The following is a 109,018-nucleotide window of genomic DNA, read 5'->3' on the forward strand; positions in this document are numbered from 1 at the left end:
TCGTCGACACCATCAGCGCCTCGCAAGGTCTGGCCAAGCGCCGGATCGGTGATGACGCCGTGGCCGTGCTGCAGGTTCACCCCTGGCCCGGCAACGTGCGTCAGCTGCGCAACAACATCGAACGTCTGCTGATCCTGGCCACCGGCGACCCCAGCGAGCCGATCACCGCCGACAACCTGCCGCAAGAGGTCGCATCATCGGGCACCAGCGGCTCGATGGGCGCCGAGCGGACCATCGCCCTGCCGTTGCGCGAGGCGCGCGAAGTGTTCGAACGTGAGTACCTGGCCGCGCAAATCATGCGCTTCGGCGGAAATATCTCGCGCACCGCCGCCTTCATCGGCATGGAGCGGTCTGCGCTTCACCGCAAGCTGAAGTCGCTGGGTGTGTCCCCGTCGCGCGGCGGCGAGGACGAAGAGGGACTGGACGCCTGATGTCGCGCATCGCCTACGTCAACGGATCGTACTCGCCGCACGGCCAGGCCGTGGTCCATATCGAGGATCGCGGCTTCCAGTTCGCCGACGGCGTCTATGAGGTCTGGTCGGTCTTCGACGGCAAGATGGCCGACTACGACGGCCACATGACCCGGCTGGCGCGCAGCCTGACCGAGCTGCGCATCGACATCCCCATGACCCGCGCGGCCCTGACCCAGGTGCTGAAGGAGGTCATCCGCCGCAACCGCATCAAGGACGGCATCGTCTACCTTCAGGTCACGCGCGGCACGGCCCGGCGCGACCATCCGTTCCCGCCGCCCGGCACCCCGCCCAGCGTCATCGTCACCGCCAAGAACATCCCGGCCGCGCGCGGCGAGGCCCAGGCCAAAAAGGGCGTCGCCGTCCTGACCCAGCCGGACATCCGCTGGGGTCGCTGCGACATCAAGACGGTCGGCCTGCTGCCCAACATCCTGGCCAAGCAGGCGGCCCGCGAGGCCGGCGCCTACGAGGCGTGGATGGTGGACGAGATGGGCCTGGTCACCGAGGGCTCCTCGACCAACGCCTGGATCATCGACGAGAACGGCAAGCTGCGCACCCGCGACACCCAGGCCAACATACTGAAGGGCTGCACCCGCACCACCCTGCTTGAGGTCATCAAGGAGGAGGGGGTCGAACTGGACGAACGTCCCTTCAGCGTCGAGGAGGCCAAGCGCGCCCGCGAGGCCTTCTTCACCGCCGCCGGCGCCTTCGTCACGCCCGCCGTCTCCATCGACGGGACCAGGATCGGCGACGGCAAGCCGGGCCCTATCACGACCCGCCTGCGCGCCGCCTATCTGGAAAGAGCGCGCCGCGACGCGGTCTAGGATTGCGAAGAGGGGCGGCTCGCGTCTAGGATTTGGACAGGCATCAAACCGCCCGCTCGCGCCGCTCCCCTTCGGCGCGACAACAAGAAAAACAGGACAAACCTGCCATGTCGCAAGACAAGCGTCAGAACCTTCAGGACACCTTCCTCAACTCGGTCCGCAAGACCAAGACACCCCTGACCATCTTCCTGGTCAACGGCGTGAAGCTGCAGGGCATCGTCACCTGGTTCGACAACTTCTGTGTGCTACTGCGCCGGGACGGTCAGTCCCAGCTGGTGTACAAGCACGCCATCTCCACCATCATGCCCTCCGCGCCGGTCCAGCTGTACGAGCCCGAAGCCGACGAGGACTGACGGGCGCCCGCGACCCGTTCCAGAGGTGAAAAGTGCGAGTGAGCGAGAGGTGAGCCCGTGCGCCGCCGCCTCTCGCTCACTACTTGCTCACTAGCACTCTTCACCCAACGACACGCCGAGACCCTCCTGACCAAACTGATCGACCACACCGTCCCGCTTATCCGCGCCATCGTCATCCATCCCGATGGTCGCTCGGACAGCCCACGCTCCGCCGAGGGGCGGCTGGAGGAGGCGGTCGGTCTGGCCCGCGCCCTGGACCTCGACGTCCGCGCCGAAGAGATCGTGCGCCTGCGCAAGACCACCCCCGCCACCCTGTTCGGGGCCGGCAAGGTGGACGAACTGGCCGCCTTGGTCCGCGCGGCCGAGGCCGAGGCGGTCGTCATTGATGACGCCCTGACCCCGGTCCAGCAGCGCAATCTGGAGAAGGCCTTCGACGCCAAGGTCATCGACCGCACCGGCCTGATCCTCGAGATCTTCGGCCGCCGCGCCCGCACGCGCGAGGGCCGGCTGCAGGTCGAGCTGGCGCGTCTGGACTACGAGCGCTCGCGTCTGGTCCGCACGTGGACCCACCTGGAGCGGCAACGCGGCGGCACCGGCTCCACCGGCGGCCCTGGCGAGACCCAGATCGAACTGGACCGCCGCCTGATCGCCGACCGCATCGTCAAGCTGAAGACCGAGCTCGAAGAGGTGCGCCGTACGCGCGGTCTGCACCGCAAGCAGCGCCAGAAGGCGCCGTTCCCGACCATCGCCCTGGTCGGCTACACCAACGCCGGGAAGTCCACGCTGTTCAACCGCCTGACCGGTTCCGAGGTCATGGCCAAGGACCTGCTGTTCGCCACCCTGGACACGACCCAGCGCACCATCCGCCTGCCGCAGGGCCGTCCCGCCATCATCGCCGACACCGTCGGCTTCATCTCCGACCTGCCGCACGAACTGGTCGAGAGCTTCCGCGCCACCCTGGAAGAGGTCGCCGAGGCCGACCTGATCCTGCACGTCCGCGACATCTCCAGCCCCGACACGGGCGCGGAGGCCCAGGATGTCGAGGCCGTCCTGGCCCAGATCCCGGCCATCGAGGGCCGCCCCCGCCGCATCCTGGAGGTGTGGAACAAGGCCGACCGGCTGGACGACGACGCCCGCGAGGACGTCCAGGCCCAGGCCGCCCGCCCCGACCGCGACCCGCAAGCCGCGGTCGTCTCCGCCTGGACGGGGCAGGGGATCGAGACCCTGCGCCAGACCATCGCCGGCCTGATCGACGACGACCCCGAAACCGAACTGCTTCTCCAGCCCGATCAGGGCGAGGCGCTGGCCTGGCTCTACGCCAACGGCCGCGTCACCGCGCGCGACACCGACGACGACGGCCGGATCCGTCTGACCGTGCGCCTGCACCCGGCCGCCATGGGCCGGCTGGAGCGGCTCTACCCCACCCTGATCGCCTGATGCATCTGATCGAGACCACCCTGCTGCTGCTGCTGGCCGTGGTGGTCTCGGGTTCGATCGCGCGCATCACCCGGATCGCCCTGCCGCTGGTCCAGATCGGCCTGGGCGCCGTCATCGTGCTGGTCACGGGCCGGACGGTGGATCTGGAGCCGGACATCTTCTTCCTGCTGTTCCTGCCGCCGCTGCTGTTCCTGGACGGCTGGCGCATCCCCAAGGAGGACCTGTTCCGCGACCGGGCGGTCATCCTGGAGCTGGCGCTGGGGCTGGTGGTCTTCACCGTCGTCGGCCTGGGCCTGCTGATCTGGTGGATGATCCCGGAGATGCCGATGGCGGTGGCCTTCGCCCTGGCCGCCATCCTGTCGCCGACCGACCCCATCGCGGTGAAGGCCATCGCCGCCCGCGCGCCCATCCCCAAGCGGCTGATGCACATCCTGGAGGGCGAATCGCTTCTGAACGACGCGACCGGCCTGACCTGCATGCGGATTGCCGTGGTCGCCGCCACCACCGGCGTCTTCTCGATCGGTCAGGCCATCGGCTCCTTCGCCTGGCTGGCGCTGGCCGGTGTCGCGATCGGCGTCGGCATGACCCTGGCCATCAGCACGGCCAAGGGATGGATCAGCCGCCGCTGGGGCGAGGATGTCGGCGCCCAGATCGTCATCAGCCTGCTGATCCCCTTCGCCGCCTATCTGACGGCCGAAGAACTGCACGCCTCGGGCATCCTGGCCGCCGTGGCGGCCGGCATCACCATGAGCTTCACCGAGAGGGGCGCAGCCAAGGGCCAGTCGCTGGCCCTGACCCGCATTCGCCGCGCCGTCGTCTGGGACACGGTCCAGTTCGTCGCCAACGGCGTCATCTTCGTCATCCTGGGCGAGCAGATGCCGTCCATCCTGGCCCGCGCAGCCGAGGTCGTGGCCGGCACCACACGGCCCGAGATCTGGTGGCTGGCCGTCTATGTGCTGGGCATCGTCGCCGCCCTGCTGGCGCTGCGCTTCCTGTGGGTCTGGGCCTCGCTGAAGCTGACGATCTACCGGCGCCGCCATCGCGGCCCTCAGACCAGGGTTGGCCTGCGCCTGATCGCCGTCATGTCGCTGGCCGGCGTGCGCGGCGCCATCACCCTGGCCGGCATCCTGACGCTGCCGTTCGTGCTCGCCGACGGCACGCCCATGCCGTCGCGCAGCCTGGCCATCTTCCTGGCGGCGGGCGTCATCATCGTCTCCCTGCTGGTCGCGACCTTCGCCCTGCCGCGCCTGCTGAAGAACGTCGAGCTGCCGCCCGAGCCCTCGCATCAGCAGGAAGAGGACCGCAGCCGCATCGCCGCCGCCCAGGCCGCCCTGCGCGCCATCGAGGACGCCGCCCACACGATGGCCGAGGGCAAGTCCAACCCCGACCTCTATGCCGACATCGCCAGCCGGATCATGGAGCTCTATCGCCAGCGCATCGAGAACCGCACCCACGTCAACGAGGACGACGCCGTCGCCGCCCGCCAGGGCGACGCCATCGACCGCCACCTCCGCCTCGTCGGCCTCGCCGCCGAACGCGAAGAACTCGCCCGCCGCGCCCGCGCCCGCGAGATCGACAGCGAAACCGCCAGGAAGCTGATCCGCGAGGTGGACCTGGCGGAGCTGCGGTAGCCGTAGTGGGACGCCACGCGTCCGCTCATCCCCGCGGACACTGGGCCTGGGGAGAAGGCGAGGTCCGCTTTGGGCTCGTTGCAGTCGTTGCGACAGTCCGTGCAAGACGAGATGCTCGCGTCAGACCACGTCAATGAGATAGAGGACGTTCATCGAACGCCAGCGCCAGCTTGTCGGCCAACTCGCCCGACCGAAAGGGCTTATGCACCACCCGCGCTTCCGGCGCCTCGGCCAGAGCTTCCGCATCGGCATAGCCGGTGGCGAAGAGGATCGGCAGTTTCGGACGCCGCCCCTGCATCTCGCGCGCCACCTCCGCGCCGTTCATCCCCGGCATGGCGAAGTCCAGGATCACCGCCTCGACGTCTGTTCGCCGGTCCAGAATGTCCAACGCCGCCCCGCCGCTGCCCGCCTCGACTACGACGTAGCCAAGGTCGGCGAGGATGCCCGCCGTAACCTCACGCACCGCGTCGTCGTCATCGACGACCATGACCACCGTGCCAGGTGTCGAGGCCATCCGTGCGATGGCGCCGATCTCCACCTCCGTTTCCGGCGCCACATGCGCGCGCGGCAGATAGACTTTGATCGTCGTCCCCTGCCCAACGACGGTGTCAATCGTGACCCCGCCTCCCGACTGTTTGGCCAGCCCGAACACCTGGCTGAGCCCTAGGCCCGATCCCTTGCCAACGGCCTTGGTGGTGAAGAAGGGCTCGAACACCCGGGTCAAAACCGCCTCGGTCATGCCCGACCCGTTGTCGGATACCGCCACTGCCACATGATCCCCGGCCGGGGGATGCTCGGGTCGGCTTGGCTCCGGCATCGTCACATTGGTCGTCCCGATCTTCAGCGTTCCGCCCACCTCCATCGCGTCACGCGCATTGATGGCAAGGTTGAGGATCACCAGCTCGATCTGCGTCGGATCGATCATCGCCGTCCACAGCCCTTCCGCCAGCTCCGGCTCCAGGATCTGGACGCTGCCCCCGATCGTGCTCTGCAGCAGGTTGCGCATGCTGCGGACTGTCTCGTTGAGGTCGACCGCCTTGGGCTCCAGCTTCTGCCGACGCGAAAAGGCCAGCATCTGGGCCGTCAGCTGCGCTCCGCGCCGCGACGCCTCGGCCATCATGTCGAGCCGACGCGCGACCTTGGGGTCATCAGATCGCTTCTGCAGCTGCTCGACGTTTCCGATAATGACGGTCAGCAGGTTGTTGAAGTCGTGCGCCACGCCCGAGGTGAGCTGGCCGACTGCCTCCAGCCTCTGGGCCTGGCGCAGGGCTGTCTCAACCTTCTCCCGCTCAGCGATCTGGTTCGCGAGCTGACGGTTGGCCGCTTCCAGCTCGGAAGTCCGCTCCTCGACCCGACGCTCAAGCAAGGCCTCACCGCGACGGATCTCCTCGATCCGCTCGCGCGCCTCATATTGGCGGCTGCGTCCCCGCAACGCCGTCCGAACCGCGCTGACCAGGGTTGTCGGGTGAAATGGCCGCTCCAGAAATCCCACATTGCCCAAAGCCTGCGACAACCTCTGGGCGACCGGATTGCGCTCTACGCTGCCGCCGCGCTGTGTCAGGATAACAAAGGGAAAATCGGACCAAGACGGCTGGGCCGCGATCCACTCGGACAGCGGGCTCAGGTCGGCCGAGCGCAACACGTCATCGACAATGACCGCCAGACCAGCGCCCTCATCCATCCGCGACAGAAGATCGGTCAGATCGCGGCAGAGGACAGCCGTGACGTTCGCCTCCCCGAGGATGGCGGCCGCGATCGCGCCGTCACGCCCGATCGGCGCGAAAACCAGAGCGCGCTGCGAAAGGGCGCCGCCAGCGCTCATGCGGAGGCGTCACCCATCAGACCTGCTCCCGGACCCACGAAGTTCGGCACGCCGCGCAGCACGCCCTGGAACTGGCTAAGCGGTTCGCCGAGAGTCAGCCCGTCCTCGCCGATGTTGAACTCGCGGATCGTGGTCTCATGCGCGCCTGAGCGTTTTTTGATCACGGACACCGCGCGCCGCACGTTCCCGGCGGCTTCGAAGTAACGCAGCAGGATCACTGTGTCGGCGAGATAGGTGACATCGACCGGCGCCTTCATCTCGCCTACGAGGCCGTGCTGGGCGACGGTCAGGAAGGTCGATGCGCCCTGGCGGTTCAGATACTGCAGCAGCTCGTGGATGTGCAGGACCAGGAACTGCTCCTGCGGCATCGCGGCCTGATAGCCGTTGAGACTGTCGATCACCACGGTCTGAATCTTCTGCTGGCCGACGCACTGTCGAACCCGCGAGGCGAATTCGCCGGGTGACAGTTCCGCCGCATCGACCTGCTCGATGATCAGATTACCGTCCTCCTCCATCGATCGCAGGTCGATGCCGAGTTTCTGCATCCGGTCGTAGAGCAGGCCCAGCTCCTCGTCGAAGATGAACAGGGCGGCCTTCTCGCCGCGAGCAACAGCGGCGACCGCGAACTTGATCGAGAACAGCGATTTGCCCGTTCCCGCCGGACCCAGGACAAGGCAGCTGGACCCTCGCTCGATACCGCCGCCAAGCAGATCGTCCAGCTCGCTGACCCCGCTCAACAGAACATCCCGTGCGAAGGCGGTGTGGTGTTCGGAGGCGACGATGCGGGGATAGACCTCCAGCCCGCCGGTCTTGATCGTGAAGTCGTGATAGCCGCCCCGGAAGCGCCGTCCGCGATACTTGATCACCCGCGCGCGGCGGCGCTCCGCTCCATACTCAGGCGCCAGTTCCTGCAGCTGCACCACGCCGTGAGCGACGGAATGGACGGTTTTGTCGTTGATATCAGTCGTCAGGTCGTCGAGCAGAAGCACCGTCGCCTGATGCTTGGCGAAATAGTGCTTGAGGGCCAGAACTTGGCGCCGATACCGCAGCGATGTTTGGGCCAGCAGCCGAATCTCTGACAGGCTGTCGATCACGACCCGCAGCGGCTTCTTCGCCTCGACGGATTCGAAGATCATCCGCGTCGTCTCGCCGAGCTCGAGGTCAGACGAATAGAGCAAACTCTGCTGCTGCTGTTCGTCGAGCAGGCTTTCGGGCGGCACCAGCTCGAAGATGTCCACCCCGTCCATCGTCCAGCCGTGCGAACGCGCCGTGCCTCTGAGTTCCTCTTCGGTTTCCGACAAAGTGATATAGAGGCCGCGCTCTCCCAGACGCGCGCCCTCAAGCAGGAAGCTCATCGACGCGGTTGTCTTGCCCGTGCCCGGCGCGCCTTCCAGCAGATAGACACGGCCTCGTTCGAGGCCACCGGCCAGAATATTGTCCAGCCCGGTGATGCCGAAGCCCGCGTCGCCTTTGGTCGTGTCGAACGTCATGCCTTGCACGGCCCTGTCTTAGCTGAGCCGTAACGCTCATCTCATCAGTTGGTTACACGGTTAGCCTCGAACAGAAAGAGCCGTGAGTACGAGAACAAGTTATAAGGATATGGCCAAGCTGAGCCCGCGTGTGACGGAGCGACGTGCTGAGCGTGTCCCTGCATCGACAGCGCCGATGGCGCTGAATTGGACAGCGGACCTCGCCGAGCCTCATCGCGGCTGACTGTCGTGTTTCCGGCGTCCCACCAATGTCCGTTGCCGGCGCATAGCTGCATTCCTGACGACCCCACGTCCGACCCTGACGTGTCCGCATGCCAACGTCGCGGACATGCCCTCGAACGTGCAACTCGACCCCACCCGCCTCGACGGCCAAGGCGGAGACTTTTGGGATCATGCGCGGCGAGAATATCTGTCGGGCATGACGGCGGCGCAGGTGTGCCAGCGGTACGACATATCGCTTAGTTCGTTTCGGCTTCATGCGCGGGTCGGCGGCTGGCGGCGGATGGATCAGCCGGCCAGCGAGATCCCGCCGGAGCCCGGCGAATACCATCCCGACGACAATGTCAGCTTCGCCGACCTGGCCGACCAGGCCTTTCTGAACATTCGCCGCGCCGTCGGCGCCGGGCGGGCGGCGGAGGCGTCGACCTGGATGCGCGTCTACGACAAACTGGCCGACCGCGCCCGATCCCAGGTGATGGCCGACCTCCCGGACCGGGCGCTGCCGGTGACACTGCGCGATCCGCTGCGGCTCGCCGCGGCCCAAGAGGAAACCTGCAACGATTCAGACGCCTTTTCCGAACCCGCTGGCGCCGCGTCTCAGGATTTGGACCCTTTGCACCCGCCTTTTTCCGAGTCCAATCCGGCCCCTAGCGATCCATGAAGGCCGCCACGGCGTTGTAGCTTTCTGCGACCACGTCGGCCCCCGCCGCCATCAACCGATCCGCCATTTGCGGCCGCGCATGGCCCCCGGCGGTCAGGCCGACCACCGTCATGCCTGCCGCCCGTCCGGCCGCCACGCCCGCCTCGCTGTCCTCGATGACCAGCGCCCGCTCCGGCGCCACCCCCATCGCCCTAGCCGCGTGCAGGAACAGGTCGGGGAAGGGCTTGCCGCGCTCCACATGGATGGCGGCGCTGAAGATCTTGCCCTCGAACATGGGCCGGATGCCGAACCGGTCCAGTCCCAGATGCAGCCAGTCCGGCCCACTGGACGAGGCGATGCACCGCGCCTCCGTCCGCGACGCCAGGAACGCCATCAGCCCCGGCACCGGCTCCAGCTCGGTCGCCGCCCGCGCATGGCAGATGCCCGTCGCCCTCTCATGGAAGTCGTCCGGGCAGGCCTTGCCATGCCGCGCCTCGATCATCGGCCGCGTGTCCCGCCACCGCCGCCCGACATACTCGTCGAGCACATCATCCAGCGTCGTCGGCAGACCCGCCTCGGTCAGCAGGTCCGCCATCACCCCGCTGGACAACAGTTCGCTATCCGCCACCACGCCGTCGAAATCGAAGATAATCAGGTCGAAACTCACGCCTTCTCCGCTGCCTTGGCCGCGTCCCACAGCCCGTCCATCTCGGCCAGGTCCGACTGGTCCGGCGTGCGTCCGTCCTTGGCCAGTTCGGTCTCGATGAAGCCGAACCGCCGAACGAACTTGGCGTTCGCGCCGCGCAGGGCGTCCTCCGGCTCGACGCCCAGCTTGCGCGCCAGGTTGGCGACGACGAACAGCAGGTCGCCCATCTCCTCGCGCGCCTTATCCAGGTCGCCGGCGGCGATCTCGACCCGCAGCTCGGCGACCTCCTCGTCCAGCTTTTCGAACACCTCGTCGGTCGAGGGCCAGTCGAAGCCGACCCGCGCCGCCCGCTTCGTCAGCTTGGCCGCCCGCGCCAGCGCCGGCAGACCCACTGGCACGTCGTCCAGCACGCCGCCTTGCGCCTTCGCCTTGCGCTCCTCGGCCTTGATGTCCTCCCAGCGCGCCTTCTGGGACCACTCGTCCGACTTCGCCGCCTCGTCCCCGAACACGTGCGGGTGCCGCCGCTCCAGTTTGTCGGACATGGCGTCGGCCACGTCGTCAAAGGCGAACAGGCTCTGTTCCTCGGCCATGCGGGCGTGGAAGACGACCTGGAACAGCAGGTCGCCCAGTTCGGACTTCAGCTCGGTCATGTCGCCTCGCTCGATGGCGTCGGCGACCTCGTACGCCTCCTCGATCGTATAGGGGGCGATGGTGGCGAAGGTCTGGGCCACGTCCCACGGGCAGCCGCCGTCCGGGTCGCGCAACCGCCGCATGATGCCGTTCAGGCGGTCGATCGGGGTCATGCGGTCTCGCGGGCCTCAAGCTGTCGGCGGATCTCGTCATGCCGCGCCGGCGTCAGCGGATACCGCCTCAGCACGACGGCCGCAGCGGCGATCAGCAGGGTCGGCAGGGCCACGAACATCACCTGCAACACCGTCAGCGACAGGGGGCTGTTGCCGCCCGCCGGCGCTACCGCCTTGAACCCGACCCAGCCCAGCACCGCATAGGGGATCAGGGCGAAGACGTGCCCCAGCTTGGTCGTGGCCGACAGGATCGAGAACATCAGCGCCGTCCGGTCCACACCGGTCTCCAGCCGCACCTCGTCGCCCGCATCGGCCATCATGGCCCGTAGCAGGAACAGCCCCGCCGCATAGGGCAGGCCCGCGATGAACATGGCCGCGCCAGTCAGGACGAAGCTGCCCCCCGGCAGCAGGGTGGCGACCCCGTACAGCACCGCGAAGATCAGGCTGGCGATGGCCAGCGCCTTGTCCTTGCCGACTTTGCCGGCCAGCTTGGCCCAGATCGGCGCCCCCGCCAGACCGCCGATGAAATACAGCAGCATGAAGATCGACGCCGCCGTCCGGTCGTAGCCCTTGATCTGGTCGAAGAAGAAGAACAGCAGCGCCCCGGTGATCCCCGGCGCCACGCCCAGCAGCACGTCCGCGACCAGCAGACGCGCCACCGTCGGCCGCCGGATGATGTCCCAGTAGGCCTTCAGCCCCCCGTGCGGCGTCTCGCCCGGATTGACCGGCTCGGGCACAACGGCCAGCGCCAGGCTGATGGTCAGGGGCAGGGCGACGATGATGGCCCAGCCCATGATGTGCACCCCGGCCACATAGTCGCCGACGCCCGTCTGAACGATGGCGGCGGGCAGGATCAGGATGGCGATGACGCCGATGATGTTGAACGCCTGCCACCAGGCGTAGACACGGCTGCGCTGGTCATACTGGGGCGCCAGCACCGAGGCCCAGCCCAGCTGGCTCAGCGTGCCCACCGAGAAGCCCAGGTAGAGCACCAGCAGCCAGCCGAAGAGATACAGCGGCCCCGCGCCCGGCTTGACCATGACGAAGATCATCAGCGCCGCCAGCATCAGCACCGGCGCCGACGCCGCCATCCACGGGCGATACCGGCCCCAGCGCGTCCGCGTCCGGTCCATCGCCGCCCCGATCAGCGGGTCTGCGGCGATGTCGAACGCCCGCACCGCCATGAAGACATAGCCGACCATGGCGATGTCGATGCCGACATGGCTGGCATAGTACTCCGGCAGGGTGACCGGCAGCGCCACGCCGAACGCCGCCAGCGGCAGGCAGACGGTGGAGAAGGCCGCCAGTACGCCGTTGCTGCGGCGAGAAGGGTCAATGCGGGTCGTGGAGGTGGTGCTCACGCTGGGCTCCGGATGAGTCGGCAGGCGAAGGGCACCATGCCCGGTTTAGTCGGGCGGGCGAAGACGCTTGCGACCAGCGCGCCGGTGGGCTCCACTGGCGTCATGTTCCGATGGCTGGCGGCCCTGATGATCGGCGCGGCGATGGCGCTGGTCGCCTCGACCGGCGCGCGCGCCCAGAACGCCGAGTGCAACGCCGACTACGCCCGCTGGGCCGGTCCCGGCTTCCAGAACGCCGTCTCGCTTTACAGCCTCGACTGGACCCCCTTCGGCGCCCAGGAGTGGGGCTGGCAAACCTATCTGCCCCTGATCCGTCAGGAGATCGGCAGTCCCTGCGCCCCCGGCTCGCCCGGGTTCGCCAAGGCCCTGGCCGACTTCCAGTCCCGCTACGCCCTGATCCCCACCGGCGTGTTCGACGCCGCGACCTTCCAGGTCTTCAAGGGCGTCTGGCAGGAGCGCCGGCCCTTCGTCATGGCCCGGCTGGACGAGACCTGCCCGGACCCGCCGCCGCTGATGCAGCTGGGATACCTCGTGGCGGAGGAAGAGCACGCCGACCGCCTGACCCGCCTGCTGCGCCGCGACGTGCTGGCCGCCTACCGCCAGCTGGTCGCCGCCGCCCGCGCCGAGGTGCCCGAGGTCGCGAACGATCCCGAGATGCTGCAAATCTTCTCCGGCTTCCGCGACCCGGAGGCCGACGCCGCCCGCTGCGCCGCCCAGGGCAACTGCGACGGCCTGCGCCGCGCGGTCTGCTCGCCCCACCGGACCGGCACGGCGGTCGATCTTTACGTCGGCCAGATCCCCGGCCTCGGTGTCGACAACACCAATCCTGCCAGCCGCCTGCACATGAGCCAGGGCGCCACCTACCGCTGGCTGGTCCAGAACGCTGGCCGTTTCGGCTTCACTCCCTATGTCTATGAGCCTTGGCATTGGGAGTATGTGCGGCCGTGGTCCGAGCCCTGACGACAGCGGAGCGGGTGCTGGCGCGATCGGTCTTCGGCGCCGCGATCGATCTCGAGCCCGTCCGTCTGGCGCCGTCGCCGTTGAAGCGCGCCTTCGTCGCCGGACGATGGTTTGCGCGCGACTGGATCGTCTGGCCCAGGGGCAGCCTGATGGATGACTTCGGCAACGCCCGCCTGTCCGATCGCTCGACCCTGATCCACGAACTGGTTCACGTCTGGCAGGCGCAGTCGGGCGTCAACCTGCTGACCGCCAAGCTGAGGGCAGGGGACAGCGCCGCCGCCTACGCCTATGCGCTTGACGATACCTGCGTCTGGGTCGGCCTGAACATCGAACAGCAGGCCTCGCTCGTCGAACACGCCTACCGCCTGCGCGAGGGCGGCCGAACGCCGCAGACAGCGGATTTCTACGCCCGAACCTGCCCGTTCCCCGTTTTCGGTCTTGCGGAACGCGCCTGACGCGTTATTTCGCTACCATACCTGTTACGGATAGGAACTCGTCATGACCAAGGTGCTCGTCCTCTATCACTCGACCTACGGCCACGTGGAAGCCCTGGCTGAAGCGGTCGCGGCCGGCGCGCGCGAGGTCGAAGGCGTGACGGCCGACGTCAAGCGCGTCCCCGAACTGGTGCCTGAAGAGCTGGCGCGCTCCAGCGGGTACAAGCTGGACCAGGCCGCCCCGATCGCCACGGTCGATGAACTGGCCGACTATGACGCCATCATCATCGGCGCCGGCACCCGCTACGGCACCGTGGCGTCCCAGATGCGCAACTTCCTCGACCAGACCGGGCCGCTGTGGGCCAAGGGCGCCTTGGTCGGAAAGGTGGGCGGCGCCTTCACCTCGACTGCGACCCAGCACGGCGGCCAGGAGACCACCCTCATCGGTGTCATCCAGACCCTGCTGCATCACGGCCTGATCGTCGTGGGCCTGCCCTACGCCTGGCAGGGTCAGATGACGCTGGACGAGATCACGGGCGGCTCTCCCTACGGTGCGACCACCATCACCGGCGGCACGGGCGCCCGCATGCCCAGCGAGAACGAGCTGGATGGCGCGCGCTTCCAGGGCCGCCACACCGCCCAGATCGCCAAGAAGCAATCGGCCGCCTGACGCCATGTCCGCCCAGCCGGCGCTCTTCTTCGGTCACGGCTCGCCGTTGAACGCCCTGGGCGGGCCCTTCGCCGAGGCCTGGGCCGAGGTCGGCCGCGCGGTCGGCAAGCCGCGCGGCGTGGTCATGGTCTCCGCTCACTGGGAGACCAACGGCCTGGGCGTGACGGCGCAACCGCAGCCGGAGACCATCCACGACTTCGGCGCCTTCGGCCCGGAGCTGCATGCCATGCAGTATCCGGCGCCGGGCTCGCCCGAGCTGGCGCGGCGCGTGTCGGAACTGACAGGCGCAATCCAGACCGACGCCTGGGGTCTGGACCACGGCACGTGGTCGGTGCTGGCCCACGTCTGGCCCGAAGCAGACGTGCCGGTCGTCCAGCTGTCGCTGGACCGCCGCCTCGACGCCGCCGGCCATCTGGCGCTGGCCAGGAAGCTCCAGCCCCTGCGCGACGAGGGGATCATCATCGCCGGCTCCGGCGACTTCGTGCACAACCTTCGCACCTGGAAGCGGGCGGGCGGCGAAGCTTACGATTGGGCCATCCGCTTCAACGACGCCGTCAAGGCGGCCCTGGTGCGCGGCGACAATCAGGCCCTGGTCGACTGGGTCGATCTGGCCGAGGACGCCCAGCTCAGCGTCCCGACCGACGAACACTATCTGCCGCTGCTCTACGTCGCCGCCCAGCGCCGGGAAGGCGATCCCGTCGCTTTCTTCAACGACAGCATCGAGGGCGGCTCCATCTCGATGACCGGCGTGCGGATCGGCTAGGCCAGCGTCCGGCAGAAGTCGGCCAGCGCCTGCGGATAGAGCATGTGCTCCGCCGCCAGCACCCGTTGCGACAGACCCTCGGGCGTGTCGCCGGCGACCACCGGCACGCGGGCCTGACCCAGGATCGGCCCCTCGTCGACGCCTTCGGTGACCAGATGCACCGTGCAGCCCGCCTCGGCGTCGCCCGCCGCCAGCGCCCGCACATGGGTGTCCAGGCCGGGGTGTAGGGGCAGCAGGCTGGGGTGGATGTTGATCATCCGGCCTTCCCAACGCCGAACCAGCCAAGGCGTCAGCAGCCGCATATAGCCGGCCAGCGCCACCACCTCGACGCCCGCCTCGGTCAGGACGGCGTCCAGCGCCCGCTCATGCGCCTCGCGATCCTTGCCGAAGGGGCGATGATCGACTGCCACGGCCTCGACGCCCGCCGCTCGCGCTAGGGCGAGACCGCCCGCGTCCGGCTTGTTGGACAGCACCAGGACCACCTCGAACGGCGCATCCGCCACTCGACCGGCCTCGATCAGCGCCGCCATGTTCGATCCGGCCCCTGAGATCAGGACCGCGACACGCCGTGTCACGCCGCCTCCAGCTGCCCGCAGACGAAGGCCGGCTCGCCCGCGTTCAGCAGGCCCTCAAGCACCGCTTCGACGTTCTCGGGCGCGACGATCAGGATGAAGCCGACGCCGCAGTTGAAGGTGCGGCGCATCTCGTGGTCGCTGATCCCGCCGGTCTCGGCCAGCCACTGGAAGATGCGGGGCAGAGGCCAGCTGTCCCAGTCGAAGGTCGCCTTCAGCCCTTCGGCCACACAGCGCGGCGGGTTTTCGATCAGGCCGCCGCCGGTGATGTGGGCCGCCCCCTTGATCAGGCCCGACTTCATCAACGGCAGAACCGGCTTCACATAGATTCGCGTCGGCTCCATCAGCGCCTGGGCCAGCGAGCGGTCCTTGGCGAACGGCGCGTCGGCGGCCCAGCCCAGGCCGGACGCCTCCACCACCTTGCGGATCAGCGAATAGCCGTTCGAGTGCGGGCCCGAAGACGCCAGACCGATGACGACGTCGCCGGCCGCCTGCGCGTCCAGGTCCGGCAACGCCTTGCCGCGCTCCAGCGCGCCCAGCGAGAAGCCGGCCAGATCGTAGTCGCCGCCCGAATACATGCCCGGCATCTCGGCCGTTTCGCCGCCGACCAGGGCGCAACCGGCCCGGCGACAGCCCTCGGCGATGCCCGTCACGACACGCCGCGCGGCGTCCACGTCAAGCTTCCCGGTGGCGTAATAGTCCAGGAACAACAGAGGCTCCGCGCCCTGCGCCAGCAGGTCGTTGACGCACATGGCGACTAGATCGATCCCCACCTCGTCGTGCCGTCCCGTCTCGATGGCGATCTTCAGCTTGGTGCCTACGCCGTCGGTCGTGGCGACGATCAGCGGGTCCTCGAAGCCGGCCGCTTTCAGGTCGAACAAAGCGCCGAAGCCGCCCAGGGACGCCTCCGCGCCCGGCCGACGCGTGGATTTGGCCAGAGGCTTGATCGCGTCGACCAGGCGTTCGCCCGCATCGATATCGACGCCGGCGTCGGCATAGGTCAGGCCGTTGGGCTGGTCCGTCATGGGGCGGGGCCTTGTTTCAGTGAACGAAAGTCAGTCGCGGCTCTTGCCACGCAGGGAGTCGGGCGCGCTATAGCATCCCAATGACGCCGATCACCACAAACGAGGCGCTGCAGGCTTTCTGCGCGGATGTCGCCTCTGCCCCGTTCATCGCCGTGGACACCGAGTTCATGCGCGAGACGACCTATTGGCCCAAGCTGTGCCTGATCCAGGCGGCGACGCCGGAACACGCCGCGATCATCGATCCGCTGGCGGATGGACTGGATCTGGAGCCCTTCCTAGCCATCCTGCGCGATCCGGCGGTGGTCAAGGTGTTCCATGCCTGCCGCCAGGACACCGAGATCTTCGTCAAGCTGGGCTCGATGCCCGAGCCGATCTTCGACACTCAGGTCGCCGCCATGGCCGCCGGCTTCGGCGACCAGGTCAGTTATGATTCGCTGGTTCGCCAGATGCTGCGCATCGAGCTGGACAAGGGCAGCCGCTTTACCGACTGGTCACGCCGGCCGCTGTCGGACAGCCAACTGGTCTATGCGCTGGGCGACGTGACCCACCTGGCGGCGCTGTATCCCAAGCTGCGCGAGCGGTTGCAGCGCGAGGGACGGCTGGATTGGGTCATGGCCGAGATGGCCGACCTGTCCGACCCGGCCCTCTATGACACCAACCCCGAGAACGCCTGGAAGCGGCTGAAGCCCAAGAAGTACGCCGCCAAATATCTGGCCGCCTTCGTCGCTGCCGCCGTTTGGCGCGAGCGGGCGGCGCAGGAACGGGACCAGCCGCGCGGCCGCATTCTCAAGGACGAGGCGATCGACGAGATCGCCCAGCAGGCGCCGACCGACCCCGAGGCCTTCAATCGCCTGCGCTCGGCGCCCAAGGGCTTCGGCGCCTCGCGGCTGGGTCTGGAACTGACGGCCGAGCTGAAACGCGTCCTGGCCGACCCGGAGGCCCACGCGCCCAAACTGGCCCGCCCGGCCCACAACCAGCCGGCGCCGCCGTCGGTGGTGGAACTGCTGAAGGTGTTGCTGAAGGCCAAGAGCGACAACGCCGGCGTGGCGTCCAAGCTGATCGCGACCGTCGCCGATCTGGAAAAGATCGCCATCGACGACGAAGCCGACGTCGAAGCCATGCACGGCTGGCGCCGCAAGCTGTTCGGCGACGACGCGCTGAAGCTCAAGAAGGGCGAGATCGCCCTGGTGCTGAACGGCTCGCGCGTCGAGGTGGTCGAGATCGAGGGCTAGGCGGCTACTCGGCCGGCGGCTGCCACAGCTCGATCGGATTACCTTCGGGATCGTGAATGCGGGCGAAGCGGCCGACTTCGGGCGAGGCGTCCCATTCGGGCTTGGTGATGATGTCGATGCCGGCGGTGCGCAGGCTGGCCAGCATGCCGTCCAGGTCGTCGACCCGCAGATTCAGCATCCACTGCTTGCCGGCGGCGAAGTAATCGGTGTCGGCCTTGAAGGGCGAGAAGACGGTCGGCCCGGCCTGCTGGGGCCAGACGAACACCCCCGGCGGGGCGCCGACCCCCAGATGCTCCAGATACCAGGCAGCCAAGGCCTCGGGATCCTGTGAGCGAAAGAAGAAGCCGCCGATGCCCGTAACCGCCATGATCGCCTCCGATGGGAAGGGGGCGACCGTGGCCTCGACCACGACGACTGTCTAGAGGGCCAGCGACAGGTCCATCGCCTCGGCCAGGGCCTTGGCCCGACGCCGCGTCTGTTCGCCCAGCAGGACGTCGGCGAAGCCCTCGGCCGCCGTCAGCTTCAGTTCGCCGCCCTCGACCCGCGCTCTCGCATTGGCCAGCAGGTTCGGCGACCGCCCCGACAGGTCGCAGGCCAGCCGGATGGCGAGCCCCAGGACCCGCGCCCGCCGCCGCGCCGGCTCGTCCAGCAGCCGCTCGATCGTCGCCGGTTCCGGCGTCGCCGCCGGACCGCCGTAGCGGGCGTTGATCGCGGCGGCCAGGAAGCATCGCTCGGCGTGGGTCTGACCCGGAATGGGCGCGCGCAGAACCTGGTCGAAGGTCAGTTCGACCCGGTGGTCGGGGTGCAGCCGAGCGCCCAGGTCAGCCAGATTGCAGGCCGCAGCCGCCAGCTGGGCGTCTCGCACCTCGCTGAAGATCGGCTCCAGCGGCCGGATCAGGCCGTCTATCCAGCCCTGCAGAGCACCGGGCAGGGCCGGCGAGACGCCCTGGCGCGCGCCCAGAGCCGCACAGCCGGACAGCAGCGGATCGCCGCCGTCCACGCGGTCGCTGAGCCAGTCGTACAGCAGCCCCTCGCGCACGCCCCAGGCCGAGAACTCGATTTCCTCCAGCCCCAGATTATCGATCAGGCTGTCCAGCACCACGGCGGCGAACGGCAGGGTCTCGGCGCGCTTTCGGCTGACGCCCGGCATGGCGTCCAGCGATGCCTTGGACTGCCGCGCCAGGAAGCGAGCCGCTTCGCGCGCCTCGCGCGCCGGGATGGCGTACTGGTGCACCACCTTCAGCGGATAGGCGCCCATGGCCATGTGAACCTGGGCCAGGTTGCGCCAGGCGCCGCCGACGGCGTAGAGGCGCTTCGTCTTGAAATCGCCCGCCACGCGGCCCAGACGGCGATCCGCCTGTTCGCGCACCTTGCGGACGTCGAAGCCCTTCGAGCCAAATGAGAAGGCGCCGAGCGACAGCGTCACGCCCTTGCCGACTTGGCCCTTGTCGATGCGGGTCAGTTCCAGGCTGGCGCCGCCCATGTCGGCGCTGACGCCGTCCGCGCCTGGCGCGCCGCTGGCGACCCCCATGGCGGCGTAATGGGCCTCGTCCTCGCCCGACAGAACGCGAATGAACAGCCCGGTCTCGGCGGCCACGCGCTCGCAGAACTCCTGTCCGTCCTCGGCTTCCCGCACGGCGGCGGTGGCGGCGACCAGGGTGTGCTCGGGCCGCACGCCCTCCAGGACGGCCGCAAAGCGACGCAGGGCCTTCATCGACGCCACGACACCGTCGGGCGACAGTCGTCCGGTGGCCGACAGATCCCGGCCCAGCCCCGCCAGAACCTTTTCGTTATAGAGCGGCCAGACCGCCCGCCCTTCCAGCCGATAGAGCACCAGGCGAACGGAGTTCGAGCCGATGTCGATGACGGCGACGTCACGCGCCGCCAAGGCTGTGGCGGGGCTCAACGCTTGGGTCGTTCGTAGCGGAGCGCGCCCGGCAGGGTCTTCACCTTGCGGCCACGCCCGGAGAGGCTGGGGTTGGTCATGAAATACTGGTGCGCCGAGAAGGGGCGTTCCGGATCGGCCGGGCTGAGGCGGTGATAGGCGCCGTCGGGGTCCAGCGTCCAGCTTTGCGCGTCGTCCTTCAGATTGGCGACCATGATCTGGTCCAGAATCTGGTCGTGGACGGTGGCGTTGCGGATCGGCGCCATGACCTCGACCCGCCGCTCCATATTGCGCGTCATCCAGTCGGCCGACGAGATGTAGAGGTGCGCCTTGTCGCTGGGCAGGTTGTGGCCGTTGGCGAAGCAGATGATGCGGCTGTGTTCCAGGAAGCGGCCGACCACCGACTTGACCCGGATGTTCTCCGACAAGCCCGGCACCCCGGGACGCAGGCAGCAGATGCCGCGGATCACCAGCTCGATCCGCACGCCCCACTGACTGGCGCGGTACAGGGCGTCGATCAGCTCGGGATCCAGCAGGGCGTTCAGCTTCACCCAGATGGCCGCCGGCCGGCCCTTGGCCGCCGCCGACATCTCCTTGCCGATCATCTCGATCAGCCGCGCCTTCATGTTCAGAGGCGAGACGACCAGCGCCTCCAGATCGTCCGGCACGGCATAGCCGGTGATGTAGTTGAACACCCGCCCCGCATCGCGCGCCATGACCGGATCGCACGAGAACAGACTGAGGTCTGTGTAAACCTTGGCCGTCACGGGGTGATAGTTGCCGGTGCCGAAGTGGCAATAGGTCCGCAGGCCGTCGCCCTCGCGCCGCACGACCACGCTCAGCTTGGCGTGGGTCTTGTACTCCACGAAGCCGAAGACGACGTGGACGCCCGCGCGCTCCATCGCCCGGGCCCAGCGCAGGTTGGCCTCTTCATCGAACCGCGCCTTCAACTCGACCAGAGCGGTGACGTTCTTGCCGTTCTCCGCCGCCTCGATCAGAGCCGCGACGATAGGGCTGTCCTTGGAGGTGCGGTACAGCGTCTGCTTGATCGCCAGCACGTTCGTGTCGCGCGCGGCCTGGCGCAGGAACTGGACCACCACGTCGAAGCTCTCGAACGGGTGGTGGATCAGCATGTCCTTTTCGCGGATGGCCGCGAAGACGTCCCCGGAGTGGTCGCGCACCCGCTCGGGGTATCGCGGCTCATAGGCCGGGAACTTCAGCTCGGGCCGATCGGACGGAATCAGCTCGGACAACTGCGCAAGGCCCAGCATGCCTTGCACGATGACCACGTCCTGCGGCGCGGCCTCGAGCTCGCCGACGATGAAGTTGCGCAAGTCTTCGGGCATGGAGCCCTCGATCTTGATGCGTACTACCTCGCCCAGGCGGCGCTGCTTCAGCGCTTCCTCGAACTCGAGCACCAGATCCTCGGCCTCTTCCTCGATCTCGATGTCCGAATCGCGGATCAGGCGCAGCACGCCGCGCTCCAGAACCTCGCAGCCGGGGAACAGGTGGTCGATGAAGAGGATCAGCAGGCTTTCCAGCGTCACGAACCGCCGCTTGTTCTTGGAGCGACGGTCGGCCGGCAACTCCCAGAATCGCCGCACCTGCGTCGGGACGGGGACCAGGGCGTGGAAGGTGCGCCCATCCGCCCGCCGCAGCTTAAGCGCCAGCGAGAAGCCCAGGTTCGGCAGGAAGGGGAAGGGGTGCGCCGGGTCGATGGCCAGCGGCGTCAAGACGGCGAACAACTGGTCCAGAAACTCCGGCTCCAGCTTGTCTCGGTCGGCCTTGGTGATCTTGGCCGAGTGGATGACCTCCAGTCCCGCCTCGGTCAGCTCCTTGCGCAGTTGGCCCCACCGCGCCTGCTGTTCCGCCATCAGCTCGTTGGCGGCGACGTTGATCATTTCCAGCGATTCGGTCGGCGTCAGGCCGTCGGCCGACAGCGTCCGCACCTTCTCGCGCACCTGACCCTTCAGACCCGCCACGCGGGTCATGAAGAACTCATCCAGGTTGTTGGCCGAGATCGACAGGAAACGCAGGCGCTCCAGCAGAGGGTGGGCCGGGTTGGCGGCCTCCTCCAGCACCCGCACATTGAACTTCAGCCACGACAGCTCGCGATTGAAGAACCGCTGCGGCGACGCCATCAGCGCTTCGTCCAGATGCAGCTGCGGCGCGTGCGAGGGCGGAACCGATTCGCCGCGCGTCGACTCCGTCAGGGCCTTGTCTGTCGTCGGCGGCGGGGTCAGCGTGTCGCTCATGGTTCGTTTGTGGGCACGAAACGCGACAGTCGCAACCGCGATCAACCCTCCAGCACGACCCGCGCCGCCGCGCGCGTGATCGGACGGTGCAGAGCGTCCAGCCGTTCGACCACGCCCTGCGCCGCCGCCCAGGATCGGTCGATCCGCCGGACGAGATAATCGATCACATCCTCGGGCGGGACTATGCTGCGCTCCGAGAAGGCGCGGCGCAGCATGGCGGCCAGCAGCATATCGTCGGGCGTCTCCACGACCAGCAGCGGCAGGGCGTCCAGCCGCGAACGCAGATCGGGCAGGGCGGCCGGCCAGTCGCGCGGCGCGCGGCGCGAGACCAGCAGCAGCGCCCCACCCGCCATCGCCAGATTGATCAGATGGAACAGGCTCTCGTCGTCCGCGTCCTGCGCCCGGTCCAGCACGATGTTCGCGCCTTCCAGATCCAGCGGATCGACAACGGCGGCCTCCGATCCATGCAGGATCACCGCGCCGCGCTTTTCCGCCCAGCGGCCCGCGACCGTGCTCTTGCCCGACCCTTCGGGGCCGCATAGCGCCATGACCGGCCCCGCCACCGCATTGGGCCACGCGTCCAGCCCGGTGACGGCCGCGCGGTTGCTGTCGGACAGGACGAAGTCGAGCTCGGTCTCGACCCCATCGCGTCGCAGCGGCAGGCGCATCTGATGGGTGGCGTCGGAAGGGCGCATCGGACCGGGCTTGTAGCAGGTTCCCGCCCGCCGCGCCGCTGGCCCTGTGGACGGCGATGCATCCATCGTGGAGGACGCATCAGAGAACTCTGCTTGACAGAGTATGCGGCGCCGTGCTCTGTGGTTCAGAGCACTCTATTGGAGATCGACTATGAACATCACTCGCGACGAGGCGGCCGCGGCCCTCTCCGACATCGACGCCACCACCGGCCGCCTGAGCCAGCAACGCAGCTATCACATCAGCGGCCCGATCCTGATGCTGTGGGGTGTGGTCTGGCTGGTCTGTTACAGCGCCATGGGCCTTCTGCCGCCCGAGCAATGGGGCTGGACCTGGCTGATCGGCGACGCCGTCGGCATCGTCGGCACCATCATGTTGTCGTCCAAGGCGTGTGCCCCAGGGCAGGGCGTGGCCGGCCGCGGCATGGGCTGGCGCTCCCTGCTGGCGGGCCTGGCCATCGCGGCCTTCATAGGCGGGACCCTGTCAATCTTCGGTGTGCAGGATCCGAACGCCTTCATGACCTTCCCTGGCATCGTCTGCGGGGCCGTCTACTTCATCATCGGCCTGCTGCACCGGCCGCGCTTCCTGGTGATCGGTACGGCAATGTTCGCGGCCAGCCTGGTCGGCTTCTTCGGCTTCCCGGACATCCTGCCGTTCTGGATGGCGGGCGTCGGCGGGCTGGGGCTGATCATCGGCGGCCTGTGGATGCGGAGCGCGTGATGGGCCCTGACGACATCATCCATCAGCCGTTGCGCCTGAAGATCATGGCGGCCCTGTGGGCCGAACGGGAGCGCGGGCCGGTCGACTTCCCCCGCCTCAAGTCCATCTCCGGCGCAACCGACGGCAATCTCGGCAGCCACCTGACCACGCTTGAAAAGGCCGACTACGTCTCGATCGAGAAGGACTTCGTCGGCAAGCGTCCGCGCACCCGCGCCTCGCTGACCCCCACGGGCGCCAAGGCCTTCCGTGGCCACGTCGCCTACCTGCGGGCCGTGGTCGAGGGGGTGGAGGACTAAGCAGGCGATCGGCGCGCCAACCTTGACTTTCGAGCGGGTTGGTGCGCCCTTCCGGCCTCCAAAATTCCCCACAATCAGACCGCCGCAGACCGCCCATGCACGCCTATCGTTCCCATACCTGCGGCGCACTGCGCGCCACCGACGCCGGCCAGTCGGTCCGCCTGTCGGGCTGGGTCCACCGCAAGCGCGATCTGGGCGGCCTGCTGTTCGTCGACCTGCGCGATCACTACGGCATCACCCAGCTGGTGCTGCACCCCTCGACGCCGGGCTTCGAGATCGTCGAGCGCCTGCGCGCCGAGAGCGTCATCAAGATCGACGGCGAAGCGGTCATGCGCGACGCATCCACCGTCAACGCCCTGCTGCCGACCGGCGAGGTCGAGGTTCGCGTCGCGGGTCTGGAAGTCCTGTCAGAAGCCGCCGAACTGCCGATGCCCGTCTTCGGCGATCAGGAATACCCTGAGGAAATCCGCCTTCAGAACCGCTTCCTCGACCTTCGTCGCGAGCGTCTGCACAAGAACATCGTCCTGCGCTCCAAGGTGATCTCCTCGATCCGCCGCCGCATGGTCGACCAGGGCTTCCTGGAATACCAGACCCCCATTCTGACCGCCTCGTCGCCGGAAGGCGCCCGCGACTTCCTGGTGCCGTCGCGCATGCATCCGGGCAAGTTCTATGCGCTGCCGCAGGCCCCGCAGCAGTTCAAGCAGCTGCTGATGGTCTCGGGCTTCGACCGCTACTTCCAGATCGCCCCGTGCTTCCGCGACGAGGACCTACGCGCCGACCGTTCGCTGGAGTTCTACCAGCTCGACGTCGAGATGAGCTTCGTTACGCAAGAGGATGTTTTCGCGGCGATCGAGCCGGTCATGCATGGCGTGTTCGAGGAGTTCTCGAACGGCCTGCCGGTCTCGCCGATCGACGGCAAGCACACCTTTACAAACGATTTTGGCGAGGCCTTCGAGCACGCCGGTTTCGAGCGCCTGACCTTCGCCCAGTCGATGGCCTGGTACGGCACCGACAAGCCGGACACCCGCAACCCGATCAAGATGCAGGTCGTCTCCGATCACTTCCGCGACGGCGGCTTCGGCCTGTTCGCCAAGATCCTGGGCGCCGATGAGAAGAACGCCGTCTGGGCCATCCCGGCGCCGACCGGCGGCTCGCGCGCCTTCTGCGACCGTATGAACTCGTGGGCCCAGGGCGAAGGCCAGCCGGGCCTCGGCTACATCTTCTGGTCGGACGACCAGGGGGCCTGGGGCGGCCCCATCGCCAAGAACCTGGGTCAGGAGCCGACCGAGGCCCTGATGGCCTCGCTGGGTCTCGGTAAGGGCGACGCCGCCTTCTTCACCGCCGGTCTGCCGTCGGCCTTCGCCAAGTTCGCCGGTCTGGCCCGCACGCGCGTCGGGACCGAGCTGAAGCTGATCGACGAGAACCAGTTCAAATTCTGCTGGATCGTCGACTTCCCGATGTTCGAATGGTCCGAGGAAGAGAAGAAGGTCGACTTCTCGCACAACCCGTTCTCGATGCCGCAGGGTGGTCTGGAGGCGCTGGAGACGCAGGACCCGCTGACCATCCGCGCCTATCAGTACGACATCTGCTGCAACGGCTATGAGCTGTGCTCGGGCGCGATCCGGAACCACAAGGCCGAGATCATGCTGAAGGCCTTCAACATCGCCGGCTATGACAGTTCGGTGGTCGAGGAGCAGTTCGGCGGCATGCTGAACGCCTTCCGCTATGGCGCCCCGCCGCACGGCGGTCTGGCCCCCGGCATCGACCGCATCGTCATGCTGCTGGCCGGCGAGACCGCCATCCGCGAGGTCATCGCTTTCCCGCTGAACCAGCAGGGCGAGGATCTTCTGATGAACGCCCCGACCGAGGCGCAGGAGCGTCAGCTGAAGGACGTCCACATCCGCACGGCCCTGCCGCTCAAGGGCTGAGGCGCACCCGCCGCCGACGTCGTCGGGCTTGATCCCAGGATCAGGTTGTCCGGCGCCGCATAGACGCAGGCAGATAGGCTGCCCGTTGAGCCATCCAGCCGTCAGCGCATGACCCTCGGATCAAGTCCGAGGGTACGGTGGGTACTGGGCCCCTCAGTCCGAGGCCACCACCAGATTTCGGCGCGGCGGCACGGGCGGGACCGGTGGGATCGGCGCCGCCGGCGCGGCGCGCACGATGCGGGATCCCCCGCGGCAGGTCTGAGCCGTCAACCGGCTTGGCAGCCGCGTCGAGCCGTCACCGCACGCCTGATTGATCTGGCTTTGGGTCAGGCCGCGAGCATCCGACAAGTCCGCGCCGCGAATGTCCGTGCGGCGCAGAGAGGCGTCGGTGAAATCCGCCCGCGCGAAGCGGCCGCCGGTCAGTCGCGCGCTGTCCAGTTCGGCGTCGCGGAAGCTGGCCCCCGAGAAGTCGCCGTTCGACAGGTTCGAGGCGGTGATCTGCGCGCTGCTGAAATTCGCGCCCGTGGCGCGAACGTTGGCGAGCGTCGCGCCAAACAGCTCCGTTCCCGAGAGATTTGCCCCGGTCAGCTGGGCGGCGTTGAAGTTCACGCCATGAAGCTCGGCGCCCGACAGGTCCGACCGGCTCAGATTGGCGCGCACGAAGGTGGCGCCGACGGCCTCGGCGCCGGCGGCGCGGGCGCCTTCGAAATTGGCCGAGGTGAAGTTGGCGCCCAGGATCTCGACGCCGTGCAGATTGGCGCGGCTGAAGTCGGCCCCGGTGAAGTTGGAGCCCATCATCTCCACGCCGCGCAGGTCGGAGCCGACGAAGGTCGCGTTGACGAAGCTGGCGCCGGTGAAGCTGGCGCCGGTCAGATTGCGGCCGGACAGTTCGCAGCTGTTGCACGAGCCGCCCAGCGAAACGACGCGAGCCACGTCCCGATCCTGCGGAGCGGACGCCAGGACCGGCGTGGCCGCCATCAATGCTCCGACAGCCAGCAGGGCCGGGGTCAGAGCCTGCGTCAGGCGACGGGGGAGGGCGCGAACGGTCTGTGTCACGCAGTCTTCATGACCCGTGGCGAAACGAAACCCTACTTAAATCGCGGTAACTTGCGGGGCGCTCAGCAGGCGGGAATGCGAAGGCCCCGCGGCAGGGTCGTGGCCTCGTCGCCGCACGCGCGGCTGAGCTGCGACTGGGTCAGGCCGCTGGCCCGCGCCAGCTGCGCCCCCGAGAAGTTGGTCCCGGAAAGCTTGGCTCCGGCGAAGCTGGAGCCCTCCAGATAGGCCCCAACGAAGCTGGCGTTGGTCAGGTCCGCGCCGGCGAAGTTGGAACTGGAGAACACCGCCCCATAGGCCTCGACGTCGCGCATATCCGTGTTGCTGAACCGCGTGCGATTCATGACGCTGAGGCTCAGGTCCGCCTGTCGCAGCCGCGACCCCGACAGGTTCAATCCCCGGGCCTCCAGCCCGCCAAAGTCGCCCTGGAACAGGTTGCAGCCGGAGCAGCTGTGGCCACTGCGCACGCTGGCGATCTGGCCGGCGTTCTGGGCATGAGCGGGCAGGGCGACCGCCATGAAGGCGGCGGCCATGACGGCGGTGGACTGGATCAGGCGTTTCATCACGGTTCGGCTCCGAAGCGGCGCATTCGGCGCAGCAATCTTCGGGCCAGCGTAGCGACACCCTCTTACGATTTCGTCTTCGGGACGATCCGTGCCGCTCGGTCTGCTTATAAGCGTCGCCCGGGGCCGGGAGCGGGACCGCTCAAGCGTGGCTCGAGGGGCTTAGCCTCCGCGGCGACTACTCGCTCGTCGCCGCCTTCAGTTGACGAACCACCGGCCGCAGGACCCATGCGCCAATGATATAATAGACCAGCAGCAGCGCCGTCCCGATGGTCAGCGCTACCGCTCCGGGCCCGCGCTGATAGGCGGCCAGGGCGCGTGCTGTCAGCCAAATGCTGGTAAAGTAAGCGATCGTCGCGCCGAAAATAGCAGCCCCCGCGATTTCCAGAGCGGTCGTCAAGCTAGCCGCAGCGACCACCGACGCCAGCGGTACCGCCGCATAGACCCAGCTCCAACCGTTCCACGGCGCCATCCCCATCGCTTGACGCGCTAGGGCCCGCAGACCGGTTATCCAAAGCAGCGGCAACGTGAACCCGAGAATCGCCATCGCCGGAATGAGCACGGGCGCGTGCGTTGTCGCCATAGGAGCCATCGCAAGGCTCAGCGCGAAGTAGCCAACCAAGGAGACCAGCAGCCAGATTGGATGCAGAAAGGCGAACCGCTCGATCCAACGCATCTAGCTGCCCTTTCCCGCCATCGACGGCTGCGCGCCGCAGGCGTCGCACACCAGCGCCCCGCCGCGCTGTTGCAGGGTGAAGTCGCCGCAGGCGGGACAGGCGTCGGCTTCGACCACCACCGGCCGGGCCTCCTCGTCGCGCGGGCGTCCGAACGGCAGCACGATTAGATTGTCCGGCGCCGCGCCGCGCGCGAAGCCCTTGGAGATGAAGTGCGACGCCGGCACCAGTTCATCGGCGGCCCCGCGCCCCAGGCCGTCGGCGTCCAGCGGCTCGGCGTCCGCGTTGGCCAGCTCGCGCCGGTCCAGATAGCTGACCCCCAACTCGCGGAAGATGTAGTCCAGGATCGACGTCGCCGAGCCGATCTTGTCGTTGCCCGTGACCCGCCCGGCCGGCTCGAACCGCGTCAGCACGAAGGCGTCCACGAACTCGTCCAGCGGCACGCCGTACTGAAGCCCGATCGAGATCGCGATGGCGAAATTGTTCATCAGGCTGCGGAAGGCGGCGCCTTCCTTGTGCATGTCGATGAAGATCTCGCCCAGCTCGCCGTCGTCGTATTCGCCGGTGTGAATATAGACCTTATGACCGCCCACAGCGGCCTTCTGGATATAGCCCTTGCGGCGGTCGGGCAGCTTGCGGCGGCTGCGCTCGCGTTCGACCACCCGCTCGACGACGCTGGGCTGGGCCGCCGGCGGAGCTGGGACGGGGATCGGCGGCGCGTCGGGAATGTCGAGCCAGCGACCCGACGGCGCGGGCAGGCGGCGCAGGCGCAGACTTCGCCCGCCCTCCAGCGTCGCCAGCAGCACGGCGGCCTCCGCGCGACCGGCGGTCCAAGGCAGGGTGACAGGCCGCAGGTCGGGCAGGGCGCTGGCCTGGCCCAGCCGGGCGCGCAGGCTGTTCTCGTAGGCGGCCGTGTCCGCCAGCAGGTCCCGCAATGCCTCCGGCGCGCCGTCCCACTCGCTCAGGTCGCCATGGCCGAAGACCCAGGTCTGCGCTGTCGCACGAGCGTCTTCCTCGATGCCGAGGGCGGCCAGGATGGACCCGCAGCCGGGCTCCAGTCCCAGCACATCGGCCGCGAAGCCGGCGTCCAGCACAGCGTCGGAGATCGCCTCGTCCAGTGTCTCTACCCGCCCCAGAGCCCCCTCGACGGCCGCCAATTCGACATCGGTGAAGCCCAGCCCCCGCAGCCGCTCTAGGGTGACGCCGGGCGCATCGGCCAGGGTTCGCCGACCGAACAGATGCCGCTCCGCATCGTCCACATCGCCGCCCGCCCGCGCGATGGCGTCGGCCAGCGAGGGGCGCAGACGCCGCGCCACCTCGCCGTCGCCGGTCTCGAAAACATCCACCGCCGTCAGGGGCGAGAGGCCGAGCCTCAGCCGCGCGTCGGCGTCCTCCTCGAACAGGCCGACTCGGCTTTCGCCTGCCGGCCAGCGCAGCACCGCGCCGATCTCCGTCAGGGTCTCGCCCGCCGCCGTCGTCAGCGTGGCGGCCAGCGCTTCCAGCCCGTCGTTGGCCAGCGACCAGTCGCCCAGTCCGCCCAGGCCCAGCGTCACCGCCGGCGCCGTGCGCCCTTCGCCCTCGACCACGACGGCCGTGACCAGCAGGCGCGCCAGATCCCCGATCGCCGGGGCGGCCGGCGACAGTCGCGCTAGCGCGGGCAGACTGATCTTGATCGCCCCGGCCGACAGGGCCGCGACCGCCGCATCCGCCGTTTCGCGGTCGGTGCAGACGATCAGGTCGGCCTCCAGCGCGGCGGCGGCCACGGCGTCCAGATCCTCGCCACAGGCCAAAACCACCGTCGCCGTGGGACGGCCGGCGTCCGCCGTCATCAGCGGCGGCGTCTCGCCCGCTATGGCGCGCAGGATGTCGGCGTCGGACGCCCCGCACCGCCGCGCCTGCGACGCCGCCCGCGCCAGGGCCGGATTGCGCGCCGGGTCCTTGCAGTCGCCCTCGGCGCCGTCGCAGCGTCGCACCGCATCCGCCACGGCGTCCAGCGCGCGCGCCAGCGCCTCGACCGCTTCGGCCGCCCGCGTCGCCGCTGCCTGCTCGGCATGCAGTCGCTCAAGCGCGCTTCGGCCCTCGGTCGCGAGGTCCAGAACCATAGCGGGTCGCGCGGCGGTCAGGACAGGCGCCGCCAGCCCCAGACGCACCGCGCCCGCCAGTTCGGCGGCGAAGACGCTGGCCTCGGCCTTGTCCTCGAAGAGGCCCAGCGCCCGGCCGCGATCCGCCAGCCGCGCCGCCCAGTCGCCGATGCCGCCGTCCAGGCCTTCGCCCGCGTGCAGGGTCGGGCCGCTATCCAGCATCGGGCGATCCTTGGCCCGTGCTGCGTCCCAGTCGCTCCAGGCGTCCAGCATGGCTGTGGTCCAGCCGTCAGGGGCGCTGGTCCAGTCCGCCGTCGCGCCGCGCACGACGACGCGGCGCCCCGGCCGGGCCGAGGCGGCGAGGAAGGCGAATCTGGGCTGAAAGCGCATGGGAACTCCGCGTGGCCGTCCTGCCTGGAAGGCTAACGGCTCGCGGCCCCCCGTTCTAGCACATCTTGCGGCTAACAATGGAGATACCCCCAAGATGTAGCAGGGCGGGACCTCTGCGTCTTCGCTGGACGGCGAGCGGCCGTGTTTCTATGATCGCGACAGCGCGCCTGTTCTTGTCGGCGCCGCGTCTGGAAGGCCCTCACGTGCTCGCGAAGATCTTTTCCTGGTGGAACGGCGCCACGATCGGCACCCTGTGGACCGTCGCACGGCGTGGCGAGCTGGTGGGCTCGGACGAGCAGGGCAACCGCTATTATCAGTCGCGCGACAACGTCAGCTACGACGGCCGCCGCCGCCGTTGGGTGATCTACAACGGCTATGCCGAAGCCTCGAAGGTCTCGCCAGACTGGCACGGCTGGCTGCACTACACCTTCGACGAACCGCCGACCGTGACGCCGCTGCCGCGCCGCGCATGGGAAAAGCCGCATCTGCCCAACCTGACCGGCACGCCGCTGGCCTGGCGTCCGCCCGGCTCGCTGGCCGAGGACGGGCGTCGCCCAGCCGCCACCGGCGACTACCAGGCCTGGACGCCCGAATGAGCCGCGACCGCGCCTGGCTGCTGACGGGCGTCATCGCCGTGGCTCTGGCCGGGGCCGGGGCGGTCGGCGCGCGCGCGCTGCAGGATACGCCGGCCGAGGCGCGGCCCGCTGACCCGATCGGCGACATTCTGCGCACGACGCCCTCGACGCCCGAGACAGCCCCTGCCGCCACGCCTGCGCCGGCCGCGCCGGTCGTGGTCGCGCCTGCTGATCCCGTCGTGACCGCTCAGGTCGAGGAAAAGGCCGACGAGGCCGAGGCCGAGGAAGAGAAGACCGCCGCGCCCGCCGCGCCTGAAGAGGCGCCGCCGCCCGGCCGCCGCACGCGCCGCCCCATCGCCGTCGTTCAGGCCATCGACAAGATCACGGCCGAGAGCATGCGCTTCGAGGTCGAGGTCGGCGGTCGCCCGGTCCGCTTCGACAAGACGCTGATCGTTTCGGCCCGCGCCTGTGAAGTCGCGGCCTCCGACGAGGTGGTGAACGATTCGGTCGCCTATCTGGACATCTCGGTCCAGCCGCGTGGCGCCCAGAGCCAGGAGCCGCGCCAGATTTTCCGCGGCTGGATGTTCGCCTCGACGCCCGCCGTCAGCGGCCTGCAGCACCCCGTCTACGACGCCTGGGTGGTGGGCTGTAAGGCGTAATACAGGGCTGCCGCGCCAGTCATCGGTTCGCGCAAGGACCGTATGTTGGGCCGCAATCTAAGCGCCCGGTCCAGCATTTTCAGATAATCGGCCTGGGGCGTCTCGACCGCTCCGAACTGGCTCAGGTGCTCGGTCTGGAACTGCGCGTCCAGCAGGCGCCAGCCGCCGCGCCGCAGCCGAGCGACCAGGTGCACCAAAGCGACCTTGGATGCATCCCGCTCGCGGCTGAACATGCTCTCCCCGAAGAAGGCCCCGCCCAGGGTCACGCCGTAAAGGCCGCCGACCAGCCGCTCGTCTCGCCAGCATTCGATCGAATGGGCGTGTCCCATGGCCTGCAGCGCCAGATAGAGGCCCCGGATCGGCGCATTGATCCAGGTGTCCTCACGTCCCGGCGCAGAGGCCGCACAGGCGTCCAGCACCGCTACGAACGCCGTCGATACCCGCACCTGAAACGGTTCGCCTCGCACCGTCCGCCTCAGGCGTGTCGGCGCATGGAAGGCGTCCAGCGGGATCACCCCGCGCATCTCCGGCTCGACCAGAAACACACGCGGGTCATCCCGCGCTTCGCCCATCGGAAAGACGCCGGTGGCGTAGCACTCCAGCAGTTCCGTCGGCCCGAAGCTCACGGCGGCGATGGATCCCTAGGTGTCGGCCTTTGTAGCGGTCATTTTGGCCGCCGGCTTCTTGGCCGGCGCCTTCTTGGCGGCAGGCTTCTTCGCGGCGGGCTTCTTCGCCGGAGCGGCCTTCTTCGCCCCCTTCTTGGGTGCGGCGTCGGCGCGGGCGGCCAGCAGCGGCAGTGCGGCCTCCATCGTCAGCTCTTCCGGCACCGTGCCTTTCGGCAGGGTGGCGTTGATCTTGCCTGACTTCACATAGGGACCGAAGCGGCCCGCCATGACGTGGACGGGCTCGCCCGTTTCGGGGTGGGCGCCGAGGTCCTTCAGCGGCGCCGCGGCCGCGCCGCGACCGGCGAATTTGCCGGCGCGCTTTTCGGCCAGCAACACGACCGCACGGTTCAGGCCGATCTCGAAGACTTCATCGATATCAGCGACATTTGCGTAGGTGCCGGCGTGCAGGATGAAGGGGCCATAGCGGCCGAGGCCCGCCGTGATCGGCTTGCCGTCCTCGGGGTGCTCGCCGACGGGGCGCGGCAGGGCGAGCAGGCGCACGGCCTGTTCCAGTGTGAGGGTCGCAGCGGACCAGCCCTTGGGCAAGGAGGAGCGCTTGGGCTTCTCCTCGCCGGGGTTGGCGGTTTCGACATAGGGCCCGAAGCGCCCGATCTTCAGCGAGACGGGCTGGCCTGTGGCCGGATCGACGCCCAGGTCGCGGTCGCCGCCGGCCTCGCCGCCCTCCGTCTCGCCCGCCCCGAAACCGCGCGTGTAACGGCATTCCGGGTAGTTCGAGCATCCGATGAAGGACGACTTCATCTTGAAGCTGGCCTTCAGATGCAGGTGGCCGGTCTTGCAAAGCGGGCACAGGCGCGGGTCGGACCCGTCGCCCTTGTCGGGAAACAGGAACGGGCCGATGGCCTGGTCCAGCTCGTCGATGACGCCCTGACGCTCCAGCACGGCGGCCTGGGCGGGCTTCAGGTGTGACCAGAATTCGCGCAGCAGCGCCTTCCAGTCCATGTCGCCGGCCGAAACCTCGTCAAGCTGGGTCTCCAGCGCGGCGGTGAAGTCGTACTGCACCCAGCGGCCGAAGAACTGCTCCAGGAAGGCGGTGACCAGGCGGCCGTTGTCTTCCGGGACGAAGCGGTTGTTCTCCATGCGGACATAGCTGCGGTCGCGCAGGGTGGTCAGGATGGACGCGTATGTGGAGGGGCGGCCGATGCCCAGCTCTTCCAGCTTCTTGACCAGGGTCGCTTCCGAATAGCGCGGCGGCGGTTCGGTGAAGTGCTGGTCGGTGCGGATGGCGTCGACCTTGGCGATCGCGCCTTCCTTGAGGGCGGGCAGGCGGGACGAATCGTCGTCCTCCTCCGACTCGGCGCCCTTCTGGCGTTCGTCGCGGCCTTCTTCGTACACGGCCAGGAAGCCATCGAAGGTGACCACCTGACCGGTGGCGCGCAGGCCCGTCTGGCCGTTGGGCGTCTCGATCTCGACCGTGGTCCGGTCCAGGCGCGCGCTCTCCATCTGAGAGGCGACCATTCGCTTCCAGATCAGTTCGTAGAGCCGCTGCAGGTCGCCATCGAGGCGCAGGGAATCGGGATGGCGCGCGATGTTGGTCGGGCGGATCGCCTCGTGCGCTTCCTGAGCATTCTTGGCTTTCGCCTTGTAGTACCGAGGTTCCGACGGGACGAAGGCGGGGCCGAAGCGGTCGGCGATGACCTCGCGCGCCTGGGCCAGGCCTTCGGGCGTCGTCTGCACGCCGTCGGTCCGCATGTAGGTGATCAGGCCGCCGTTCTCGTCGACGCCTTCGTAGAGCTTTTGCGCGGCCTGCATGGTTCGTTGGGCATTAAAACCTAACTTCCGCGCGGCTTCCTGTTGGAGTGTCGAGGTGGTGAAGGGCGGGGCAGGCGAACGCTTGATCGGCTTCTTCTCGATCGAGCGGATCGTCAGAGGCGAGGCCGCGATGGCGGTACGGGCGGCCTGTGCTGTCGCTTCGTCCTTGATGTCCAGGCGCTGGATTCGCTTGCCCTCGTGCTTCACCAGACGAGCGGTGAAGGGCGGGCTGTCGGCGTTCAGATCGGCCTCGACCGACCAGTACTCCTGGGCCTTAAACCGTTCAATTTCCAGCTCTCTGTCGACCACGATGCGCAGCGCGACCGACTGCACACGCCCCGCCGAGCGCGCGCCCGGCAGCTTGCGCCACAGCACGGGCGACAGGGTGAAACCGACCAGATAGTCCAGCGCGCGCCGGGCGAGGTAAGCCTCGACCAGCTCCATATCCAGCTGACGCGGCGCGGCCATCGCTTCCAGCACGGCGGACTTGGTGATCGCATTGAACGTCACCCGCTCAACCGGCTTGTCCTTAAGCGCCCGCTTCTTGGTCAGGATGTCCAGAACGTGCCAGCTAATGGCCTCGCCCTCGCGGTCCGGGTCGGTGGCGAGAATGACTCGGTCCGAGCGCTTGGCTGCCTCGGCGATCTCGCTCATCCGCTTGGACGCCTTGGGATCGATCTCCCAATCCATGGCGAAGTCTTCATCCGGCTTCACCGAGCCGTCCTTGGACGGCAGGTCGCGGACGTGACCGTAGGACGCCAGGACGTGGAAGTCCGAGCCCAGATATTTGTTGATGGTCTTAGCCTTCGCGGGGCTCTCGACGATGACGAGTTGCATTCACACGGCGCTTCTAGGGAGGGCCGGGAACGTGGTTGGCGGAAGGGCTCCTGTCAATCGGAGCGCGGCCAAAGCCTTCAGTGCAACCCAAGAGCATAGGCAAGGTTGCATAAATATCTGAAGTTGTATCCATTGTGCGGCGCTGGGCTATGGAGAGGTTGATGCAAGCGCGCGAACGATTTGAGGAACGGCCGTCCCGGGCGCCGGCGCCGGCCGACTTGCCTGAGAAGTATCCCGTGCGCGAGTACGTCGGCGCCATGGCGGCCGAGCTGGCGCAGATGGCGCGCTTCAATGGAGACGAGCCTCTGGCGCGCCTGCTGGACGCTGCGGCGGCTCTTTCCCAGCAGCCTCCGATCCCGTTGTTCGCCGATGAACCCACACCGGGGGACCGGCCGAGCTAAGCGGCGGCGACCAGGCCGCCGGGCAGGAGTTCGCACCGGCCCGCCAGGTTCAGCTCCAGCAGTGCGCCGGCGATGACGCTCATGGGCAAGCCCAGCGCGCGCGCCAGTTCGTCTCGAGGCGTCGGCGTCGGTGAGAGCAGGGCGGCGACCCGGTCCAGCAGGCTGACGTCGGCCGCCTCGTCGGGATACGACTCGAACGGCGGCGTCTCGCGCTCCCTGACAGCGCGGAAGGTCTCGAACGCGCGCTCAATGTCCTCCAGTCCCTCGCAGAGGATTGCGCCCTGACGCAGCAAGTCGTTGGGTCCTCTGGCCCTTGGGTCCAGCGGCGACCCCGGTACGGCGAAGACGTCGCGCCCCTGTTCGGCGGCCAGGCGCGCGGTGATCAGGGATCCCGACCGGATTTCGGCCTCGACCACGACGACGCCCCGCGACAGACCCGAAATGATGCGATTGCGGCGCGGAAAGTCGCGCGCCTGGGCCCGAGCGCCCATCGGATTCTCCGATACGACACAGCCATTTTCAGCCAAGCGGCGATGTAGATCGGCGTGCTCGGGCGGATAGATATCGTCGACGCCGCCGCCCAGAACGGCGACCGAGCCTGTGGGGAGCGAGCCCTCATGCGCTGCGCCGTCGACGCCGCGCGCCATGCCCGACACAACGACGTGGCCGGCCTGGCCCAGCTGCTGGGCCAGGCCGCGTGCGATGCGCTGGCCCCCTGCCGACGCGATTCGCGCGCCGACAATGGCCACGCATGAACGCTGCAGCAGCGCCGGGTCGCCCAACGCCCACAGAACGGGCGGCGGCGGGTCGATCTGGGCGAGGCGTTCGGGATAATCGGCATCGCCCAGCACAATGAGGCGTGCGCCGGCGTGGTTTCCATCCGCCATTTCGCGTTCGATCCGGCCAGGATCGATCGGCGTCACGCCCTGACCGCCGGCTCGGCGCGAGAACGCGGGCAAGGCTTCCAGCGCTGATACAGCGTCGCCAAAGCGCCCGATCAGCTGGCGAAAGGCGACCGGGCCGACGCGTTCCGTGCGGGCGAGCCGCAGCCGGGCGAGACGCTCGTCTTCAGACAGGCTCACGCCTTCTTCGCGCCGATGCGAGGCTCGGCGCCCTTGAGCAGACGACCGATGTTCTCGCGATGGGTGATGTAGATGGCCACAGCCATGACCACGGTCATCAGCAGGATCGGCGGCGCGACAGGCATGCCGGGCAGGGAAAGGGGGAGGATGGCCAGCACTGGCGTCAGCGCCGCCGCCGTCAGCGCTGCGAGCGACGAGATCCGCGCCGTAAAGGCGACGACCAGCCAGATCAGGGCCGCCAGCAGCCCCAGCGGCCAGCAGGCGGCCAGCAGCAGCCCGAAGAAGGTCGCCACCCCCTTGCCGCCCTTGAAGCCCAGCCAGGCAGGAAACAGGTGGCCCAGGAAGGCGGCGCCGCCGGCGATCGCGGCGGCCACGTCGCTGCCCAACAGCCAGCGCGCTACCAGAAAGGCGACCGCGCCCTTGCCGGCGTCTAGGACGAGGGTGGCGACGGCCAGATCCTTGCGACCCGTCCGCAGGACATTGGTCGCGCCGATGTTTCCAGAGCCGATGTTGCGCACGTCCCCGGCGCCGGCCGCGCGGGTCAGAATGACGCCGAACGGGATCGAACCCAGCAGATAGCCGCCGATCGCCGCCAGGCCGATCGAGGCCAGCGCGGGCATGACGAGGTCCTGCACGTGATTCGCTCCCCAGTGCGTCTTTTCAGCAAGATGCGGCGGCGCTGAGCGTCAGGCAAGCGCGGGGACGCACACCCGCCCTAGGCGCGGCCCGCGACGCGAGCTAAAGCAGTCGGCCGGGGTGACGGAGTTGCAGGTGAAGCTAGCCGAGCGTTGGTTCGTGTGGGCGGGGATCGTCTTGCTGGGCGCGATCGCCCTGGCGGGCCTGATCGTCGCCATATACGCGGCCTGGCTGTTCCATGACCTGCCAGACGCGTCGGAGCTTGCCGACTATCGGCCGCCGACCGCCACGCGCGTCTACGCCGTCGACGGCACGCTGATCGGCGAGTTTTCGGACGAGCGGCGCATCTATGTCCCCTACGAGCAGATACCCCTGCCGGTCGTGCAGGCGTTTCTGGCCGCTGAGGATCGCAACTTCTTCCAGCATGGCGGCATCGACGTGTCCGGCATCGGGCGGGCCATGTTCAAGAACCTGTTCAACGTGGTGTCAGGGCGGCGCCTGGAGGGCGGCTCGACCATCACTCAGCAGGTCGCCAAGAACGTCCTGCTGACCAACGAGAGCAGCCTGAACCGCAAGCTGAAGGAAGCCATCCTGTCCAGCCGCCTGGAGGCGACGCTGACCAAGGAGCAGATCCTCGAGCTGTATCTGAACGAGATTTTCCTGGGCTATCGCTCGTTCGGCGTGGCCTCGGCCGCCTACAACTATTTCGGCAAGTCGCTGGCGCAGTTGACGCCGGACGAAGCCGCCTTCCTGGCGTCGCTGCCCAAGGGCCCCAACAACTACCACCCCAAGCGTCACCCTGGCGCGGCTAAGGGCCGACGGGATTGGGTTCTGGGCGAGATGGCGCAGAGCGGCTGGCTGACGCCGGCTCAGCTGATCGAGGCGCGGGCGCGTCCGCTGAAGACGCAGGACGCACCGCGCCGCGCCGCCTATGCCGATGCCGACTTCTTCGTGGAGGAAGCGCGGCGCCGAGCGATCAGCCTGTTCGGCCGCGAGCAGGTGAACGGCGGCGGCTATTACATGCGCACCACGCTGGATCCGGAGCTGCAGTCGGCGGCGCGCATCGCCCTGATGCATGGGCTGGAGCAGTACGATCGTCGTCACGGCTGGCGCGGGGCGTGGGGCACCACCGACTTTGCGCCGGGCTGGCAGGCCGAGGCGCTGAAGAAGACGCTGCCCGCCGAACGCCGCAGCTGGCAGGCCGCCGCGATCGAGAGCGTCGCCGGCAACACCGTTCGCGTTCGCACGGCGCGGGATGACCGCGCCGGCGCACTGATCGCTGCAGACGCCGCTTGGGCCAACGCCAATCGCCAGCTGCGGCGTGGCGACCTGATCTTCGTAGAGCCCCAGAACGGCCAGTTCGCCCTGCGCCAGGTACCCGCCGTGAACGGCGCCCTGGTGGCCATAGAGCCCCAGACAGGTCGCGTCCTGGCGATGGTCGGCGGCTATTCCTACGCCCTCAGCAGTTTCAACCGCGCGACCCAGGCCTGGCGGCAGCCGGGTTCGGCGTTCAAGCCGATCGTCTATGCGACGGCGCTGGAGGGTGATTACACGCCCGCCTCGATCATCCTGGATGCGCCGATCAGCTTCGCCGGCGGCGCCAACGGCGGTCGCTGGACGCCCGAGAACTACAGCCGCGAATACTATGGCCCGCAGTCGCTGCGCCGCGGTCTGGAGCTGTCGCGCAACGTCATGACCGTGCGCCTGGCCCAGGCGGTCGGAATGGACAAGATCGTGGCGATGTCCAAGCGGATGGGCGTGGCGGACAACATGGTGCCCAATCTGTCGGTGTCGCTGGGCGCTGGAGAAACGACGCCCTATCGCCTGACCGCCGCTTACGCCGCCTTCGTCAACGGTGGGCGGCGCATCGACCCCTATCTGATCGAGATGGTGCAGGACCGGAACGGTGAAACCATCTTCCGCGCCGATGGCCGCACCTGCCGAGACTGCGGCCGGCCGTTCTCGGGCCAGGAAAGCCCGCGCTTGGCGCCCCGCGGCGAACAGGTCCTGGACCCCATCACCGCCTACCAGATGAGCTCCATGCTGGAAGGCGTGGTCCAGCGTGGCACCGCCGCCAGCGCCCGCGGCCTGGGTCGCTACGTCGGCGGCAAGACCGGCACCACGAACGAGTATCGATCCGCCTGGTTCGTCGGCTTCAGCAGCGACATCGTGGTCGGCGTCTTCATCGGCTTCGACGACAACCGCTCGCTGGGATCCGGCGAAACGGGCGCGGGCACGCCGGTGCCGATCTTCACCGAGTTCATGCAGACGGCGCTGAAGTCGCGGCCCGCCCGGCCTTTCGTGCGGCCGCGCAACGCCATCTTCCGCACCGTCAACGGCATTGAGGAGGCGTTCCGTCCCGGCACCGAACGCCAGCGCCCGGCGGCCCCCACCGCGCCAGCCGCGCCCGTGGGACCGCAGAACTATTATGACGTCCTGCGGCGCGAGGAAGAAGCCGTCGCCGGTCCTGCGCCCGCAGCGCCGCCGCCGCCTTCGGCCCCGCCGCCCGAGCGCGGGCCGGCGGAGGATTTGAGCGGATTGTATTGAGGCCTTTTCCTCGCCCCCGGCGCGCTCTATCTGCGCCCCTCACTTCATGTCGCCGGAGATTGCGATGAGACCGGATGTCGAGGCCATGAAGGCCGACATCGAGCAGAGCGTCGCTCTGCTCAGGAGGCGTCTTTGACTGGGATGTCGCCGTCAGAAAGCTCGATGAGCTGAATGCGCGGGTCGAGGACCCGACGCTGTGGGACAAGCCCGATGAGGCGCAGGCGGTCAGCCGTGAGCGCTCAAAGCTGGAAGCCCAGATCAACACCATCAGAGCCATGGAGCGAGAGCTCGAGGACGGCGTCATGCTGTCCGAGATGGCTGACGACGAGGGCGACGAGGCCACGCTGGAAGAAGCGCGCGCGTCGCTAAAGGCCATCAAGGATCGCGCCGCGCGCGCCGAGCTGGAGGCGTTGCTGTCCGGCGAGGCCGACGGCAACGACGCCTATCTGGAGGTGAACTCCGGCGCCGGCGGCACGGAATCCAACGACTGGGCCGGCATGCTGCTGCGGATGTATTCCCGCTGGGCGCGGGCGCATGGCTACACCGTCGAGGTCGAGGCCCAGGAAGACGGCGAGCAGGCCGGCGTCAAGTCGGCCACCATCCTGATCACAGGGCCGAACGCCTATGGCTGGCTGAAGTCGGAATCGGGCGTGCACCGCCTGGTCCGCATCAGCCCCTATGACGCGGCGGCCAAAAGGCACACCAGCTTCGCTTCGATCGGAGTGTCGCCGGTGGTCGACGATGCGATCGAAATCGACATCAATCCGTCCGACGTGCGCACCGATACCTACCGCGCGTCCGGCGCCGGCGGTCAGCACATCAACAAGACCGATTCGGCGGTCCGACTGACCCACGTTCCGACCAACACCGTGGTCGCCTGTCAGGCCGGCCGCTCCCAGCACCAGAACCGGGAACAGGCCTGGAAGATGCTGCGCGCGCGTCTGTACGAACTGGAACTGCAAAAGCGCGAGGCCGTGGCCCAGGCCCTGGCCGACGCCAAGACCGACATCGGCTGGGGCCACCAGATCCGAAGCTATGTCCTTCAGCCGTATCAGATGGTGAAGGACCTGCGCACCGAGGTGGAGACGTCCGACACCCAAGGCGTCCTGGACGGCGATCTGGACGCCTTCATGGGCGCCGCGCTGGCGGCCCGCGTGGGCGAGACGCGCGGTTCGACGGTCGACTGAGGGGACAATGAAAAAGCGCCGGGGCCCTGAGGCTCCGGCGCTTCTTTCGTTTCGATGATGCTGGGTCTTACGACGCCGGCTTCAGGTCCGGGATATGCGGCAGGTCGTCGATGACCGGAGCGGGCGCCGGAGCCGGGGTCGGCTCGGGCGGCGGCGTGTAGGCGGCCGGACGCGGGGCCGGGGCAGGAGCCGGAGCCTGACGGGCTCCTTGCAGCACGCGGCCCTGGAAGTAGGCGCCGATGTCGATCGACAGCTGCTCGGCGGTGATGTCGCCGTCCACATAGGCGGTAGCGACCAGCTTCACCTGCTTGCCGGAGACGCCGCCGACCACGCGGCCGCGCACCTCGACATAGTCCGCCTGGACATTGCCTTCGACGGCGCCGGTCTCACCGACGATCAGGCGGCCGACGCGCACGTCGCCCTTGATCTGGCCGTCGGCCTGAAGGTCGCCGGCGCCCGAGATGTTGCCTTCGAAGGCCAGATCCGCCGACAGGGTCGACAGGCCACGGTTCGAGACCGAGGCCGAAGCCTGCGACGGCGCCGCGGCCGGCGCGGCGCGCGAGACGCCGGGCGACGGCAGATCCGGCAGAGGCGGGATGGCGGCGACGCCCGACGGACGTTGCGGCTCGGGGGCGGGGGATTTGGTCTTATTGAACAAGTTGGTCTCCGGCTTTCATGAAGCGGGCGGGATTTTGAGGGCGGCCGTCCATCCACACTTCATAGTGCAGGTGAACGCCGGTTGAGCGTCCGGTCGTGCCCATGGCGCCGATGCGTTGGCCGAGCGCGATGGCTTGGCCAGGCTGGACCGCCGTGGCGTTGAGATGGGCGAAGCGCGTCTTGAAACCGCGACCGTGGTCTATCTCGACGACGTTTCCATACCCTGAACGAACGCCGACAAAAGACACGACGCCGGGAGCGGTGGCGTAGATCGGCGTGTTCAGGGGCGCGGCGAAGTCCTGACCCTGATGCAGGGCGGGGCGGCCGTTGAAGGGATCGAAGCGCACGCCGAAGCCGGATGTGGTGCGCGCCTGGGTGGGCCGGTCGAAAGGCAGGCTCTCGGCCGCATCGGCCAAGCCGCGCATGTCGTTCAGGTTGTCGGCCGCATGGCGGATACGCACGGCGAACGGCTCGTCCACGTCCATGATGGCGGCCAGGGCCCGCGGGTCCTTGGCTTCGACCAGGGGACCGCCCAAGCCGGCGCCCTGCGGCGCATAGGCGGCGGGGTTCAGGCCCGCCAGCCGGAAGGCGAGGCGCAGACGTTCTGCGCGGCTCTGGGCGAAGTCCTCGGCGCGGGCGATCAGTCGCTCCTGATCCATTCGCACCGCCAGAATCCGGCGCAGCGGCGCATCGTTGGGGCGCGCCATCGGCGCAGGCTTGAGCGCGGCTTCTGCGCCCTCGACGCCGTGGAACATGCCCATGACCTGGGTTAGGGCGGCGTGCCGCCGCTCGACCATCTGGGCCATGTCGTCCAGCGAGCCGTTGGTGGCCGACATCCGGACCACGGCGCTGTCCAATCGAGCCTGCAGATCGGCATTCAACCGCTCGGAGGCGGCGCGGCTCTGGGAGATGGCGTCACTGGCGTTGGCCCGAACGGACAGGTCGAACAGGAAGCCGCCCGACGCCACCAGGGTCCAGCCGCCGAAGGCGAGGACGGCCAGCGCAGCCATCATCTGCTTTGCAGGAGTTAGAACGTGGCCGCGAACTTCGCCCCCGGCGATGCGGTGATACAGATGCCGCTCGGGAAACCAACGTTCGATTACTGAACGCCTTCGTGTCTCGCTCTGGTCCGTCATACGCAACGCCCCCACGTCCAGGACTTTATCCGAGAGGACGGCGATCACTGCAAGGGTGTTCACGCATTGTTAACCTCGATTTCGCGCGTGAGGGCGAAAACGAATCTTGCGACGAGGCGAATTCGCGCGTCAGGCGCATTATTTGACCAGAGTTTTAGTCAAGCCGCCATCGATCTCGCAACCGCACATCGCAATCGGCTAGAGCGCTCGCGCCGCGTCCAGCACGGATTGGGCATGACCTGCCGTTTTCACCTTGCGCCACGACTGACGGACGCGACCTTGGGCGTCGATCAGGAAAGTCGCGCGCTCGATGCCCATATAGGTGCGGCCATAGAGCTGCTTCTCGCCCCAGACGCCCCAGGCTTCGCACACGCCGCCGGTCTCGTCGGACGCCAGGATGACGCCGAGTTCGTGCTTGGCGCGGAAGCGGGCCAGCTTCTTCGGCGCGTCCTTCGACACACCGATGAGCGCGACCCCCAGTTTGGCGAAGTCCTCTGCCAGTGCGGTGAAGTCCTTCGCTTCCGATGTACAGGCGGGCGTGTCGGCCTTCGGATAGAAGAAGATCACCGCCGGGCCGTTCAGCGCGGCCAGCGACACCTGCGCGCCGTCGTCGGTGGGCAGGTCCAGGGCGGGGGCGGGTTGGCCGTCTTCCGCCACCATCAGACTGCCTTCACCAGAACCAGCTTCTTCTTGCCGGCCGCCAGCTTCAGGACGCCGTCCGTCAGGTCGTCCTCGATGATGAGCTGAGCCCCGTCCGTCACCGCCGCATCGTTCAGGCGCAGGCCGCCGCCCTGGGCCAGGCGACGGGCTTCGCCATTGGACGCGGTCAGGCCCGCCTTGGTGGCGACAGCGGCGATCATGGCGCCGATCACCTCTTCACGCGGCAGTTCGACGGTCGGCAGGTCGGCCGAGACGACGCCCTTTTCGAAGGCGCTCTCGGATGCGGCGCGGGCGGTCGCGGCCGCCTCGGCGCCGTGCAGCAGGGTGGTGGTGGCGTCGGCCAGGGCCTTCTTGGCGTCGTTGATGGCGGCGCCGTCGAGGGCTTCCAGCGCGGCGATCTGGTCCAGCGGCAGGTCGGTGAACAGGCGCAGGAACTTGCCCACATCGGCGTCGTCGACGTTCCGCCAGAACTGCCAGTAGTCGTACGGCGACAGCTGCTCGGCGTTCAGCCAGACAGCGCCTTGCGCCGTCTTGCCCATCTTGCCGCCTGACGCCGTGGTCAGCAGCGGCGTGGTCAGGCCGAAGGCGGCCTTCTGGTCCACGCGCCGCACCAGATCGACGCCCGAGACGATATTGCCCCACTGGTCCGAGCCGCCCATCTGCAGCGTCACATTCAGGCGGCGGTTTAGCTCCAGGAAGTCGACCGACTGCATCAGCATGTAGTTGAATTCGAGGAAGCTCATCGGCTGCTCGCGTTCCAGCCGCAGCTTGACGGAATCGAACGCCAGCATCCGGTTGACGGTGAAGTGCGTGCCGTATTCGCGCAGGAATTGGATGTAGCCGTAGCCTGACAGCCAATCGTCGTTGTCGATCATGACCGCGTCGGTCGGCCCGTCTCCGAAGGTCAGGAATTTCTCGAAGACCGTGCGGATCGAGGCGATGTTCGACTGGATCGTCTCGTCCGTCAGGTGGGGGCGCGAGGCGTCCTTGCCGGTCGGATCGCCGACCTTGGTCGTGCCGCCGCCCATGATGACCACGGGCTTGCCGCCCGCCTGCTGAAGCCGGCGCAGCATCATGATCTGGATCAGGCTGCCGACGTGCAGGCTGGGCGCCGTCGCGTCGAAACCGATGTAGCCGGAGACGATCAACGTCGCCGCCGCCGCGTCCAGCTCGGCCGGATGGGTGATCTGATGGATGTAGCCGCGCGCCTGAAGCGTCTTCAGGAAGTCGGACTTGAAGGCTGTATCGGTCATGGTCGGCTCCGTTAGCAGGGAAGCCGGCGCGCTGTCAGGGGTTTCGCGCCAGCAGGTGCGGCGCGTGGGTTCGCGGGCCGCTCGCTAGATCAGCGGGCGGTAATACAGGCTGGTCAGGGCGCGGGCGGCGAACATGGGTTTTGGGGTAGGGCGGTCGTGAGCGACCGTCAAGCGGCGGCTGTCCACTGGCGATAGAGGCTGTATGAGCGAAGCGAACGACAGGATCGGAGGCGTCATGGGCGAGACTTCCAAAACGCGGCGTACCGTCCTCGCGCTCGGCGCGGCGTCGATCGCCTTTCCGACGCTTGGGATGGCGGAGCCGGCGGGCTATCGATGGCCGATGGAAGTCGACCTGATCCCCCATCCGACCAATCCGCCCGGGCCGATCGAGCGCGTCTCGGTAAGGCTGGAGCGGCGTGGGCCGAAGCTCTGGCTGCGCTACACGATCGAGGGGCGAGTCGGTGAGGTCGAAACGCCTGCCGAGGCTGCGCCGGACCGCACCGACGAGCTGTGGAAGCACACCTGTTTCGAGGTCTTCATCCAGACCGACGGCGGCTACCGCGAATTCAACTTGGCTCCGTCTAGCCGCTGGGCGTCGTATCGCTTCACCGGCTATCGCCAGGACATGGCCGATGCGGACGAGATAGCGGTGATCGAGCCGCTGGATCTGGCCGCCGACCAGATCGCGCTGGAGGCCGAGGTCGAGTTGCCCGACCCCGTCGGCCTGCTGGCCCTGTCGACCGTCATCGAGGCGACCGACGGCACGATCACCTACTGGGCGCTGGCCCATCCGTCGCCCGAGCCGGACTTCCACAATCCGGCCGGTTTCACCCTGAGCCTGCCTGCGGAGCCCGCATGATGTTCGGCATCGATCGCTTGGTCTCGGATGCGTCGCTTCGCGCGCCGCTTCAGGGCAGGCGCGTGGCGCTGGTGGCGCATCCGGCCTCGGTGACGGCGGATCTGACCCATTCGGTGGACGCCCTGGTCGCGGCGGGCGTGAACATCACCGCCGCCTTCGGTCCCCAGCACGGGATGAAGGGCGACCTGCAGGACAATATGATGGAGAGCCCGGACTACACCGACCCGGTGTACGGCTTCCCCGTCTTCAGCCTGTACGGAGAAGTGCGCCGGCCGCGCGGCCAGTGGATGAACACCTTCGACGTGGTGCTGATCGACCTGCAGGACCTGGGCTGCCGTATCTACACCTATGTCACCACGCTGCTCTATGTGCTGGAGGCGGCGGCCGAGCACGGCAAGGAAGTGTGGGTTCTGGACCGGCCCAATCCGGCCGGGCGGCCCATCGAGGGGCTGACGCTGCGGTCGGGCTGGGAGAGCTTCGTCGGCGCCGGGCCCATGCCGATGCGGCATGGCCTGACGCTGGGCGAGCTAGGGCGCTGGTTCATCCACCACTTCAAGCTGGATGTGGCCTATCGCGTCATAGAGATGGATGGCTGGGCGACCGATCAGGCGCCGGGCTATGGCTGGCCGTTGCTGGAGCGGGCGTGGGTGAACCCCAGCCCCAATGCGCCGAACCTGTCGATGGCGCGGGCCTATGCCGGCACGGTGATGCTGGAGGGGGCGACCCTGTCGGAGGGGCGGGGCACCACCCGGCCGCTGGAGCTGTTCGGCGCGCCCGACATCGACGCCAAGGCCGTGATCGCCGAGATGCAGCGCCTGGCGCCGCAGTGGCTGGGCGGCTGCGTGCTGCGCGACATGTGGTTCCAGCCGACCTTCCACAAACACGTCGGACAGCTGTGCAACGGCGTGCAGATCCACGTCGAAGGCCCGCACTATGACCACGCCGCCTTCCAGCCGTGGCGGATGCAGGCGCTTGGATTCAAGGCGATCCGGTCTCTGTATCCCGACTACGACCTGTGGCGCGACTTCCCTTACGAATACGCCTTCGGGAAGCTGGCCATCGACGTCATCAACGGCTCGCCGCTGCTGCGGGAGTGGGTGGATGACGCGGAGGCGGACGCGGGGGATCTGGATGCGCTGACGAAGCCGGACGAGGCGGCCTGGGCCGAAGAGACGCGGCCTTTCCTGATCTACTAGAACCGTCGCGCCACGCCGACGCCGAACTCCACGTCCGGGCTGTCGTCATTGAGGCCGAAATTCAGGCCGAAGTCGAGTTGCGCGTCGGCCAGGAAGGGCGGGGTCCAGACGGCGGTCAGGTCGAAGGTGGACTGGGTGACGCCGCCCATGGGGTCGTCGTCGTGCGCGACCCAGATCTCCGCCCCCAGAGCCCACGGGCCAAAGGCGCGACCGACGCCCGCGACGATGGCGTACGCCGCGTGCGCGCCTTCGCCGTCCGCATCCGGGACCAGGTCGATTTCGGGCGACAAGCTGAGGCCCCAGTCGTCGTTCAGCGGCAGGGCGATGGGCAGGACCACACCGCCTGACATCTGGTTGTCCGACACCGCGTCCGATCCGGTTGGCACGGTCATGAAGCTGGCCAGAGCCACCGACACGCCGGACCCCGTCAGGATTGGCCAGCGAGTGGCGCACGCCAACCGTCAGATCGCCGGTCCCGTGGACCTTGTCGCTGAAGCCGCCCTCTCGGGTTTCCTCGGAGGTGTACGGCGTCAGGCCGACCTGGACCTCGGTCAACTCGCTCACCCCGAACCGCAGCCAGGTGTCTCCGTAGCCCCAGGATTCGGTGCGGACGCCGCCATCCGACTGGCGGCCGTAGTCGAACAGGCCGACCTCCAGCTGAAGATGGCCCGCGTCCAGTATGCAGGTCGGCGTGCCCTTGCCGGGCCGGTCGGCGCAGAAGTCGCGTAGGCCGTCACCCTGCGCCGAGGCCGGCGCGGCGGCGAACAGGGCGGCGGCCGTGGCCGCGCCGATGATAATGAAACGGATCAAGCTGGTTCCCCCGAACGTGAGGCCAGCTTAGCCGTGTCCACCGATCCCTGACAAATCTGGTCTGGAGGCGGCCTACGCCGGTTCCGCCTCCAGGCGCTTGTCCAGATAGGCGCCCACGCGGCGTTCAACAGCGCCCATGTGGTCCTGCCAGAAGTGGCTGGCGCCGTCCTCCAGCTCGTAATCGATGACGATGCCCTTCTGGGTGCGCAGCTTGTTGACCACGCGCTCGACCTCGACCGGCGGGACGATGCTGTCGGCCGTGCCGTGCAGGAACAGACCGGACGCCGGGCAGGGGGCCAGGAAGCTGAAATCGTACATGTTGGTCGGCGGCGAGACGGAGATGAAACCGTCCGTTTCGGGTCGGCGCATCAGCAGCTGCATGCCGATGTAGGCGCCGAACTGATAGCCGGCGACCCAGGTCTGGGTGGCGGCCGGGTTGCTGGACTGCAGCCAGTCCAGCGCCGTGGCCGCGTCGGCTAGCTCGCCGATGCCGCTGTCGAACTCGCCCTGGCTCTTGCCGACGCCGCGCGAATTATAACGCAGGGTTGCGAAGCCCCGCTGCTGGAACAGCTGGTGCAGGGTGACCGTCACCGGGTTGTTCATGTGGCCTGCCGCCTTGGGGTGCGGGTGCAGGATCAGGGCGATGGGGGCGTTCGGGCGCTTGCCCGGCGAATAGCGACCTTCGATGCGGCCAGAGGCGCCAGGCAGAATGACTTCAGGCATGAGATAATTTCGGTCCGTCCAGTGCGATCATCGCAGCCACAATACTTGACCACGGGGGTAGGACTTTCTAAGTCCGGCCCGCGTGTCGCCGCCGCTGCGAAGGCGCGGGTTCTAGCACAGGACCTTCGCGACGCGCGCCAATTTTGAGGATGGCCATGCGCCTGTCGACCAAGGGACGATACGCCGTGATGGCGATGGCCGACCTGGCCCGGAACGGGCGGGGCGACGACGGCCGCGATCGCGCCGTTTCGCTGGCTGAAATCGCGGCGCGTCAGGAAATCTCGCTGAGCTATTTGGAGCAATTGTTCGCGCGCCTGCGCAAGGGCGGGCTGGTCGTCAGCGTGCGGGGGCCCGGTGGCGGCTATCGCCTCTCCCGCGCCGCGAACGACACGGCGGTGGCCGAGATCGTGCTGGCGGTGGACGAACCGATCCGTGCGACCCGCTGTTCCGGCCATGCATCACCCCGCGGCTGCATGGTGTCGGGCGAGCGCTGTATTACCCATCACCTGTGGGAAGACCTGGGCGAGGAAATCCATCGGTATCTGTCGGGCGTCAGCCTGGCCGATGTGATCGCCAAGCGGACGAGCCGCCGGCCTGCCGATCTGGGCGCGCCGGACGCCGTGGGGGTGGCGGCGTGAGCGTCTACCTCGATCATAATGCGTCCTCGCCGCTGAGGCCCGAGGCCCTGGCGGCCATGACGGCGGCGCTGGCCGAGGTCGGCAATCCGTCGTCGGTGCATGCGGCCGGGCGGCGTGCGCGGGCGCGCGTCGAGACGGCGCGCGGCCAGGTCGCGGCGCTTGCCGGGGTGACGGCCCAAGACGTGACATTCACCGGCTCGGGCACCGAGGCCAATGCGCTGGCCATCCAGTCGGCCGTGGCGGCGGGCGTCGAGCGGCTGATCGTCAATCCGACAGAGCATCCGTCGGTGCTAGAGCCCGCGCGCGCGGCGGGCTTGCCGGTTGAGTGGCTGGAGGTCGAGGAGAACGGCCTCGTCTCGATGCATGAATTGGCGGATCGACTGAAGGACGGCGCGCCGGCGCAGGTGCTGTTGCAACTGGCCAATAGCGAGACGGGGGTGGTTCAAACCTTCCCCGAGGTGGCTGACGTCTGCGCTCGCTTCGGCTCGTGGCTGCACGTCGATGCGGCGCAGGGCGCGGGCAAGATGCCGTCGATCCGCTGGGGGGATACGGTCGCCATCTCGGCGCACAAGATCGGCGGACCGCAGGGCGTGGGCGCGCTGATCAACATCACGGGCAAGGCGTTGAGCGCCGTCGTGCGAGGCGGCGGGCAGGAGCGCGGCCTGCGTGCGGGCACAGAGAATGTCGCGGCCATCGCCGGGTTCGGCGCGGCGGCCGAGGCGGCCGGGCGCGATCTGGACGCCATCAATCGCCAGGAGCCGTGGCGCGACGCGGCGCTGGCGCGGATGATGGCCGAGGGCGCCGAGAGCATCGGCGACGGCGCCTGGATCCTGCCGCACGTGCTGTCGGCGGCGGTCGAGGACTGGGCCAGCGAGCTTCAGGTCATGGCGCTGGATCTGGCGGGGGTGATGGTCTCGGCGGGATCGGCCTGTTCGTCGGGCAAGGTCGCCCGTTCGCCGGTGCTGAGCGCCATGAAGCTGGACCGGCTGGCGGGCGGGGTCATCCGCGCGACCGGCGGCTGGAACACCACTGAGGACGACTGGGCGCGGTTCGCCGACGCCTGGATCGACAGTTACCGCGCCTTCCGTGCGCGCCGTATCGAGAGGGCCGCGTAATGGCCGCCGTTCAGGAAACCATCGACGCCGTCGCCGCGCTGGAAAAGTACGAGCATGGCTTCACATCGGACATCGAAACGGAATACGCGCCGCGTGGCCTGAACGCGGACATCGTGCGCTTCATCTCCGAAAAGAAGGGCGAGCCGGAGTGGATGCTGGAATGGCGTCTGGCCGCCTATGAGCGCTGGCTGGTGATGGAAGAGCCGACCTGGGCGGCCGTGAAATACGAGCCGGTCGATTACCAGTCGCTGTTTTACTATGCGGCGCCGAAGCAGAAGGTCGGGCCCGCCAGCCTGGACGACGTCGATCCCGAAATCCTGGAGATCTACAAGAAGCTGGGCATCCCGCTGAAGGAGCAGGAGGTGCTGGCGGGCGTGCAGGGTGCGCCGCGCGTGGCGGTGGACGCGGTGTTCGACAGCGTCAGCGTGGTCACGACCTTCAAGGAGGAACTGGCCAAGGTTGGCGTGATTTTCATGCCGATTTCCGAGGCCTTGCGCGAATATCCTGAGCTAGTGCGGCAATATCTGGGATCGGTCGTGCCGGTCTCGGACAACTATTTCGCGGCGCTGAACTCGGCCGTCTTCAGCGATGGGTCGTTCGTCTACATCCCGCCGGGCGTGAAATGCCCGATGGAGCTGTCGACCTATTTCCGCATCAATGCGAGCCAGACCGGCCAGTTCGAACGCACCCTGATCATCGCCGACAAGGGCAGCTACGTCTCCTACCTGGAGGGCTGCACCGCGCCGATGCGTGACGAGAACCAGCTGCACGCGGCGGTGGTTGAATTAGTCGCGCTGGACGACGCCGAGATCAAATATTCGACGGTCCAAAATTGGTACCCCGGCGACGCCGAGGGCAAGGGCGGCATCTACAACTTCGTCACCAAGCGCGCCGATTGCCGCGGCCACCGGTCGAAGGTGTCGTGGACCCAGGTGGAGACCGGTTCGGCCGTGACCTGGAAATACCCGTCCTGCGTCCTGCGCGGCGAGGAAAGCTCGGGCGAGTTCTATTCCATCGCCATCACCAACGGACATCAGCAGGCCGACACCGGCACCAAGATGATCCATCTGGGCAAGAATTCGAAGTCGCGGATCATCGCCAAGGCGGTCTCGGCGGGCAAGTCGGACTCGACCTATCGCGGCCTGATTTCGGTGCATCCGAAGGCGACGGGTGTGCGCAACTTCACCCAGTGCGACAGCCTGCTGATCGGCAAGGAATGCGGCTCGCACACCATCCCGTACATCGAGGCCCGCAACGGCTCAGCCCAGCTGGAGCACGAGGCGACGACGACCCGCCTGTCCGACGACCAGCTCTTCTACGCCCAGCAGCGCGGGCTTTCGCAGGAGGAGGCGGTGGCTCTGCTGGTCAACGGCTTCGTTCGCGACGTGATGCAGAAACTGCCGATGGAGTTCGCCGTCGAGGCGCAGAAGCTGGTAGCGATCAGCCTTGAGGGGAGCGTGGGGTGAGCGGCCTCAATCCGGCCGCGCAGCTGAGTCAGGCGCACAGCTTTGCGTCACTGCATCGGACGCAAATCGAGCAAAGCGCTGTGTGCGGCTGCTTCTATTGCAAGACCAACTTTGAACCCGCGCGGATCGAAGAATGGACCGACGACGATGCCACGGCTCTTTGTCCGAACTGCGGAATCGATTCGGTTATCGGTGATGCCTCTGGCGCTGCTGTAACCAACGCCGACTTCATGCGGCGCATGCATAATTATTGGTTTGAACGTTGATGCTCTCTATCTCCAACCTCCACGTCTCCGTCGGCGACAAGCCGATCCTCAAGGGGCTGACGCTCGACGTTCCCGCCGGCGAAGTACACGCCGTCATGGGGCCGAACGGGGCGGGCAAGTCGACGCTGGGATACGCCCTGTCGGGACGGCCCGGCTATGAAGCCACTGAGGGCTCGGTCGAGTGGGCCGGCCGCGACCTGCTGGCGCTGGAGCCTGCCGAGCGGGCGGCGGCGGGCGTCTTCCTGTCGTTCCAGTATCCGATCGAGATTCCCGGCGTGCCGGCCCTGACCTTCGTGCGCACGGCGCTGAACGCGCAGAAGCGGGCGCGCGGTGAGGACGAGGTGACGGCGCCGCAGTTTCTGAAGCTGGTGCGGGCGGCGGCGACGGCGCTGAAGATGGATTTCGACATGCTGAAGCGGCCGCTGAACGTCGGCTTCTCGGGCGGTGAGAAGAAGCGGATGGAAATCCTGCAGATGGCCCTGCTGGAGCCGTCGCTGCTGATCCTGGACGAGACCGATTCCGGCCTCGACATCGACGCCCTGCGGATCGTGTCGGAGGGGGTGAACGCCCTGCGCGGACCCGACCGGTCCATGCTGGTCATCACCCACTATCAGCGCCTCCTGGACTACATCAAACCGGACCGGGTGCACGTTCTGGCGGCCGGGCGGATCGTCGCCTCGGGCGGGCCGGAGCTGGCGCTGCAGCTGGAGGCGGAAGGGTACGACAAGTATCTGCCGCAGGCGGCGTGAGCACCGCCCTGAACCTGCGCGACGCCGCGACCTTCCCCTCGCGTCGCACTGAGGCGTGGAAATACAGCGACCTGCGGCGTCATCTTCGCGACGCGCCTGAGCCTTCGCCGACCGTCGAGATCGACACGGCCGGGCCGTTCGACGGTATGGGCGGCGATCTGGTGGCCTTCGCCAATGGCGCGGCGCAGGGGCCGGATGCCTTCGTGGCAAAGGGCGAGCAGACGCTGCGCCTGCGCTTCGTCTCGGACGCCAGCGGGACCGGCCACACGGCGCAGGTGGATGTGGCGGCGCGGGCCGGGGCCCGGCTGCTGCTGCTGGAAAGCCATGAGGGGCGCGGTTCAGCCTATGTCGCGCACAACCAGATCGCCCTGCACATCGCGGGCGGCGCCGAGGTGACGCGCGTGGTGCTGGTCGAGGAGCCGGCGGATGCGATCTCCATCGCCGAGGCTGATGTACGGGTCGAGGCGGGCGGCGTGTTTCGTCAGACCGTCGTGGTCACCGGCGCCAAGCTGCAGCGGTTCGAGACTCGCGTGATGCACTTTGCGCAGGGCGCGCATGTGCGGATGGACGGCGTCTATGTGCTGGACGGATCGCGCCAGTCAGACTTGACCTCGACCGTACGGCATCTGGCGGCGGACGGCGCGACCAGCCAGCTGATCAAGGGCGTGGCGGGCGACACGGCGCGGGGCGTCTTCCAGGGCAAGATCGTCGTGGAACGCGGCGCTGACGGCACGGACGCCCGCATGGCGCACCACGCCCTGATCGCCGGAGAGCGGGCCGAGATCGACGCCAAGCCCGAGCTGATCATCTATGCCGACGACGTGCAGTGCGCGCATGGCAATACGGTCGGCACGCTGGACGAAAGCGCCCTGTTCTACATGCAGCAGCGCGGCATTCCGGAAGGTGAGGCGCGGGCCCTGCTGACCCAGGCGTTCCTGATCGAGGTGGTGGACCGCATCGAGCATGACGCGGCCAGAGAAACGGTGCGGGAATGGCTGACGGCTCGCCTGTAATGACCTTCGATCCCTATGCGGTGCGGGCGCAGTTTCCGATCCTGTCGCGACAGGTGAACGGGCGGCCGCTGGTTTACCTGGACAACGCCGCCTCGGCGCAGAAGCCGCGCGCGGTGATCGGTGCCCTGGTGGCGACCATGGAGGGCGGCTACGCCAACGTCCACCGGGGCCTGCACACTCTGTCGAACGAGGCGACCGAGGCCTATGAGGCCGCGCGCGAGGTGGTGGCACGCTATCTGAACGCCGAGACGTCCGAGCAGGTCGTCTGGACCAAGGGCGGCACCGAGGCGATCAATCTGGTGGCGCACGGGCTGGGCCAGAGCCTCCAGCCGGGCGACGAAATCATCGTCTCGGAGATGGAGCACCACTCCAACATCGTGCCGTGGCATCTGCTGCGCGAGCGGCGGGGCGCGGTGCTGCGGTGGATCCCGATCCACGACGACGGCTCGCTGGACATGGCGGCCTATGCCGACCTGCTGGGGCCGAAAACGCGGATGGTCGCGGTCACCCATATGTCGAACGTGTTGGGGACCATCAATCCGGTCGCCGAGATCACGCGGATGGCTCATGCAGCGGGGGCTCAGGTCCTTATCGACGGCTGTCAGGGCGCGGTGCATGCCGCGCCGGACGTGCAGGCCATCGGCTGCGACTTCTACGTCCTGACCGGCCACAAGCTGTTCGGCCCCACCGGCATCGGGGCGCTGTATGGCAAGGCCGAGGCGCTGGAGGCCCTGCCGCCGTATCAGGGCGGAGGCGAGATGATCGGCGTGGTCGAAAAAGACCGCATCACCTACGCCAAGCCGCCCGCGCGGTTCGAGGCCGGCACGCCGCCGATCCTGGAGGCCATCGGTCTGGGCGTCGCCCTGGACTGGTTAGGCCAGTTCGACCGTGCGGCGGTGCGGGCGCATGAAGAGGCCCTGTACCAGCGGGCGCGCGAGGCGCTGCGCGGCGTCAACGGCATCCGCGTGCTGGGCGACGCGGCCGGGAAGGGCGCCATCCTGACCTTTGCGGTCGAGGGCGCCCACGCCCATGATGTGGCCCAGATCATGGACCGGTACGGCGTCGCCGTGCGGGCCGGACTGCACTGCGCCGAGCCGCTGGCGAAAAGACTGGGCGTGACATCGAGCACGCGCGCCTCCTTCGCCCTATATAACACCCTGGAGGACGCGGATGCGTTCGCCGAAGCGCTGATCAAGGCGCGGAACTTCTTCGTGTAAGCCCATGGACGATCAGAGCATTACCGACAATCCGACCTTCGCCGAGGCCTGGGACGAACCCCAGAAGAGCGCCCTGTCGCAGGGCGAGCTCGACCGGCTGACCGACGAACTGATCGCGGCGCTGAAGACGGTTTATGACCCGGAAATCCCGGTCGACATCTATGAGCTGGGCCTGATCTACAAGGTCGATGTGTCCGACGACCGCGACGTGCTGATCGACATGACCCTGACCGCGCCCGGCTGTCCGGTGGCCGGCGAGATGCCCGGCTGGGTGCAGGATGCGGTGCTGAAGGTGGAGGGCATTCGCAGCGCCCACGCCAATCTGGTGTTCGACCCGCCGTGGGATTCCTCCAAGATGAGCGACGAGGCGAAACTCGCCTTGAACATGTTCTGATGACCGATCTGCAGCCCGCCACACCCCGCGCCCGCCGTCCCCGGCCCAAGGCGGTCACCCTGACCGACCGCGCGGCCGAGCGCGTGCAGGAGATCATGGCCAATGCCGAGCAGCCCTATATCGGCCTGCGCGTCGGAGTGAAGAACGGCGGCTGTGCGGGCCAGGAATACACCTTTGCCTACGCCGACGCCGTCCAGCCGTTGGACGAGGTGGTCGAGGACAAGGGCGTCACAATCCTGATCGAGCCCAAGGCGGTGCTGTTCCTGATCGGCACCGAGATCGACTACGAGACGACGAAGCTGTCGTCCAAGTTCGTGTTCAACAACCCGAACCAGACGGACGCCTGCGGCTGTGGCGAGAGCGTCACCATCGTGCCTCTGACCCGGGCCTGATGGCGTGGGATCCTGACTTCGGCGACTGGGTTCAGGATCACCTGTCCGGCCTCGGCCGGTTCGAGATCAAGCGGATGTTCGGCGGCGCGGGCGCGCTGAAGGGCGGGGCGATGTTCGCCATACTGTCCAGCGACACGATCTGGCTGAAGGCTGACGACGCTCTGGCGGCCGAGATGGCGGAGGAGGGCAGCGTGCGGTTCGAGTACGGACCGCCCGAAAAGCGCCGGACCTTGCCCTATTGGTCGGTGCCGTCGGCGGCGATGGACGATCCAGAACAGGCGCTGGAGTGGGCGCGGCGGGCTGTCGAAGTCGCGTTCAGGCCGAAGCCGCCGCGGAAGCGGTCTTCGCGGCCCTAGCGAGCTCATCCGGCGCCAGCACCCGCACCGCAGGCGTCACGGGCCGACCCATCGCCTCGGACACCAGTTCCGCGGTTCGACCCTCGACCGCCGCCTCCAGCCGCGCGAGGAACTCGTCCTTGGGCAGGCCGGTGGGGATGGGGTCGAGGAACTCCAGCGTCGCCGTGCCCGGATGTTTGGTAAACTCCTCCCCTGGCCAGAACAGGCCAAGGTTGGTGGCCAGCGGCACGACCGGCATGTCGAAGTCGCGGTACATGTGCCAGACGCCGGAGCGATAGCGGAACTTCTCGCCCACCTTCGCCAGGTTGCCCTCGGGATAGATCAGGATGCGGCGACCCTCGGCATGGGCCTGGGCGGCGCGGGTCTTCAACGCTGCGCGGGCTTTGTGGCCGCCGCAGTTATTGACGACGATGGCGCCCAGCTTGGTCAGGACGGTGCCCAGCAGCGGGAACTTCTCCAGATGGTCGCCGGTGACGAAGGCCAGGTCCTGGAACCTGTCGTAGACCGAGAAGCCGTCGCCCCAACTCTGGTGCTTGGCGGCGATGATGAAGCCGCCGGCGGGCAGGCGGTCTTCGCCGCGATACTGGATGCGAATGCCGGCGAGCAGGCGCATGGCCTGGACCATCCGGCGGACATAGCGGCGGATGATCCAGCCGGTCGCCTTCCGCCCGGGCGCGAGCGCCGCCACGACAGCCATGAGCGTATAGGCGATCGACAGGAACCAGTAGGCGACGGCGAAGGCGAGGCTGCGCATCTGACCAGTATGGCCGAGGTCGCGCGGCGAAACTACGTCAGGCGGCCACGGCCTGTTGCGGCGGCGCGGCGGGCGTCACCCGATTTCGGCCGCCTCGTTTCGAAGCATAGAGCGCCTCGTCGGCGCGTTCCAGCAGGGCTGAGGCAGTTTCGCCTTGAATGCGTTGAGCGAAGCCGGCGGAAATGGTCACGGCGCCGAGTTCGTCGTTGGTTGAGCGACGGCGCAGGGCGCGGGTGCCGACTTCCTCGCGGATGGCGTTCAGGCAGGTTTCCACCTCTCGCGCGACTTCGCCCGGGAAAATCATGGCGAACTCTTCGCCGCCATAGCGAGCGGCCGTGCGTGGGTTGCGAGCGACCCGGCCCAGTACGCTGGCGACGTAGCGCAGAACCTGGTCGCCGGTCTGATGGCCCCAAGTGTCGTTGAAGCGCTTGAAGTGATCTATGTCGACGACGGCCAGACACACGGGCAGGCCTGTCTTGTCGGCTTCGACACAGGCCTTGGCGAGCGTCTCGTCGAAGGCCTTGCGATTGGCCAGATTGGTCAGAGCGTCGGTCATGGCGTCGCGGCGGACCTGTTCCAGGTGTTCGCGCAGGCGTGTGACTTCGTTGGTTGAGTTCTCGAGGCGCTTTTCGAGGTTGGCGTTCTCGCGCTGGACCTTGCGGGTGGCGTTGGCCAGACCGGAGACCAGCTTCTTGAGGCCGGCGCCGCCGTCGACGTTGGCCATGCTGGAGGCCGCGTCGGCCAGGGTCTCGCCGTAGTCGGCATGGGTGCGGTGGGCGCTGGCGATGGCCTCCGCCACGCTGTTCAACTCCCGATCCAGCACGGCGCCGGCGTCACGGATTTCGTCCGAGAGACGTCCACGCGGAAGATATTCGGCCGCCAGCATCTCGGCGACGGCCTCGGTAAAGGGCTCATTGGCGGTGAGCAGGCGCTTGATCTCGCGCCCCAGCAGGCCTTCCGGCTCGCTGAAGTAATGGAGCCAGAGCTCGAAGTTCAGCGGCGTCGGCCAGACGTTCGCCGTCTCCATGTCGTCGACCACGCGTCGGACCAGGCCATAGGCCTCGGGTCCCCGAACAGCGGTCTCGATCACGGTCGTCATTGCGCAGCCCCCGACAACGTCTTCTGACTTGTCGAGGATACGCTACCGTTCGAACCGTAATGACGGGTTAAGGCAGCGCTTCAGGCGCGCGTTTTCAGCGGGGCAGGGCGCCGCATGAAGGCGGGAATGTCCCCCCCAAAGGCGTTTCCGCCCCGCGAGGACTGGCCTTGCGGAGCTGCCTGAGGCTGGGGTTTTTCAGCCTCGACGGCAGGCTTTGACGGCGGCGTCGCGGGCACCGGCGCGGCGGTTGCGGTTGCCTCGGCGCGAGCAGGACGACGGCTGCGGCTACGCGTGCGGGCCGCGGCGGGCTCGGGCGAGGCGGTGACCGCGTCGATGGCGGGCGCCGGCGCCTCCGGGGCGGGCTCGACGACGATGGGCGCTTCGGTCGCTTCGACCTCAGCGGCGTCTTCGCGCGGGCGGCGGCCACGGCCTTCGGGGCGGGCCCGCCCGCGATCCCGGCTACCCGAGCGCTCCCGATCCGAGCGCGGCTGATCCTTGATCCCGGCGAAGTCGATGCCGTCCAGCGTCAGCTCGACCGGATCCTTCTTGATCAGGCTCAACACCTTGCCCAGCGACTTGTCGTCGGCCGGGGTCACGATCATGAAGGCCTGACCCGTCTTGCCGGCACGGCCGGTGCGGCCGATGCGGTGGACGTAGTCATCTGCGTGATGCGAGACGTCGTAGTTGAAGACGTGGCTGACGTCCGGGATATCCAGCCCGCGCGCGGCGACGTCGGACGCCACCAGCAGCTTGAGTGCGCCGGATCGGAAGTCTGCCAGCGTCTTCATCCGCAGGCTTTGATCCAGATCTCCGTGGATCGGCGCGGCGTCGAACCCATGCGTTTTCAGCGATTTGGCGACGATGTCGACTTCCGACTTGCGATTGCAGAAGACGATGCCGTTCTTGACGTCCTCGCGGCCGACCAGGGCGCGCAGCGCGGTGCGCTTGGCCTTGGGGTCCGAGGTCGGGATGCGGACGATGTACTGGGTGATGGTGTCGGCCGTCATGGCCGGGCGCGAGGCCTCGATCCGGGTCGGATCCTTGAGGAATTGCGTCGTCAGCCGGGTGATCTCCGGCGGCATGGTGGCCGAGAAGAAGAGCGTCTGGCGGCGCGGCGGCGTCAGTTTGAAGATGCGTTCGATGTCCGGGATGAAGCCCATGTCCAGCATGCGGTCGGCTTCATCGACGACCATGATCTCGACGCCCGTCAACAGCATCTTGCCGCGTTCGAACAGGTCCAGCAGGCGGCCCGGCGTGGCGATAAGGACGTCCACGCCCTTGTTAAGCGCCGCGACCTGGTCGCCCATCGAGACGCCGCCGATCAGCAGCACCCAGCTCAGCTTGGTGCCCTTGGCGTATTTGGCGAAGCTCTCGGCGACCTGGTCGGCCAGTTCGCGGGTCGGGGCCAGGACGATGGCGCGCGGCATGCGGGCGCGGGCCCGGCCGGACGACAGCCGATCGACGAGGGGCAGGGTGAAGGCGGCCGTCTTGCCGGTGCCGGTCTGGGCGATGCCGAGAACATCGCGGCCCGACAGGGCGACGGGAATGGCCTGTTCCTGAATGGGGGTGGCGGTCGTGTAGCCGGTGTCGGCGACGGCCGCGAGGGTCGTGGGCGAAAGGCCCAGCGCAGAAAATTCGGTCATGTAATCCTGGGATTGAGGTCGTTCGTGCGTAGACCGCGGAACCGCCCATGCCTTGGGGCGAACGGGCGGCGCGCATCGCAGACCTGTCCCGGGTTTGGGCCCATATAGATATCCCCACGGCGCAGTCAAGTATTCCGGCGCCGCTTGCAATCATGAACGATCTGTAAATATTGGGCCGCGGGAGAGGCTGAGTAGGGGTTATTGGCATGCGCGTTTTTGCGGCCGCGATCGCTCTGGCGATCGGTTTCGCGTCGGGTCCGGCGAAGGCCGACATGGCCGACGCCTTCGGAAACACCATCGTCTCGCACTATCCGGACGGTGGCTGGGTGAAGCACTTTTTCGAGCGTGACGGCCGGTATTCGGCGCAGTTCTCGGACGGACGCCGATTGACGGCCCAGTGGCGGCTTGAGGGCGACCGTGTCTGTCTGAATGGTCTGCGACCGCGCATCATGATGATCTCGCGCTACTGCTCGGCCCTGGTTGAGGCGGATGTCGGCGAGACCTGGCAGTCGCGCGATCCGCTGGGCCGCAACGTCCGCAACGAGCTTCTCGCCGGCCGACGCTGACGTCGGCGGCATGACAGATTGCCGCAGGGGGCGGTGGTCGCTAGCCTGACCTCTCCAGCAGGAAAGGCGGGCGTCGTGCAGCAGGATCTGACCCAAGGCTCGATCACGGGCAAGCTGGTCGGCATGGCCGCCTTCATCGGCATGGGCCTGCTGTTCCAGACGCTCTACTTCCTGATCGACCTGTATTTCGTGTCGCGCCTGGGCCCGTCGGCGATCGCCGGCGTCGGGCTGGCGGGCAATCTGTTCTTCCTCAACATGGCCCTGGTTCAGATGGTCGGCGTGGGCGCGCTGTCGCTGATCGCGCGGGCCATAGGCGGCAAGACGTTCGACGACGCCAATGCCGTCTATCGCCAGTCGCTGATGATGTCGGTCATCCTGGCGGTGACCGTATTGGTGCTGGGATACGCCTTGGCGGAGCCGGCGCTGCGGTTGCTGGCAGCGGACGAGGCGACCGTGCAGGCGGGGACGCGATATCTGTACGGCTTCCTGCCGGCGCTTGCGCTGATGTTCCTGTCCAACGCCATGGGCTCGGCGTTGCGGGCGGCGGGCGTCGTGCGTCCGACCATGCTGGTGCAGACGGGCACGGTGCTGCTGAACGCTGTCCTCGCGCCCGTGCTGGTGGCCGGCTGGGGCACAGGCATGCCGCTTGGGACGTTCGGCGCCGGTCTGGCCAGCTCGATCGCGGCGTTGGCGGGCTTCCTCGGGGCGCTGTTCCTGTTCGACCGGGTGCAGACGATTTTCGTCGGGCCCCTGAAAATGGCGCCCATCGCGCTGAAGGTGTGGCGGCGCATCGTTGGAATCGGCCTGCCGTCGGCGGCCGAGTTCGTGCTGATGTTCATCACCACGGGCGTGGTCTACGGCGTGATCCGCCACTTCGGCCCGGAGGCCCAGGCCGGCTACGGCGTTGGCGGGCGGGTGATGCAGGCGGTCTTCCTGCCTGCCATGGCGGTGTCTTTCGCCGTCGCCCCGGTTGCGGGCCAGAACTTCGGCGCCGGGCTGGGCGGCCGCGTCCGCCGTACGGTGCGGGACGCGGCGGTGATCAGCTCTGCCCTGATGCTGGTGCTGACCCTGCTTTGCCAGATCAGCCCGGAGTGGATGATCGGCCTGTTCGCGCCCGATCAGGTCGTCGTCGAGGTCGGCGCGGGCTTCCTGCGGATCATCTCGCTGAACTTCGTGGCGACGGGCATCATCTTCACGGCGTCCGGCGCCTTCCAGGCCCTGGGCGACACCCGCCCGGCGCTGTTCGGAAGCATCTCTCGCCTGATCTTCTTCACCGGACCAGCGATCTGGCTGTCGACCCAGCCGTGGGCGCGGCTCGAACACGTATGGTGGCTGTCGGCCTGCTCCGTCCTGATCCACATGCTGATCGCCCTGTGGTTCCTGCGCCGGGAGCTGCGGGTCAAGCTCGAGGGACTGAAGCCGAAGGTCTCGCCGGTCGCCTAGACGTCCAGGTCCGCCACGGCGAACCGCGCGTTGTCCTGAATGAACTGGTAGCGGGCCTCGGCCTTCTTGCCCATCAAGCGCTCGACCAGATCCTCAATCTCGGCTTCGTCGGTGGGCAGATCGATCTTGGCCAGGGTGCGCTTCTTCGGATCCATGGTGGTCTCCTTCAGCTGCGAGGCCATCATCTCGCCTAGGCCCTTGAAGCGACCGATCTCGACCTTCTTGCCCTTGAAGGTGGTCGCCATCAGTTCGTCGCGGTGGGCGTCGTCGCGGGCGTAGTCCGACAGGGCGCCAGCCTGGATGCGGTAAAGCGGGGGCAGGGCCATGAACAGGCGGCCCTGGCGGATCACCTCGGGCATCACGCGGTAGAAATAGGTGATCAGCAGCGCCGCGATGTGCGCCCCGTCCACGTCGGCGTCGGTCATGATGACGATCCGCTCATAGCGCAGGTCGTCGATGCTGAAGCGCGCGCCGGGATGCACACCCAGCGCCAGCGTCAGGTCCGACAGTTCGGCGTTGGCCCGCAGCTTGTCCGCCGTGGCCGAGGCGACGTTCAGGATCTTGCCGCGCAGGGGCAGGATGGCCTGGGTGGTGCGATCGCGCGCCTGCTTGGCCGAGCCGCCGGCCGAATCGCCCTCGACGATGAACAGTTCGGTGCCGTTGGCGCCTTGGCGGGAACAGTCGGCCAGCTTGCCCGGCAGACGCAGCTTGCGGGTGGCGGAGGCGCGCTGCACCTCCTTGTCCTTGCGACGTTTCAGCCGCTCTTCCGCGCGGTCGATGACGAAGCCCAAGAGCTGATTGGCCTGTTTCGGACTTTCGGTCAGCCAGTGGTCCAGCGGATCGCGCAGCAACTGCTCGACCAGACGCGCGCCCTCGGGTGAGGATAGACGGTCCTTGGTCTGGCCCTGGAACTCGGGATTACGGATGAACACGCTGATCAGGGCGCCTGCGTTGGCGATGACGTCCTCGGCCGTGATGACGCCCGCGCGTTTCTCGTTGGTCAGTTCGCCGTAAGCCTTCAGACCCTTGACCAGTGCGGCGCGGAAGCCGGCCTCGTGCGTGCCGCCGTCGGGTGTCGACACCGTGTTGCAGTAGGAACTGACGAAGCCGTCCGCCTCGCCGAAACCGATCGGCGACCAGGTTACGGCCCATTCGACCGCGCCCGCTTCGCCCTTGCGCTCGACCCGGCCGGCGAAGGTGGGGGTGACGGTCTCGATTTCTCCGATGCGATCGACCAGAGCGTCGGCCAGGCCGCCGGGGAAGTGCAGGGTGGCGCTGGCGGGCGTGGCGTCGGTGGTCCGCTCGGGCGCGCAGGTCCATTTGATCTCGACGCCGCGGAACAGGTAGGCCTTGGACCGCGCCATGCGGAACAGGCGCGCGGGCTTGAAGGCGGCGCCGACGCCGAAGATTTCATCATCCGGCTTGAACCGGATCAGGGTGCCCTTCTTCTTGGACGGGCCGACCTGCTGGATCGGCGCCAGGACGTGGCCGCGCGAGAAGGACTGCTTCCATTCGAAGCCGTCGCGCCAGACGGTGACGTCCAGATGCTCCGACAGGGCGTTGACGACCGAAACGCCGACGCCGTGTAGGCCGCCGGATGTCTCGTAGGCCTTACCCGAGAATTTCCCGCCCGAGTGCAGCACGGTCATGACGACTTCCAGCGCCGACTTGCCCGGATGCTTGGGGTGCGGATCGACGGGAATGCCCCGACCGTCGTCGAACACCGAGAGATAGCCGTCAGCGTCAAGATCGACCTTGATCGTCTTGGCGTGGCGGGCGACCGCCTCGTCCATGGCGTTATCGAGGACTTCAGCGAACAGGTGGTGCAGCGCCCGCTCGTCGGTGCCGCCGATGTACATCCCCGGGCGTTTGCGGACGGGCTCCAGCCCCTCCAGCACCTCGATGGACGAGGCGTCGTAGCCTCCGGGGACCGCATGTACGGGGGGCGGTGCGGGGACCGGCTTGGGCGGCGACGGGGGCGTGGCCACGGCCTGCAGCTTCAGCGCCGGCTCAGCCGCCTTGGGCTCGGGTTTCGTGGGTTCGTCGTCGTCAAAGGAGAACAGGTCGGCCATGTGCGTAGCTTGAGGCGATTCGGGAGCCGGCCACGTAAGCCTGACGCCCGCGCCGGGCAAGCGGCGCCCGAGCGGGGAGGGGGGCGGGCAGCATCGCCCGCGTGAAGATCGCCAGCACCAGAGTCCACGGCAGGCTCTGGTGGCTCATCAGCACACTTTCGGACAGGCTAAGCATGAAGAAGACGCACAGATAGGCGAAGCCCCAGCCGCCCTCGCGCGCGCCCGCGCCGTCCAGCCGCCACAAGGTGACCAGCGCCGCGATCAGCATCAGCGAGCCGACCAGCACCGCGCCTGGCCAGCCTAGCTGGACCAGCAGGTCGATCCAGCCGTTGTGCGCCGAGGGCACGGCCCAGCCGGTCTCGCGGCGCACATACATGGCGGGGATCGATTCCTTGCCCCAGAAGGCGTTGTAGCCGTAGCCCGTCCACGGCCGCTCGGCGACGCGGCGCATCAGGCTGGCCCAGATGTGCGTGCGGCCGGTGAGCGTCGGGTCTTTGCCCAGGGCCTCCAGGATCGCCGCCGACTGAGTGTTCCACAGCCAGACGCCGCCACCGCCGCCAACGACCGCCAGCCAGGCGCCGACGATCGTCAGCACCGGCCCGCCCTTTCGCATGGCCCACAAGGCGCCGACCAGACCGAGGCCCAGCATCAGACACAGCAGCGAGGTCTTTGACTGGGTGCCTAGCACCAGAAGGCTGCTCAGCCCAACGGTCCCCAGCGGGATGAGCCAACGCCGCAGGTCCGACGCCAGCACCGCCGCGGAGGCGACCGCACAGGCCGTCATGACGATCCCCATCTGGTTCTTCTCGTACCAAAGGCCCCGCCACAGGCCGGCGTTGACGTCCTGGTGGACGCCGATGCGCGGAAGCAGGAAGACGAACAGCAGGCTGCCGACACCCAGCACCAAGCCGGTGTGCATCAACAGGCGCGGCAGGTGCGGCCCGCGGAACACCGCGCCGATATAGACGGCGAAGGTGCCGCTCATGGCCATGGCCAGGACACGCCGCGACGTCGTCGACGGATCGATCGACCAGTATTTCGAAATGAATGTCAGTCCGACCAGCATCAGCAGGGCGATCAGCGCCGGCCAGGCGGAACCGATCTTCTTGATCCGCAGACCGACCATCACGACCGTCCAGGCGTAAACCGGCAGCCAGATAAGCCGCAGGATCGGCGTCTCGGCCTGCGTTGGAGCGAACACCGGCCCGATCACCGCGCCGGTCAGCAGCGCCAGAATGACGCCCGCACCCAGCAACTCCCACCACGGCGGGGCGCTCTCAGGCTCTAGTCTGTCGGCCGGGTGGGACACGGCGAAAGCCTTCGGCCGGTTCGGCTAAGGAAGCGTTTACCGAACGGCTTAGCCGTTGCAGGTTGACCATCCATCGGGTGAGGGCGGCATGGCGAGTCTGTTGCGGGAACGGAGGTCGGGCGAGCATGCCCGCGTCGGCTTCGTCGAGCTGTTCTTCGACCTGGTCTTCGTCTTTGCCATCACCCAGGTCAGCCACGCGCTGCTGGCGCACCTCACGCCTACGGGCGCTGTGCAGGCGGCCATGATGCTGGCGGCGGTATGGTGGGCGTGGATCTTCACCTCCTGGGTGACCAACTGGCTCGACCCCGAGCGGGCGCCGGTGCAGATCGCCCTGTTCGCCTTGATGGGCATCGGGCTGGTGATGTCGGCCGCCTTGCCGCACGCCTTCGAAGGGACGGGTCTGGCCTTCGCCATCGCCTTCGCGACCATTCAGGTCGGACGGACCCTCTTCATGCTGTGGGCCGCGCGGTCCAACGCCATGCTGGTTCGCAATTTTCAGCGCATCCTCGTCTGGCTGCTGGCTTCGGCCGGTTTCTGGATCGCGGGCGGTCTTGCTGCACCGGAGCAGCGGCTATGGTTCTGGCTGGCCGCGCTGGTCATCGAATACGTTTCGCCGGCCCTCTATTTCTACGTCCCCGGCCTGGGCCGCGCCCGCACCGAAGACTGGACCGTCGAGGGCGGCCACATGGCCGAACGGGTCGGCCTGTTCATCATCATCTGCCTGGGCGAGACGCTGCTGGTTTCGGGCGCGACCTTCGCCGGGCTGGACTGGAGCTCTGCTCCCGTCTGGATCGCCTTTGTCTCAGCCATCCTATCGACGGTGGCGATGTGGCAGCTCTACTTCGGCCGGGCGCAAGAGGCGGCGTCCCGCGCCATCATGCACGCCAGCGACCCCGGCCGCCTGGCCCGCCGCGCCTTCACCTATTCGCCCATTCTGGTCATCGCCGGGATCATCGTGGTGGCTGTCAGCGATGAACTGGTGCTGGCCCATCCGGGCGGTCACGTCCCGACGGCGGCGGCCCTAACCCTGCTGGGCGGGCCCGCTTTATTCCTGCTCGGCACGGCCATCGCGATCTTCGCGATCTGGCGCAAAATGGCCTGGTCCAGACTGGCGGGCTGCGCCCTGCTAGGCACGGGATGGCTTATTTTGCCGTGGACCACGCCCCTGGTTCTGAGCGTCGCTTCCACGGCGGTTCTGCTGTCGGTCGGCGCGTGGGAGACGATGCGGCCTCAGCGCGACTGACGCATCACGCCTTCTCGACAAAGGTGTCGATCACCTTCTTCTCGCCGGCCTTTTCGAACACGACGACCAGCTTGTTGCCCTCGATGACGCGCACGTTTCCGTAGCCGAACTTCTGATGGAAAACGCGCTCGCCCTTGACCCAGCCGGAGCTGGCAGAGGGGTCGGCGGTGGCGACGAGGCGGCCGTCGCCTTCGATCAGGGCGTGGCGGGCCGGCTTCGCGCCGGGCGCCTGGGCGGCGGCGAAGGCCTGGCCGCGTTTCCAGCCCGGTGAGGAGTAGGCCGCGCCGAAGGCGGGCGTGTCGTCCCAGCGGCTCTTGGCCTCCTTCATGCCGGCTGAGGCGCCATAGTAGCCCGTGTCAGACTGCGGATCGACGTGATCTATCGGCAGTTCGTCGACGAAGCGGCTGGGCAGCTGCGAGGTCCAGCGGCCGTAGACCAGCCGGTTGGCGGCGAACGAAATCCGCGCGTCCGCCTTGGCGCGGGTGACGCCCACGTAAGCCAGGCGGCGTTCCTCCTCGAGGCCCTTCTCGCCCTTCTCGTCGATGCTGCGCTGGCTGGGGAAGACGCCTTCCTCCCAGCCGGGCAGAAATACCAGCGGGAATTCCAGCCCCTTGGCGCCGTGCAGCGTCATGATCTGCACCGACCCGGCGCCATCGGGATCGTCGTTGGCGCCGCGATCCAGATCCATGACCAGCGAGACGTGCTCCAGATAGGCGCCCAGGCTGTCGAAGGCCTGCATGGACTGGGTCAGCTCCTTCAGGTTATCCAGCCGCGTCTGGCCGCTGGTGCGGTCGGCCTTCTGCATGTCGGTGTAGCCCGACTCCTCAAGGATGATCTCGGTCAGCTCCCAATGCGGGATCGATTGGGCCTGGATCCGCCAGCGATCCATGTCGCGCACGAAGTTGGACAGGGCGGTGCGCGTGCGCGCCTGTAGTTCGTCCGAGCCGATCAGGTCGCGCACGGCGGTCATGGCCGAGACGCCGGTCTGGCGGGCGATGTGCAGCACCTTCTGCACGCTGGTGTCGCCGATGCCGCGCTTGGGCACATTGACGATCCGCTCGAAGGCCAGGTCGTCGTCGGGCGACTGGATCAGGCGCAGATAGGCGTGGGCGTCGCGGATCTCGGCCCGCTCGAAAAAGCGCGGGCCGCCGATGACGGCGTAGGGAATGGCCAGCATGACGAAGCGCTCTTCGAACGCCCGCATCTGGAAGGAGGCGCGAACCAGGACAGCCATGTCCTTGTAGTTGCGACCCGTCTTGCGCGCCGTCTCGATCTCGTCGGCGATCAGCCGAGCCTCGGCCTCGCCGTCCCAGACCCCGCGTACGCGCACCTTGTCGCCCGTCTGGTCCTCGGTCCACAGCGTCTTGCCGAGACGGTCCTTGTTGGCGGCGATCAGGCCTGAGGCGGCGCCCAGGATGTGCCGCGTCGAGCGATAGTTGCGCTCCAGCCGGATGACCTTGGCGCCGGGGAAGTCGCGCTCGAACCGCAGGATGTTGTCCACCTCGGCGCCGCGCCAGCCATAGATCGACTGGTCGTCGTCACCCACGCAGCAGACGTTGCCGGTGCTGGATGTCAGCAGCCGCAGCCACAGATACTGCGCGACGTTGGTGTCCTGGTACTCGTCCACCAGGATGTAGCGGAACCGGCGGCGGTACTCCTCCGCGATATCGGCGTGCTTCGACAGGATCGTCAGGTTGTGCAGCAGCAGGTCGCCGAAATCGCAGGCGTTCAGCGTCGCCAGCCGCGCCTGATAGGCGGCGTAAAGGCTCTGGCCCTTGCCGTTGGCGAAGTCCTCGCCGGGCGGCAGCTTGTCCGGCGTCCAGCCGCGGTTCTTCCAGTGGTCGATCAGATTGGCCAGCGACTTGGGCGTCCAGCGCTTGGTGTCGATGTTGGCCGCCTCAAGCAGTTGCTTGAGCAGCCGCTCCTGATCGTCGGTGTCCAGGATGGTGAAGCTGGATTTCAGCCCCACAAGCTCGGCGTGACGCCGCAGGATCTGTGCGGCGACCGAGTGGAAGGTGCCCAGCCAGCGCAGGCCCTCGGCCGACGGGCCGATCAGGTGGGTGATCCGCTCGCGCATCTCTCGCGCGGCCTTGTTGGTGAAGGTGACGACCAGCAGCTCCCACGGCCGCGCCTTGCCCGTCGCCAGGATGTGGGCGAGGCGGGTGGTCAGGACGCGCGTCTTGCCCGTACCGGCGCCCGCCAGCACCAGCACCGGGCCCTCGGTCGTCTGGACGGCGTCCGCCTGTTCGGTGTTCAGGCCGCGCAGATAATCGCTCGCCGGTTCGGGCGGGCGGGCGCGGGCGAGGTCGGATATGCGGGGCGTCGGAAGGTCGGTCACGTCGGATTCGATCGGCATTGAACCCGGAACATAATGAGCACGAAGGCCAAAGTCAGGCCCGACGTTCGCTCGAATACCGATGCATCGATCTATGCAGATCGATGGCGACCCGCCGGTCCAGAAGCCGCGCTTTAGCGCCGGCTACTTCAGGCGATAGCTTATCGTTGCGACGACACGCACCTTCTTGGTGACCGAAGAGGCTTCATCACCAGCCTCGTCACGCGCCAGAATCTCGAACGAGCCCTGGTTGGCCTGGCGAATGCCCCCCAGCGGCGTACCGGAGTCCTTGGCGAACTGCTCGCCGCCGCTGCGTGCCGCGGCGGTCGCCTCGGCGATCATGGCGGGCCGTACGTCGTTCAACTTGGTGAAGATGTATGACGGGCCGGCGAAGTCCTGCAGAACCACGCCTTGACGGATCAGATCGTTCAACGCCCGCGTCGTTTGCTGCACCCGGTCTACGTCGCCGGTCCGCACGACCACGGTCTGCGCCAGAATGAAGCGGGGGCCGCCGGTCTGGCTGGCGTATTCACGGCTGCGGGTGTCCGCAACCTCCAGCCGGCCGAGATCGACCGAATCGGCCGGATAGCCCTGGGCCGCCAGGAACTGACGCACGATAGCCAGATCGCCGTCGATGCGCGCCTGCACGTCCGACAACACGTCGCCCGAGGCCGTGAAACGCAGCGGCAATACGGCCAAGTCGGCCTGAACCGTCCGCTCCGCCGCGCCGCGCACCGTGACGAAGCGATCACCCGCGCGCGCGTTGACGATGCCCTGGCCGACGAGCGCGCCTGACCCCAGAAGGCCCAGGGCCAGCAGACCGCCGACGACGATCGACGGGATCAAGGGATGATCGGTGGTCATGGCGTGCTCCTCCCCGAGCTTTGCGTGAGAGAGCGCTGGTCCGCGACCGCTGTCAATCACGCTCTGCGGACGCCCAAGCGAGCGCCAGGAGGCGGCAAGCCGACGCCAGCGGCGTGCGGCCGCGATCGGCGTCGATCGCCTTAAGAAGCCCCGCCTGACTAAGCCCCCGTTCGTCCGCGATGCGGTCCAGAACGGCCCAGAATTCCGGCTCCAGCGCCACCGAGGTGGCGTGGCCGGCGAGCGAGACGGAGCGCTTCTTCAGCATGGCTATCGGCTTGCCAGACGCAGCGACGCCGTTCAACGAAGACCGCCAGAGGATTTGATACGCCCCGACGATGACCCGCCCATCCTTGCCGCTTCCGCCCATGGCCCTGAGCCTGATCGGCGTCGCCGTCTGCGCCCTGATCTGGGGCACGACCTGGTACGCCATCACCTGGCAATTGGGCGAGGTGGAGCCGACGGCGTCGATTGTCTGGCGTTTCGGTCTGGCCTCCCTGATCCTGTTTGGGGTCTGCCTGGCGACGCGACAGCGCATCCGCCTGAATCGCGCCCAGCATCTGGCGGCGGCGGGGCAGGGGCTGTTCGCCTTCGCCCTCAGCTACACCTTTGTCTACGCGGCCGAGGGGCTGATCACGTCCGGCATCGTCGCCGTCGCCTTCGCCAGCATGGCGCTGATGAACCTGACGCTGTTCCGGGTCGTGGAGAAGCACAAGGCGACGCGCTCCATCTGGGCGGGCGCCGCGCTAGGCGCCGCGGGCGTCGCGGTGCTGTCGGCTGGAGAACTGATCGGTGCGCGGCTGGGACCTGGCGGAGCTGTGGGCGTGGGGCTCGCAGTCGCCGCCGCCGCCGCGTCCACCATCGCCAACTACTTCGCCTACCGCGGCCAGAAGGCGGGTTCGGGGGTGGTCCCGGCCACGGCCTGGGCCATGACGTACGGGACTGGGCTGGTCGCGATCTTCGGCCTGGTCACAGGCGTCGACTGGTCGATCTCGCTGACCCCAGGCTACATCGTCTCGCTGCTTTATCTGTCGATCTTCGGCTCAGTGATCGCGTTCGTGATCTATTTCACGATCGCTCGCAGTCGGGGCTATACCCTGGCCAGCTATATCGGCGCCCTGACGCCGCTGATCGCGCTTCTGGTCTCGGCGGTCTTCGAAGGCGCGCGGTTCGGCTGGTCGGCCTTGGTCGGCATCGCGCTGGTCCTGATCGGCCAGGTGCTCGTCGTGCGAGCGCCGAAGGCCTAGCGCCGGAGCCAGCCGGAGCGCTTGGTCGTCTGTGCGGCTTCTCGGGCCGCTTCCGCCGCGTCCTTGCTGGGGTGCGCCGTGGCCTCCGCCATAAGGCGTCGCCGCTCCCGCTCGCCTTTCACCCGGCGCGCGACCAGCAGGGCAATCAGGCCGGGGCGGGCCCGGGGCGCGGCCGAGCTCATGCTCAATCCTCCAGCTCCGATCCGTCCAGAAGGCGCGACAGGCGCTGCCGTTCCTTTTCGGCGGCGTCCTTCTGCGCTCGCGTCCTGCCATGCGCGGCGCGATTGGCCTGGGCCTGCGCCTTGTCGGCGGCCTTGGCCCGAGCCTTTCGGACGGCGTTGAGATTGACGGTTTCGGCCATGCCGGCAGTCTGGATGCTCCAGACCGGCGTTTCAACTCGGCGGTCCAGCATCATCACCGTTCGCAGAGCGTGCCTCGGCAACCGGCGCGCCGCCGCTGCGTTTTCACGGCTCAATCCATCCGACAGGAGAGACCCGAATGGTAGATGCCTCGCTCATCAAGGAACATCTGGAAGTCGTGGGTTCGGACGGCGGTCACGTCGGCCGCGTCGATCACGTCATGGGCGACCAGATCGAACTAGCCAAGCTGGACCTCGCCGGCGGCTTCAAACACCACATGATCCCGGTCAGCTGGGTCGAGCGCGTGGACGACAAGCACGTCCACCTGAACCTGACCGAAGACGACGCCAAGGCGCGCTGGACCGAAAAGCCGCACTGATCGATCAGCTTCAGCGAACCTGTTGAGGGTCGGAACCTTGGGCGGGATCGACGCTCGACCTTACCGCGAATTCACGAGGGCCCCGCTGGCGACGGCGGGGCCCGTTGTTATGTTGAGGCCATGATCCGGCTTCTGCTCAACATCCTTTGGCTCATCTTCGGTGGGTGGCTGTCCGGCCTTTTGTGGTTGCTGGGCGGGGCGATCCTCGCGCTGACCGTCGTCGGCCTGCCGTGGGCGTTCGCCGCCTGGCGGATCGCCAGCTATTCCTTCTGGCCGTTCGGGCGGGAGATCGTATGGCAGCAGGACGCCCATCCGGTGGCCGGTTGCCTGGGCGTGTTGCTGAACATCGTGTGGTTCGTGTTCGCCGGCTGGTACATCGCCCTGTCGCACCTGATCGTCGCCGTGGTGGAGTTCGTCTCCATCATCGGCATACCGTTCGCGCTGAAGGACCTGGAGCTGGCCAAGCTGGCCCTTGCACCGGTGGGGCGCACGATCCGCGACAAACCCTGAATCGAAACGGCGGCGGAATAAACCGCCGCCGCAAGGCTCCGACCCCACGCGGCCATCTCAGCCCGGCGAGATCATTTTCTCAGGCCGCACATACTGGTCGAACTCTTCGTTCGTCAGATAGCCGCCGCCGACGGCTTCTTCGCGCAGGGTGGTGCCGTTCTTGTGGGCGGTCTTGGCGATCTTGGCGCAGGCGTCGTAGCCCAGCTTGCCGTTCAGGGCGGTGACCAGCATCAGGCTGTTCTCCAGCCCCTTCTGGATGTTGTCGCGGCGCGGCTCGATGCCGACTACGCAGTTGTCGGTGAAGCTGACGGCCGCATCGGCCATCAAGCGCACGGACTGCAGGAAGTTGTAGGCCATCACCGGATTGTAGACGTTCAGTTCGAAGTGGCCCTGCGACCCGGCGAAGGTCAGGGCGGCGTTGTTGCCGAAGATCTGCACGCAAACCTGGGTCATCGCCTCGCACTGGGTCGGATTGACCTTGCCCGGCATGATGGAGCTGCCCGGCTCGTTCTCCGGCAGCGACAGTTCGCCAAGACCCGCGCGGGGGCCGGAGCCGAGCAGGCGGATATCGTTGGCGATCTTGAACAGCGAGGCGGCGACCGTGTTGATCGCCCCGTGGCTCATCACCATGGCGTCGTGGGCGGCCAGGGCCTCGAACTTGTTCGGCGCCGTGGTGAAGCTGAGGCCCGTGATCTGGGCGATCTTCTCGGCCACGCCTTCGGCGAAACCGATGGGCGCGTTCAGGCCGGTGCCGACCGCGGTGCCGCCCTGTGCCAGCTGCATCAGGTCGGGCAGGGTGCTCTCGATCCGCTCGATGCCCTTGGTGATCTGCTGGACGTAGGCGCTGAACTCCTGGCCCAGCGTCAGGGGCGTGGCGTCCTGGGTGTGTGTTCGGCCGATCTTGATGATCGACTTCCAGGCCTCGGCCTTGTCGTTCAAGGCGTTGCGCAGCATCTGCAGCGCCGGCAACAGGCGGTGCGTCACCTCTTCAGCACAGGCCACGTGCATGGCCGTCGGATAGGTGTCATTCGACGACTGGCTCATGTTGACGTGATCGTTGGGGTGGACGGGCTTCTTGGAGCCCATCTCGCCGCCCAGCATCTGGATCGCCCGGTTCGAGATCACCTCGTTGGCGTTCATGTTCGATTGAGTGCCCGACCCGGTTTGCCAGACCACCAGCGGGAAATGATCGTCCAGCTTGCCCTCGATCACCTCGTTCGCGGCGGCCACGACGGCGTTTCCGATGGTCGGGTCCAGCTTGCCCAGCGCCATGTTCGTTTCGGCCGCCGCGCGCTTGACGATCCCCAGAGCCCGGACGATCGGCAGAGGCTGTTTCTCCCAGCCGATCTTGAAGTTGCCCAAGGAGCGCTGCGCCTGCGCGCCCCAGTAGCGATCCGCCGCCACCTCGATCGGGCCGAATGTGTCGGTTTCGGTGCGGACGTCGGTCATGGGCAAATCTCGTCGGGCGTGGCGAAGCGATGTGCGGGCGTGTAGCACGCAGGAATGACGCGGCAAGGCGACCGACTGCGATGACGGCCGGCTGGATCGGAACCGGAAAGGTCCGCGCGCGTGAGAGCGGTGAAACGGTGGAGATCACCATCGACGGCCTGACGACCCAGGCGAAGTACTACAAGCCCTTGGTCTATGAGTTCATGCGCAAGGAGTGGAGCTCGCGCCCCTCCTACGGCGACTACGTCGTCGAGATCGTTATGGAACATGTCGGCGAGCCGCCCTGGATGGACCTCGACAACCTGGCCAAGGCGCTGCTGGACGCCATCAAGGGCTATCTGTTTCACGACGACAGCCAGGTTGCGCGCCTGCTGGTCGAGCGGCGCGAGGGCGAGCGAGAGCGGATCACGATCCGCAGCTATCCGCGCCGCTGACTACTTCTTTCGGAACTGGTCCAGCGAGACGACCTTCGGGCCGTCCGAGACCAGAGGCGGCGGCGTCTCTTCAGGCTCGGGTTCGGCCGCGATCTCCGGGACCAATTCCGGCGGCTCGAACTGCAGCAGGAACTGGACGCTGGGATCGTAGAAGCGGACCACCGCCTTGTAGGGCACGGTCAGGATCTTGGGCACGCCGCCGAAGCGCAGCTTGACCGAAAACAGGTCATGCTCGACCGCCAGGTCGTCGAACTGATGCTGCAGCACCACCGTCATCTCGTCGGGGTACTTGGCAAGAATGTCCGGCGGCAGGCTGACGCCCACGCCGCGGGTCTTGAAGGTGATGTAGAAATGGTGCGCGCCGGGCAGGCCGCGTTCTGACGCCGCGCGTTCCAGCGCTGCACGCACGACGCCGCGCAGGGCGTCCTGCGCCAACCGCTCGTACTGCATTTCGTCGGTCGAGGCCTGGTCCGCCATCGCTCACCTTGTGACTTGGCGGTGACTGATAGCCAAGCCGGCCGCGGGACGAAAGAGCCAATAAAATGAAGGAAGCGCCGGGATTCTGTTGGCAGGCTCCCGGCAGGCCCCGCCCCAGGAACTGATCCCTGAGGACTTAAGTGTTCGAAATCAACCGAACCGCATTACGCGGCGAGGCGGACTTCTCCAGCGAAGTTATCGTTCGCAGTTAGATAAAGGCCCGATACGGTGGGCCAGGACGAGCGAAAGCAATCCCCTTTACACGTCCGTCGATGCTAGTCGGCCCCATAAGCCTCCGCCGATAACGCGGGGAGAAATGGTGGAGCCGCCGGGAATCGCACCCGGGTCCGGTCCGCTTATTATGAGCGCATTTATCGCCATAGTCCGGGCGAACCCGAACAGGACCAATATAGGGGCAATCTCGGCTTAGTCCAACCCGCCCTACGGAGCATTTGCGCGCAGCCAGACCAGATGAGCGCCGTAGTCCACGGCGAAATCGCGCCCGGCCAACCAGTCCATGCCAATGATCGCCAAAGGTGCATTGGCTGCACCGAGGCGATCGAACACCGGCAGGGCGCCGACCTTCACTGTCCTGCCTTCGAAGGTCCATGTACCGATCCGGGCGTCGCCGACGGCGCCCGCAACGACGGGCAACTCGCGGCCATCGAGGCCATAGATCGATCCAGCCGCCGCGGTCCGACCCGAAGCCGCTGTCAAGCCGAGCAGATCGGCGAACACAGGGTTCAGCGTCGTATGCTGCGCGCCCGTGTCCAACAGGCCCCATCCGTCCACGCCGTCGATCCGTAGCGGCAGCATGATCTTCCAGGGCTGTATCCACTGCGCTGGAATCGAACTCCAGCGCTCGCCGGCGGGTGGCGCACCGCTGGTTTCGATCGCAACGCAGCGATCTTTCGATCGCCAAACGGCTAGGGACGTGCCGAAGATGTCCACGCCCGCCAGGCCAGCGACCGCGTGGCTGTCGAATGCGGGCGCCGGGATGGACGGCACCGTCAGGGCGGACACGGTCTGCGGGCCGATGCTGAAGGTCTCCACACGATACAGGCGCACATCCAATGGGCCGCCCATGCCCTGGGCCTGCTCGGTCTGAGCGTCACGCGGAAGGCGCAGCTGGTCGATGTGTGGCTGGTCCAGGGTCGAGCCGCTGGATGCGGTATCGAGCACGAAGTCGAAGGGCCCTTCGCCATTGACGCTCGCCTTCACGATGGGACTGCCGCCGTCGCCGGCCTCGATCACGATGCAGTTGGAGGCAGAGGCAGAGCCCGGATAGGCGAGGGTCAGGGCCACCAAGATCGCCGCAATCATCGTCATACGTTCCCCGGTCATCAGCCGGCACGAAGGACACGCGGCGGACGCGGCGGCAACTTAAGGATTGGTCATGGGGCTGTGACTGACGGCGCAGCGACGCGCGGCCAGTCAGGCGTCTGGTTCCTGAACCAGGTCAGCTGTCGTTTGGCGTAGTTGCGGGTGGCCTGTTGGGTCGCGGCGACGGCGGCCTCCAGGCTCATCTTGCCGGTCAGATGGGCGGCGAAGTCGCGAACGCCGACCGCCTTCATGGCAGGCAGCTCGGGATCAAGTCGGCGCTTCATCAGCGCGCGGACCTCCTCCAGCGCACCGGCCGCGACCATCCAGGTCACGCGACGGTCGCAGTTGGCGTAAAGGGCGGCGCGATCCGGTTCGATGACCCAGGCTTGGTGCTCGCCAGGCTGCAGGATGGGCCGGGTGCTTGCGTGCCAGTCGGAGAGGGAGCGGCCGGTCGTTTTCGCCACGGCCCACGCGCGACCGAGACGCTGCTGGTCGCCGGCCTCGATGGACTGGGCCGACACGGGGTCGACCTCGGCCAGGCGGCGGCGGAACTCGACCTCGCCGATGAGGTCGAACATCTCGCTAGCCAGTTCGCGCTCGCGCACTGGCACCTCGGGAATGTCGGCCAGGCCGCGCGTCAGGGCGGTGAAATAGAGGCCCGTGCCGCCGACCAGAACCGCAGGGCGGCCCTCGTCGCGCAGGTCAGCCAGCAAAGGCTCCAACGCCCGCGCCCAGCGGCCGACCGACCAGGGATCGGCGGCGTCGGCGACGCCGTAGAGCCGGTGCTCGGCCAGGGCCTCGTCGTCTGGCGACGGTCGGGCGCTGAGCACGTTCAGATCGGCGTAGAGTTGCTGGCTGTCGGCGTTGATGATCACCGCGCCCGTCTCGCGCGCCAGCTTCAACGCATGGGCGGATTTGCCCGAGGCGGTGGGGCCGGCGATGAGGGTGATGGCGGGTTCAGTCAAATCAAGCTCGCGGCGGGCGTCGCGCGGCGATAGAACGCCCGGCCCATGACAAGCAACCCAAGCCCCATCGATCGTGCCGCCGTCGTCGCCGCGCTGGACGCCATTTCCGACCCGGCGACCGGGCAGGGGCTGTTCGCCGCCGGGCGCGTTAAGGGGCTGGTCGTCGCGCCCGACCGCGCCGGGTTCGCCTTGGAGGCCCCGGCTGGCCAGTCGGCCGCCTATGCGCCTGTCCGCGATGCCGCCGAGGCGGCGCTGAAAGCCATGCCGGGGATGGAGCGCGTCTCTGTTGTCCTGACCGCCGAGGCGGTGGCGCCCGCGCGCCGCGCCAGCCTGTCGCCACAGGCGGTCGATCAGACCCGGCCGCGCGCGCCGGTGGCCACGGATCGTCCCGCCCACGTTCGTCGCGTCTTGGCCGTCGCCTCGGGCAAGGGCGGAGTCGGCAAGTCCACCGTAGCCGTGAACCTGGCGGCCGCTTTCGCTGCGCGGGGGTTGTCGGTCGGAGTGCTGGATGCGGATGTCTATGGCCCGTCCATCCCTCTGATGCTGGGTATCTCTGGCCAGCCCGAGTATCGCGACGGCATGATCGAGCCGCACGTGGCGCACGGCATGAAGGCGATGTCCGTAGGCCTGCTGGTGAAGCGGGACGACGCCATGGTCTGGCGCGGTCCGATGGCATCCCAGGCCATCACCCAGATGCTGAGCCAGACGCGCTGGGGGACTGAGGACGCGCCGTTGGACGTCCTGGTCGTAGACTTGCCGCCCGGCACCGGCGACGTGCAACTGACCCTGATCCAGAAGACCCCGCTGGACGGCGCCGTCATCGTCACGACGCCGCAGGAAGCCGCCCTGGCCGACGCCCGCCGCGCCCATGCGCTGTTCCAGAAGGTGGGCGTGCCGACGCTGGGCCTGATTGAGAACATGAGCGGCGACGTCTTCGGTCGCGGCGGCGGAGAGGCCGAGGCCGGGCGGCTGGGTGTGGCCTATCTGGGCGACCTGCCGCTGGACGGCGCGGTGCGAACGGGCGGCGACGCGGGTCGGCCGGTCACGATCGGCGAACCGGAGCGCGAGGTCTCCAAGCGTTTCGCCGTCTTCGCTGAGGCGCTCGTCGAAAGCCTGAAGCTCTAACTTTCGTCATCCTCCGGCCGCGGAGCGGACCGGGGGACAAGGCGGCGCGCGAGAGCGCGAAACTGTCTCGCCTGCTGCCTGCTGCCTGCTGAGGAATCGCCTCCGGCGCCGCCCTGTCCCCCGATCAAATCGGGGGATGACGAAAGAAATTCGTCTTATTGGGTTTTCAAACGCAACGTAAACCGCCACATCCCCGGTTCCTGATCTCTCTAGCGAGCCGCCTATGTCCATTGACGCCCTGTTTCGCCCGTTCACCGTCAAGTCGCTGACGCTGCAGAACCGCATCGTCATGGCTCCCATGACGCGGCAATTCTCGCCGAACGGCGTGCCGACCGAGGATGTGGCGGGCTATTATCGGCGTCGGGCCGAGGGTGGCGTGGGCCTGATCGTCACCGAGGGCACGACCGTCGAGCGACCGGCGGCGCGCAATGAGGCGCAGATTCCCTTTTTCCACGGCGAGGCTCTGCCAGCCTGGAAGACCGTGGTCGATGAGGTCCATGCGGCGGGCGGCAAGATCGCGCCGCAGATCTGGCACGTCGGCACGGCGCGCGGGCAGGCGCCGGACTGGCAGCCGCATGGCAAGGTCGACAGCCCCTCCGGGCTGACCGCGCCGGGCAAAGCCAAATACGAGGCGATGACCGATGAGGACATCGCCGACACCATCGCCGCTTTCGGCCGCTCGGCCCGCGCGGCCCGGGATCTGGGCTTCGACGCGGTCGAGATTCACGGCGCCCACGGCTATCTGATCGACCAGTTCTTCTGGAGCGGCCTGAACGTCCGCGACGACGCCTGGGGCGGCGCCACCATCCGTGAGCGCGCCCGCTTCGGCGCCGAGGTGGTCAAGGCGGTGCGCGAGGGCGTGGGCGAGGACACGGCCCTGATCCTGCGCGTTTCGCAGTGGAAGTCGCAGGATTATGCGGCCAAGAACGCCGAGACGCCGGATGAACTGGTCGAATGGCTTGGCCCGTTGTCGGACGCCGGCGTCGACGTTTTCCACTGCTCACAGCGCCGCTTCTGGGAGCCGGAGTTCGAAGGGTCTGACCTGAACTTCGCCGGCTGGACGAAGAAACTGCTCAAGAAGCCGACCATCACCGTCGGTTCGGTCGGTCTGGATGGGGAGTTCATCGCGGCCTTCGGCGGCGAGGGCTCGAAACCCGCCTCGCTGGATGGCCTGATTGAACGGCTGGAGCGGGACGAGTTCGACCTGGTCGCCGTCGGCCGCGCCCTGCTGGCCGACCCGCTATGGGTCGAGAAGATCCGCGACGGCCGCCTGGACGAGCTGAAGGACTTCGAGCGTTCGGCCCTGATGTCGCTGAGCTGAGGCGTCCCTCTCCCAGAGGGAGAGGGCTTGAGCGCACGGCGGCAAAGCCGTCGTCCTTGCGTGAAAGGGTGAGGGGTTGGGCGACCAAGAGGTGAGGGCGTAACCCCTCACCCTTTCGACTTAGCCAGTCGCTTCGCTCCTGGAGCCTCAAACCTTCTCCTTCTGGGGGAGGGATCGTAGGATCTAGACGGGCTCGATCACCACGGCCGTGCCATAGGCGAGCACCTCGGTGATGCCTGGCATGATCTCGTTGGCGTCGTAGCGCATGGCGGTGACGGCGTTGGCGCCGGCCGCCTGGGCGTGGTCGACCAGTTCCTTGTAGGCCTCGGCCCGCGCCATCTCGGCCAGCTTCACATAGGCCCCGACGCGGCCCCCGAAGATGGACTGGACGCCGCCCACCATGTCGCTGATGGCGTTGCGCGAGCGCACGGTGATGCCGCGCACGACGCCGATCGTCTTCACGATGCGATAGCCGGGCACGTCGTTCGTGGTGACGATCAGCATGAGCAGGCTCCCCGGCGTCAGCGCCGTTCGAGGGTGCGGAAGGTGAAGGCGTGGTCGTCCTTCTCTCCCGCCGGATGGTCTTCCGACGATACCTCAACCCACGCCTTCTCGTCGAACGGCGGGAAATGGGCGTCGCCCTCGGGCGCCGCATCCACTTCGGTGATGTAGAGCCGCTTCGCGCGCGGCAGGGCCGCGGCGAACAGGGCCGTCCCGCCGATGACGCAGACCTCCGCCGCGCCGTCGTCCTCGGCCTGCTCTCGGGCCATCTCAAGCGCCTCGTCCAGATTGGTGACGACCACCGCGCCCTTGGCCTCGAACGACAAATCGCGGCTCAGCACCAGGTTCAGTCGGCCGGGCAGGGGCTTGAGCGGCAGGCTCTCCCACGTTTTTCGACCCATCAGACAGGGCTTGCCGATGGTGATGGCCTTGAACCGCTGCAGATCGCTGCGCAGCCGCCACGGCAGATCGCAGTCCTGACCGATGACGCCGTTGGAGCCGCGCGCGACGACGAGGGCGAGCGGGATCATGGCTTCGGCTCCAGCCAGCTGAGCCATTTGCGCTGCATCGCCGCCTCCAGATCGATCCCCGCACGGTCGCAGTAGATCAGCAGCATGCCGAGCACATCCGCCGCTTCGTCACCCAGCGCCTGGGCGTCCGGCGTCCCGCGCGCCCGGCCGGACAGCCGCAGATGCTCGGCGGTCAGTTCGCCAAGCTCCTCCTGCAGCTTCAGCAAGGCCCAGTCGCGGTCGCGGTCGATGTTGTGCTCGGCCGCATAGATGTCGGAGATTCGCAGGACCGAGGCCTGCAAGGCGGTCAGGTCCATCAGACGGATACGGCCGCCTTGATGTGCGGCCACGGCGCGTAGCCGTCCAGCACGAAGTCCTCCAGCTGAAAGGCGAACAGGTCGTCGCGCGGGGCGATCGTCATCGTCGGCAGGGGCAGGGGGTCGCGGGCCAGTTGGGTATCGGCCTGTTCGATGTGGTTCAGATACAGGTGGGCGTCGCCGAAGGTGTGGATGAACTCGCCGGGCTGCAGGCCGACCACCTGGGCGATCATCAGGGTCAGCAGGGCGTAGCTGGCGATGTTGAACGGCACGCCCAGGAAGACGTCGGCTGAGCGCTGGTAGAGCTGGCAGCTCAGCTTTCCGTCGGCGACGAAAAACTGGAACAGGCAGTGGCAGGGCGGCAGGGCCATGTCGTCCACGTCCGCCGGATTCCAGGCGGTGACGATGTGGCGGCGGCTGTTGGGGTTGGTCTTCAGGTTGAGGACCAGGGTGGTGATCTGATCGATCACGCGGCCGTCCGGCGCGGTCCACGAGCGCCACTGCTTCCCATAGACGGGGCCCAGCTCGCCCTCGGCGTCGGCCCACTCGTCCCAGATCTTGACGCCGTTTTCCTGAAGCCAACCGATGTTGGTCTCGCCGCGCAGGAACCACAGCAACTCCACGATAATGGAGCGCAAGTGCAGCTTCTTGGTGGTCAGGACTGGGAAGCCCTTGGCCAGATCGAACCGCATCTGCCGCCCGAAGACGCCAAGGGTGCCGGTCCCGGTGCGGTCGTCACGGCGCGCGCCATTGTCGAGGATGTCGCGCAGCAGGTTGAGGTACTGCCACTCCGGGTGATCGGCGGGTGCGGCGCCCGAGCGGGCTGCGAGATCGGCCTGGAGGATATGCGCGGTCATGGACCCGACTTTGCGGCCGAATCACTCCGGAGGGGAGAGGGCGGGCGCGCCTCGTCCACAGGAACCGCGCCTCAGTCCTCCGATCGCGCCCGCCGTTGCCGGGCGATCTCGGCGCGGTTCTTCACGGCCCAGTCCCGCTTAGTTTTCGGCGTGCGTTTCACGGCGCCCGGGCGCAGGCGCTCGTAGCGTTTGCGCGAATAGGCCTTCGCGCAGTCCATGCAGTGGCGATAGGTCCGCGCGGCATAGCTGGCGTGCCAGTTGCGGCCTTCCTGCAGCGGGACGTGACACTCTCGGCAGCGATGCATCGTCGCCTAACGCTCAGCCGGCGAAACCGCCGCCTTGCAGGAATGCGGCTTCCTCCGCCGTCGTTTCGCGGCCCAGCACGGCGTTGCGGTGGGGGAAGCGGCCGAAGCGGACGATGATGTCGCGGTGGATGATGGCGTAACGCTTCACCTCAGGCATGTCGTCGCCCAGCAGCGGGACCAGTTCGTCGTGGTCGGCCAGCCGCTCAGAGTGCTCGTACGGGAGATAGAAAAACTGGCGCAGGTCGGGTTCGAAGGCGGCGGGCCAGCCGCGCGCGACGGCGGCCTTGGCGAAGCTGAGCGCCAGGGCGTCGGTGGCGAACTGGTGCGCCGTGCCTCGGAAGCTGTTGCGCGGATACTGGTCCAGCACGATCAGCAGGGCAAGCGCGCCCTCCGCCGTCTCTATCCAGTCGTCCAGCCGACGCGCCGCAGCGTTCCAGTGGGCGGCGCGCATCCGGCCTCGCACGGCGGCGTCGAATTGATCGTCCTTGGCGTACCATTTGTCGGGGCCGGCCTCTTTCCAGAAGGCGACGATGTCGGAAGGGGTTATGAGCTCGGCCATGACCGAGCCTCTACGCGCCCCGCTGCCCGTTTTCCATGACGCCGACTGCGACCTGTCGATCATCCGCGGCAAGCGCGTCGCCATGATCGGCTACGGCAGCCAGGGACGGACCCATGCGCTGAATCTCCGCGGTTCGGGCGTGGCGGACATCGTTGTGGGGCTGAAGGCCGGCTCTGCGACGCGGGCGAAAGCCGAGGCGGACGGCTTCACGGTCATGACGGCGGGCGAGGCGACGGCGGGCGCAGACGTCGTGGCGGTGATGGTCTCGGACGAGGCGCACCGCGATCTGTGGCGGATCGAGATCGAGCCGGCGATCAAGCCGGGCGCGGCGCTGGTCTTCGCGCACGGCCTGTCGGTGCGGTTCGGCTTGGTGGAGCCGCGCGCCGATCTGGACGTCATCCTGGCCTCGCCCAAGGGCATCGGGCCGCGCATCCGTGACCTCTATCTGACCGGGGAGGGGGTGTTCTGTCTGTTCGGCGTGCAACAGGACGCGACGGGCGGCGCCCACGGCTTGGGCCTCTCCTACGCGGCGGCCTTGGGCTGCGGGCGGCGCGGCATTCTGGAGACCACCTTCCGCGACGAATGCGAGAGCGACCTGTTCGGCGAGCAGGTTGTCCTGTGCGGCGGGGTGCAATCGCTGGTGGACGGCGCCTTTTCAACCCTGGTCGCGGCCGGCTATCCGCCCGAGGTGGCGTGGTTCGAATGCTTCTATGAGCTGAAGCTGGTCACCGACCTGATGTTTGAGCGCGGCATCGCTGGGGCCTTCGGCAAGATATCCAACACGGCCGAGTACGGCGCCTATCTGACCGGGCCGCGCGTCATCGGCGCGGCGTCGCATGCGGCGATGCAGGGCGTGCTGGCGGATGTTCGGGACGGCTCGTTCGTGCGCAGGCTGATGGCGGACTACGACGCCGGCTCGCCCGAACTGCTGGCGCGACGCGCGGCGCTGGGCGAACGACCGATCGAGGCGACCGGTGCACGGCTGAATGGCTTGAAGGGGTGATGCGGGCGCCTCGGGACAGCGCCGAAATCCAAATGGTCGGAGTGAGAGGATTCGAACCTCCGACCCCTGCGTCCCGAACGCAGTGCTCTACCAGACTGAGCCACACTCCGACGTTGGAGGCGGGCTTATAGCCACGCCGTTTCGACGCCGCAAGCGGTGATCGGCCCTGTTTCGCAGTGATTTTCGAAGCGAGGGCCGTGGCTGGGGAACTAGGACTCGAACCTAGAATGACGGTACCAAAAACCGTAGTGTTACCATTACACCATTCCCCAGCAGGAGCGGCGCGAGCCCGCCTGACGGCGGGGAGGCGGTCGAATACTTGAAGGGCGGGGGGGATGCAACACCCCCTGAAAACAAGTCGCCTAGTGAGCCGAGGTCGGCGCTGTCGGCAGACGTACGCGCACCCCGACGCCGGCGCCGGGCGAGGTCTCCACGGTCATCGAGCCCTGCATGTGATCAACCAATCCCTCGACCAGACCCAGTCCATCCCCGGCAGCAAGCTCGCCGGCGCCGATGCCGGAATCGCGAATCACCAGGCTGATGCCCTCGGCGGAACGAGAGAACGCGACGGCGATCGCGCCGCGGCCCTCGCCCGGAAAACCGTGGCGAACGGCATTCGAGATCAGCTCGTGGGCGATGATGGCCAAGGTCAGGGCCTGTGAGTCCGGCAGGACGGCCGAAGCGGCCCTCACCTCGAAGCGGATCGGCCTGCCCTCGCACGATCGACGCCAGAACGCGATGGCGTCGTCTAGGTAGCTGGCGAAATCGACGGGCCCTTCCTGCACCGCGCGCCTGTTGAACAGGCTCATCGCCGCAGTGACGTCGCTGAGCCATGCCAGGTGACGGCGGCTCTCCGGATCTCTGACGGCGCGCAGACGAATCCCGATCAGAGCTTGCAACAGCTGATAGCCCCCGAGCAGGCGCCGTTCGAGATCGGCTACGCGGATGTCCGCTTCAGTCGCCACTCTGTCCCCCCGTGAGCAGAAAGTTGGATTTTTCCATAGCCTAGGTCGAACCAAGCCGCCAAGTGTGCGTTGCAGTGTCCGGTCGCTGACACAGAGTGGTTAAGTCGTTGGCGAGCCGGAGAAACATTGCTTTGGGTGCGGTGCGTTGACGGGACCACCCGACCTTCGGGTCATGATCGTGGAAGACCAGCCCATTCTGGCGATGGAACTGGAGCTCGTGCTCGCTGACGCGGGCTGCGACGTCGTGGGATGCGCGATGGACCGGCCTGGCGCATTCGCCATTGCGGATCGGGAACGACCGGACTTCGCCCTGGTTGACGTCAACCTGTTGGACGGTCTGACCGGACCTCAGATCGCGCATCGGCTGGTCAGTGATTACGGCGCGGCCGTCGTCTTTCTGACCGCCAATCCCGAGCAGATTCCCGAGGGGTTCGCGGGAGCGCTGGGTGCCGTGACCAAGCCGTTCGACGAGCAGACCATCAGAGGCGTCGTCGCCTTCGCCCGACAGTTTATCTTCCACCGCACGGTGACCACAGCGCCGAAGCGTTTCCGCCTGGCGCCGTGGCTGGCCACCCCCCCCGAGGACATAGCCCCACACTAAAAACGGGAGGGGCTGGCCTGGTCGCAACTCATTCCACCTTGAAGCGGACGAAGAGCATCCCGGCTGTTGGATCATTGCCGTAGAGCGGCTCCAGCATGTCAGGGACGCGGTTTAACGTGACCAGACCGCCCAAGCCGAACGTCATGTGCTCGGCCAGCCGCCAGTCGTGAACGACGCCGATCGAAGCCTTGGATACGACGTAGAGATCTCCGTGCCCGCCGTGGTCCTCGGGGACCAGCTCGTCCGTCTCGATCCGCTCGGCCCGGGCGAAGATCGTCCAGGGGCCGGTGGGGTGCAGGGCCGTCTCGAACAGCCAGCCGTCTTTGCTCTCATCGTGGTCGTTGGTCTTGCGGCCGAAGGCGATGGTGGAGGACCACCAGCCCGCGTCGCCGAAGCGGCGGGTGTGGATGGCGCTGGCCGAGAGCCGGGTTTCATCTTCGTCGGGTTCGAGCTGCTCGGGCGAGGTGACGTCCGCCCAGGAGGCCTGGACCGACCATTCCGGCGACGGATTCCAGCTGGCGCGCACGGCGTAGCTGTCGAGGTCCGGGCTCTCGATGTCGTAGCGATCCTGATCCGGCTCGCGGCCCCGGAAGGCCGAGGTTTCCAGCTTCAGGCTGTCGTGAATCCAGCCGGCGGTGACGACGCCGAAGGTGATGTGGGTCGAGTCCAGCCAGTGGTGGGTGATCGGCGCCTCGGGGCTGTCCATCGCGCTCATGCGGTGCATGAAGGCGGGCGGACCGAAGGCCGGTTCGCCCGGCAGGCCGATGTAGGCGAAGACCGCGTCCTTCGGGCCGATGGGGCGGGCGTAGGTGGCCGACAGCTCCATGAACAGGTCATGCGGGTGCTGGCGATCGACCAGGCCGACGACACCATCCGCCGTCTCTCCGGCAGCCAGCAGCAGGGGGTAGCCTTCCTTGCCCATCAAGGGATCGGGGCTGGTCATGCCGCGCAGCGTCAGACTGGAGCCGTCCGAGAAATCGCGCCGCGCCGAGGTCATCAGCATGCCGGCGAGGAAGGTCATGCTGTCGCCGCGCGGCCCGAACTGGTCGTCGTAGACCACGTTCAGCAGGGCGTGGCTCATGACCATCCAGTCGCCGATCTGGCTGTGGACGCCGGCGTGGTGCGAGGCGTCAGGCTGCCAGCTGGTGCCAGAGCCGTCGCGGGTCATGGGGCCGAAACCGAGGCTGCTCTGCATCGGCATTGCGGCGTGGTCCATGCCGGCCATGTCGTGGTTCATTGCCGCATGATCGGGGGCGGCATGATCCGGGGCCGCATGGTCCATGCTCGAATGGTCCATGGTCGCGTGGTCGGCGGGCATGGCTTGTGAAGGCATGGCTTGGGCAGGCTTAGCGTGCTGGCTGTGGTCCATCGGCGCGGTGGCTGCGGGCGCGGCCGGGTGGTGGGCGTGGTCCTGCGCGGCCGGTTCGGCCAGCAGGGGCAGGGCGGCGAGGGCGCCGCCCAAGGTCGTGAGGAACATCGGTCTGTCCTTGAGATGAAACGGGCGTGAAGTCGCCGCCAGGTAGGGCGGCGCAGGCGCGGTTCAGGCTCTGGGAGGACGAAGCTCGGGCGCGGGATGGCGACCGGCGGCGCTTTGCTCGCCGGGCAGAACGATGCGCGGCGCCGTGTGGGCGACGGGCTGCAGGCGCGGTTGCAGCAGTGGCGGCGCAGGCAGGGCGGCGGTGGCGCAGCAGGCCATGGCCTTGGCGGGGGCCTTCGGCGAAGGCGTCTTGGCCGGCGCCTCGGCTTCCATGCTCATGTGACACGGCGGCTCGGCGCGCGGCGCGGCCTCCGCCGGCGCGAAGGCCAGCAGCGACAGACCGGCCAGAATGGTCAGCAGGAGGAAGAGGGTGCGCACGGCGTCAGGGTATGGCGCGCGGCCCGGCCCGGCAAGTCAGCGGCCGCCGGGCAAACCGTCGCTGGTGGGCTCCGCATCGCCGCCGGGGCCCAAGGCGCGCTGCATCAGCACCACGTCGCGCCAGTCGTTATGCTTCCAGCCGACGCTATTGAGGACGCCGCAGGGCTCGAAACCGCAGGCGGCGTGCAGGGCGACCGACCCGGCGTTGGCGCTGTCGCCGATCACCGCCAGCATCTGGCGCAGGCCCAGCGCTTCGCAGCGCTCGATCAGGGCGCTCAGCAGCGCTCGCCCGACGCCGCGCCCGCGGAAGGCCGGGTCGATATAGACGCTATCCTCGACTGTGTAGCGATAGCCGCGGCGCGGCCGGAAGACGCCGGCGTAGGCGTAGCCGGCGATCTGGCCGTCGATCTCGGCGACCAGCCGGGGCAGGCCGCTGGCGGCCACGGCGGCGAAGCGCGTGACCATCTCCGCCTCATCGGGCGGGTCCAGCTCGAAGGTGCCCAGCCCGTTCTCGACGCTCTCCGCATAGATGGCGGCGATCCGGGCCATGTCGCCCGGTTCGACGTCGCGGATGACGACCTGGCTCAAGCCTGCTCCCAACCCTTGTCGATGGCCCAGACAGCGAAGGCGTAGTCGTGGGCGACTTCCTTCAGATAGTCGAAGCGCCCGGCGGCCCCGCCGTGGCCGGCCTCCATGTTGATCTTCAGCAGCACCGGCTTGCCCGAGGTGGTGGCCGGCCGCAGCTTGGCGACCCACTTCTCCGGCTCCCAATAGGTGACGCGGGGGTCCGACAGGCCGCCGGTGGCCAGGATGGCCGGATAGGCCTTGGCCTCGACGTTGTCGTAGGGGCTGTAGCTGGCGATGTAGTCGTAGGCGGCGGCGTCCTCGATCGGATTGCCCCACTCGGGCCATTCCGGCGGCGTCAGCGGCAGGGACAGGTCGCTCATGGTGTTGATGACGTCCACGAACGGCACCTGGCCGATCACCCCGGCCCACAGGTCGGGGCGCATGTTGTTGACGGCGCCCATCAGCAGACCGCCCGCCGAGCCACCCTGCGCGACGATGTTCCCGGCCTTGCCGTGCCCGGTCGAGATCAGGTGCTCGGCGGCTGCGATGAAGTCGGTGAAAGTGTTCTTCTTGGTCATGCGCCGGGCCGTCAGGAACCAGTTCCAGCCCTTGTCCGACCCGCCGCGGATGTGGGCGATGGCGTAGATCCAGCCGCGATCCACCAGCGACAGCCGGTTGGTCGAGAAGCTGGCGCCCATCGGGATGCCGTAGGAGCCGTAGCCGTAGAGCAGCAGCGGCGCCGAGCCATCGACCGGCGTGGAGGCGCGGCGCAGGATGGTGACGGGCACCAGTTGTCCGTCGGAGGCCGAGGCGTTCAGCCGCTCGACAACATAGTCGGCGGGGTTGTGGCCCGATGGGATCTCCTGCGTCTTTCGCAGGGTCCGCGTGCGGCTGGCCATGTCGTAGTCGAAGGTCTGGGTCGGTGTGGACGGCGAGTTGTAGGCGTAGCGCGTCACCGTTGTGTCGAACTGCGACGCGCCCGCCAGCGACAGGGCGTAGGCCGGTTCGTTGACGGCGATCTCGTGCTCGGCGCCGGCGCGATCGCGGATGACGATCCTGGTGTTGGCGTCAGCCCGTTCCTGCCGCGCCAGATGGCCGGCGGTCAGGTCGATGCCCTCAATGTAACGGCCGGGCGTATGCGGCACGAGGTCGGTCCAGTGGTCCTTGCCGGGCGTGGCGGTCGGAGCCTGGGCGATCTTGAAGTCCACCGCTTCGTCATTGGTGTGGATCACCCAGCGGTCGCCCCAGTGGTCGACGTCGTAGCGGATGGCGGTGCGACGCGGCTCGAACACGACCGGCGTGGCGGTCGGCGTCGCGGCGGGGATGTAGCGGGCTTCGGACGTTTCCTGGTTCTGGATGCCGATGACCACGAACTTGTCGTCCGAGGTGCGGCCGACGCCCATGAACATGCCGTCGTCGGTCTCCTCATAGACCAGGTTGGTCTCGCCGCCGCGCGCCGGGCGGCGGAAGATCTTGTCCGGGCGGCCGTTGTCGTCGCGGTTGGTCCAGAAGATCCACTGGCTGTCTGGCGAGAAGGTGAAGTCGGCGTTGGCCGACTGGATCGGGTCGGGCAGCACCTCGCCCGTCGCCAGGTCTTTGACGAAGATCTGGTGGACCTCCGAGCCCTGCGCGTCCTCGGCATAGGCGAACAGGCTGTGGTCAGGGCTGTGCTCGGCGGCGCCGACTTCCGAATAGGCCTTGCCCTCAGCCAGCTCGTCCGCATCCAGAATGACGACCTCGCCGTCGGCGCGGCCGGTCGGGCGGCGGCAGTACAGCGGGTGCTGACCGCCGACGTTGAAGCGGATGTAGTACTCCCACGGGCCGTCGGTAGCGGGGACGGAGCTGTCGTCCTCCTTGATGCGCCCCTTCATCTCCTGGAATAGCGTCGCCTGCAGCGGCAGGGTCGAGGCCATCATCGCCTCGCGATAGGCGTTCTCTTCGGTCAGGTGTTCCTTGACGTCCGCTTTGATCAGGGTCGGGTCGCGCAGCACCGCCTGCCAGTTGTCGTCCTTCATCCATTGATAGTCGTCGACGCGGACGCGGCCGAGCTGCTCGATGCGGACGGGAATCTTCTTGGCGACGGGCGCCAGAGGAGCGGAGGATTGGGGCATCGGGGCTCGGATACTGGCGAGGACGGGGGAGGCGGCCGCGGCGGCGGCCAGGGCGGCGGTGGATGCGATGACTTCGCGGCGGTTCATGGGCGGCTTCCCCGGCGCCGGACGGCGCGACTGCCGAACCTTTTGAAAGCGCCCGACGGCCGCGTCAAACGCTCAGCGTCGCCGCGTGCGGGCATGGTCGAGCGCCCGTTGCGCTAAGGTCTTCAAATCGGCGCGCGAGGCGTCCATCGGTCCGCCCATCCCCGCCAGAGCGGCGTCGATGTCGGTATCTTCGATCGTCGCGTCGGGCGCTGCCGATGCGGCCTTGTGCGGATAGCTGTGGCCCGAGATCAGGCGGTGGAAGACCCATGCCGCGACGGTCAGTGTTACAGCGTTCAGTCCGATCGGGAGCAGGGCGAAGCTCCAGCCCAAAGTTTGTACGGCGCCCCCGCCGAGAACCGGCAACAGCGCCGTGCCGCCGCCGGAAGGGTGCAGGCAGCGGCACAGCGACATCGTCGCGATCGCAGCGCCGACAGCGACGCCGGCCGCCAGCGTCGGCTCGGAGACCAAATGGGCGGCCACGAGGCCAGTCAGCGCCGAAACGACATGGCCGCCGATGATCGACCACGGCTGGGTCATCGGGCTGGCGGGGACCACGAAGACCATCACCGCAGAAGCGCCCAATGGCGCGGCGATCATCAGGCTCGTGTGCGGATCCAGCCCATGCATGGTCAGTCGCCCTACCAGCGCGGTCAGGCCGATGCCGGTAAAGCCGCCCAGGCATGCGATCATGCGGTCGCGCAACGACGCCCCGGCCAGGATCGGCCGGAAGGCCAGCCGCCGGCCAATGCGTTCGATGCTCGATGTGAGGCTCATGGGGAATCGTCCGTCCGCGCGACGCGGACCTTGTCTGACCGCCGCCGGGGCCGTCAAATGAACACAGGACGCTTTCAGGTTCGAGCCATGGCCTTTGATGTTCAGACGCCGGAGACCCTGCCGCCTATCGCCAGCGACCCGCCTGCGTGGGACCTGTCTGTCGGGCTGATCAATGCGACGGTTCAGTTGGACCAGCCGACCGGCGACGGCACGCGCACGGTCGGCACCGGCTTTCTGATCGACGCGCCGGCGCCCGACGGCTCGCCGCGCACTGTCCTGGTCACCGCCGGCCACGTTCTGGAGCGGATGCCGGGCAAGCAGGCGCGGGTGGGATGGCGCGTCGCACTGCCGGACGGCTCCTGGCGTTTCGACCCTCAACCCCTCGACATCCGGGGCGATGACGACCAGCCGCTGTGGACGCGCCATCCCCAGCGAGACATCGCCGTCATGAAGGTGGACGCCCCTGAGGCGTTTGCGCGGGCCGCCATACCCATGGGCTGGTTGGCCGATTCGAAGACGCTGGCGGACTACGAGGTCGGGCCAGGGGATGAGATGCTCTCGTTAGGCTTCCCGCGCGGTCTGTCGGCCAACCGGGCGGGCTTTCCGATTCTGCGTGTCGGGCGGGTGGCGTCGTGGCCATTGTCGCCCATTACGGCCTTTCCGACTTTCCTGCTGGATTTCACCGTCTTCCCAGGAAACTCGGGCGGACCCGTCTTCTGGACCGATCGGGCGCGACGCCGCCCGGGCTCTCCGAACGAGCCGGATCATCCTTTCGTCGCGGGCGTGCTGACGCAGGAGGTGATGGTCCGTGACGAGCGGCTTGAACTCGGTGTCGTGGCCCATGCCGAATACATTCGCGAAGCCATCGCGGAGATGGACGCGGCCGAGGCGGTCGGTCCGTAGGCGGTCGGCCCGTAGGCGATCAGGCGGATAGCACGTCGGCGCTAAGCCGGAGCAGAACGCCCGCGCCCTGGCCAACGGCGGCCAGGCGGCTGGAGCAGTGGCCCAGCACGTTGGCGGCATAGACTTCGTAAAGGTCCAGCCTGCCCTGCAACCAGGCCGCGTCGCCTTCGCCCGCATCGATGAGCCGCTTCGCCTGTAGCGCCTGTTTCGCCAGCATCCAGCCGCCGACCACATCGCCCATCAGCTTGAGATAGGCGTCGGCGCCGGCCAGGACGTCGGCCGCGGCGGTCGCCTCGGCCTTACGGTCGAGCAGCCACAGCGTCGCGTCCTCCGCGGCCTCGATGGCGGCGCGCAGGCGCTCGGTCGGCTTGCCGTCGAGAGTGCGCGAGAGCGGCGTCAGCACTTCGCGCATATCCTCCAGCAGGTCGCGCGCCGCCTGTCCAGCGTCCATCGACAGCTTGCGGCCGACCAGATCCATCGCCTGGATTCCGTTCGTGCCCTCGTAGATCGGGGCGATGCGGGCGTCGCGATAGTATTGGGCGGCCCCGGTCTCCTCGATGAACCCCATGCCGCCATGGATCTGGACGCCCATGGACGCGACATCACAGCCGACATCGGTGGACCAGGCCTTGGCGATCGGCGTCAGGATGTCCTCGCGGCCTTTCCAGCGCTTGCGCGTCGTCTCGTCGCCAGCGTGTTCGGCCAGATCGGCGGCGACGCCGGTCGACAGACAGATGGCGCGGGCGGCGGCGATCTTGGCCTTCATCACGGCCAGGGTGCGGCGCACGTCGGGGTGGTCGAAGATCGGGGCGTTGTGGCCGGTCCAGACTGAGCGACCTTGTTTGCGTTCCAGAGCGTATTCCAGCGCGTGCTGATAGGCGCGCTCGGCGATGCCCACGCCTTCCACACCGACGGCCAGGCGCGCGGCGTTCATCATGACGAACATATGGGCCAGGCCCTCATTGGGGCGTCCGACCAGTTCGGCGGCGGCGTCCTCATAGACCATGACGCAGGTGGGCGAGGCGTGGATGCCCAGCTTGTGCTCCACGCCCACGGGTCGGAAGCTATTGCGGTCGCCCAGCGAGCCGTCGGCGCCCACCGCGAACTTGGAGGCGAGGAACAAGCTGATGCCCTTGGGCCCCGGAGGCGCGTCGGGCAGACGGGCCAGCACCAGATGGACGATATTGTCCGTCAGGTCGTGGTCGCCCCAGGTAATGAAGATCTTCTGGCCGTTCAGGTGATAGCCGCCGTTCCCGTCAGGCGTCGCCGTGGCGGTGAGTGCGCCCAGGTCCGAACCGGCGTGCGGCTCGGTCAGGACCATGGCCCCGGTCCATTCGCCCGACACCAGCTTGGTCAGATAGGTCGCCTTCTGCTCAGGCGTGCCGACCTCTTGCAGCGCCTCGATCGCGGCCAAGGACAGCATCGGGCAAAGGCCAAAGGCCATGTTGGCGGAGTGCACCGTTTCGAACGCGGCCAACTCAAGCGCCTTGGTCAGACCCTGGCCGCCGGCCTCCGTCGCGGCGCTCAGGCCCGTCCAACCGCCATCGGCGAACTGGCGATAGGCGTCGACCAGCCCTGGCGCCGCCGTCACGGCGCCGTTGGCGTAGAGCGAGCCGTTCTGATCGCCGATGCGGTTCAATGGAGCCAGCACCTCTTCGGAAAAAGTCGCCGCCGCCTCCAGCACTGCGTCCTGGATATCGGCGTCGAACTCGGGAAAGGCGCCGGTGGCGGCGACCTGGTCTATCCCGACGGTCTCGAGAGCAAAGACGATGTCCCGGATCGGTGCTTTGTAGGCCATGACGTATCTCTGGTTGCCGCGCGCTTGCTGTCGAGGCTATGTGACGGGGTGTCGTTGCGGAAGGGAAGCCCGATGTCAGAACCCCGAAACCGCTATTCCGCCGTTTCCCTGGTCCTGCACTGGCTGATTGCGGCGATGGTCATCGGTCAGGTGCTGCTCATCATGGCGCACGATGCGACAGAGGGCCCCGCGTCACGATCGTTTGTCGATCTGCACAAGTCAGTGGGTCTGACGATACTGGTGCTAACCCTGGCAAGGATCGGTTGGCGCGTGGCTCATCCCGCGTTGCCGTTGCCCGCCGAGATGCCGAGGTGGGAAAAGGTGTTAGCGCGGGCGACGCATGTCCTGTTCTACGTCGTGTTGCTGGTCATGCCGATCACGGGTTGGCTGGCCTCGTCAGCGGGGGGACGTGTCATTGAGTGGTTCGGCCTGTTTCACTGGCCACTTCTGCCGGTGGGCGGCGGCCGTGAGGCGGCCCGGAACTACATGAACATCCACGGCATGGTCGTTAAGCTGCTTTACGTGCTCATATTCCTGCACGTGGCGGGTGCGCTGAAACATCAGTTTGTGAACCGCGACAACGTCCTGCACCGCATGATGCCGATCATCCCGCGCCGGCCGTGAGCGACGATGTCGCCGCAGCGGTCGATGCGCTGCGGCTCGGCGACCTCATCCTGTTGCCGACCGAAACGGTCTATGGGCTGGGCGCCGATGCAGCCAATCCGGCGGCGGTGGCGAAGATCTTCGCGGCCAAGGGCAGATCGCGCTTCAATCCTTTGATTGCGCACGTTTCCGATGTCGCCCAGGCGCGGCGCGTCGCAGTCATGGATGCGCTCGCAGAGCGACTGGCGGACGCGTTCTGGCCCGGGCCGATGACGATCGTCGCGGCCTACCGTGGTGAAGGCGTCTGCGATTTGGCGCGCGCTGGCTTGAACAGCGTGGCTGTGCGGGCGCCGCTTCTACCCTTGGCGCGGGCGGTGATCGATGCGTTCGGCGCCGCCGTCGTGGCGCCCTCGGCCAATCGCTCGGGGCGCCCCAGCCCGACAACCTTTGACGACGCCGTGGAAGAGACGGGACCGTCCGTCGCCGCCGCGCTGGACGGCGGTCCATGCGCGGTCGGGCTGGAAAGCACGGTGGTGTCTGTTCTGGGCGGCGTGGTCCGTCTGTTGCGGCCCGGCGCTGTGACGCGCTCCGAGATCGAATCCATTGTCGGGCCGCTGGCGGCCGACGAGGGGGACGGCCATCGTTCGCCCGGTCGACTGGCGTTGCACTACGCGCCCGATGCGCCTGTGAGGATCGAGGCGAGAGGCGCAAGGGCAGGCGAAATCCTGCTCGGTTTCGGCCCCGGCGTGGGCGAGCCGCGCTGGAGCTTGAGCGAGCGTGGCGACACGGCTGAAGCAGCGGCGCGGCTGTTTCGGTTGCTGCGAGAAGCGGATCGCGAGCGGCCGTCGGGGATCGCGGTCTCGCCGATGCCGAACGACGGGCTGGGAGAAGCCATCAACGATCGGTTGCGGCGTGCGGCGGGGTTCGTTGGCTAGCCAAAGCGCGCCTGCAGATCGACACTCGACGCTTTGCCGACCGAGGCGAAACTGTCGGCCAGCCAGTCCTCAGCCGCCTTCTGTCCGCGCGCCTTCAGCCGGTTCAGATAGGTCCATTCCGTGTTGAACTTCGACCCCAGAGACTGGTCGGCCAGATAACGGTCCGCCTCGATGGCGTGCATCAGGATGTGGCGATACCGGCCGCGCGAGCTTTCCGTCAGCCGGCCTTCCTCGATCAGCTCCTGCACGAAGGCGACGGCGCGCAGCTCGGCCAGCAAGGGGGCGTTGAAGACGATCTCGTTCAGCCGGTCGACGATCTCGCCGCCTGTGCGCGGCGGCTCCTCGCGGATCATGGGGTTCAGCGTGACCAGCAGCACGTCGTCCGGCGTATCGTCGTAGAACAGCGGCCAGAGCGGCGGATTGGCGAGATAGCCGCCGTCCCAATAGGGCTCGCCGTCGATTTCCACGGCCTGAAACAGATGGGGCAGACAGGCCGACGCCATCAGCACCCGGTCCGTGATCTCGGTCGAGGTGAAGACGCGGCACTTGCCCTCACGAACCGCCGTGGCGGCTACGAACAGCTTGATCGGCGAGGCGCGAACCGCCTCGAAATCGACCGCCGCCGTCAGGACGCGGTTGAGAGGATTGAGGTTGAAGGGGTTGAAGTCATAGGGGCTCATGGACATCGCCAGCGTCTCACCGGCGCGCCACAACGGGGTTTCCTTCAGCCAGTCCGGGCCTGACGCCGCGCTCCAGATGGCGCTGTCGCCGAAGACGTTGCGACCGCCCGAGCGGTTCACTTCGCGCCACAGCTTGTCCAGCGCCTCGCGTCCGCCCGCCGCGCCGGCCTTTTCCAGCCCCGACACAAGGGCCGCCGCGTTCATGGCGCCGGCCGATGCGGCCGTCACCGCGCGAATGTCGAGGCGGTCATCCTCCAGCAGCCGGTCCAGCACGCCCCATTGGAAGGCGCCGTGCGCGCCGCCGCCCTGAAGCGCCAGGCAGATGGAGGGACGTGTTGGCGGACCGTTCGTATCGGCTCCAGACTGCGAAGCCGGCTTTGGGGCAGGCTTGGCCTTGAACAACGCCATACCGCCCCCCGGGCCTATTGAGCGGTCCAGCCGCCGTCGATGGAGAAGCTGGCCCCGTTGGCCGAGGCCCCCAGGTCGCTGACGAGGTAGAGGAAGATGCCCGCCAGTTCGTCCGTGGTGACGAACCGCTTTGTCGGCTGGGCCGCCAGGATCACGTCCTTCAGCACGGCTTCCTTTGAAATGCCGCGCGTGCGGGCCTGGTCGGCGATCTGCTTTTCGACGATCGGCGTCTCGACGAAGCCGGGACAGATGGCGTTGCAGGTGATGTTGTCCTGCGCCAGCTCCAGCGCCACCGTCTTGGTGAAGCCGAGAACGCCGTGCTTGGCGGCGACGTAGGCGGACTTGAACGGGCTGGCGACAAGGCCGTGGGCGCTGGCGATGTTCACGATCCTGCCGCGGCCCTGAGCCTTCATGATCGGGATCGCCGCCCGCGTGGCGTAGAAGGCCGACGACAGGTTGATGGCGATGATCTGCTCCCACTTGTCGGACGGGAACTTCTCGACCGCTTCGACGTGCTGGATGCCGGCGTTGTTGACCAGGATGTCGAGGCGACCGAGGTCGTGCTTGGCGAAGGCGACCATATCGGCCACTTCCTCGCCCTTGCGCATGTCGGCGCCGTGATAGCGGACAGGCACGCCACAACTCGACTCAAGCTCCGAGCGGGTGCGTTCGATCTCGGACGGATCGCCCAAGCCGTTCAGCACCACAGCGCCGCCGCGAATGGCGACCGCGCGGGCCAGCGCCAGGCCGATGCCGGAGGTCGAGCCGGAGATGACGGCGACCTGGCCCTTCAGGTCGTTGATGTCGCGTACCGCAGGGGCCGCGCCCTCCGCCACGCCGGGCTTCTTGGTCCACTGGAACATGGTCTCGCCTTCAGTCTCGTCTCGGATGCCGAACCTAGCGGGAGGAACGCCGGGGCGACAGAGCAAGGTTATTATTTCACGGCCTGGTGAATATCCAGTCGGTGTCGTTCGACGCCGCCTTGTCGAAGCGATAGCCGTCACGGTCGAAGCCCTTCAGCCCCTCGGCGCGGTCGATCCGTTCGTCGATGGCGTAGCGGGCCATGGTCCCGCGCGCCCGCTTTGCGAAGAAGGAAATGATCTTTCGCTCGCCGTTCTTCGATTCGTAGAAATGCGGCGTGACGACCGGTAGCTTCAGCGTCTTGCGGTCGGCGGCGTGAAAATATTCCTGGCTGGCCAGGTTCACCAGCGTCGGATCGGGCTGACCGTCGCCGTCGGCGTTCAGCTGTCTGACGATGCGGTCGCCCCAGAAGTCGTACAGGCTCTCGCCGCGACGGGTCTTCAGCCGCGTGCCCATCTCCAGGCGGTAGGGCTGGATGGCGTCCAGCGGCCGAAGCAGGCCGTACAGGCCGGACAAGATGCGGATATGGTCCTGCGCCCAGGCGAGGCCCGCCGCGTCCAGCTCGCGCGCCGCCAGCCCCTGATAGACGTCGCCGGCGAAGGCGAAAGCGGCGGGCAGGGCGCCCTCGGCGTCCGGGTCGAAGGCCTTGAACCGTTGCTGGTTCAGCTTGGCCAGATCGGCGGAGATGCCCATCAACCGCCGCAGGTCCGTCTGGGTCAGGTTGCGGGTGGTGCGCGACAGGGAGGCGGTGTCGGCCGCAAAGCGCGGCTGGGTGGGTTGGACCGCGACTGGCGCTTCGGCGAAGTCGAGGCGTTTGGCCGGTGACAGGACGATCAGCATCTTAAAACAGCACCGCCGGATTCATGATGCGCCTGGGGTCGATGGCGGCGCGGATGGCGGCCATGGTCTGGACTTCCAGCGGGGTCTTGTAGCGCTTGACCTCTTCGGTCTTCAGCCGGCCCAGCCCGTGCTCCGCGCTGATGGAGCCGTCGTAGCCGGCGACGACGTCGTGGACGACCTGCGAGCCTTCCTTCCAGCGGCCGATGAAGGCGGGGATGTCCTCTCCCACAGCCGGCAGGATGTCGTAGTGCAGATTGCCGTCGCCTACGTGGCCGAAGACCGAGACGCGGGCGCCGGGGTGGAACCGCTCCACCGCCGCCGTCGCCTCGTCGATGAAGTCGGCGATGCGCGAGATCGGCACCGAGACGTCGTGCTTCCAGCCGCCGCCCTCGGGCTTCAGCGCCGCCGAATGTTCCTCACGCAGACGCCAGAAGGCGGCGCGCTGGGCCTCGTTCTGGGCGATGGCGGCGTCGATGATCAAACCTTCCTCGAAGGCGACCTCCAGCAGGGAATCCATCTGGGCCTCGGCGCCGCCGGGCGTGCCGGAGATGATCTCGATCAGCACCGACCATTCGGGGATGGGGTCCAGCGGCCAGCGGCTGTCGGGGATGTTCTTGATGACCAGTTCGGCGCCCAGACGCTTCATCAGCTCGAAGGCCTCCACCCCGCCGCCGGTCTCGGACTTGGCGCGGGCCAGCAGCTCGACCGAGGCGGCGGCGCTTTCCAGCCCGACCAGGGCCACGGCGCGCGAGCGCATGATGGGGAACAGTTTCAGCGTCGCTGCGGTGACGACGCCCAGGGTGCCCTCTGCGCCGATCAGCAGCTGCTTGAGGTCATAGCCGGTGTTGTCCTTCCGCAGGCGCTTCAGGCCGTGGAAGATTTCGCCGTTGGGCATCACCGCTTCGACGCCCAGCACGAGGTCGCGCATCATGCCGTAGCGCAGCACCTGTGTGCCGCCGGCGTTGGTGGAGATGACGCCGCCGATGGTGGCCGAGCCCTCGGCCGCGAGGCTGAGCGGGAAGAATCGGCCCGCGGCAGTCGCCGCCTGCTGAGCCTCCAGCAGGGTCAGGCCGGCCTCGACCGTCATGGCGTCGTCCAGCGGGGTGACGTCGCGCACGGTCCGCAGCTTGCGGGTGGACAGCAGGATTTCGCCGTAAGGGATTTGGCCGCCGACCAGGCCCGTGTTGCCGCCCTGGGGCGTTATAGCAACGCCGTGCTCGGCGCAGATCGCCACGACGGCGGCGACCGCTTCGGTCGAGCGCGGCGTCAGCAGCAGCGACGTCTCACCGGTCCAGCGGTTGCGCCATTCGGTCAGCCAGGGGGCGAGCTCGGACGGATCCTGGGTCCAGCCGCCGTCGCCCACGGCGGACTTCAGCGTTTCGATCACGGCGGGGGAGGGTGCGGCCATGCGCGCTATGTCTCAAAATCGTGGCGCGGGCGAAAGCTGAAAGCTAAGCCTTGTGGCCCGCCAAGCAGGATTTTCCCATGACTCCCACGCCCGTGGTCGGTGTCGTCTGCTTTCGCGACGGCGAGGTGCTGCTGATCCGGCGGGCCAATCCGCCGCGCCAGGGCGAGTGGAGCCTGCCCGGCGGCCGCATCGAGCCGGGCGAGCCGGTGCTGGACGCCGCCCACCGCGAACTGCGCGAGGAGACGGGTGTCGAGGCCGCGCTGATCGGCCTGATCGATGTGGTGGACGGCGTCTTTCCGGAGCACGAGCGGCACTATGTCCTGATCGACTACGCCATGCGCTGGACGGCGGGTGAGCCGGTGGCGGGCGATGATGCGTCGGAGGCGCGTTTCTTCCCGATCGATGCCGCGGCCATGCTGGTGGAGTGGTCGGAGACCGAACGCATCATCCGCACCGGGGCGGCGCTGAATCGCTCCGTCAGTTCCTGAACATCGGCAAGCTGAGGGTTTGAAAGCGCGCCCGCATGACACGGGTATGAAACGGCGCCATAGATCGCGCGCCGAGGTGGTTTCCCACCGGCACAGGGGGCTTATCCATCGCCGGCCGCGCGCCGGTTTCCGGGGGGCTATCATGATCAAACGCACCGTCGTCGCGCTTGCCGCGGCGCTTCTTGCCGCCACCGCTCCGGCCGTGGCTTCGGCGCAGGTGACCGAGCCGGTCAGCTTCACGCTGAATAACAACACCGACCACGTGCTGGTGTCGCTCTACATCTCGGTCGTCTCCACGAACGACTGGGAAGAGGACATCTTCGGCGACGGTGTGCTGGGCGCCGGCGAGAGCGTCGAGGTCACCATCAACGACAACCTGCCCGACTGCGAATATGACCTGAAGGCCGAGTTCAGCGACGACACCAGTCTGGCGCTGGGTTCGGTTGACTTCTGCTCGCTGGACGGCGGCTCGATCGACGTCACCGAATAGTCGATCCACCCATCTATGGGTCGAGGAGGGCGGTTCTGTCGCAGGGCCGCCCTCTTTCTTTGTCCGGTTTTCGTAGCGGCGCCGTTCGCCTCGCGGTAGCATGGCGGTCAGGGAGAAAACGCATGGACTTCACGCTCTACTTCGCCGTCATTCTGGTCGTCTTCGCGCTGATCTTCCTGTTCAGCGTGGTCAAGATCGTGCCGCAGGGCCGCGAGTTCACGGTCGAGCGCTTCGGCAAATACACCAAGACGCTGAAGCCCGGCATCAGCATCCTGACGCCGTTCGTCGAGCGGATCGGCCGGCGGATGAACATGATGGAGCAGGTCCTGGACGTGCCCCAGCAGGAAGTCATCACCAAGGACAACGCCATGGTGAAGGTCGACGCCATCGTCTTTATTCAGGTGATGGACGCCTCGGCCGCGGCCTACCGGGTCGAAAACCTGCCCTATGCGATCACTCAGCTGTGCTCGACCAATCTGCGTACCGTCGTCGGATCGATGGACCTGGATGAGGTGCTGTTCCAGCGCGACAACATCAACTCTCGGCTGCTGACCGTGATCGATGCGGCGACCGAGCCGTGGGGCGTCAAGGTCAACCGGATCGAGATCAAGGACCTGACGCCGCCGGTCGACATCACCAACGCCATGGCGCGCCAGATGAAGGCCGAGCGCGAACGCCGCGCCGTCATCACCGAAGCCGAGGGCGAAAAGCAGGCCGCCATCGCCCGCGCGGAGGGCGCGAAGCAGTCGGCCATCCTGCAGTCCGAAGGCCGCAAGGAAGCCGCCTTCCGCGACGCCGAGGCCCGCGAGCGGGAAGCCGAGGCCGAGGCGAAGGCGACGGCGATGGTGTCCGAGGCGATCGCGCGGGGCGACGTCAACGCCATCAACTACTTCGTCGCCCAGAAGTACGTCGAGGCCTTCGCCGAACTGGCGCGCAACCCGACGGCCAAGACGGTGATCGTGCCCGCCGAGATGAGCGGTCTGGTCGGGACCATCGCCGGTCTGGGCGAACTGGTTGGCCTGGCGCGCGAGCAGCAGGCGACGCGCCCGCCCGCACGACCGGCCGAACCGGTCGCCGCGCCGCAAGCGCCGCAGCCGCCGCGTCCGCCGCGCCGCCCCACCGGCAGCGTTCCCACGGCGGAGTGATGACGATGGATCTGGTGACAAACCTCTATGCCTCACAGCCCTTCTGGCTGTGGATGGCGCTGGGCGTCGCCTTGCTGGCGACCGAAGCCGCCTTCTCGACCGAGTGGCTGCTATGGCCGGCGGTGGCGGCGGGGGTGGTCGCGGTGCTGACCCTGTTCGGCCTGCGAATCGGCCTGGGCGGCGAGCTGGTGCTGTTCGGCGTGCTGACGGTGCTGGCGACCCTGGCGTCCCGGCGGCTGATCAAGCGGGTCAGTCCGGACGATGAGCCCGACATCAACAGCCGCGACGCCCGTCTGGTCGGATTGAAGGCCGTGGTCATCCAACCGTTCGTGGACGGGCGTGGCCGGGTCTTCGTCTCGGGCGCCGAGTGGGCCGCAGATCTGGAAGGCGCGTCGGCGCCGGACGGTGCGAGCGTCGTCGTTTCGTCTGTCGAGGGCGCCCGCCTACGGGTACGGCCAGCCTAGGGGATCAGGCGGCGCGCGTTCTAGCGGCGCGGCAGTTCGTCCACACCACGATTGGCCAGGCCATCGGCCCTTTCGTTCAGAGTGTGGCCTGCGTGACCCTTCACCCAGTGCCATTTCACGTCGTGGCGTAAGCGAGCTTCGTCGAGGCGTCGCCACAGGTCGTCGTTCTTGACCGGCTTCTTGTCGGCGGTCAGCCAGCCGCGCGCCTTCCAGCCGCGGATCCATTCGGTGATGCCCTGCATCACGTACTTGCTGTCGGTATGCAGATCGACACGGCAGGGGCGTTTCAGCACCTCAAGCGCCTGAATCGCCGCCATCAGCTCCATGCGGTTGTTGGTGGTCAACGGCTCGCCGCCCCACAACTCCTTCTCGTGACCGCCGCCCGTCTGCAGCACGGCGCCCCAGCCGCCCGGCCCGGGATTGCCGCGACAGGCGCCGTCGGTGTGGATGATCACATGGCTCATGGCCGCGCGTCCTAGACGATTCCGCCGCGTTCGGCGCTTCAATCCTCGATGCGACGCCGCATTCCCTTGGCGTGGCGCCTTCAGTCAGCCTATATGGCCGCGAAGATTGAGGGATGGCGCGACAGTCGCCGCCGTCCGAACAGGAGATCGCGTCTTGGGCAGCCTCAGCATCTGGCACTGGGCCATCGTCATCGTCGTCGTCGCGCTGCTGTTCGGCGGCCGGGGCAAGCTGTCGGGCCTGATGGGCGACGCCGCCAAGGGCATCAAGGCGTTCCGCGAGGGCCTGAAGGGTGACGACGACGTCAAGTCGAACGACGGCGTTAGCTCGCTGCCGCGGACAGACGCCGAAAAAGAAGAACTGAAGCGCTAGTCGCTCGCGGGCGGGAAGAGAGCCTTAGAGCATGGGCGGCCTCGGCCCCGGGATCGGGGGCTCCGAACTTATTGTCATCGGCCTGGTGGCCCTTCTGGTGGTCGGTCCCAAGGACCTGCCGCTGCTGATGCGCCGTGTCGGCCAGGCCGTGGCCAAGGCGCGTGGCATGGCGAACGAGTTCCGCGCCAGTTTTGACGAAATGGCGCGCCAATCCGAGCTGGACGACCTGCGCAAGGAGGTCGATGCGTTGCGCAAAGGGCAGGGTATGCACCCGCTCGGCGACGAAGCGGCCGCCGCCTTCAAGGACATCAACCAGTCGCTGAACGCGCCGATGACGACGCCCGCCCTGCCGGCGCCGAATGGAGCGTCGCCGAGCGAACCCGCGACCACGACCGCCAGCGAGTGGCCGGATACAGCCGCCGAGACGGTGGCGGCGAGCAGACCGGCGAAGACCGCGCCGAAACGTAAACCGGCCGCCAAGGCCGCGCCGGCCGCCGATGTCGCGCCCGTGCGGAAAACGACCGCCAAGGTCGCCGCGCGGAAGGCCGTGGCCACGCCTGCTCCGGCGTCTGAACCCGCGAAGCCGGCCAAGGTCGCCAAGCCACGCGCCAAGGCCGCCACCGCCAAGGCCGCAGAGCCCAAGGCGGCTGCCACGCCGCGTAAGCGGACGCCCAAGTCATGAGCGCGACCGACCGCGACGAGGCCGACATCGAGGCGTCGCGCGCGCCCCTGATGGACCACCTGATCGAGCTGCGCGGGCGGTTGCTGGTCTGCGTGATCGCCTTCGCCGTCGGCTTCATCGCCTGCTTCTACTTCGCCGGGCCGCTGTATCTGTTCCTGGTCAAGCCGTTCGCCGTGGCGGCCGCCTTCCACCAGGCCGTCGGACCGCATGGCCACGCTTCGCCGTGGGATCTGATCCTGGGCACCGCTGGCCTTGCGCCGGTGCCGCACGTGGACGGCCAGACGGTCCAGCTGATCTACACGGCGCCGCTGGAGATACTCTTCACCAAGATGAAGCTGGCCGGGTTTGGCGCGATCGTCCTGACCTTCCCGGTGCTGGCCTATCAGCTGTACCGGTTCGTGGCGCCGGGCCTGTACCGCAACGAGCGCGGGGCGTTCCTGCCGTTCCTCATTGCGGCGCCGCTGCTGTTCCTGCTGGGCGCGGCGCTGGTCTATTTCGTCATGCTGCCGTTCGTGATGTGGTTCTCGCTGAGCCAACAGATCGTGGGCGACGGGGTGGCGGCGAACCTGCTGCCCAAGGTGTCCGACTATCTGAACCTGGTGACGGCGCTGCTGCTGGCGTTCGGCCTGTGCTTCCAGCTGCCGGTCGTCATGACCCTGCTGGGCCTGGCCGGGCTGATCAGCTCCAAGGTCATGTCGGCGGGCCGCCGCTACGCCATTGTCGGCGTGGTGGTCGTGGCCGCCGTGGTGACGCCGCCGGATCCCATCAGCCAGCTGATGCTCGCCGTGCCGCTGGTGCTGCTCTACGAAATCTCGATCTGGTGTGTTCGCGTCATCGAGATGCGCCGCAAGACGTCGGACGACGCCGAAGCGGCTGTCTGAATGCGGGGCTGAACCTGATCCGGTCGGCCCTGCTCCGGCCCTGCCGATTTCAGCCTAGTCGACGAACACCAGTCGCTGGGTCAACCGCGGTGAACGAATGCGGGCGTCGGACGTGATCCAGTCGCCGACCTCGGCCGTGTGCCAGATGAAGCCGGGGTAGATGGCCAGGCGGTTGAAAACGCCGTCGATGCGGCCGACCTTTTCGAACCCGGCGTCCGTATCGGCGAAATAGCCCTCGCGTTGAGGCTGCCGTTCCGCGTCGGTCTTGCGGAAGAAGGCCGTGCCGCCGCGGTCTTCTTCGTTCAGGTAGACGATCCCGAAGATCGGCGCGGGATCGACGTGCGGCGCACGTTGGGCGGGGGCCAGGTCCTGGGGCAGGGTGTCGACGATGCCGAAGTCCGTCTGCAGGGTCTCGAACCGCGTCACGCGCTGGCCGTCACGCGTCAGCGGAATGCGCGGCAACAGCTGTTGATTGACGAAGTTCTTCACCCAGTCGACCGCACGGAGCAGCGACGGTTGACCGGTGAAGGTGGCCAGACGACCGGGGTACATGGCCGTAGCGGGCGAGAACGACTGGTCCAGCGCCGCCTCGCGGATCGCCTCGGGGTTCTGGTAAAAATTGTCGATGATGATGGCCGGAACGCCCGGCGCGATCGGGGCCATCTGCGGCCGGGCGGCCGGGTTCATCGCGAACAACTCTGACTCTGACACCGCGACCATATCGGAGCAGTGTAGACCTATCACTGATCACTTGCGACCGCGACGCACTGACGCGGACGATTAAATTTTTGACATCATTCGACAATCCGACACAGGCACGAAAAAGGCGCCGGCGGTGAGCCGCCGGCGCCTTCACGTTCAGCCGATCCGCAGGGATCAGCAGCTGTAGTACATGTCGAACTCGACCGGGTGCGGGTGCAGTTGCAGGCGCATCACCTCTTCCATCTTCAGCTCGATGTAGCTGTCGATGAAGTCGTCATCCATGACGCCGCCCTTCTTGAGGAAGGCGCGGTCCTTGTCGAGGCTCTCCAGCGCTTCCTTCAGCGAGCCGCAGACCTCGGGGATCGAGCCGCGCTCTTCCGGCGGGAGGTCGTAGAGGTTCTTGTCGGCGGGGCCGCCCGGATCGATCTGGTTCTCGATCCCGTCCAGACCGGCCATCAGCAGGGCGGTGAAGGTCAGATAGGGGTTGCCCATCGGATCGGGGAAGCGGGCTTCCAGACGCTTGCCCTTGGGTGACGACACCCACGGAATCCGGATCGAAGCCGAACGGTTGCGGGCCGAATAGGCCAGCTTCACCGGCGCTTCATAGCCCGGGACCAGACGCTTGTAGCTGTTGGTCGTCGAGTTGGAGAAGGCGTTGATGGCCTTGGCGTGCTTGATGATCCCGCCGATGTACCACAGACATTCCTGCGACAGGCCCGCGTACTTGTCGCCGGCGAAGGTCGGCTTGCCGTCCTTCCAGATCGACATGTGCACGTGCATGCCCGAGCCGTTGTCCTTGAACATCGGCTTGGCCATGAAGGTCGCCGACTTGCCGTAGGCGGCGGCGACGTTGTGGATGATGTATTTGTACAGCTGCAGCCGGTCGGCCATGGTCAGCATGTCCGAGAACTTCAGGCCCAGCTCGTGCTGTGCCGGGGCCACCTCGTGGTGGTGCTTCTCGGGCTGCATGCCCATGTCGCGCATGACGCCCAGCATCTCGGCGCGCAGGTCCTGACCCGAGTCGACCGGGTTGACCGGGAAGTAGCCGCCCTTGGGTCCCGGACGGTGGCCGAGGTTGCCCTCGGTATATTCCGAACCGGTATTCGACGGCAGTTCGATCGAGTCATACGAATAGCTGGTGTGACCCGGCTCGGTCGTCCAGCGCACGTCGTCGAAGATGAAGAACTCGGCTTCCGGGCCGAAGTAGACCACATCGCCCACGCCCGCCGCCTGGATGTAGGTCAGGGCCTTCTTGGCCATCGAGCGGCTGTCGCGGTTGTAGGGCTCACCCGTGTCCGGGTTCATGACGTCGCAGAACAGGAACATCGTCGTCGCCTGGTAGAACGGGTCGATGTAGGCCGTCGTGAGGTCGGGCTTCAGCAGCATGTCCGACTCGTTGATGGCCTTCCAACCGGCGATCGACGAGCCGTCGAACATCGTGCCTTCGTTGAGGAAATCCTCATCCACCAGGTCGATGTCGAAGGTGACGTGCTGCAGCTTGCCCTTGGTGTCGGTGAATCGGACGTCGACGTATTTGACGTCCTTGTCCTTGATCTCTTTCAAGATCTTGTCGGCGGTGCTCATTCTCGAAGGATCCTGTTCTTCTGGGAGGAAGTTTTTTGGGCGGACGAGCATCGAGGCCCGGACGCCGATCGTGCGTCAGACAGCCTGCGACCCGGTCTCCCCGGTTCGAATGCGAATGACGTCGGCGACGTCCGAAACGAAGATCTTGCCGTCTCCGATCTTGCCCGTACGCGCACTGGTCTGGATCGCCTCGACCACGGCCGGGGCGAGGTCGTCGGCGACCACCACCTCGATCTTGATCTTGGGAAGGAAGTCGATGACGTATTCGGCGCCGCGGTACAGCTCCGAATGCCCTTTCTGTCGGCCATATCCCTTGGCCTCGAGCACCGTCATGCCCTGGACGCCCACGTCTTGCAGGGCCTCCTTCACTTCATCGAGCTTGAACGGCTTGATGACGGCTTCGATCTTCTTCATGGCGTCCCCGGGGCGGCCTCAGGTCCGCCCGCACATGGTGTGGTAAGGGACATTGCAATGCACCATCTGGCAAGTCTCTTTTCGTGCTTGCACAGATAATGTCGGACCAGGCGTTTTGACGGAAACAAACGACCCCAAACTGTGGCGAGAGGCGATGCCTTGGCCGGGCCCTGCGGCGCACAAACACGCGCGAGGGCGCCTGGGCGTGGTTTCCGGCAGGCTGCACCAGACAGGCGCAGCGCGATTGGCGGCGCGTGCGGGACTGCGGATGGGCGCCGGGCTGGTCAAGGTGCTTTGCCCGCCGGACGCCACGGCCGTGTTGGCGGGGGCGCTGGAGGCCGTCATGGTCCAGCCTTTCCACGGACCGGAAGACCTGCGGCGCGAAGCCGAGCCGATGGACGCCGTCGTGATCGGCCCGGCGGCCGGCGTGGACGAGGCGACGGTGTTCAACCTGGCGGCGCTGGAGCGGACGGGGGCGGCCCTGGTGGTCGACGCGGACGCGCTGAGCGTCTTCGAGGGGCGGGCGGACATGCTGTTCCAGTCGCTGGATCGCGACGATGTGCTGACACCGCATGAGGGGGAGTTCGAGCGACTCTTCCCCGGCTTTTTGAAGTCGGGGCGCGAGGCGGCGGCGGTCGAGGCGGCGCGGCGGGCGGGCTGCGTGGTGCTGCTGAAGGGACCGCAGACCCTGGTGGCGTCGCCGGACGGGCGACTGCGCTCCAATCCGAACGGCTCGCCGTGGCTGGCGACCGCGGGGTCCGGGGACGTCCTGGCGGGCATGATCGGCGGGCTGGTGGCGCAGAGGATGGACAGTTTCGATGCGGCTTCTGCGGCCTGCTGGATGCACGCGCAGGCCGCAGAGGAGTTTGGGCCGGGGCTGATCGCGGAGGATCTGCCCGGATTGCTGCCAGGGGTGTTGCGGGGACTGCGCAGGGACTGAGGGGAGGTTGGTGCTGCCTTTCCCTCCAGGAAGGCAAAGCAAGGCGCCTTTCAGAACAGCTCGAGCTGCGGGCGGAACTCCGGCGGGACCTTGAACTGGGTTTCGTCCAGTTGGTACCTCGGCGCGTCGAGACCGTAGCGTTTGATCGCCGCCTTGAACCGCATCGCCAAAAGATCCGCGATCGGTCCGGTTCCCTTCATGCGCTGAGACCAGTCGGGGTCGTAGTCGCGGCCGCCCCGGGTCTGGCGGATCAGGGACATGACGCGGGCGGCGCGATCGGGACGAGCGTCGGACAGCCATTCGCGGAACAGATCCTTGATCTCCAGCGGCAGCCGCAGCGTGACGTACATGGCGCTGGTGGCGCCCGCCTTCGAAGCGGCTTCCAGCACCGCCTCCATCTCGTGGTCATTGAGGCCCGGGATGACAGGAGCGAAGCCGACGCCTACGGGCACGCCGGCGTCGGTCAGCCGACGGATCGCTTCCAGTCGCTTGGCAGGCGTGGACGCTCGGGGCTCCATGGCGCGGGCCAAGCCCCGGTCGAGCGTCGTGATGGAGACAAAGGCCGAGGCCAAGCCCCGCCTTCCCATAGGACCGAGAATATCGGCGTCACGCGCGATCAGCACCGACTTGGTGATGATCGAGAACGGATGACTGAACCGCTCGAGCACCTCGAGAATCGCGCGGGTGGCGTTCAAGTCTCGCTCGACGGGCTGATAAGGGTCGGTGTTGCCACCTATGTGGATGCGCTTGCACCTGTATCGTGGGTTGGCGAGCTCCTGTTCCAGCAGACGCGCGCCTTCGGGTTTGAAGAAGATGCGGCTCTCGAAATCCAGGCCCGGGGATAGGCCCATCCAGGCATGGGACGGACGGGCGTAACAGTAGATGCAGCCATGTTCGCAGCCCTTGTAGGGGTTGATGGAGCGGTCGAAGCCGATGTCCGGACTGGTGTTCCGGGCGATGATGGTGCGGGCGTATTCGGGCGTGAGCTGGGTCCGCAGCTGGGCCGGCTCGACGTCTTCGGACGTCCAACCGTCGTCGAAGACGTCCTGAACATGACGTTCGTATCGCCCGGTCGCATTGGAGCGCGCGCCTCGTCCTTTCGCCGCCTCGGCCATGACCTGAAGATGCGCGCAACGCTGGAACAAAGCAAGAACATATGAGGCGTCGCGAGGACGGATTTACGGACAGGCTCAGTGGATCAAGCGCAGGGGTAGCGTTCGGTCATCCACTCGCGCACGGCCTGGGTGACGCTGATCGAGCGCCGGCCCGCCGGGATGGCGCCAAAGCGGGCCAGGATGTCGTTAGGGCTGAGCCTGACTTCATCGGGGATGCAGGTGGTCGATCGGCCGGCGGCCTTGGCCGCCGCCTGTTCCTGGCGAACTGTCCGCATGGCGCCGCGAAACTCGCCGATCAGACGGCGCGCATCGGGGCGAAGCAGGGCTGTGGGGTTCTGGGGGACGGCGCGCGCTGTTGTCAGAAAAGCATCGACCGACATGGCCTCGGCAGAGCCGGCCAACAGGACGAGCGCCAGCGTAGCGGCGAAGAATTTCAAGCGCATCCGGCCCCCGGGTGTTGAAGGCGTAAGCTGCGCTGTGGATCGCGGCAAAATCAGGACCGGTGCGCTCTGCCGAGGGCGGCCGACGTTCCTCGGTGGCTCCTGATCAAAATGAAAAAGGGCGCGCCCCGAAGGACGCGCCCTGATCATTGTGCAACTGGTCGAGCCTAGGCTTCGAAGCCCAGGCCTTCCTGTTGGCCGGCGCCGCCTTCGATGAGCTCCTGGGCCGCCTGTTCGGCGGCTTCACGCTCGTTCGAAAACTGCGAGGCGATGACGTCTTCGCCCTTGGCCTGGCGCTCGGCTTCGTCGGCCGAGCGAGCGATGTTGATCTTCACCGTGGCGCGAACCTCGGCGTGCAGACGAACCGCCACCTCGTGAACGCCCAGCGTCTTGATCGGGACGTGCAGAACGACCTGCGACTTCTCGACCTTGGCGCCTTCAGCCTGGACGGCTTCGGCGACGTCGCGACCGGCGACCGAACCGTACAGTTGGCCGGTTTCACCCGCCTGACGGATCATGACGTAGGTCTGACCGTCGATCTTGTCGGCGATCTTCTGAGCGTCGGCCTTGTTCTTGTCGTTGCGTTGCTCGATGGCGACGCGGTCGAGTTCGAACGCCTTCAGGTTGGCGGACGTGGCCCGGCGGGCCTTGTCGCGCGGCAGAAGGAAGTTGCGGGCGAAGCCGTCCTTGACAGTGACGACGTCGCCGATGGCGCCGAGGTTATCGACGCGTTCCAGCAGAACGACCTTCATCTTATTTCACCACGTAGGGCAGGAGGGCCAGATAGCGAGCGCGCTTGATGGCCTGGGCCAGCAGACGCTGCTTCTTCTGGGAGACGGCGGTGATGCGCGAGGGCACGATCTTGCCGCGTTCGGACACGTAACGCTGCAGGAGCTTCACGTCCTTGTAGTCGATCTTCGGCGCGTTCGGACCCGAGAAGGGGCAAACCTTGCGGCGACGATAGAAGGGGCGACGGGCGGGGCCGGAGCCGGCCGGTGCGCCCGGGGTCGGGCCAGTGGTGTCGGTCATGTTCCGGGTTCCTTAGACGGCTTCGGCGGCGGGAGCGTCGTCACGGGGACCACGCTCACGTTCACGCTCGCGCTCGCGCTCACGACGCGCCAGCAGCGGCGACAGTTCCAGGTCGAGTTCCTCGACGCGGACGGTCAGCCAGCGCAGCACGTCTTCGTTGATCGACAGCTGACGCTCGACCTCGGCCATGGCGGCCGGGGGCGTGTCGACGGCGAGCAGCGAATAGTGCGCCTTGCGGTTCTTCTTCACCCGATAGGTCAGGTTGCGCAGACCCCAGTACTCGATCTTGGCGACGGTGCCGCC

Annotated in this window: 118 protein-coding genes, 2 tRNA genes and 1 other RNA gene (2 of these 121 only partly in view); 53 read left to right on the plus strand and 68 right to left on the minus strand. The window is 67.5% G+C overall.

What is annotated here, in order from left to right; translation table 11 throughout:
- From ASG17_RS09670 to ASG17_RS09690, 5 genes are all read left to right on the plus strand, one after another.
- Positions 1-431, plus strand: the final stretch of a protein-coding gene (locus ASG17_RS09670) for a sigma-54 dependent transcriptional regulator (RefSeq protein ID WP_056102354.1). 979 nt of this gene lie to the left of the window's left edge; the window shows 431 of its 1,410 coding nt (coding positions 980-1,410); its start codon lies off the left edge, out of view; the stop codon is at positions 429-431.
- Complete coding sequence (locus ASG17_RS09675) at positions 431-1,294, plus strand: D-amino-acid transaminase (protein ID WP_056102358.1); 864 nt, start codon at positions 431-433, stop codon at positions 1,292-1,294. Before ASG17_RS09670 ends, ASG17_RS09675 begins: the two co-directional genes overlap by 1 nt.
- A 107-nt stretch (positions 1,295-1,401) precedes the next feature.
- Complete coding sequence (gene hfq / locus ASG17_RS09680) at positions 1,402-1,647, plus strand: RNA chaperone Hfq (RefSeq protein ID WP_013269198.1); 246 nt, start codon at positions 1,402-1,404, stop codon at positions 1,645-1,647.
- 126 nt (positions 1,648-1,773) lie between these two features.
- Positions 1,774-3,084, plus strand: coding sequence for a GTPase HflX (gene hflX, locus ASG17_RS09685; RefSeq protein WP_056103390.1), 1,311 nt, complete (start codon positions 1,774-1,776; stop codon positions 3,082-3,084).
- Positions 3,084-4,715: a Na+/H+ antiporter gene (locus ASG17_RS09690; protein ID WP_056102361.1), complete on the plus strand. Its 1,632-nt coding sequence runs from the start codon at positions 3,084-3,086 to the stop codon at positions 4,713-4,715. Before hflX ends, ASG17_RS09690 begins: the two co-directional genes overlap by 1 nt.
- 130 nt (positions 4,716-4,845) lie before the next feature.
- Here the strand turns inward: ASG17_RS09690 and ASG17_RS09695 are convergent, their stop codons facing one another.
- On the minus strand, positions 4,846-6,537 hold the full coding sequence (locus ASG17_RS09695; protein WP_056102363.1) for a response regulator: 1,692 nt from the start codon (positions 6,535-6,537) through the stop codon (positions 4,846-4,848).
- Complete coding sequence (locus ASG17_RS09700; RefSeq protein ID WP_056102366.1) at positions 6,534-8,027, minus strand: ATPase domain-containing protein; 1,494 nt, start codon at positions 8,025-8,027, stop codon at positions 6,534-6,536. The genes ASG17_RS09695 and ASG17_RS09700 overlap by 4 nt, the downstream gene beginning before the upstream one ends.
- Before the next feature lie 418 nt (positions 8,028-8,445).
- Here ASG17_RS09700 and ASG17_RS09705 point away from each other — a divergent pair, with 418 nt between their 5' ends.
- Positions 8,446-8,907, plus strand: coding sequence for a hypothetical protein (locus tag ASG17_RS09705; RefSeq protein ID WP_156367791.1), 462 nt, complete (start codon positions 8,446-8,448; stop codon positions 8,905-8,907).
- On the opposite strand, the gene ASG17_RS09710 is transcribed toward ASG17_RS09705, so the two are convergent.
- Genes ASG17_RS09710 through ASG17_RS09720 form a run of 3 tightly spaced genes read right to left on the minus strand, consistent with a single transcriptional unit; the run spans position 8,894 to position 11,696 of the window.
- Entirely contained in the window at positions 8,894-9,553 is a 660-nt protein-coding gene (locus ASG17_RS09710; RefSeq protein WP_056102369.1) for an HAD family phosphatase, read from the minus strand. The two genes, ASG17_RS09705 and ASG17_RS09710, sit on opposite strands and share 14 nt — an antisense overlap.
- Entirely contained in the window at positions 9,550-10,335 is a 786-nt protein-coding gene (gene mazG / locus ASG17_RS09715) for a nucleoside triphosphate pyrophosphohydrolase (RefSeq protein WP_056102371.1), read from the minus strand. Before mazG ends, ASG17_RS09710 begins: the two co-directional genes overlap by 4 nt.
- Positions 10,332-11,696 carry an MFS transporter gene (locus ASG17_RS09720; protein WP_056102373.1) on the minus strand — a complete coding sequence of 455 codons (1,365 nt, stop codon included), beginning with the start codon at positions 11,694-11,696 and terminating at the stop codon, positions 10,332-10,334. The genes mazG and ASG17_RS09720 overlap by 4 nt, the downstream gene beginning before the upstream one ends.
- Before the next feature lie 36 nt (positions 11,697-11,732).
- Between ASG17_RS09720 and ASG17_RS09725 the strand changes: the two genes are divergently transcribed.
- Genes ASG17_RS09725 through ygiD form a run of 4 tightly spaced genes read left to right on the plus strand, consistent with a single transcriptional unit; the run spans position 11,733 to position 14,520 of the window.
- On the plus strand, positions 11,733-12,653 hold the full coding sequence (locus ASG17_RS09725) for a D-alanyl-D-alanine carboxypeptidase family protein (protein WP_235560400.1): 921 nt from the start codon (positions 11,733-11,735) through the stop codon (positions 12,651-12,653).
- The gene (locus ASG17_RS09730; protein ID WP_056102378.1) at positions 12,638-13,108 is read left to right on the plus strand and encodes a hypothetical protein; all 471 of its coding nucleotides are present in this window, start codon (positions 12,638-12,640) and stop codon (positions 13,106-13,108) included. The genes ASG17_RS09725 and ASG17_RS09730 overlap by 16 nt, the downstream gene beginning before the upstream one ends.
- Before the next feature lie 43 nt (positions 13,109-13,151).
- Positions 13,152-13,757: an NAD(P)H:quinone oxidoreductase gene (gene wrbA, locus ASG17_RS09735; RefSeq protein ID WP_056102381.1), complete on the plus strand. Its 606-nt coding sequence runs from the start codon at positions 13,152-13,154 to the stop codon at positions 13,755-13,757.
- A 4-nt stretch (positions 13,758-13,761) separates the two neighbouring features.
- Positions 13,762-14,520, plus strand: coding sequence for a 4,5-DOPA dioxygenase extradiol (gene ygiD, locus ASG17_RS09740; protein WP_082496172.1), 759 nt, complete (start codon positions 13,762-13,764; stop codon positions 14,518-14,520).
- Here ygiD and purN read toward each other — a convergent pair.
- Both purN and purM read right to left on the minus strand, forming a co-directional pair.
- Entirely contained in the window at positions 14,517-15,095 is a 579-nt protein-coding gene (gene purN, locus ASG17_RS09745; RefSeq protein ID WP_056102385.1) for a phosphoribosylglycinamide formyltransferase, read from the minus strand. The genes ygiD and purN overlap by 4 nt on opposite strands.
- Positions 15,092-16,117: a phosphoribosylformylglycinamidine cyclo-ligase gene (gene purM / locus ASG17_RS09750; protein WP_056102388.1), complete on the minus strand. Its 1,026-nt coding sequence runs from the start codon at positions 16,115-16,117 to the stop codon at positions 15,092-15,094. The genes purN and purM overlap by 4 nt, the downstream gene beginning before the upstream one ends.
- Positions 16,118-16,197: 80 nt before the next feature.
- Between purM and rnd the strand changes: the two genes are divergently transcribed.
- Positions 16,198-17,349 carry a ribonuclease D gene (gene rnd, locus ASG17_RS09755; RefSeq protein WP_056102391.1) on the plus strand — a complete coding sequence of 384 codons (1,152 nt, stop codon included), beginning with the start codon at positions 16,198-16,200 and terminating at the stop codon, positions 17,347-17,349.
- A gap of 4 nt (positions 17,350-17,353) precedes the next feature.
- Here rnd and ASG17_RS09760 read toward each other — a convergent pair whose 3' ends face one another.
- Genes ASG17_RS09760 through ASG17_RS09775 form a run of 4 tightly spaced genes read right to left on the minus strand, consistent with a single transcriptional unit; the run spans position 17,354 to position 22,184 of the window.
- A complete protein-coding gene (locus tag ASG17_RS09760) occupies positions 17,354-17,716 on the minus strand; it encodes a VOC family protein (protein WP_056103396.1) in 363 nt (120 codons plus the stop codon).
- Between the two features lie 51 nt (positions 17,717-17,767).
- A complete protein-coding gene (locus tag ASG17_RS09765; protein WP_056102393.1) occupies positions 17,768-19,255 on the minus strand; it encodes a Ppx/GppA phosphatase family protein in 1,488 nt (495 codons plus the stop codon).
- Entirely contained in the window at positions 19,252-21,489 is a 2,238-nt protein-coding gene (locus tag ASG17_RS09770) for an RNA degradosome polyphosphate kinase (RefSeq protein WP_056102397.1), read from the minus strand. The genes ASG17_RS09765 and ASG17_RS09770 overlap by 4 nt, the downstream gene beginning before the upstream one ends.
- Positions 21,490-21,530: 41 nt before the next feature.
- On the minus strand, positions 21,531-22,184 hold the full coding sequence (locus ASG17_RS09775; protein WP_056102399.1) for a DnaA ATPase domain-containing protein: 654 nt from the start codon (positions 22,182-22,184) through the stop codon (positions 21,531-21,533).
- A 151-nt stretch (positions 22,185-22,335) separates the two neighbouring features.
- Between ASG17_RS09775 and ASG17_RS09780 the strand changes: the two genes are divergently transcribed.
- The 3 genes from ASG17_RS09780 (at position 22,336) to aspS (ending at position 25,126) form a co-directional block, all read left to right on the plus strand.
- On the plus strand, positions 22,336-22,902 hold the full coding sequence (locus tag ASG17_RS09780; protein WP_056102401.1) for a hypothetical protein: 567 nt from the start codon (positions 22,336-22,338) through the stop codon (positions 22,900-22,902).
- On the plus strand, positions 22,899-23,198 hold the full coding sequence (locus ASG17_RS09785; RefSeq protein ID WP_162238784.1) for a transcriptional regulator: 300 nt from the start codon (positions 22,899-22,901) through the stop codon (positions 23,196-23,198). Before ASG17_RS09780 ends, ASG17_RS09785 begins: the two co-directional genes overlap by 4 nt.
- Before the next feature lie 95 nt (positions 23,199-23,293).
- The gene (gene aspS / locus ASG17_RS09790; RefSeq protein WP_056102406.1) at positions 23,294-25,126 is read left to right on the plus strand and encodes an aspartate--tRNA ligase; all 1,833 of its coding nucleotides are present in this window, start codon (positions 23,294-23,296) and stop codon (positions 25,124-25,126) included.
- A 153-nt stretch (positions 25,127-25,279) separates the two neighbouring features.
- Here aspS and ASG17_RS09795 read toward each other — a convergent pair whose 3' ends face one another.
- The 4 genes from ASG17_RS09795 to ASG17_RS15695 form a co-directional block, all read right to left on the minus strand.
- Positions 25,280-26,182 (minus strand): pentapeptide repeat-containing protein, encoded by a 903-nt coding sequence (locus tag ASG17_RS09795; RefSeq protein ID WP_056102409.1) that lies wholly within the window; start codon positions 26,180-26,182, stop codon positions 25,280-25,282.
- Positions 26,183-26,244: 62 nt separating this feature from the next.
- Entirely contained in the window at positions 26,245-26,742 is a 498-nt protein-coding gene (locus tag ASG17_RS09800) for a pentapeptide repeat-containing protein (RefSeq protein WP_082496174.1), read from the minus strand.
- 178 nt (positions 26,743-26,920) lie between these two features.
- Positions 26,921-27,418 carry a hypothetical protein gene (locus tag ASG17_RS09805; RefSeq protein ID WP_056102412.1) on the minus strand — a complete coding sequence of 166 codons (498 nt, stop codon included), beginning with the start codon at positions 27,416-27,418 and terminating at the stop codon, positions 26,921-26,923.
- Entirely contained in the window at positions 27,419-29,887 is a 2,469-nt protein-coding gene (locus ASG17_RS15695; protein ID WP_056102415.1) for a hypothetical protein, read from the minus strand.
- Positions 29,888-30,090: 203 nt separating this feature from the next.
- Between ASG17_RS15695 and ASG17_RS09815 the strand changes: the two genes are divergently transcribed.
- Together ASG17_RS09815 and ASG17_RS09820 are read left to right on the plus strand one after the other, a co-directional pair.
- Entirely contained in the window at positions 30,091-30,483 is a 393-nt protein-coding gene (locus tag ASG17_RS09815) for an NADH:ubiquinone oxidoreductase subunit NDUFA12 (RefSeq protein WP_056103400.1), read from the plus strand.
- Positions 30,480-31,121, plus strand: coding sequence for a DUF2155 domain-containing protein (locus ASG17_RS09820; RefSeq protein WP_056102417.1), 642 nt, complete (start codon positions 30,480-30,482; stop codon positions 31,119-31,121). Before ASG17_RS09815 ends, ASG17_RS09820 begins: the two co-directional genes overlap by 4 nt.
- Here ASG17_RS09820 and aat read toward each other — a convergent pair.
- Together aat and topA are read right to left on the minus strand one after the other, a co-directional pair.
- Positions 31,088-31,747 carry a leucyl/phenylalanyl-tRNA--protein transferase gene (gene aat, locus ASG17_RS09825; protein WP_200935050.1) on the minus strand — a complete coding sequence of 220 codons (660 nt, stop codon included), beginning with the start codon at positions 31,745-31,747 and terminating at the stop codon, positions 31,088-31,090. The two genes, ASG17_RS09820 and aat, sit on opposite strands and share 34 nt — an antisense overlap.
- Positions 31,748-31,762: 15 nt before the next feature.
- The gene (topA, locus tag ASG17_RS09830; RefSeq protein ID WP_056102424.1) at positions 31,763-34,393 is read right to left on the minus strand and encodes a type I DNA topoisomerase; all 2,631 of its coding nucleotides are present in this window, start codon (positions 34,391-34,393) and stop codon (positions 31,763-31,765) included.
- Positions 34,394-34,554: 161 nt separating this feature from the next.
- Between topA and ASG17_RS09835 the strand changes: the two genes are divergently transcribed.
- Positions 34,555-34,794, plus strand: a complete 240-nt coding sequence (locus tag ASG17_RS09835) for a hypothetical protein (protein WP_156367793.1) — start codon at positions 34,555-34,557, stop codon at positions 34,792-34,794.
- Here the strand turns inward: ASG17_RS09835 and dprA are convergent.
- Entirely contained in the window at positions 34,791-35,876 is a 1,086-nt protein-coding gene (gene dprA, locus ASG17_RS09840; RefSeq protein ID WP_056102430.1) for a DNA-processing protein DprA, read from the minus strand. The genes ASG17_RS09835 and dprA overlap by 4 nt on opposite strands.
- Positions 35,873-36,511: a glycerol-3-phosphate 1-O-acyltransferase PlsY gene (gene plsY / locus ASG17_RS09845; protein WP_056102433.1), complete on the minus strand. Its 639-nt coding sequence runs from the start codon at positions 36,509-36,511 to the stop codon at positions 35,873-35,875. The genes dprA and plsY overlap by 4 nt, the downstream gene beginning before the upstream one ends.
- Positions 36,512-36,647: 136 nt before the next feature.
- Here plsY and ASG17_RS09850 point away from each other — a divergent pair, with 136 nt between their 5' ends.
- Positions 36,648-39,059, plus strand: coding sequence for a penicillin-binding protein 1A (locus ASG17_RS09850; RefSeq protein ID WP_056103403.1), 2,412 nt, complete (start codon positions 36,648-36,650; stop codon positions 39,057-39,059).
- A gap of 64 nt (positions 39,060-39,123) precedes the next feature.
- A protein-coding gene (gene prfB / locus ASG17_RS09855; protein WP_156367794.1) for a peptide chain release factor 2 occupies positions 39,124-40,246 on the plus strand; the annotation gives its coding sequence in 2 pieces (ribosomal slippage) (positions 39,124-39,192 and positions 39,194-40,246; 1,122 coding nt in all).
- 67 nt (positions 40,247-40,313) lie between these two features.
- On the opposite strand, the gene ASG17_RS09860 is transcribed toward prfB, so the two are convergent.
- From ASG17_RS09860 to tyrS, 4 genes are all read right to left on the minus strand, one after another.
- Positions 40,314-40,904 (minus strand): polymer-forming cytoskeletal protein, encoded by a 591-nt coding sequence (locus ASG17_RS09860; RefSeq protein ID WP_056102439.1) that lies wholly within the window; start codon positions 40,902-40,904, stop codon positions 40,314-40,316.
- On the minus strand, positions 40,894-42,039 hold the full coding sequence (locus ASG17_RS09865) for a peptidoglycan DD-metalloendopeptidase family protein (protein WP_056102441.1): 1,146 nt from the start codon (positions 42,037-42,039) through the stop codon (positions 40,894-40,896). Before ASG17_RS09865 ends, ASG17_RS09860 begins: the two co-directional genes overlap by 11 nt.
- A gap of 198 nt (positions 42,040-42,237) precedes the next feature.
- The gene (locus ASG17_RS09870; protein ID WP_056102444.1) at positions 42,238-42,699 is read right to left on the minus strand and encodes a peroxiredoxin; all 462 of its coding nucleotides are present in this window, start codon (positions 42,697-42,699) and stop codon (positions 42,238-42,240) included.
- Positions 42,699-43,952, minus strand: a complete 1,254-nt coding sequence (tyrS, locus tag ASG17_RS09875) for a tyrosine--tRNA ligase (RefSeq protein ID WP_056102447.1) — start codon at positions 43,950-43,952, stop codon at positions 42,699-42,701. Before tyrS ends, ASG17_RS09870 begins: the two co-directional genes overlap by 1 nt.
- 235 nt (positions 43,953-44,187) lie before the next feature.
- Here tyrS and ASG17_RS09880 point away from each other — a divergent pair, with 235 nt between their 5' ends.
- Together ASG17_RS09880 and ASG17_RS09885 are read left to right on the plus strand one after the other, a co-directional pair.
- Complete coding sequence (locus ASG17_RS09880; RefSeq protein WP_162238785.1) at positions 44,188-44,811, plus strand: DOMON-like domain-containing protein; 624 nt, start codon at positions 44,188-44,190, stop codon at positions 44,809-44,811.
- Complete coding sequence (locus ASG17_RS09885; RefSeq protein WP_056102455.1) at positions 44,808-46,007, plus strand: exo-beta-N-acetylmuramidase NamZ domain-containing protein; 1,200 nt, start codon at positions 44,808-44,810, stop codon at positions 46,005-46,007. The genes ASG17_RS09880 and ASG17_RS09885 overlap by 4 nt, the downstream gene beginning before the upstream one ends.
- Here ASG17_RS09885 and ASG17_RS15945 read toward each other — a convergent pair.
- A complete protein-coding gene (locus tag ASG17_RS15945; RefSeq protein ID WP_056102457.1) occupies positions 46,004-46,423 on the minus strand; it encodes a transporter in 420 nt (139 codons plus the stop codon). The two genes, ASG17_RS09885 and ASG17_RS15945, sit on opposite strands and share 4 nt — an antisense overlap.
- A gap of 466 nt (positions 46,424-46,889) precedes the next feature.
- Positions 46,890-47,540, minus strand: coding sequence for an alpha/beta hydrolase (locus tag ASG17_RS09895; protein WP_056102461.1), 651 nt, complete (start codon positions 47,538-47,540; stop codon positions 46,890-46,892).
- Positions 47,541-47,695: 155 nt separating this feature from the next.
- On the opposite strand from ASG17_RS09895, the gene ASG17_RS09900 reads away from it, so the two are divergent.
- From ASG17_RS09900 to ASG17_RS09940, 10 genes are read left to right on the plus strand one after another with little or no spacing between them, the layout of a single operon-like run.
- Positions 47,696-48,178: an Rrf2 family transcriptional regulator gene (locus ASG17_RS09900; RefSeq protein ID WP_056103405.1), complete on the plus strand. Its 483-nt coding sequence runs from the start codon at positions 47,696-47,698 to the stop codon at positions 48,176-48,178.
- Positions 48,175-49,293 carry a cysteine desulfurase family protein gene (locus ASG17_RS09905; protein WP_056102463.1) on the plus strand — a complete coding sequence of 373 codons (1,119 nt, stop codon included), beginning with the start codon at positions 48,175-48,177 and terminating at the stop codon, positions 49,291-49,293. Before ASG17_RS09900 ends, ASG17_RS09905 begins: the two co-directional genes overlap by 4 nt.
- A complete protein-coding gene (gene sufB / locus ASG17_RS09910) occupies positions 49,293-50,759 on the plus strand; it encodes a Fe-S cluster assembly protein SufB (RefSeq protein ID WP_056102467.1) in 1,467 nt (488 codons plus the stop codon). The genes ASG17_RS09905 and sufB overlap by 1 nt, the downstream gene beginning before the upstream one ends.
- Positions 50,756-51,025, plus strand: a complete 270-nt coding sequence (locus ASG17_RS15195) for a cytoplasmic protein (protein ID WP_200935051.1) — start codon at positions 50,756-50,758, stop codon at positions 51,023-51,025. The genes sufB and ASG17_RS15195 overlap by 4 nt, the downstream gene beginning before the upstream one ends.
- Positions 51,025-51,774, plus strand: a complete 750-nt coding sequence (gene sufC / locus ASG17_RS09915; protein WP_056102471.1) for a Fe-S cluster assembly ATPase SufC — start codon at positions 51,025-51,027, stop codon at positions 51,772-51,774. Before ASG17_RS15195 ends, sufC begins: the two co-directional genes overlap by 1 nt.
- Entirely contained in the window at positions 51,771-52,787 is a 1,017-nt protein-coding gene (gene sufD / locus ASG17_RS09920; RefSeq protein WP_056102473.1) for a Fe-S cluster assembly protein SufD, read from the plus strand. The genes sufC and sufD overlap by 4 nt, the downstream gene beginning before the upstream one ends.
- Complete coding sequence (locus tag ASG17_RS09925; protein WP_056102475.1) at positions 52,766-54,004, plus strand: aminotransferase class V-fold PLP-dependent enzyme; 1,239 nt, start codon at positions 52,766-52,768, stop codon at positions 54,002-54,004. The genes sufD and ASG17_RS09925 overlap by 22 nt, the downstream gene beginning before the upstream one ends.
- Positions 54,005-54,008: 4 nt before the next feature.
- Positions 54,009-54,398 (plus strand): SUF system Fe-S cluster assembly protein, encoded by a 390-nt coding sequence (locus ASG17_RS09930; RefSeq protein ID WP_056102480.1) that lies wholly within the window; start codon positions 54,009-54,011, stop codon positions 54,396-54,398.
- Entirely contained in the window at positions 54,398-54,790 is a 393-nt protein-coding gene (locus tag ASG17_RS09935) for an iron-sulfur cluster assembly accessory protein (protein ID WP_056102483.1), read from the plus strand. The genes ASG17_RS09930 and ASG17_RS09935 overlap by 1 nt, the downstream gene beginning before the upstream one ends.
- Positions 54,790-55,146: a TfoX/Sxy family protein gene (locus ASG17_RS09940; RefSeq protein ID WP_056102487.1), complete on the plus strand. Its 357-nt coding sequence runs from the start codon at positions 54,790-54,792 to the stop codon at positions 55,144-55,146. The genes ASG17_RS09935 and ASG17_RS09940 overlap by 1 nt, the downstream gene beginning before the upstream one ends.
- Here the strand turns inward: ASG17_RS09940 and ASG17_RS09945 are convergent.
- The 3 genes from ASG17_RS09945 to ASG17_RS09955 all read right to left on the minus strand — a co-directional run bounded on the left by ASG17_RS09945 (position 55,106) and on the right by ASG17_RS09955 (position 58,642).
- Positions 55,106-55,900 carry a 1-acyl-sn-glycerol-3-phosphate acyltransferase gene (locus tag ASG17_RS09945; protein WP_056102490.1) on the minus strand — a complete coding sequence of 265 codons (795 nt, stop codon included), beginning with the start codon at positions 55,898-55,900 and terminating at the stop codon, positions 55,106-55,108. The two genes, ASG17_RS09940 and ASG17_RS09945, sit on opposite strands and share 41 nt — an antisense overlap.
- Positions 55,901-55,937: 37 nt before the next feature.
- Positions 55,938-56,999, minus strand: coding sequence for a diguanylate cyclase (locus ASG17_RS09950; RefSeq protein WP_056102493.1), 1,062 nt, complete (start codon positions 56,997-56,999; stop codon positions 55,938-55,940).
- Positions 57,000-57,079: 80 nt separating this feature from the next.
- Entirely contained in the window at positions 57,080-58,642 is a 1,563-nt protein-coding gene (locus ASG17_RS09955) for a DEAD/DEAH box helicase (protein WP_056102497.1), read from the minus strand.
- Positions 58,643-58,848: 206 nt separating this feature from the next.
- Between ASG17_RS09955 and ASG17_RS09960 the strand changes: the two genes are divergently transcribed.
- Complete coding sequence (locus ASG17_RS09960; protein WP_056102500.1) at positions 58,849-59,208, plus strand: hypothetical protein; 360 nt, start codon at positions 58,849-58,851, stop codon at positions 59,206-59,208.
- 75 nt (positions 59,209-59,283) lie between these two features.
- Positions 59,284-60,651 (plus strand): MATE family efflux transporter, encoded by a 1,368-nt coding sequence (locus ASG17_RS09965; RefSeq protein WP_200935052.1) that lies wholly within the window; start codon positions 59,284-59,286, stop codon positions 60,649-60,651.
- Here ASG17_RS09965 and parE read toward each other — a convergent pair.
- Together parE and ASG17_RS09975 are read right to left on the minus strand one after the other, a co-directional pair.
- A complete protein-coding gene (parE, locus tag ASG17_RS09970) occupies positions 60,648-62,723 on the minus strand; it encodes a DNA topoisomerase IV subunit B (RefSeq protein WP_056102503.1) in 2,076 nt (691 codons plus the stop codon). The two genes, ASG17_RS09965 and parE, sit on opposite strands and share 4 nt — an antisense overlap.
- Positions 62,701-64,032, minus strand: coding sequence for an O-antigen ligase (locus tag ASG17_RS09975; RefSeq protein WP_056102507.1), 1,332 nt, complete (start codon positions 64,030-64,032; stop codon positions 62,701-62,703). The genes parE and ASG17_RS09975 overlap by 23 nt, the downstream gene beginning before the upstream one ends.
- A gap of 88 nt (positions 64,033-64,120) precedes the next feature.
- On the opposite strand from ASG17_RS09975, the gene ASG17_RS09980 reads away from it, so the two are divergent.
- Positions 64,121-65,275: a low temperature requirement protein A gene (locus ASG17_RS09980; protein ID WP_056102509.1), complete on the plus strand. Its 1,155-nt coding sequence runs from the start codon at positions 64,121-64,123 to the stop codon at positions 65,273-65,275.
- 4 nt (positions 65,276-65,279) lie between these two features.
- On the opposite strand, the gene ASG17_RS09985 is transcribed toward ASG17_RS09980, so the two are convergent.
- The 3 genes from ASG17_RS09985 to ASG17_RS09995 all read right to left on the minus strand — a co-directional run bounded on the left by ASG17_RS09985 (position 65,280) and on the right by ASG17_RS09995 (position 68,745).
- On the minus strand, positions 65,280-67,631 hold the full coding sequence (locus ASG17_RS09985) for an ATP-dependent helicase (RefSeq protein WP_056102512.1): 2,352 nt from the start codon (positions 67,629-67,631) through the stop codon (positions 65,280-65,282).
- Between the two features lie 123 nt (positions 67,632-67,754).
- Positions 67,755-68,474, minus strand: coding sequence for an SIMPL domain-containing protein (locus ASG17_RS09990; protein WP_056102515.1), 720 nt, complete (start codon positions 68,472-68,474; stop codon positions 67,755-67,757).
- Positions 68,475-68,526: 52 nt separating this feature from the next.
- The gene (locus tag ASG17_RS09995; protein WP_200935074.1) at positions 68,527-68,745 is read right to left on the minus strand and encodes a ribbon-helix-helix domain-containing protein; all 219 of its coding nucleotides are present in this window, start codon (positions 68,743-68,745) and stop codon (positions 68,527-68,529) included.
- Positions 68,746-68,839: 94 nt separating this feature from the next.
- Between ASG17_RS09995 and ASG17_RS10000 the strand changes: the two genes are divergently transcribed.
- On the plus strand, positions 68,840-69,718 hold the full coding sequence (locus tag ASG17_RS10000; protein ID WP_056102518.1) for a DMT family transporter: 879 nt from the start codon (positions 68,840-68,842) through the stop codon (positions 69,716-69,718).
- On the opposite strand, the gene ASG17_RS10005 is transcribed toward ASG17_RS10000, so the two are convergent.
- Together ASG17_RS10005 and ASG17_RS10010 are read right to left on the minus strand one after the other, a co-directional pair.
- Positions 69,715-69,900, minus strand: coding sequence for a hypothetical protein (locus ASG17_RS10005; RefSeq protein ID WP_056102520.1), 186 nt, complete (start codon positions 69,898-69,900; stop codon positions 69,715-69,717). The genes ASG17_RS10000 and ASG17_RS10005 overlap by 4 nt on opposite strands.
- Before the next feature lie 2 nt (positions 69,901-69,902).
- Positions 69,903-70,133 (minus strand): DUF4169 family protein, encoded by a 231-nt coding sequence (locus ASG17_RS10010; protein ID WP_056102523.1) that lies wholly within the window; start codon positions 70,131-70,133, stop codon positions 69,903-69,905.
- A gap of 83 nt (positions 70,134-70,216) precedes the next feature.
- Here ASG17_RS10010 and ASG17_RS10015 point away from each other — a divergent pair, with 83 nt between their 5' ends.
- The gene (locus ASG17_RS10015; protein WP_056102526.1) at positions 70,217-70,456 is read left to right on the plus strand and encodes a DUF2171 domain-containing protein; all 240 of its coding nucleotides are present in this window, start codon (positions 70,217-70,219) and stop codon (positions 70,454-70,456) included.
- 120 nt (positions 70,457-70,576) lie between these two features.
- Entirely contained in the window at positions 70,577-70,966 is a 390-nt protein-coding gene (locus tag ASG17_RS10020; protein ID WP_056102529.1) for a YccF domain-containing protein, read from the plus strand.
- A 57-nt stretch (positions 70,967-71,023) separates the two neighbouring features.
- Here the strand turns inward: ASG17_RS10020 and fumC are convergent, their stop codons facing one another.
- The gene (fumC, locus tag ASG17_RS10025) at positions 71,024-72,415 is read right to left on the minus strand and encodes a class II fumarate hydratase (RefSeq protein WP_056102532.1); all 1,392 of its coding nucleotides are present in this window, start codon (positions 72,413-72,415) and stop codon (positions 71,024-71,026) included.
- 80 nt (positions 72,416-72,495) lie between these two features.
- Between fumC and ASG17_RS10030 the strand changes: the two genes are divergently transcribed.
- Complete coding sequence (locus ASG17_RS10030; RefSeq protein ID WP_056102535.1) at positions 72,496-72,849, plus strand: RusA family crossover junction endodeoxyribonuclease; 354 nt, start codon at positions 72,496-72,498, stop codon at positions 72,847-72,849.
- Here ASG17_RS10030 and ASG17_RS10035 read toward each other — a convergent pair whose 3' ends face one another.
- From ASG17_RS10035 to miaA, 4 genes are all read right to left on the minus strand, one after another.
- A complete protein-coding gene (locus ASG17_RS10035) occupies positions 72,850-73,326 on the minus strand; it encodes an SspB family protein (protein ID WP_056102538.1) in 477 nt (158 codons plus the stop codon).
- 73 nt (positions 73,327-73,399) lie between these two features.
- Positions 73,400-73,765: a transfer-messenger RNA gene (gene ssrA / locus ASG17_RS15200) on the minus strand.
- Between the two features lie 2 nt (positions 73,766-73,767).
- Entirely contained in the window at positions 73,768-74,655 is an 888-nt protein-coding gene (locus ASG17_RS10040) for a retroviral-like aspartic protease family protein (RefSeq protein ID WP_056102541.1), read from the minus strand.
- A 65-nt stretch (positions 74,656-74,720) separates the two neighbouring features.
- On the minus strand, positions 74,721-75,614 hold the full coding sequence (gene miaA / locus ASG17_RS10045) for a tRNA (adenosine(37)-N6)-dimethylallyltransferase MiaA (RefSeq protein WP_056102543.1): 894 nt from the start codon (positions 75,612-75,614) through the stop codon (positions 74,721-74,723).
- A gap of 45 nt (positions 75,615-75,659) precedes the next feature.
- Here miaA and ASG17_RS10050 point away from each other — a divergent pair, with 45 nt between their 5' ends.
- Together ASG17_RS10050 and ASG17_RS10055 are read left to right on the plus strand one after the other, a co-directional pair.
- The gene (locus ASG17_RS10050; protein ID WP_056102546.1) at positions 75,660-76,739 is read left to right on the plus strand and encodes an Mrp/NBP35 family ATP-binding protein; all 1,080 of its coding nucleotides are present in this window, start codon (positions 75,660-75,662) and stop codon (positions 76,737-76,739) included.
- 223 nt (positions 76,740-76,962) lie between these two features.
- Positions 76,963-78,060, plus strand: a complete 1,098-nt coding sequence (locus ASG17_RS10055) for an NADH:flavin oxidoreductase (RefSeq protein WP_056102549.1) — start codon at positions 76,963-76,965, stop codon at positions 78,058-78,060.
- Between the two features lie 183 nt (positions 78,061-78,243).
- Here ASG17_RS10055 and ASG17_RS10060 read toward each other — a convergent pair whose 3' ends face one another.
- From ASG17_RS10060 to ASG17_RS10085, 6 genes are all read right to left on the minus strand, one after another.
- The gene (locus tag ASG17_RS10060; RefSeq protein WP_056102552.1) at positions 78,244-78,564 is read right to left on the minus strand and encodes a YbjQ family protein; all 321 of its coding nucleotides are present in this window, start codon (positions 78,562-78,564) and stop codon (positions 78,244-78,246) included.
- Between the two features lie 17 nt (positions 78,565-78,581).
- Entirely contained in the window at positions 78,582-79,091 is a 510-nt protein-coding gene (locus ASG17_RS10065) for a dihydrofolate reductase (protein ID WP_056102556.1), read from the minus strand.
- Positions 79,088-79,387 carry a hypothetical protein gene (locus ASG17_RS10070; protein ID WP_056102559.1) on the minus strand — a complete coding sequence of 100 codons (300 nt, stop codon included), beginning with the start codon at positions 79,385-79,387 and terminating at the stop codon, positions 79,088-79,090. Before ASG17_RS10070 ends, ASG17_RS10065 begins: the two co-directional genes overlap by 4 nt.
- The gene (locus tag ASG17_RS10075) at positions 79,387-80,244 is read right to left on the minus strand and encodes a thymidylate synthase (protein ID WP_056102562.1); all 858 of its coding nucleotides are present in this window, start codon (positions 80,242-80,244) and stop codon (positions 79,387-79,389) included. Before ASG17_RS10075 ends, ASG17_RS10070 begins: the two co-directional genes overlap by 1 nt.
- A 71-nt stretch (positions 80,245-80,315) precedes the next feature.
- Positions 80,316-80,549 carry a hypothetical protein gene (locus ASG17_RS10080; protein ID WP_056102565.1) on the minus strand — a complete coding sequence of 78 codons (234 nt, stop codon included), beginning with the start codon at positions 80,547-80,549 and terminating at the stop codon, positions 80,316-80,318.
- 13 nt (positions 80,550-80,562) lie between these two features.
- On the minus strand, positions 80,563-81,108 hold the full coding sequence (locus tag ASG17_RS10085) for a DUF924 family protein (RefSeq protein ID WP_056102568.1): 546 nt from the start codon (positions 81,106-81,108) through the stop codon (positions 80,563-80,565).
- A 22-nt stretch (positions 81,109-81,130) separates the two neighbouring features.
- Here ASG17_RS10085 and ilvC point away from each other — a divergent pair, with 22 nt between their 5' ends.
- Positions 81,131-82,111, plus strand: coding sequence for a ketol-acid reductoisomerase (gene ilvC / locus ASG17_RS10090; protein ID WP_056103411.1), 981 nt, complete (start codon positions 81,131-81,133; stop codon positions 82,109-82,111).
- 33 nt (positions 82,112-82,144) lie between these two features.
- On the opposite strand, the gene ASG17_RS10095 is transcribed toward ilvC, so the two are convergent.
- The 3 genes from ASG17_RS10095 to ASG17_RS10105 form a co-directional block, all read right to left on the minus strand.
- A tRNA-Pro gene (locus tag ASG17_RS10095) sits at positions 82,145-82,221 on the minus strand.
- An 88-nt stretch (positions 82,222-82,309) separates the two neighbouring features.
- Positions 82,310-82,383, minus strand: a tRNA-Gln gene (locus tag ASG17_RS10100).
- A gap of 90 nt (positions 82,384-82,473) precedes the next feature.
- Positions 82,474-83,076 (minus strand): sensor histidine kinase, encoded by a 603-nt coding sequence (locus ASG17_RS10105; protein WP_056102570.1) that lies wholly within the window; start codon positions 83,074-83,076, stop codon positions 82,474-82,476.
- A gap of 172 nt (positions 83,077-83,248) precedes the next feature.
- Between ASG17_RS10105 and ASG17_RS10110 the strand changes: the two genes are divergently transcribed.
- The gene (locus tag ASG17_RS10110) at positions 83,249-83,677 is read left to right on the plus strand and encodes a response regulator (RefSeq protein ID WP_056102572.1); all 429 of its coding nucleotides are present in this window, start codon (positions 83,249-83,251) and stop codon (positions 83,675-83,677) included.
- Between the two features lie 28 nt (positions 83,678-83,705).
- Here ASG17_RS10110 and ASG17_RS10115 read toward each other — a convergent pair whose 3' ends face one another.
- The 5 genes from ASG17_RS10115 to ASG17_RS10135 all read right to left on the minus strand — a co-directional run bounded on the left by ASG17_RS10115 (position 83,706) and on the right by ASG17_RS10135 (position 89,071).
- The gene (locus ASG17_RS10115) at positions 83,706-85,154 is read right to left on the minus strand and encodes a hypothetical protein (protein WP_056102574.1); all 1,449 of its coding nucleotides are present in this window, start codon (positions 85,152-85,154) and stop codon (positions 83,706-83,708) included.
- Between the two features lie 63 nt (positions 85,155-85,217).
- Positions 85,218-85,532: a hypothetical protein gene (locus ASG17_RS10120; protein WP_056102577.1), complete on the minus strand. Its 315-nt coding sequence runs from the start codon at positions 85,530-85,532 to the stop codon at positions 85,218-85,220.
- 36 nt (positions 85,533-85,568) lie between these two features.
- Positions 85,569-86,120, minus strand: a complete 552-nt coding sequence (locus ASG17_RS15490) for a GNAT family N-acetyltransferase (protein WP_156367797.1) — start codon at positions 86,118-86,120, stop codon at positions 85,569-85,571.
- The gene (locus ASG17_RS10130; RefSeq protein WP_056102582.1) at positions 86,117-88,297 is read right to left on the minus strand and encodes a S9 family peptidase; all 2,181 of its coding nucleotides are present in this window, start codon (positions 88,295-88,297) and stop codon (positions 86,117-86,119) included. The genes ASG17_RS15490 and ASG17_RS10130 overlap by 4 nt, the downstream gene beginning before the upstream one ends.
- Positions 88,298-88,369: 72 nt before the next feature.
- Positions 88,370-89,071, minus strand: coding sequence for an HPP family protein (locus tag ASG17_RS10135; RefSeq protein WP_056102586.1), 702 nt, complete (start codon positions 89,069-89,071; stop codon positions 88,370-88,372).
- An 87-nt stretch (positions 89,072-89,158) separates the two neighbouring features.
- On the opposite strand from ASG17_RS10135, the gene ASG17_RS10140 reads away from it, so the two are divergent.
- A complete protein-coding gene (locus ASG17_RS10140; protein WP_056102589.1) occupies positions 89,159-89,974 on the plus strand; it encodes a serine protease in 816 nt (271 codons plus the stop codon).
- Between the two features lie 19 nt (positions 89,975-89,993).
- Here the strand turns inward: ASG17_RS10140 and ASG17_RS10145 are convergent, their stop codons facing one another.
- Positions 89,994-91,772 (minus strand): acyl-CoA dehydrogenase, encoded by a 1,779-nt coding sequence (locus tag ASG17_RS10145; protein ID WP_056102593.1) that lies wholly within the window; start codon positions 91,770-91,772, stop codon positions 89,994-89,996.
- Between the two features lie 72 nt (positions 91,773-91,844).
- Between ASG17_RS10145 and ASG17_RS10150 the strand changes: the two genes are divergently transcribed.
- Positions 91,845-92,396, plus strand: coding sequence for a cytochrome b (locus tag ASG17_RS10150; protein WP_056102597.1), 552 nt, complete (start codon positions 91,845-91,847; stop codon positions 92,394-92,396).
- Positions 92,393-93,310: an L-threonylcarbamoyladenylate synthase gene (locus tag ASG17_RS10155; protein ID WP_056102600.1), complete on the plus strand. Its 918-nt coding sequence runs from the start codon at positions 92,393-92,395 to the stop codon at positions 93,308-93,310. Before ASG17_RS10150 ends, ASG17_RS10155 begins: the two co-directional genes overlap by 4 nt.
- Here the strand turns inward: ASG17_RS10155 and ASG17_RS10160 are convergent.
- The 4 genes from ASG17_RS10160 to ASG17_RS10175 all read right to left on the minus strand — a co-directional run bounded on the left by ASG17_RS10160 (position 93,307) and on the right by ASG17_RS10175 (position 97,507).
- A complete protein-coding gene (locus tag ASG17_RS10160) occupies positions 93,307-94,398 on the minus strand; it encodes a patatin-like phospholipase family protein (protein WP_082496179.1) in 1,092 nt (363 codons plus the stop codon). The genes ASG17_RS10155 and ASG17_RS10160 overlap by 4 nt on opposite strands.
- 14 nt (positions 94,399-94,412) lie before the next feature.
- Positions 94,413-95,261, minus strand: a complete 849-nt coding sequence (locus ASG17_RS10165; RefSeq protein WP_082496180.1) for a 3-hydroxybutyrate dehydrogenase — start codon at positions 95,259-95,261, stop codon at positions 94,413-94,415.
- 76 nt (positions 95,262-95,337) lie between these two features.
- On the minus strand, positions 95,338-96,099 hold the full coding sequence (gene yaaA, locus ASG17_RS10170) for a peroxide stress protein YaaA (protein WP_056102603.1): 762 nt from the start codon (positions 96,097-96,099) through the stop codon (positions 95,338-95,340).
- Position 96,100: 1 nt separating this feature from the next.
- The gene (locus ASG17_RS10175; RefSeq protein ID WP_056102606.1) at positions 96,101-97,507 is read right to left on the minus strand and encodes an FAD-binding oxidoreductase; all 1,407 of its coding nucleotides are present in this window, start codon (positions 97,505-97,507) and stop codon (positions 96,101-96,103) included.
- Positions 97,508-97,584: 77 nt separating this feature from the next.
- Between ASG17_RS10175 and ASG17_RS10180 the strand changes: the two genes are divergently transcribed.
- From ASG17_RS10180 to ASG17_RS10195, 4 genes are all read left to right on the plus strand, one after another.
- Positions 97,585-97,995 (plus strand): NUDIX hydrolase, encoded by a 411-nt coding sequence (locus ASG17_RS10180; RefSeq protein ID WP_056103424.1) that lies wholly within the window; start codon positions 97,585-97,587, stop codon positions 97,993-97,995.
- 142 nt (positions 97,996-98,137) lie between these two features.
- Positions 98,138-98,485 carry a hypothetical protein gene (locus ASG17_RS10185; protein ID WP_056102607.1) on the plus strand — a complete coding sequence of 116 codons (348 nt, stop codon included), beginning with the start codon at positions 98,138-98,140 and terminating at the stop codon, positions 98,483-98,485.
- 122 nt (positions 98,486-98,607) lie between these two features.
- The gene (locus tag ASG17_RS10190) at positions 98,608-99,630 is read left to right on the plus strand and encodes an SPFH domain-containing protein (RefSeq protein WP_056102609.1); all 1,023 of its coding nucleotides are present in this window, start codon (positions 98,608-98,610) and stop codon (positions 99,628-99,630) included.
- A gap of 5 nt (positions 99,631-99,635) precedes the next feature.
- Positions 99,636-100,094, plus strand: a complete 459-nt coding sequence (locus ASG17_RS10195) for an NfeD family protein (protein WP_056103428.1) — start codon at positions 99,636-99,638, stop codon at positions 100,092-100,094.
- A 20-nt stretch (positions 100,095-100,114) separates the two neighbouring features.
- On the opposite strand, the gene rnhA is transcribed toward ASG17_RS10195, so the two are convergent.
- The gene (rnhA, locus tag ASG17_RS10200) at positions 100,115-100,558 is read right to left on the minus strand and encodes a ribonuclease HI (protein WP_056102613.1); all 444 of its coding nucleotides are present in this window, start codon (positions 100,556-100,558) and stop codon (positions 100,115-100,117) included.
- A 154-nt stretch (positions 100,559-100,712) separates the two neighbouring features.
- Between rnhA and ASG17_RS10205 the strand changes: the two genes are divergently transcribed.
- The 3 genes from ASG17_RS10205 to tatC are packed head-to-tail and all read left to right on the plus strand — an operon-like array spanning position 100,713 to position 102,491.
- On the plus strand, positions 100,713-100,928 hold the full coding sequence (locus ASG17_RS10205; RefSeq protein WP_056102617.1) for a twin-arginine translocase TatA/TatE family subunit: 216 nt from the start codon (positions 100,713-100,715) through the stop codon (positions 100,926-100,928).
- Between the two features lie 31 nt (positions 100,929-100,959).
- Entirely contained in the window at positions 100,960-101,610 is a 651-nt protein-coding gene (tatB, locus tag ASG17_RS10210) for a Sec-independent protein translocase protein TatB (protein WP_056102620.1), read from the plus strand.
- Positions 101,607-102,491 carry a twin-arginine translocase subunit TatC gene (gene tatC, locus ASG17_RS10215; protein ID WP_056102624.1) on the plus strand — a complete coding sequence of 295 codons (885 nt, stop codon included), beginning with the start codon at positions 101,607-101,609 and terminating at the stop codon, positions 102,489-102,491. Before tatB ends, tatC begins: the two co-directional genes overlap by 4 nt.
- A 54-nt stretch (positions 102,492-102,545) precedes the next feature.
- Here tatC and ASG17_RS10220 read toward each other — a convergent pair whose 3' ends face one another.
- The 3 genes from ASG17_RS10220 to ASG17_RS10230 all read right to left on the minus strand — a co-directional run bounded on the left by ASG17_RS10220 (position 102,546) and on the right by ASG17_RS10230 (position 105,191).
- Complete coding sequence (locus tag ASG17_RS10220; RefSeq protein ID WP_156367798.1) at positions 102,546-103,178, minus strand: DUF6445 family protein; 633 nt, start codon at positions 103,176-103,178, stop codon at positions 102,546-102,548.
- Between the two features lie 189 nt (positions 103,179-103,367).
- The gene (glnA, locus tag ASG17_RS10225) at positions 103,368-104,777 is read right to left on the minus strand and encodes a type I glutamate--ammonia ligase (protein ID WP_056102630.1); all 1,410 of its coding nucleotides are present in this window, start codon (positions 104,775-104,777) and stop codon (positions 103,368-103,370) included.
- Between the two features lie 75 nt (positions 104,778-104,852).
- Positions 104,853-105,191, minus strand: coding sequence for a P-II family nitrogen regulator (locus tag ASG17_RS10230; protein WP_056102632.1), 339 nt, complete (start codon positions 105,189-105,191; stop codon positions 104,853-104,855).
- Between the two features lie 154 nt (positions 105,192-105,345).
- On the opposite strand from ASG17_RS10230, the gene ASG17_RS10235 reads away from it, so the two are divergent.
- The gene (locus ASG17_RS10235) at positions 105,346-106,131 is read left to right on the plus strand and encodes an NAD(P)H-hydrate dehydratase (protein ID WP_056102635.1); all 786 of its coding nucleotides are present in this window, start codon (positions 105,346-105,348) and stop codon (positions 106,129-106,131) included.
- Between the two features lie 50 nt (positions 106,132-106,181).
- Here the strand turns inward: ASG17_RS10235 and ASG17_RS10240 are convergent, their stop codons facing one another.
- The 5 genes from ASG17_RS10240 to rpsF all read right to left on the minus strand — a co-directional run.
- Positions 106,182-107,246 carry a PA0069 family radical SAM protein gene (locus tag ASG17_RS10240; protein WP_056103435.1) on the minus strand — a complete coding sequence of 355 codons (1,065 nt, stop codon included), beginning with the start codon at positions 107,244-107,246 and terminating at the stop codon, positions 106,182-106,184.
- 83 nt (positions 107,247-107,329) lie between these two features.
- Positions 107,330-107,689 (minus strand): hypothetical protein, encoded by a 360-nt coding sequence (locus tag ASG17_RS10245; RefSeq protein ID WP_056102637.1) that lies wholly within the window; start codon positions 107,687-107,689, stop codon positions 107,330-107,332.
- Between the two features lie 164 nt (positions 107,690-107,853).
- On the minus strand, positions 107,854-108,438 hold the full coding sequence (gene rplI / locus ASG17_RS10250; protein ID WP_056102640.1) for a 50S ribosomal protein L9: 585 nt from the start codon (positions 108,436-108,438) through the stop codon (positions 107,854-107,856).
- A gap of 1 nt (position 108,439) precedes the next feature.
- Positions 108,440-108,715, minus strand: coding sequence for a 30S ribosomal protein S18 (rpsR, locus tag ASG17_RS10255; protein ID WP_056102642.1), 276 nt, complete (start codon positions 108,713-108,715; stop codon positions 108,440-108,442).
- 12 nt (positions 108,716-108,727) lie between these two features.
- A protein-coding gene (gene rpsF, locus ASG17_RS10260) for a 30S ribosomal protein S6 (protein WP_056102645.1) crosses the window boundary here: on the minus strand, positions 108,728-109,018 show its 3' portion. The gene runs 99 nt beyond the window's last position; 291 of the gene's 390 nt are visible here — the last part of the coding sequence; its start codon lies beyond the right edge, outside the window; it ends in the stop codon at positions 108,728-108,730.

It is taken from the genome of Brevundimonas sp. Leaf363, from assembly GCF_001424025.1.
In the GTDB taxonomy this organism is placed as follows: Bacteria; Pseudomonadota; Alphaproteobacteria; order Caulobacterales; family Caulobacteraceae; genus Brevundimonas.

Coding starts and splice junctions, on each gene's coding strand:
- ASG17_RS09675 (WP_056102358.1), top strand. CDS start 431: ATGTCGCGCATCGCCTACGTCAACGGATCGTACTCGCCGCACGGCCAG.
- hfq (WP_013269198.1), top strand. CDS start 1,402: ATGTCGCAAGACAAGCGTCAGAACCTTCAGGACACCTTCCTCAACTCG.
- ASG17_RS09690 (WP_056102361.1), top strand. CDS start 3,084: ATGCATCTGATCGAGACCACCCTGCTGCTGCTGCTGGCCGTGGTGGTC.
- ASG17_RS09695 (WP_056102363.1), bottom strand. CDS start 6,537: ATGAGCGCTGGCGGCGCCCTTTCGCAGCGCGCTCTGGTTTTCGCGCCG.
- ASG17_RS09700 (WP_056102366.1), bottom strand. CDS start 8,027: ATGACGTTCGACACGACCAAAGGCGACGCGGGCTTCGGCATCACCGGG.
- ASG17_RS09705 (WP_156367791.1), top strand. CDS start 8,446: ATGACGGCGGCGCAGGTGTGCCAGCGGTACGACATATCGCTTAGTTCG.
- mazG (WP_056102371.1), bottom strand. CDS start 10,335: ATGACCCCGATCGACCGCCTGAACGGCATCATGCGGCGGTTGCGCGAC.
- ASG17_RS09725 (WP_235560400.1), top strand. CDS start 11,733: ATGCCCGGTTTAGTCGGGCGGGCGAAGACGCTTGCGACCAGCGCGCCG.
- wrbA (WP_056102381.1), top strand. CDS start 13,152: ATGACCAAGGTGCTCGTCCTCTATCACTCGACCTACGGCCACGTGGAA.
- ygiD (WP_082496172.1), top strand. CDS start 13,762: ATGTCCGCCCAGCCGGCGCTCTTCTTCGGTCACGGCTCGCCGTTGAAC.
- purM (WP_056102388.1), bottom strand. CDS start 16,117: ATGACGGACCAGCCCAACGGCCTGACCTATGCCGACGCCGGCGTCGAT.
- rnd (WP_056102391.1), top strand. CDS start 16,198: ATGACGCCGATCACCACAAACGAGGCGCTGCAGGCTTTCTGCGCGGAT.
- ASG17_RS09760 (WP_056103396.1), bottom strand. CDS start 17,716: ATGGCGGTTACGGGCATCGGCGGCTTCTTCTTTCGCTCACAGGATCCC.
- ASG17_RS09770 (WP_056102397.1), bottom strand. CDS start 21,489: ATGAGCGACACGCTGACCCCGCCGCCGACGACAGACAAGGCCCTGACG.
- ASG17_RS09775 (WP_056102399.1), bottom strand. CDS start 22,184: ATGCGCCCTTCCGACGCCACCCATCAGATGCGCCTGCCGCTGCGACGC.
- ASG17_RS09780 (WP_056102401.1), top strand. CDS start 22,336: ATGAACATCACTCGCGACGAGGCGGCCGCGGCCCTCTCCGACATCGAC.
- aspS (WP_056102406.1), top strand. CDS start 23,294: ATGCACGCCTATCGTTCCCATACCTGCGGCGCACTGCGCGCCACCGAC.
- ASG17_RS09800 (WP_082496174.1), bottom strand. CDS start 26,742: ATGAAACGCCTGATCCAGTCCACCGCCGTCATGGCCGCCGCCTTCATG.
- ASG17_RS09805 (WP_056102412.1), bottom strand. CDS start 27,418: ATGCGTTGGATCGAGCGGTTCGCCTTTCTGCATCCAATCTGGCTGCTG.
- ASG17_RS15695 (WP_056102415.1), bottom strand. CDS start 29,887: ATGCGCTTTCAGCCCAGATTCGCCTTCCTCGCCGCCTCGGCCCGGCCG.
- ASG17_RS09820 (WP_056102417.1), top strand. CDS start 30,480: ATGAGCCGCGACCGCGCCTGGCTGCTGACGGGCGTCATCGCCGTGGCT.
- topA (WP_056102424.1), bottom strand. CDS start 34,393: ATGCAACTCGTCATCGTCGAGAGCCCCGCGAAGGCTAAGACCATCAAC.
- ASG17_RS09835 (WP_156367793.1), top strand. CDS start 34,555: ATGCAAGCGCGCGAACGATTTGAGGAACGGCCGTCCCGGGCGCCGGCG.
- ASG17_RS09865 (WP_056102441.1), bottom strand. CDS start 42,039: ATGACGGACCAGAGCGAGACACGAAGGCGTTCAGTAATCGAACGTTGG.
- ASG17_RS09870 (WP_056102444.1), bottom strand. CDS start 42,699: ATGGTGGCGGAAGACGGCCAACCCGCCCCCGCCCTGGACCTGCCCACC.
- tyrS (WP_056102447.1), bottom strand. CDS start 43,952: ATGACCGATACAGCCTTCAAGTCCGACTTCCTGAAGACGCTTCAGGCG.
- ASG17_RS09880 (WP_162238785.1), top strand. CDS start 44,188: ATGGGCGAGACTTCCAAAACGCGGCGTACCGTCCTCGCGCTCGGCGCG.
- ASG17_RS09885 (WP_056102455.1), top strand. CDS start 44,808: ATGATGTTCGGCATCGATCGCTTGGTCTCGGATGCGTCGCTTCGCGCG.
- ASG17_RS09895 (WP_056102461.1), bottom strand. CDS start 47,540: ATGCCTGAAGTCATTCTGCCTGGCGCCTCTGGCCGCATCGAAGGTCGC.
- ASG17_RS09900 (WP_056103405.1), top strand. CDS start 47,696: ATGCGCCTGTCGACCAAGGGACGATACGCCGTGATGGCGATGGCCGAC.
- sufB (WP_056102467.1), top strand. CDS start 49,293: ATGGCCGCCGTTCAGGAAACCATCGACGCCGTCGCCGCGCTGGAAAAG.
- sufC (WP_056102471.1), top strand. CDS start 51,025: ATGCTCTCTATCTCCAACCTCCACGTCTCCGTCGGCGACAAGCCGATC.
- ASG17_RS09925 (WP_056102475.1), top strand. CDS start 52,766: ATGGCTGACGGCTCGCCTGTAATGACCTTCGATCCCTATGCGGTGCGG.
- ASG17_RS09930 (WP_056102480.1), top strand. CDS start 54,009: ATGGACGATCAGAGCATTACCGACAATCCGACCTTCGCCGAGGCCTGG.
- ASG17_RS09935 (WP_056102483.1), top strand. CDS start 54,398: ATGACCGATCTGCAGCCCGCCACACCCCGCGCCCGCCGTCCCCGGCCC.
- ASG17_RS09940 (WP_056102487.1), top strand. CDS start 54,790: ATGGCGTGGGATCCTGACTTCGGCGACTGGGTTCAGGATCACCTGTCC.
- ASG17_RS09945 (WP_056102490.1), bottom strand. CDS start 55,900: ATGCGCAGCCTCGCCTTCGCCGTCGCCTACTGGTTCCTGTCGATCGCC.
- ASG17_RS09950 (WP_056102493.1), bottom strand. CDS start 56,999: ATGACGACCGTGATCGAGACCGCTGTTCGGGGACCCGAGGCCTATGGC.
- ASG17_RS09955 (WP_056102497.1), bottom strand. CDS start 58,642: ATGACCGAATTTTCTGCGCTGGGCCTTTCGCCCACGACCCTCGCGGCC.
- ASG17_RS09960 (WP_056102500.1), top strand. CDS start 58,849: ATGCGCGTTTTTGCGGCCGCGATCGCTCTGGCGATCGGTTTCGCGTCG.
- parE (WP_056102503.1), bottom strand. CDS start 62,723: ATGGCCGACCTGTTCTCCTTTGACGACGACGAACCCACGAAACCCGAG.
- ASG17_RS09980 (WP_056102509.1), top strand. CDS start 64,121: ATGGCGAGTCTGTTGCGGGAACGGAGGTCGGGCGAGCATGCCCGCGTC.
- ASG17_RS09985 (WP_056102512.1), bottom strand. CDS start 67,631: ATGCCGATCGAATCCGACGTGACCGACCTTCCGACGCCCCGCATATCC.
- ASG17_RS09990 (WP_056102515.1), bottom strand. CDS start 68,474: ATGACCACCGATCATCCCTTGATCCCGTCGATCGTCGTCGGCGGTCTG.
- ASG17_RS10000 (WP_056102518.1), top strand. CDS start 68,840: ATGGCCCTGAGCCTGATCGGCGTCGCCGTCTGCGCCCTGATCTGGGGC.
- ASG17_RS10005 (WP_056102520.1), bottom strand. CDS start 69,900: ATGAGCTCGGCCGCGCCCCGGGCCCGCCCCGGCCTGATTGCCCTGCTG.
- ASG17_RS10010 (WP_056102523.1), bottom strand. CDS start 70,133: ATGATGCTGGACCGCCGAGTTGAAACGCCGGTCTGGAGCATCCAGACT.
- ASG17_RS10015 (WP_056102526.1), top strand. CDS start 70,217: ATGGTAGATGCCTCGCTCATCAAGGAACATCTGGAAGTCGTGGGTTCG.
- ASG17_RS10020 (WP_056102529.1), top strand. CDS start 70,577: ATGATCCGGCTTCTGCTCAACATCCTTTGGCTCATCTTCGGTGGGTGG.
- fumC (WP_056102532.1), bottom strand. CDS start 72,415: ATGACCGACGTCCGCACCGAAACCGACACATTCGGCCCGATCGAGGTG.
- ASG17_RS10030 (WP_056102535.1), top strand. CDS start 72,496: ATGACGGCCGGCTGGATCGGAACCGGAAAGGTCCGCGCGCGTGAGAGC.
- ASG17_RS10035 (WP_056102538.1), bottom strand. CDS start 73,326: ATGGCGGACCAGGCCTCGACCGACGAAATGCAGTACGAGCGGTTGGCG.
- ASG17_RS10040 (WP_056102541.1), bottom strand. CDS start 74,655: ATGACGATGATTGCGGCGATCTTGGTGGCCCTGACCCTCGCCTATCCG.
- ASG17_RS10050 (WP_056102546.1), top strand. CDS start 75,660: ATGACAAGCAACCCAAGCCCCATCGATCGTGCCGCCGTCGTCGCCGCG.
- ASG17_RS10055 (WP_056102549.1), top strand. CDS start 76,963: ATGTCCATTGACGCCCTGTTTCGCCCGTTCACCGTCAAGTCGCTGACG.
- ASG17_RS10060 (WP_056102552.1), bottom strand. CDS start 78,564: ATGCTGATCGTCACCACGAACGACGTGCCCGGCTATCGCATCGTGAAG.
- ASG17_RS10065 (WP_056102556.1), bottom strand. CDS start 79,091: ATGATCCCGCTCGCCCTCGTCGTCGCGCGCGGCTCCAACGGCGTCATC.
- ASG17_RS10070 (WP_056102559.1), bottom strand. CDS start 79,387: ATGGACCTGACCGCCTTGCAGGCCTCGGTCCTGCGAATCTCCGACATC.
- ASG17_RS10075 (WP_056102562.1), bottom strand. CDS start 80,244: ATGACCGCGCATATCCTCCAGGCCGATCTCGCAGCCCGCTCGGGCGCC.
- ASG17_RS10080 (WP_056102565.1), bottom strand. CDS start 80,549: ATGCATCGCTGCCGAGAGTGTCACGTCCCGCTGCAGGAAGGCCGCAAC.
- ASG17_RS10085 (WP_056102568.1), bottom strand. CDS start 81,108: ATGGCCGAGCTCATAACCCCTTCCGACATCGTCGCCTTCTGGAAAGAG.
- ASG17_RS10110 (WP_056102572.1), top strand. CDS start 83,249: ATGATCGTGGAAGACCAGCCCATTCTGGCGATGGAACTGGAGCTCGTG.
- ASG17_RS10115 (WP_056102574.1), bottom strand. CDS start 85,154: ATGTTCCTCACGACCTTGGGCGGCGCCCTCGCCGCCCTGCCCCTGCTG.
- ASG17_RS10130 (WP_056102582.1), bottom strand. CDS start 88,297: ATGAACCGCCGCGAAGTCATCGCATCCACCGCCGCCCTGGCCGCCGCC.
- ASG17_RS10135 (WP_056102586.1), bottom strand. CDS start 89,071: ATGAGCCTCACATCGAGCATCGAACGCATTGGCCGGCGGCTGGCCTTC.
- ASG17_RS10140 (WP_056102589.1), top strand. CDS start 89,159: ATGGCCTTTGATGTTCAGACGCCGGAGACCCTGCCGCCTATCGCCAGC.
- ASG17_RS10145 (WP_056102593.1), bottom strand. CDS start 91,772: ATGGCCTACAAAGCACCGATCCGGGACATCGTCTTTGCTCTCGAGACC.
- ASG17_RS10150 (WP_056102597.1), top strand. CDS start 91,845: ATGTCAGAACCCCGAAACCGCTATTCCGCCGTTTCCCTGGTCCTGCAC.
- ASG17_RS10160 (WP_082496179.1), bottom strand. CDS start 94,398: ATGGCGTTGTTCAAGGCCAAGCCTGCCCCAAAGCCGGCTTCGCAGTCT.
- ASG17_RS10165 (WP_082496180.1), bottom strand. CDS start 95,261: ATGTTCCAGTGGACCAAGAAGCCCGGCGTGGCGGAGGGCGCGGCCCCT.
- yaaA (WP_056102603.1), bottom strand. CDS start 96,099: ATGCTGATCGTCCTGTCACCGGCCAAACGCCTCGACTTCGCCGAAGCG.
- ASG17_RS10175 (WP_056102606.1), bottom strand. CDS start 97,507: ATGGCCGCACCCTCCCCCGCCGTGATCGAAACGCTGAAGTCCGCCGTG.
- ASG17_RS10180 (WP_056103424.1), top strand. CDS start 97,585: ATGACTCCCACGCCCGTGGTCGGTGTCGTCTGCTTTCGCGACGGCGAG.
- ASG17_RS10185 (WP_056102607.1), top strand. CDS start 98,138: ATGATCAAACGCACCGTCGTCGCGCTTGCCGCGGCGCTTCTTGCCGCC.
- ASG17_RS10190 (WP_056102609.1), top strand. CDS start 98,608: ATGGACTTCACGCTCTACTTCGCCGTCATTCTGGTCGTCTTCGCGCTG.
- ASG17_RS10195 (WP_056103428.1), top strand. CDS start 99,636: ATGGATCTGGTGACAAACCTCTATGCCTCACAGCCCTTCTGGCTGTGG.
- rnhA (WP_056102613.1), bottom strand. CDS start 100,558: ATGAGCCATGTGATCATCCACACCGACGGCGCCTGTCGCGGCAATCCC.
- tatB (WP_056102620.1), top strand. CDS start 100,960: ATGGGCGGCCTCGGCCCCGGGATCGGGGGCTCCGAACTTATTGTCATC.
- tatC (WP_056102624.1), top strand. CDS start 101,607: ATGAGCGCGACCGACCGCGACGAGGCCGACATCGAGGCGTCGCGCGCG.
- ASG17_RS10220 (WP_156367798.1), bottom strand. CDS start 103,178: ATGAACCCGGCCGCCCGGCCGCAGATGGCCCCGATCGCGCCGGGCGTT.
- glnA (WP_056102630.1), bottom strand. CDS start 104,777: ATGAGCACCGCCGACAAGATCTTGAAAGAGATCAAGGACAAGGACGTC.
- ASG17_RS10230 (WP_056102632.1), bottom strand. CDS start 105,191: ATGAAGAAGATCGAAGCCGTCATCAAGCCGTTCAAGCTCGATGAAGTG.
- ASG17_RS10235 (WP_056102635.1), top strand. CDS start 105,346: ATGCCTTGGCCGGGCCCTGCGGCGCACAAACACGCGCGAGGGCGCCTG.
- ASG17_RS10240 (WP_056103435.1), bottom strand. CDS start 107,246: ATGGCCGAGGCGGCGAAAGGACGAGGCGCGCGCTCCAATGCGACCGGG.
- ASG17_RS10245 (WP_056102637.1), bottom strand. CDS start 107,689: ATGCGCTTGAAATTCTTCGCCGCTACGCTGGCGCTCGTCCTGTTGGCC.
- rplI (WP_056102640.1), bottom strand. CDS start 108,438: ATGAAGGTCGTTCTGCTGGAACGCGTCGATAACCTCGGCGCCATCGGC.
- rpsR (WP_056102642.1), bottom strand. CDS start 108,715: ATGACCGACACCACTGGCCCGACCCCGGGCGCACCGGCCGGCTCCGGC.